The organism is Anaerococcus marasmi, assembly GCF_900290195.1.
Taxonomy (GTDB): Bacteria; Bacillota; Clostridia; order Tissierellales; family Peptoniphilaceae; genus Anaerococcus; species Anaerococcus marasmi.
The window spans coordinates 1-115,343 of the sequence record NZ_OLMF01000005.1 but is presented as its reverse complement, the minus strand read 5'-3'; the positions used below and the strand labels follow the sequence as shown (position 1 = coordinate 115,343).

Below are 115,343 nucleotides of genomic sequence, written 5' to 3'. Positions count from 1 at the left end.
AAATCAGTCATTTAATTCTCCTTATATTAAGTCTAATCCTTATCCTATTTATACCCATAATTTCTTTTACAAATAAAAACTAGCAGAAATAAATCCGCTAGTTATGTCTTTATGCTTTAGTTTTTCTCATTTTCTTATACAAGGCAAAAATTAACATTCCAATAACTGCATTTACTACAATAGCTCCTCCTGGTTTGATATCGAAATGAAAGGAAAGAATGATTCCTGCCATCATATATATTATTCCAAGAATTATAGTTACAAAGAAAGTTTGCTTATAAGATCTAGATATAATCAAACTAGTTGCTACTGGAAGAACTATTAGGCTTGTAACCATCAAGGCTCCTATAATTTTAACCGCAAGGGCAATTGTTACAGCAGATAGGAAAGTAAATATCATATCTATTATCTTTACCTTAACTCCTGCAAGCCTAGCTGTATTATTATCTATCGAAATTGCCAAAAGTGCTGAGTATCTACTTATGCATAGGGCAAGAACCAAGATAAAAATAAGGCTAGTGTTTAATACATCCGCACTTGTAACTGATGAAATCGAACCGAATAGATAAGATTCAAAAGAATTACCTCCCGGAGCGAAATCTGAAAGAATCGCTGCAATTCCTAGTCCTGTACTCATGATAACAGCTGTTGCCATATCCCCGTATTGAGGGAGCTTTTTCCTAATAAATTCTATAAGGAAGGCAGCTATTACACATACAATAGCCGATCCTAAGAGCGGATCAAAACCTAAGATTAGTCCCATGGCTACTCCTGTAAGGGCCGTATGGGATAGGGCATCACCTATCATTGAAGTTTTTCTATTGACCATTACAATCCCTATAAGAGGAATCATTATAGATAAGAGAAATCCCGAAAGTAGGGCCTTTCTCATAAAGGCAAATTCTAACATAAACTCAATCTCCCTTCATTCATCCTATACTGGGTCTTAGTCATTTGTATATCCTCCATTTCCTTAAGCTCATGGGTAATCATAACTATAGTTATACCCAGATCTTCCTGTAGTTTCTTTAGTGTCTTAAAGAACATCTCTTTATTTTCCTTATCGACACCAGCAGTTGGCTCGTCTAAGATTAAAAGTTCTGGCATATTTATCATAGCCTTGGCAATCATTGCTCTTTGGGCAAGTCCTCCAGATAGTTCGTTTACTGGAGTATTGATAAATTCCTCCATGCCCATTTTGATGAGTATATCCCTTGCCTTATCATAGTGAACTTTCTTAGGTATTTTGATAAAGCCAAAGTCTTCATATAGGTTGAGGGCCACAAGCTCCATACAAGTTATAGGAAATGCGATTTTGTTTACGACATTGACTTGGGGAACGTAGCCAATTTTCTTATAGGACTTGTATTTTGCAATATCCTTACCCAAAATCTTTATACTTCCCTTATCAGGCTCTAGCTCACCTAGCATTAGCTTGACAAGGGTTGATTTTCCTGATCCATTTCCCCCTATGATTAATACAAGTTCTCCAGATTCAACTTCTAGATTGCAAGATTTAATTACATTTTCTTTTCTATAAGCAAAGCTTAAATCTTCAATTGCTATTGCCTTCATAAGCTCCTCCTTTCATAGAATCATATAAGTTTTCGAGATTCATCCTCATTAGGTCAATATAATCCATTCCCTCTTCTTCTTGCTCCTTAGTCACAAACTCCATGGAAGCAAGTGGGCTGATCTTACCACCTAGTTCTTCGGCCAAGGCCTTGGCTTCCTTAGGGTTTTTACCGTATTCATAAAATATGGTGTCTATTCCCTTACTATTAGCAAACTCTACCGCCTTTTTTATAGTCTTTAGACTTGGACTTTCAAGGCTTGTTAGTCCTTGGAGAGGATATTGGATTAAATCGAAATCTCTAGCCAGATATTGGTAGGCATAATGGATTACGAGAAATTCTCTCTGATCAAGGCCTTTAAATTTCTCCTTATATTCTGCGTCTATATCTGTAAGTTGATCGACATATTTTAGTTTGTTCTTCTTGTAAATCTTTTCATTTTCCGGATACTTTTCTATCAATTTATCCTGGATATCGTTTAAATATTTTTTGGCATTTACAATCGAAAGCCAGGAATGAGGATCATAGCTTATCTTGTCGAATCCAGATGATGAGCCTTCCATAAGAGACTCTTCTCTGCCATCATCTTTTAGTAAATTTCCATTTTCATCCATCAGATAATATGGAAGAAGGTCCTCGCTTATCCTATCTGATATGAAAATCCATGATCCTGCTTCAGGCATCTTGTAGAAGATTTCTCCTGACTCATGGCCCATCTCGAGACCATAGACCTTGCCCTCTTCTACCTCTATGGTAGATTTCTGAGCTACTAGATTTCCTTTCTGATTCATTACTTCCTTGGCCTTTTTAACAAGGTCTTCTCCTCTTAGTCCGGTATCTTTTATGAAGGCTACCCTCATCATGTCCTCGTGGGTATGGGCAAAGTCGAACTTTTGAGTTTTGTCGGTCAAGTCTAGTCTTGCCATATATTGGAAATCTCCGACTGCAGCCTGGCCCTTGTAGGTGATTAGATCAACCGAATCTGATAATTTCAATATTTCTAGATTCGGTAGGTTTTCCCTTACACTTTCAAGCCATGGCTCCATATTCGCTCCATTTACTACTAGTAGGTCTGCTTTTGCGAGCTTTTTCATATCCTTTGGTGAAGGCTCCCATAAGTGGGCTTCCTTGCCCTCCGGCATAAAGGATTTAACATTTGCCGTATCTCCAGCTATTTTATTAGTCAAGTCATTAATCGGATAAAAGGATGTATAGATTAATGGCTTATCCTTATCTTCTTCTGCTTTATTACAAGAGGTCAGAGTGAAAACAAGAATCAGTAGATATATTAATTTATTTATTTTCTTCATTATTCTCCTCACAAAAAAAGGGACGAGCTAAGCCCACCCCCTTACAAAATCTATTCTGTAATTTCATCCATAATTTGTTGGTCTGTTGTGTTTGGCTTAACAAATGTTGGGAACCATTTTTCTTCTCCTAATAGTTCATCCTTATCATTACCATATCTCATATGGAAATGTGTCAAACTTTCCTCTCCGTGGATTGGCATCATAAGTAGGTACTTATACTCAGAATCTGGGCTTACTGCTTCAAATATATCCCATTCTAGCATGTGATTTCCGTGTTTTACTTCCTGTTTATCAACATATTTATATTCAACTTCTGCTGTGGCCTCTTTGCCTTCATCAGGAAATTCATCGTAGAACTTAACCTTATTTCCTTCAATCTCTAGACCATTGAAGTCGCTGTGTCTTTTTTCTACATAGGCTTTCTTGGCGCTTTCTTCATCAGTGTTTTCCTTCTTAGCTAGGTCTGTAAAGGCTTCTTGGACCTCGTTTTTATCTAGATAAGCAGACATTGAATTCCATTTTCCTTCCCAATCAGCTAAAGAAACTTCATCCATCTTTTGATCAGAAGTATTTTCTTCCTTATTTTCTGCATCATTTTCTTTGCTTGACTTATCTTCTGTTTTAGTCTCAGCTTTCTCTTCTACTTGTGCCTTGTTATTAGCTTCCTTATCTTTAGCATTGTCATTTCCACAAGCTGCTAGTATTAAACCAAGCGAAAGAATCGCTGTTAGTGCTATAGTATTTTTCTTTTTCATATTTATCTCCTTATTTAATTTATATTTTATGTAGGTAAATCATTCTGTTAATCTGTAGACTTATCCTGACATGCTTATAATATCATTAATTTTATCTGTTGTCAAGAATGATTTGCATTATCTTTAATTATTATTTTTTTAACGAACATGGGCAAATAAAAAATCCCGCTCTTAAAAGCGAGATTTAAAGGGTCTATAATAAATCGTGTTGGTAGAAGTAAATGATACTTCTGTCAGTACGATTTTTTTGTAAAAAAAAAGAAGACATATTTAATCATTTACCTTATAATTAAATCACCACAATCAAAAAAAGGAGATTAAATATGTCTAACAATTATTTTATTACAAATTTACTAAATATCAAAGATGAAAATCTTAATTTTTCTGATGGAATATACCACAAAGTCATTAAAGGTGTAACATATACAATTCTAACAGCTAAATTAGAATATTCTGATCAAGTTTGCCCTCATTGTGGCTCTAACCATAACTTAATTAAATACGGCTTTAAATCATCTACTGTAAGATGTTCCAGATCAGGTGATCATCCTGTTTTAATTGACTTAAAGAAGAAGAAGATGTTCTGTAAATCTTGTAATAAATATTTCTTACTTGAATCTAATATAGTCGATAAGTATTGTAATATTTCTAATCAGGTTAAAAGACATGTTCTTTCTAGTTTAACAAAAAAGCTATCTATGAAAGATATATCTGCTGATAATTACATATCTACAACTACAGTTTCTAGATTCATGGCTAAACTTGATAATGTATTTAAAGTGGACTTTTCTTATTTGCCTGAACATTTATCATTCGATGAATTTAAATCAACTAAGGATGCCAAAGGAGCTATGAGTTTTATATATCTAAATTCAGATAATCACAAGGTAATTGATATTATTGAGAATCTACAGCTATACTTTTTAAAAAGATACTTCTTATGCTTTCCTAGGTATGTTAGAGATAAGGTTAAGACTGTATGTATTGATATGTACAGTCCCTATATATCACTAATTAAAGAACTGTTTGTTAATGCAGAAATCATTATTGATAGGTTCCATATCGTAAAACTATTTACAAACTCTTTTAACCATACTAGAATTGACACGATGAAGGAGTATTCTACAAGCAATATTAAATACAAAAGACTTAAGAAATATTGGAAACATTTCTTAAAACCATACAAACTCCTTGATCCTATTCATTTTTTTAAGCGTGTTCATTTTCCTGGTAAGTTTGTTTCTGATGAGGATATTGTCGATATTAGTCTTGATGTTGATAAGGCTTTAAAGAATACTTACTACTGTTATCAATGCTTAAGAGAAGATATTGAGAAGAAGGATTTTGAATCATTTAAATTTCATTTAAATTACTTCAAGGATAAAGTTAGTGATAGGATGAGAACATCAATAGATACTTGTTATTATTACCTAGATTTCATCAAGAACTCATTTATTTATGATTATTCTAATGGACCAATTGAGGGCATTAACAATTTTATTAAGGTTTTAAAGAGGATAGCTTTTGGATACAGAAATTTTGCTAATTTTAGAACAAGAATATTCATAACAAGGAATTTATTAACTAACTAAAATACCAGGGATAGAAATTTCTATCCCTGATTAAGAATTTGGTTGATTTTTATTTACCAACACGATTTGACAAAGAGCCGATTTAAATATTTTATAAATTGTCTATAACTTCTTCTATATCAGGAAGTTCGCTTCCTCCATATACCTTAACCCATTTTACTTTTCCTTCTTCATCGATTATAACATTGGCACGCTTGCTTGCGCCGTTTTCTTCGTTGAAGAGTCCATAGGCCTTGGTTACTTCGGCGTATGGGAAAAAGTCTGATACTATCTTAAGATCTTTTAGGTCTAGGATATCTGCCCATTTTGCCTTAGCTGGGAATGGATCTACAGAAAGACCTATAACTACTGTATCTCCCTTTTCTTGGATTCTATCGTAGTTTCTTTCAAGAGATCTCATTTGATCAGTACAAACTGATGTGTATGCTAGTGGGTGCCAAGAAAGAATTACCTTCTTTCCTTTAAGCTCGCTAAGTTTAACATCTTCTTTGAATTGATCTTTTAGTGTAAAGTCTATTGCTTCTTGATTAACTTGAATTGTCATTTTATCCTCCTATTTCTCTCTAATATTATTTATACCCAAGATAGGAAGAAATAAAAATTAATTAAGCTAGAAAGCTTGTCGCAAACTTGACCATAGCAAAGATACCATAATCAAGGCTGTCTTCATCTAGGTCAAATTCTGGTGTGTGATGCTCTGCCCCACTTCCCTTTTCATCATTAGCTATTCCTACTAGGGCAAAGAGACTTGGAGCAAGCTTTCTATAGACCTCAAAGGATTCTGATGCGAACCATCTTACATCTCTTTTAATATTATCTCCAAAATATTCTTTAATATTTTCTTCCATTAATGCTGAAAGGTCTGGGTCATTTATAACAGGATCGTATTGTTCGATTCCTGTTTCATTGATAAATTCACATCCGTGGGCTCTAGCAATGTTTTTTCCTACTATATCTATTTGATCCATTGCCTTTTCGACTTCTTTTCTATCAAAATATCTCAAGGTCCCATCGATTGTTACCTTATCAGCAATAACATTGTGGGCACTTCCCCCATGTATTGTTGATAGACCTAGGGTTACGGTCTTGGTTGGATCTAGTCTATTGACCCAGCTTGATGCTAAGGATTGGATGATTGCAGCTTGGGCAAAGATTGGACTTACTGCAAGGTCAGGTCTTGATGAGTGGCCGCCAAGGCCTTTGATTGTAAACCTAGTTCTGATAAAACCTGCCATAATGGGACCTTCGCCAATTGCTATCTCTCCTGTTTTTAGGAAACTTGCCAGATGGTTTCCGTAAAAGGCATCTATATTTTCTTTTTCTAGGGCCTTAATCATAGGTATAATTCCACAGCCTGTCTCTTCACCTTCCTCGAAGATAAAGATAATTCTTCCCTTGATTTTGTCCTTATTTTCTACTAGAATCTTCATACTCTCTAGAAGGATTGTCATATGGCCGTCGTGACCACAAGCATGGGATGCTTCTTTGTCAGCTGATACTGAATACTTTTCCCTAGTTAAATTAAAGGAGTTTTCACAGATTGGTAGGGCATCTATATCAGTTCTAAGACCTAGGATCTTGCCAGGTCTTCCACTATCTAATACAGCATAAAAACCAGTTGTTGGCACTTCTACTATGGCAAGTCCTAGCTTTTCTACTTCTTCTTTTAGGAACTTACTAGTCTTAAATTCTTTGCCAGAAACTTCAGCCATCCTATGAAGTTTCCTTCTTGTATCTATTATTTTCTTCTTATCTTTTTCTATCTGATTTTGTATTAAAAAATCCTCCATGAGGTCTCCTTTTTTATATAAAAAAACGACAGATTAAACTGCCGCCTTTATGTTTTATAAGCTTGCGATAGCTTCGATTTCTAGTAGACCGTCTTTCGGAAGATTTGCTACTTCGAATGCTGATCTAGCTGGTTTGTGGTCTTTGAAGAATTCTGCATATACTTCATCAAATGCCTTGAAGTTGTTGATATCGTTTAAGTAAACAACACATTTGATAACCTTATCCCTGCTTGATCCTGCTTCTTTTAGGATGTTTTCTACATTTTCTAGAGCTTGCTTAGTTGCAGCTTTGATCTCTGTAACTAGTTCACCTGTTTTTGGGTCTAGTGGAAGTTGTCCTGAAGTAAATACTAAACTATCAGTTGCTATACCTTGTACGTAAGCTCCTACTGCTTTTGGAGCATCATTTGTGTTAATTGCTTTCATATAAACTCCTTAATTTAATTATAATTTACACTTATATTATATCGAAATTCCAAAAAAATACAATCAGTTAATCTTCAAATACTCTTCAAGACTTAAATCATTTTCATAGATTTCCTTGGCGTTTTCTACACCGACAAATCTAAAGTGCCATGGCATAGGTCTGTGATTTGTGAAGTCTTCTTTACCCTCTGGGTATCTTTCTATAAATCCATATTTGTAAGCATTTTCACAAAGCCACTTGTATTCATTGGTAGTAGCAAACTTATCACTATATTTGCTTCCTTCTGTAAAAAAGTCGAAGGCTTGGCCTAATTGGTGCTCGCTTGTAGCAGGATTTTCACTATCTACTTCGCCTGCTTCTTTCATCTTTTCTTCTAGGGCATAGTCCCTATAGTCAGATGCTATCTTTATACTAAGACCTTCTCTTTCCATATCTTGGCGCATAGTCTCAAAGGCACGTTTGGCGGTCTTATCCACTCCTGGATTGAAATCACTTGGCAAAGGATAAGCTTCGCTTACATAGCTTATTCCATTTACAACTTTGATGTTTTCTTCAGGATTTAACTTTTCTAGGCCAAATTTATTGACATAGTAAAAGCTGTCGTCCATTTTGATTTTTGAAAAACCATTTTCACTCCCGTAATAGGCGACATAATCTCCTTCTTTTATGAACTTTTCTGTCTTGGAATAATCATTTGGATATTGGTAGGCGTATTGGGTCTTGGCGCATCTTACAAACTCTACTAGACTATCCTCATACTTATCGTCATTAATTTTTTTATCTTCTTCTATTTCTATATCCTTAAATCCAGCTTGGGTAGCTATGTGGATTTTATCTCCATTTATCTTTTTTTCTTTGTCTTCTTCTCCATCATCAGCTGCCTGGGCTTGCCTGTATTCGGCAGGTCTTTGGATTATAAATTCTTCCTCATTGGTTTTTAGAAATTTTGTTCCAAGCACTAGGGCTATAGCCGCAAGGCTAGTTAGTAGGAACTTTTTTCTTCTTTTTCTCGCTTGTCTTCTCTTTTTTCTCTTTAATTCTCTGATACCTCTGTTAGACATAACCTTCCTCTATTTATTTCAATATTTTGTCTTTTGTAAAGTCTAAGGGATAAGCAATCATTCGCCAGGACTTATAAATATATTTCAATTTACAAAACCTACTTTAGATTGCTAAATTCTTATATTTATTATAACATGTAAAGGTAAAAAAATACAGCCCTATTTCAAGTATTTTTAGACTTTTAAAGAGTTTTTTCAGATATTTCCTAAATTAAAAATTATTCCCTTGTAATTTTATAAATTTAATTTATTTTTGAAAGTTTTACTCATAAAAAGACTGCTACAAAAACAAATCATTTGTCTAGGTATATAAGGATTTTCCTATAAGATGACTAATTTTTATAGCAGTTTGACTTTCGAACTTTTTTTAAATTTTGATTTAAGAAAATAATTTCCCCAAGAAGTAACCCAGTTTCCACCCAAAAGATTTCTCATTTTTTCTATTGCTCTTAGAAGCTCTTTTGTCTCCTTTTGTATTTTCTTTGCTTCTAGGAATTTCTCTAATACTTTTCTCTTGGCTTCTTTTTATTGCAATTTCAATTAACTTATCTTGGGCGATAATATTTTCTTTGTTTTCTACTTTGTAGTAATTCCCATCGGAAGATAATTCTCTAATTTTGACATCGTCCGCAAACATTATATCAAGAAATTCTAGGATTCTTTCTCTGATAGTGACGTCATTTATAGGAACTGCTACTTCCATTCTATTTCTGATGTTTCTTGTCATGAAATCAGCTGATGAGATATATAGCTTTATCTTTTCTCCCTTACCAAATTGATAGATCCTATGATGTTCTAAGAATCTTCCCACAACTTGATAGATTCTTATATTTTCGGTCTTTCCTTTGATTCCTGGAAGGATGCAGGTAATTCCCCTAACCATCATATCAATTTTTACACCCTTGTTGCTCGCTTCAGATAACTTATCTATAAGTTTCCTATCAGAGATTGAATTCATCTTTAGCCTAATGTAGCCTTCCCCTGTTTCTTCTTGGATCCTTATCTCTTCATCTATCAGCTTATCCAATCCTTCTTGCATAGATTTAGGGCTTACCATCAAATGTTTATAATCTCCCTCAAGGTTTCCTATAAGGATGTTGTCAAAGATTTCTTTGGCATCTTTTCCTATTTCATTATCTTTAGTCATAAAGGAAAAATCCGTATAGAGCTTGGCAGTCTTTTCGTTGTAGTTTCCTGTTGCAACTTGAGTGATGTAGCTAATCTTGTTATTCGAATCGACTTTTGTGATAAGACATACTTTTGAGTGGGTCTTGTAGTTTTCGAATCCATAGACTACATTACATCCTGCCTTCTCAAGTCTTGATGACCAAAGAATGTTGTTATCTTCATCAAATCTTGCCCTAAGCTCCATTAAGACTATGACATCTTTCCCATTTTCACTAGCCTTAATCAAGGCTTTGGCAATCTCACTTTCCTTTGCTATCCTGTACAAGGTGATTTTGATAGATATTACCTCAGGATCTGTACTTGCTTCATTGAGAAGTCTTATTACAGGGTCCATCGACTCGTAAGGATAGGAAAGTAGCTTATCACCCTCTTCTATTTGACTTATAACAGATTTCTTCTCATCTATAAAGTAGGAGTTTTGAGGAATAAATTCACTATAGCTATGATTTTCCCTAAACTCTTTTGGCATGTCACTTATTAGGTCAAAGATAAAATCTGACTGGATGAGAGACTTCGTCACAAAGATTGATTCTTTGCTTAAATTAAACTGCTTGGTCAAAAACTTGATGGAAGCGTCATCTAAGTCTTTATCGACTTCCACCCTTACAGGATGAAGTCTCTTTCTTTTCTTAAGCTTACCCATCATATAGTCCCTAAAGTCTTGTTCGACCTCATAGTCGTCATCGTTGAAGTTGATATCTGCATTCCTAGTTAGGGAAAGGGCGTAGGACTTTTCTATCTTATACTTGTAGAAAAGTTCTCCTGCAAAGGTCTCTATAATATCTTCAAGCAAGACGAAATGATTGTCGGCTAACTTTAAATATCTAGGAAGTCTATCTGGAAGGTAAATAATACCTATCTTATCCTTTTTTTTCTTATCAGAAGCAATTAAATCAAAGATTATAACTATAGATAGATTGGCAAGTCTAGGAAAAGGATGGGTCCTATCTATCAATTGAAAATTTAGTATAGGCTCAATCTTGCTGTCGAAATAATTCTTACATGATATGAGGTCTTTGTCATCAAGATCTGATAATTTAGATATCCTAACTCCCTCCTCTTTAAGATCTTCTAGAATATCGAAATATACCTCGTCTTTCTTGGCATAGGATTTGGGTAAAATCTCTAGGACCTTGTCGATTTGCTCCTTAGGGCTTAAGCCTGATTTAGAATCTATGGCCTGTTTGGATAGGCCTGATAGGTCGGTAAGAGAACCAATTCTCACCATAAAAAACTCTTCTAGATTGGTATCAAAGATCGATAAAAACTTGAGTCTCTCAAGCAGGGGAACAGACTTATCTGCTGCCTCCTCTAAGACTCTGTCGTTAAATTTGAGCCATGATAGCTCCCTGTTTTGTGTAAAAGATACGTCTTTCATATTATTTCCTTTCTAATAACTTGCTATATACGTACCCTTCCCTAACGCCTGTTTGGCTGATATTTATTTCATTTACATAAAAATATTTTGCTAATCTATTTAAGATAACCATACCAGGAATCAAAGTATGAACCCTATCTGGTTTTATCTCTAGAATCCTATCCAGGATATCTCTATCATCCATCTCCAAAATCTCTTTGACCATTTTGTTAAACTTCTTGGCATCCATAGTAGAATTATAATTTGAAAGATTGTAATACTCATTATAAAACTTAAGGGATGCCCTAGCAGAACCACCCACAGCAGAGAGATTACTTTGTTTTTCCCTATACATCTTGTTTTCTGCCAAAAGGAGCTTTACAGCGTTATCAATTGCCTTTTTCTCCTTCTTGTTAGTAAATAAGCCCGTTACATAATCGTTGAAGGCTGATAAAGATCCTATAGAAAGGGAGGTCGATTTAATTACCTTCCCTTGATCTATTATTACAACCTCAGATGAACCTCCGCCGATATCTGTCAAAACACCCTCACTGACATCTACCGACTTACTAGCTCCTATAAAGGAAAGTCTCGCCTCATCTTCTCCTGAAAGAATCTCTATCTCAAGATCTAATTCATCCTTAACCCTCTTAAGGATCTCGGACCTGTTGGCTACATCTCTAATGGTTGCTGTAGCGAAAGGATGGACGCTATCTATATCATCAAAGTTTGAAATGATAGAATTAAATCTCCTCAAGGTAGCAATAAGTCTATCGATACCCTTATCTGTAAGATTTCCCTTCTTGACATAATTTCTAAGAGAGGCTTGCTCTTTCTCGCTAAAAAGATGGACTGCCTTATCCTCGACTTGTTTGTAGACTGACAACCTAACTGTGTTACTTCCAATATCCATTATTGCATAAATCATAAGTTCTCCTTCAAATAATTTAGCTTATAGGGAAAATCTATAAGTTTCGGTATCAAATTCTCTGTGGCAGGAGTTTTCTTGGACATAAATATATTAATATCCAAATTATCGCTCGCACTTTCTAGACTCTCGCTTAAAAAGATTGCTGGATCTATAATATTTGCCTTATAATCTAGCCTTCTCTCGATTTTATCCCTTATAATTGGATAATGAGTGCAGGCTAGGAGGATATTTTCTATTTTCTTCTCCTTGGCAATCTTTATATAGGAGTCTATATATTCATTTAACTTTTCATCATCTTTTTTGTCATCTTCTATCAAATCTACAAGCTTACTAGCAGCGACTTCATAAACAGTAGTATTAGGATTTTTTTCTAAATTCTTCTTATAAAAATGACTGTTTACAGTTGTCTCAGTTCCTAAAACCAGGAATTTGCCTTGGTATTTCTCACAAGCCCTAAGGGCAAGATCTGTGATGGGAATGAATTTTTTCTTGTATTTTTCCCTAAGAAAATCTGTCACAGTAACAGAAAGAGTATTGCAGGCTATTACATAATAGTCTATAGAAAATTTTTCTAGAAAATCTACAATATCGACAGAAAATCTCCTAAGTTCTTCTTCGCTCCTTCCCCCATAGGGAACTCTAAGGCTATCTCCGAAATAAAAATACTGGCTCTTGTTAGTTTTGGCAAGCTCCCTTAGGACAGTAAGTCCCCCTAGACCTGAATCAAAAACTCCAATCCTAGTCATCTACTAACTCCACTTTCTCTACGAACTTATACTTTCCATTAAGCTTATCATAGGCAAATTCCAGGCTCTTATCATCAGTAAAAACTCCAAAGACACTCGCTCCAGATCCACTGACCAAGGCCTTTTCTGCCCCGCTATCCTCAAGTCTTGAGCAAATATCCTTGATATGGGGGAAGCTTTCAAATATTACATCCTCCATCACATTTCTAAAGCCAGAGATTGCAGATTTTTCTCCCTTGCGGAGCTTATCTATAATTTCTGAAGTATTGATTACTCCATAATCATTAAGCCTCTTGTAGACAAAGGCAGAGGAGATCTCTGTCCCATCGTTTATAAGGAGAAGCTTCATCTTAAGCTTATTGGTAAAAGGGCTTAGAATTTCTCCGATTCCACGTGCTCTAGCATTAGACTCTAGGAAGAAAAATGGAATATCTGCTCCAAGCTTTTTGCCAAGAGCCATCTTCTCATCTAGAGAAAGACCTAAATTCCAAAGCTTATCAAGACCCTTAATCATTTCTGCGCAATCAGTAGAGCCTCCAGCAAGACCTGCTGCAAGGGGAATATTTTTAATCAAAGTCACATCGACTCCATTCTCATCTACCCTATCCTTTAGCAGACTCCAAGCCTTATAGATAAGATTATCCTCAAGGGCGCAGATATTAGGGATATTAGTCTCGTAATTAAATTTATTCTCTTTATTTTTCTTTATAATCAATTTATCAAACAGATTAATCCTAACCATAATACTATCGATTTCGTGATAACCGTCATCTCTTTTCGACAGGCTATCGAGGGTAAGATTAACCTTAGCATAACATTTTCTTTCCATAATTACCTCTAATTTATTATATCATAAGTAGGGTGTTTTCGTATTGGGAAATTGTAAAGAGTAGAAAAAACAAACAAAATGTAAATATAAAATATCAAAAAAATCGCACCAAAAAAGTACGATTGTTTGTTAATATTTTTGTCTTTCTTATTTTTTTGTTAGAATCACTTTCTACTCTAGAAAGAAAAAAATGCATTTTTCCTACTTGTATATCTCTTTTCTGTGTCCAATATCAATCGCTAAAACAATAAGTTCATCATCCCTTATGTCGCAAATAACCCTATAAGAACCTATTCTATATCTCCAAAGTCCCTTATATTGACCAACAAGAGCCTTGCCTATACTTCTATAATTTTCAAGCCCATCTAATTTAGACTTCATATCTTTAGCTAACATAAGAGATAAATACTTAGGTTCTATAATCTGATATATATTAAGCTAAACTTAGATAAGCTTTTTAAAGCTTCCATTATTTAAGTCCAAAATCTTATTAGCCATGCTTAGAGGATATTTTCTGTGGCTTATTATTATATATATCTTATCTTTATTGTTCATATTCATGAATGTGTCCACAATCTCTTTTTCATTCTCTTGATCTAGGGCAGCTGTAAACTCATCCAAAACTATAAGGTCAGAATTTTTATAAAGAACCCTAGCTATGGCAAGTCTTTGCTTTTCTCCTCCCGATAATTCATCATTAGAGATAAGACTTTCTAATGATTTTCTCGAATTTATTAATTTTTCGAGTCTCGCTTCTTTAAAAATATGAGATTTTTTATCTAGCCTTCCGCCATAGGAAATATTGTCCTTTAGTGTATCAGTGAAGATGAAAACATCCTGGCTTATAAGAGATAGGTTATCATAATAAGATTTTTTATCTATTTCATGTAAGTCTATTCCATTTACAAAAATACTTCCCGCTTTGAAAGCTATATTTTTTAGCAAGAGATTAGCTAGGGTGGATTTACCCGAACCACTTTCTCCGACAATGGCAAGTATGTCACCTTTGTTTAAGTCAAAAGAAATATTTTTTAATACTTCTTTGTCCCCATATGAAAAATCTAGGTCTTTTACTTGTATTTTTTCTATAGAATTTACCTTGATTCCTTCTTCGCTTCTCATTTCATAATCTAAGAAGTCAAGGATCCTATCAGCCATTCCTAGGCTCACATTGATATTTGTGTACCAATCAATTAGGTTGTTCATTGGCTCGTATAAAAAATCTAGATAGGCATAGAAAGAAAATAAAAATCCTAGCTCAAGATTACCTTTATATACCATTATTCCGCCCACTACTAAGGTAACTACTGGCAATGCTCCTGTGATTATTGTAGAAAAACCATAGGATATGGCTCTTAATAGCCTCATTCTCTTCAAAATATTGGTATATTCTTTTATCTTATTTTTAAATTTTTCAAGAAAAAACTCTTCTTTATTGTTTATTTTAATCTCAAATATTCCAGATAAATATTCATTTACAGTTTTTGATATGAGGGAATAGCCTTCTCTTTCTTTTTTAGATTTTTCCCTAATGTCTTTGTTTATAAAATGAAATACTATAATGTATATAGGAATCACAGTCAGAGGAATTAGACTAAGCTTTGCATTCATCCTGACCATAAAGAATATTACAATAGCTAGTCTTAAAACATTTAATATTAGCATAGGAAGTCCAATACTTATATCCTCGGCAATATTAAGAGAGTCTTGAAGGATTCTTGTTGCATAGTCTTCATTCTTATTTTTATAAAAGCTAGTGTCTTTGTTAAGTCCCGCTTTTAGTAAGAGAGTCCTGAAGTAATTTAGGTATTCAACAGAAAATAAATGCCATTTATAATTTTGATATGTATTTAAAATACCAGAAAATAGAGCGACAAGAATTGTAATTAGGCCTTGCTTTATAATCAAAGCTACCGCTTCTCCGTTATTTATAATGTTTATCAATTCTCCTATCAAAAAAGGTGTTAGGGATGCTAATAAAATATCGAGCGAACATATAAATAAAATAAATAATCTGGTTTTCTTAAAAGGACCTATATAGGACATTAATTTTTTATACTTATCTAGCATTAACTTCCTACCTCTATTACCCCTTCATCTTCTAAATAATCTAAAAACTTTATAATATCATCGACCTTTAACTTAGACTCAAAATCCAAGCAAATATCATCAAGATTTTTATATTTTCCAATTTCAAGAAGATTGAATATTTTATATGAGTCCTCATCTAATTCAAAAGTTTTATCCAAAGACACATGGTAAATAATATAAGAATTTTCATTATAGGCAGTTCTAATTGGTCCATATTTGAAATTAATATTCCTATAATCAAGTTTGTAAGTAAGTCTCATAGTTTTTGCACATTCTTGAACTTTATCTGTGTCTTGCATATCAATTGGGCAAGGAAAGCAAATATCTTTAAAAAATTCACACTCCAAACATGGCCATATATTAGCATAATTTCTGGATTCAAGCATTTCGAAAATATTAGAAAATTCTTTATCATTCCATGCTTTATTGAAATTTATAGAAGTCAAATTTATTGTATTATTATTAATATGTTCATTTCTAACTCTATCACAAGAATAAATGTCACCCATATTATTAATATAAACAAAGGATAAACCAGCATTACATCCATGACTTGTATAATCTAAATTCGTAGAGAATTTTCTATTTATGTATTTTATCATCAATGGACGAGCAAATTTAGTTACAACTTTTAAATCACTTTTCATATTAGAAGCAATCAACTTTAGTGCCTCGAGCTTTTCTTCGAAATTTAGAGATAAACCAGATCCCATAGCATTTCCAGACTCTATCAAATCTAATAAATCTAATTCAGTAACATTTTTATCTATGCAGTATCTCATTAATTCGTTCACTAATTTATAATTTTTCTTGCTCAAAACTGTATTAATAATTATTTTTTTATTTTTATTGATCTTCTTAATATAATCTAATGTTTTGTCTATTTTGTCAAATACTGATTTGCCTCTTATCTCATCGTTAGTCTCTTTTGTAGGGCCTTCTAAACTAATAACGATATTATCTAAAAATTTGAGTTTGAATAATTTATTAATGTAATCTTCATTTAGTTTTAATGTATTTGTATTAAAACCAAAGGATATCTTTTTTTCATTTAAAAACGTACATATATCTAAAAAATCATCACGTACAGTAGGTTCACCACCTAGAAAATGTATATAATCGATTTTTATGTTTTCACTAATGTCATTAATTATATTTTTAAATTCATTTATATTAATACTATTATCGTTTTTATTCAAGTATTGTCCATTTATACAATGTTTACAATATAAATTACATGCATAAGTTATATCCCATTTTATTGTTAATCCCATATATAATCCCTTCTCTAATAAGAAATCATGAATAAAATATTAGCCCCACCATTTTAAATTATGTATTAAATCTTTAAAATATAATATATAAACATTATTTTAATGGTGAGGCAATATTTTAACTTCGTTTTTATTTGTTTTTACTTAGGTTCAGAACAGTTATTATTACAATTATTATTAATACGTGAAGGCTTGTATTTTCTATCTACTCTTTTATACTTCATAATGACTCCTTTCATGAAAATGTTTTCTATTATCTTACCTTATTTTTATTTTATAGTCAAGTCCATAATATTGTGTGAATTTACTATTACAATATTAACTATTTCATTTTAATATACAATTTAGGAGATGTAATCCAATCCTCATTAATATCAATGAGGATATGGGGCTGTTGCAGAATGAATAAATCATCCCAATATCATTAGAAGAACCTCCGCGAAAAGTATCACAAAGCCTACGGGCTACATGCCTCCATCAGCCGGCAGGCACTGATATGCCCACCGGCAAGGAGAAGTAAAATTTCCTAATGGAACCTTCTAATGATGGGACGATAATTATTCATAATCTAGCAACAGCCCCATTTTTTTGGTTAGTTAAAAAATAGACTAAATAGTGTATATTTTAAATTTTATTTTGCTATATTATTAAATTATATGCTTGTGATATTTGAAGTAGTAAATAAACTTATATTTCCTTTTTATTGGCTCTGTTAATGATTGCCTTTTGAATAAATCTTTTAAAGTCAATTATAATTTTGACCACAATTTACCCAATCGAGTAGGGGCTAAGTTATAGCCCCTCTCACACCACCCGTACGTGCCGTTCGGCATACGGCGGTTCAATATTTTCTTGTATCATATTATTTATTACTGATGTTTCTATTTAACTTTATTCTTTTTGTATCCGAACCTTGAGAAATGAATACGTCATTCCTTGTATTCCATCAAGTCATAGTCTATCCTTTTCAAATATTACAATAAATATCGTTCCTCCCTTCGCTCCATTTCCATTACAGAAACTTCTTCACTACTATGGAGTCTGCTGACTTCTCATAGTTCGTTGTTACTACTGTGTCGTCTATGAGACCTCACGGGATAAGTCCTAATACTTTCATCGTTTACTCGCAGAATTTACGCTTTGGGTTTACGGTTACCTTTTGGGTCTTTGCTATCTTTAGCTAGCTTGCCCGCCTGCTACGCCTTATATTCTGTTCCTGTTCGTCAAACCACGATTTCGCTACCCGTTCTTCTCTCCTAGATGTCGCCACCTAAAACTTCGGGATCGCTATTAGATTCGTTGGTAACTACGCTCTGTAGGGAATTTCACCCCAGCATTAGAACATGCCCGTCATACATAAAAACAAAAAGCAGGACTGAGCCCCTGCTTTTTGTATGCCCATTTGGGAACTATTGATATTCACTAATATCACAAAGTTTGAGAGCTTTGTGGCTTTGTTAAGAGGTCGCTTCTCTTAAGATTATTATATTTTAATAATCCTTAAAATCAAGGATTAAAGGGTAAACAAAAAGCACCTCACTTATAAGGTGCTGATTTGGTGCGGGATAGAAGACTTGAACTTCCACGACCTTAAAACCGGTCACAAGATCCTTAGTCTTGCGCGTCTGCCAATTCCGCCAATCCCGCTCGTGTATTACTTTTATATAATACACTTATTTTTTCCTTTTGTCAAGTTTTTTTATAAAACCATGGACAAAAATTGTTTGCTACGTTCTTCTTTCGGATTTTGGAAGAAGTCTTCTGGATTTTCTGATGTCTCTACGACCTCTCCCTTGTCCATAAAGATTACTTTGTTTGATACTTCTCTAGCAAAGCCCATCTCGTGAGTTACTACAACCATGGTCATCCCGTCGTGAGCAAGCTCTTTCATAAGTTCTAGGACCTCTCCTACCATTTCTGGATCGAGAGCGCTTGTTGGTTCATCAAAGAGCATGAGCTTTGGCTTCATCATAAGAGCCCTTGCTATAGCTACCCTTTGCTTCTGTCCACCAGATAGGCTTACTGGATAAACGTCTTTTTTGCTTGAAAGACCTATTCTTTCTAAAAGCTTCATGGCCTCATCTTCTGCCTCTTTCTTGTTCATCTTCCCTCTCATTACTGGAGCGAGGGTAAGGTTATCGATGATAGACATATTGGAAAATAGGTTGAAGTTTTGAAATACCATTCCTATCTCTTCCCTGAGTTTGTTTATATCTACATTATTATCGTTGATTTTCTTCTCTTCGAAGTAAATATCTCCCGAATCTGGTTTTTCTAGAAGGTTAAGGCAACGAAGGAAGGTTGACTTTCCAGAACCAGATGGGCCTATGATTGATATTACGTCCTTTTTGTCGACATCTAAGTCGATACCGTTTAGGACTTTCAATTCATCGAATGATTTTTCTACATTTTTTACTTTAAGCATATAGGAATCCTTTCTCTAGTTCTTTGAATATTTTCTCCATAACTAGGACTATGACAAGATAGATTATAGCTGCGGAGAAGTAGGCTGTTGCTGCATCAAAGGTTTGACTTATTACGATTGATGCACCCCTTGTAAGATCAGCAAGTCCTATAAAGCCTGCTATTGATGTTTCCTTAAATAGGGTTATAACTTCGTTACCTAAGGCTGGCAAAGAGTTTTTGACAGCTTGTGGCATTACTACCTTTTTCATCATTTGTAGGTTGGATAGGCCAAGACTTCTTGCTGCTTCTTTTTCTCCCTTGTTAACTGAGTTAATTCCTCCCCTAAATAGCTCCGCCATGTAGGCTGATGAGTTTAAGGCAAAGGAAATTATAGCTACTAGAACTAAGTTATCTAGGTTTACTAGGATTACATTAAACATTATCAAAAGTTGGATTGTGGAAGGTGTTCCACGGATTATTGATACAAATATTGCGAATATTTTATCTAATAGAGCAAGTAGGAATTTTGGAATCCCTCTTAGTTCATCTCCAATGTCAATCTTTGCAGACCTAACTAGGGCAATAATAAGTCCTAAGACAAAGGAAAGGATTAGGGCGCATACTGTTACTTTCGCTGTTATTTTTAGGCCGTCTAATAGATATTTATAAGATCCATTATCGATAATTGTTGATTTGAATCTGCCAATAAGTCCCTTACTTTCTTCAACTTCAAAAGGACCTTGGTATTTGGCCATTATTTTGTCAATTTCTCCCTCTTCTTTAAGCTTTGCGATAGCTTCGTTCATTTTTTCTAGAAGGACAGGATTATCTTTATTAACTGCTATGGCATATTCTTCTTCAAGATATGGTGTATCTACTATTTCTAGATCTTTGTTAGCATTTACGAAGTTTTCTGCACTTTGCTTATCTAAGATTACAGCGTCTATTTTCTTACTTTGAAGGGAGAGGATAGCATCTGGGACCTTATTAAAGGAAGATACATTTTCTTCTCTGAAATCGTCTTTTGCTATGGTGTCTCCGATAGATCCCAGTTGGGTTCCTAGTTTTTTCCCTTCCAAATCTTCGATTTCTTCTATATCAGAGTCTTTTCTCTTTACTATAATTTGGCTAGTCTTGGCAAAGGGTTCGGTAAAGTTTACAGATTTCTTTCTTTCTTCAGTTACTGTAAATCCTGCTGCTCCTCCGTCGACCTTACCTGATTGGATACTTGCTATGATATTATTAAAGTCCATGTCGTGAAGTTTAACCTCAAGGCCTAACTCATCGGCTATTGCCTTAACTATATCAGGGTCAATTCCTACGATCTCGTCTCCTTCATAGTATTCATAAGGAGGGAAGTCTGCGCTTGTACCTAAGTCTATCACTCCATCATCTACTATTTTTTCTTCTGCAAATGCTTTTGTTGGTATAAGTACAAGTAGAGCCAAAAGCATAGCCAGTAGTCCATATTTTTTGTTTTTCATAACTTACCTTTCTAATTTTTCCTTTACATAGGCGATCTGCCTTAGAACTTCTTTCTCACTAGGTCCACCTAGGGAATCTCTCTTGTTTACCGATGTGTATAAATCTATAGCTTGGTAGATATCTTCTTCAAATAAGTCCGATTCATTTTTATAAATTTCTAGGGGAAGATCTTCCAAGCACAGATTTTTTTCCATGGCGTATTTTACAAGCCTTGCTGATATATGGTGGGCATCCCTAAAGGAGAGATTCTTCCCAACGAGATAATCCGCTACGTCAGTTGCGTTAAGATAGCCCTCCTTAGAGGCAGCTAGCATCTTCTCCTTGTTGACCTTAAGGCTTTCTATCTGTCCTGCCATTATTTTAAGCATAGCCCTAATGGTATCTATACTTTCAAATATTCCTTCCTTATCTTCCTGCATATCCTTAGAATAAGCAAGAGGAAGGCCCTTCATCATAACCATTGACTGATTTGTATTTGCAATAAGTCTTGCTGCTTTAGCCCTTATAAGCTCAGCCATATCAGGATTTTTCTTCTGGGGCATAATGGAAGAGCCTGTAGAATATTTATCGTCGATTCTTACAAATGAGTAAGGTTGGGAGGAAAATATTATTAGCTCTTCTGAAAGTCTAGATAGGTGGATAGATATAAGGGATATAATCGAAGATAATTCAATCACATAATCCCTATCGCTTACTGCATCCATGGAGTTTTGCATAAGAGATGTAAATCCTAGCTTATCTTTGACAAAGTCCCTATCTATATCATAGGTAGTACCCGCTAGGGCACAAGCTCCCAGTGGAAGCTCGTTCATCCTTTGCCTAAAGAACTTTATTCTTTCTATATCTCTTAATCCCATCATAGCGTAAGCCATGAGGTGGTGGGCGAAAGTTACGGCTTGGGCTGCCTGAAGGTGGGTATAGCCTGGCATTATGGTCTTGGTGTTTTTCTCAGCAAGTTTTATAAGAGATGCCAGATAATCCTTGATATCTTCTAGGATATTTTCACACTCATCTCTTAGATAAAGTTTAAAATCTGTTGTAACCTGATCGTTCCTTGACCTTGCTGTGTGCATTTTCTTACCGACAGGACCGATCTCTTCGATAAGCCTTGCTTCAACAAAGGTATGGATATCCTCGTAGGATTCGTTGACTTCTTCCTTGCCTTCTTTAAGATTCTTATAGATTAAAGAAAGACCTGTGATGATTTTTTCTTTTTCTTCATTTGAGATTATATTGTTTTTGCCGAGCATTTCTACATGGGCGATAGATCCTTCTATATCACAATATACTAGTCTTTTATCGATTTTTATCGAATCGTTAAATTCTTCTGCAAGCTTATCCAACTCACCTGAAAGCATTCCGCTCCATAACTTCATTTATTTCTCCTAATCTTCTTTCATTACTGCTGCATAAGTCTTTGTGGATAGACCAAAGAGGTTGATAAAGCCGGTTGCATCTTCTTGGCTATAAACATCATCTTCTTCGAAGGTTGCAAGTTCTTCATCAAATAAAGCCTTATCTGCAAAAATTCCTGCAGGATACATATTTCCCTTGTATAGTTTTACCTTAACACTTCCGCTTGTATTTTCATTTACCTTTTCCATAAATAGGTCCATAGCTTCCTTAAGTGGGGTCATCCATTTTCCTTCATAGACAAGACTTGCATAATCAAGGCTCATCTTTTGCTTGTAGGCTAGGGCTTCTGGATGTATTGTTACTGATTGGAGTTTCTCCAAGGCGAAGTATAGGAGACTAGCTGCTGGGTTTTCGTATACTCCCCTGCTCTTCATTCCAACAACCCTGCTTTCTACCATATCATCGATTCCTATTCCGTGACTTCCAGCGATTTTATTTAAGGCCTTAACCATATCGCTTCCCTTAAGTTTCTTACCATTTAATGCAGTAGGTTTTCCTTTTTCAAAGGATATTTCTACAATTTCAGCCTTATCAGGAGCTTTTTCTGGCGGAGTGATCCAATGGAGGATTTTGTCAAGGTCTGCTTCATTTTCTGGATTTTCTAGGTCGAGACCTTCGTGGGATAGGTGCCAGATATTCTCATCCATGGAGTAGTCTTCTTCCTTAGTGAAATCTAGCTTGATGCCGTGGCTTGCTGCATAGGCTTCTTCTTCGCTACGACCCTTGATATCCCAAAATCTCCAAGGAGCAAGGACCTTAATCTTAGGATCTAGAGCTGCTATAGAAAGCTCAAATCTTATTTGGTCATTTCCCTTTCCTGTACAACCGTGTACTATTAGATCTGCTCCTTCTTTTTCGTAGATATCTACTAAGACCTTGGCTATAAGTGGCCTAGCTATGGCAGTTCCTAGTAGGTACAAGTTTTCGTATTTGGCTCCAGCGAGAAGGGACTTGTAGGCATACTCTTCTATAAATTCATCTTCTACATTGACATTGTAAAACTTGCTAGCTCCTTGACCTAGGGCCTTTTCTTTTAGCTTATCTGAATCTCCCACCTGACCTAAGTCGACTGATACACAAACCACTTCGCCTACACCCTTTTCCAGCAACCAAGTCGTAAGGACTGATGTGTCTAGCCCACCTGAGTAGGCAAGTATAACTTTTTTCGCTTCTTTTAACATTTGATATTCGTTTTGTTTCATTTTTAATCTCCTTAATTTTTATTAATCAATATTAGCTATACGTGCCTAAGACTCTTCTGGTAACAAAAAAGAGCCCTCATCCCAAAAGGGACGAAAGCTCGTGATACCACCCATATTTATCTATCCTTCACAAGATAGACCTCATCAAGTACTAACATACTCTAACTCTGTAACGGGAGTCCCCGTATAGGTCTCCTTGTATCGACCTATATGCTCTGAGGTTCTTTTCATTAACCGTCTGCTTATCCCCTCGCACCAATCGGGATTCGCTTGAAGCTTCAAATTAATTACTCTTCTCTTCAACACATTTTCTAACTAAATCTATTGATTGATTACATTTTACAAGGTCATGGATGATTTGTCAAATATTTTCTTAAATAAATAAGTTTGCGCATACAACTGATACTACAGTCATAAGTTTGATAAGGATGTTTAGAGATGGACCTGATGTATCCTTGAATGGGTCACCTACAGTATCTCCAACAACTGATGCCTTGTGAGCATCTGATCCTTTTCCATCTTCTCCTGGGAGTGTTTCGATATATTTTTTAGCATTATCCCAAGCTCCACCAGAGTTTGACATAAAGATTGCCATTAGTACTCCAGTAACTAGGGCTCCTGCTAATAGTCCTCCTAGGGCATATGGTCCTAATACTTTTCCTACAAAGATTGGAACGATTATTGCAAGAACTCCTGGAAGGATCATTTCCTTAAGAGAAGCTGTAGTTGAAATATCAATACATCTTGCATAGTTTGGTTCAACTTCACCCTTTAGGATTCTATCATCTGATCTAAATTGGCTTCTAACTTCTTCGATCATTTCTGTAGCAGCCTTACCAACTGAATTCATAGTAAGTGCTGTAAATAGGAATGGAAGCATAGCTCCTATAAACATTCCTGCAACAACCTTGGCATCAAGAATTGAAATTGCACCAAGATCTAGTGTTTCTGAGTATGTTACAAATAATGAAAGTGCTGTTAGGGCAGCTGATCCAATTGCAAATCCTTTACCAATTGCGGCAGTTGTATTACCAATTGAGTCTAGCTCATCTGTGATGTCTCTAACTCCTTCTGGAAGATAGCTCATTTCAGCAATTCCACCAGCGTTGTCTGTGATTGGTCCATAAGCGTCAACTGTAACAGTTGTTGCTGTTGTTGAAAGCATACCTACAGCAGAAAGCGCTATACCAAATACTCCATTAGCCCAGTAAGCAACCATAATTCCCAAAGCAATTAGGACAATTGGGAATACTGTTGAAAGCATACCTGTTGAAAGTCCTGCGATAATGTTTGTGGCAACACCAGTTTTAGATTCATCCGCGATGTTTCTAACATATTTATACTTATCAGATGTGTAATATTCTGTAAGAAGACCTACGAGTATTCCTACCACAATACCAACTATGATAGCCAAAGCTGCATTTAGACTCTTAAAATAAAAGAATGAAAGAATCAAGCTTGCAACAAGAACAATTCCTCCTGAAACATAGATTGTATTCATTAGAGATTTTTGTGGGTTGGTGTGCTTTTTAGTCAAGAACATAATGCTTGAGAAGATACTAGCTAAAATTCCTATAGCAACTAGGAAGAAGGTAAACTTCATTCCGCTATCGCCGCTTGCTATAATACCTAGTGTTACCGCAGAGATGATTGCTCCTGAGTAAGACTCGAAAAGGTCAGCACCCATACCTGCCACGTCTCCTACGTTATCTCCTACATTATCAGCGATAACTGCTGGGTTTCTTGGGTCATCTTCTGGAATTCCTGCTTCAACCTTACCTACAAGGTCAGCTCCAAGGTCAGCTGCCTTTGTATAGATACCACCACCAACTCTTGCAAAAAGAGCTACTGATGAAGCACCTAGGGAATATCCCATTAGGATAGCTGGGTCTCTATACACAAGGTAAGTTATCATAATACCTAAAAATCCAAGACCTGTAACGGCAAAACCCATTACTGATCCACCAGAAAATGCTACCTTTAAAGCACCATTTGTTCCATCTTCAAGAGCCATATTAGCACATCTAGCATTAGCTTCTGTTGAAACCCTCATACCGATGTAGCCTGCTAGCATTGAAAATACTGATCCTAAAATATAGCAAATCATAATCTTAATATTTAAGAAGATTGCTATTAGGACTGATACAACTACGACAAATATTGCGATGTACTTATATTCACGGCTTATGAAAGTCATAGCGCCGTCTTTAATATGAGAAGCAATTTCTGTCATTCTCTTATTACCTGCAGATACAGGCATAATTTTTGATTTGATTGTAAATCCCATAAATAATACTGCGAGGATCGCCACAATCAAGGCCAAAATTTCTACGAACATAATTTCCTCCTATTCATAATAATTTTAATATATATTGGTAAATTTTCAAGTTTTATTATAAAAATCACCAACAAAATAAAAAGAGGACAGAGCGAAGAAAGAAGATATAGCCTTCGCTAACTCCATCCCTTAAAAAACCATCAAGCTAATTGGGCGAGATCGCCCCGCTTGATCGATTTTCTCATGGATGGGGCTAACAGTGAAACTATAAATTCACTCCGCAACAGTCCCCTTAATATTGCTTATTGAAATTTATCTATATATTATCTATTTACTTAGTTTTCTTCGTATGGTAATAATGCAACTTGACGAGCTCTTTTAATAGCACGTGTTACTTCTCTTTGATGTTTTGCATTAAGACCTGTTACTCTTCTAGGTAGAATCTTACCTCTATCTGTAATGAATCTTTTTAAAGTTTCAATATCTTTATAATCGATAACTTTTGATGGATCTTTTACAAATGGATCTACCTTTTTTCTTGGTCTGAATCTTCTTCCTGCCATCATAAATCCTTTCTTATATTAGAATGGAATCCTTCCATCATCCTCAATCTCAGTAAAATCATCATCAAAGAAATCATCTCCACCATCAAAAGCTTGGTTATTGTTATTATTTCCCCTGTTTTGTTGATAGTTGTTTGTTTGTGAATAGTCATTTCTATAGGTATCTTGATTGTCGTAGCTGTTGTTATTGAAACTTGAAGATTGATTATCAGATCTTGATCCAATAAATTCAACATTATCCGCTACAACATCAGTTGTATAGACAGTTTTACCTGTTTCTCTATCCTGGTAGGAACCTGTTTCGATTCTACCATCTACTGCGCATTGACTTCCTTTTCTGAGGTATTTGCTGGCATTTTCTCCTGGAATTCCCCAAACGGTAATTCTTAGAAAATCTGCTGTAGGACGATTTTGAGCTTCCATTTCGTTCTTCTTCTCTCTGCTAAGTCTCTTATCTACTGCCAATGTAAAAGTACATACGGCTCTTTGAGATTGAGTATATCTCAACTCAGGATCTCTTACGAGTCTTCCGATAAGGATAACTTTATTCATTGATTAGTCCTCTTTTCTGATAACCATGTATCTGATTACAAAGTCTGAAAGTCTTAGTCTTCTTTCAAATTCTTTGATATGTTCTGGCTTAGAATCGAAGTCTACGATGTAATAATAACCTTCTTTAAGATCATTAATTTCGTAAGCTAGTTTTCTTTTTCCCCAGTCATCAACGCTAGTTACTTCACCGTCTTGAGCAATGATATCTTTAAATCTGTCAAGTAGGCTTTCTCTTTCACTATCCGCCATATCAGCTTTGAAAATCAATACTGCTTCGTATTTATTCATGTATCTTTCACCTCCCTATGGTCTTGACCCCGTTAATTTCTTACGGAGTAGAGAATTATTACCTATGTATAATACTATAGGCAATCTCTTTTGTCAAGATTTTTCTTATAGATTATAGCTATTAAGATTAGAGGTCATTTGACCTATAAATCGCATTGGCTATAGCTTGCGACATAACTTTAGCCGAAAGGGCCCCAACTATATTTACATCAGCTGCTATTTTGTTAGTAGCTAGGGCAAATATTGTATCACCATCAAACATGGTATGGACTGGGTTAATTGATCTAGCATAAGCGTCGTGGCTCATCTGACAAATCTTTGTAAGCTTTGTCTTATCGAATGTCGCATTTGTCGCAACAAGTCCTATTGTTGTATTTTTCCCTTCGACTTCAGAAAAGCTTTTGGCAATTCTTTCAATATTATCCATTGTATTTAAGATCTTACCTTCTACCTTAGGACCTGCAATTTGAGTTCCTTTCTCATAATCAAATATATCTCCAAAGGCATTTACACAAACTATGGCAGATACAACTAGCTTTCCTAATTTCATAGAAGCTTGACCGAGTCCTGACTTCATGGCCTTATCCATGCCAAGCCCCTTTCCTACAGTTGCACCTGTTCCTGCTCCTATTATTCCTTCTTCCCTATTATCGTAAGTGGCATTCTTATAGGCAAGCTTTGCCATTTTAGCATCTGGTCTTGCAGAAGGATCCTTGTAGGCCATATCAAATAGGACTGCCTGGCTTACAATTGGGACAATACCGCATCCTACGTCAAACCCTCTTCCGTCTTCTTCTAAAGCTTCCATTAAGCCACTTGCCGCATCAAGTCCATAGGCAGATCCACCTGAAAGAATTATGCCATTTACTTCGCTTACTTGATTGATTGGACTAAGTAGGTCCGTTTCCCTTGTTCCTGGAGCAGATCCTCTAACTTCTACGGCAGCTGTATTTCCTGAATCTGGGATTATCACACTAAGGCCTGTCCCTCCTTTAAAGTCACTCGCATGACCTAGCTTGATCCCACCAACATCTGTTAAAAATCCTTGATAAGTCAATGTAGGTCCTCGTTTCTATAAGTATCCATCATAGAGCCAAAGACTTCTGAACTTGAAGGTGGAGTGTAGGAGATTGCATTGGCTCCTGCCTTAATAGTTTCTAGAATTTGCTCGCCAGTCTTTCCTCCTGTAGCTATAATCGGGAACTTATCTCCAACATTTTTTCTAATCTCACGTACTAGGTCTGCTGTGTATTTTCCTCCTGATACGTTTAGGATTTCAGCACCTGCTGCAATTTTTCCCATATAGTCATTTTCAAAGCTTACAACCGATGCGATCACAGGTATATCAACAAAATCCGATATGGATTTGATATCCTCATTTGGCATAGGCGAGTTTACTACAACACCATAGGCTCCAGCAAGTTCTGCCTCAATCGCAATGTATTTAGACCTTAGTCCTTGGGTCGTACCTCCTCCAACTCCGATAAAGCATGGGACGTTTGATACGTCAAGGATTGCTTGGGAGATAGAGTTTTGTGGAGTGTAAGGGTAAACTGCCATGATAGAATCCGCATTTGAGTTTCTTATTATGGCAAGGTCTGTGGTAAACAAGAGTGACTTGATTCTTTTTTCAAAAATCATAATACCACTGGCCTTATAGATTTCTTTTGGAACTGTGATAAATGATTTTCTAAGTTTTGAATGTACTTGGGGTATGTATTTTTCCTTTTTGTCTGTCATTTTATCCTCTATTTCTATTTTTATAAGCTTTCATCTCTCAAATTATATTCTACAAGCATTAAAAGTTTTTACAATAAAAGACCCAGCAGCTGCCGGGCCTTAAAAGATGTACTTATCTTCTAAACTATTTCCAGTAATATTTTTAGCTATTAAATACTTCTCTATTTAGCTTTCCTTCACTTGCTGCAACTATTAGGGCAGAAGAGTTGGCTGCAACAACATTTGTAGATGTCCTTCCCATATCTGCTAGAGAAGAAATTGGTGCTAGAAGAACTACCATTTCTAAAGGAAGTCCCATAGCTGCAAAAACTGCAGTAGTTGCTATTGTAGCTGTACCTGGTACACCGACAGTTCCTAGAGAAACTAGAAGGGCTATTAGTACTAGCTTAACATAGTCGAATCCTCCAAAATCAAGTCCCATAACATTGATAGTAAGGACAGCATTCATCACTGGCCAAAATCCAGCACAACCAGGCATACCCATGGTTGCTCCAAGTGGAGCTACGAAGGAAGCTATATCATCTGATACTCCTTGAGTCTTTTCTAGATTTTCCATATTTACTGGAAGAGAGCCCATTGATGATTGAGTAGTAAAACCAACTACTTGAGCAGGCCAAGCGTTTTTGAAGTACTTAACAGGATTAACCTTAGCAAATATTGAAACAAGAGCTCCTGTAGTAATAAATGAGTGGAAGGCACTTGCTACATAGCTTAAGACTAGTATTAGTAGAAGTGGCTTAACAGCTTCATAGTCAATCCTTGATACAGCTTCTGCCATTAAAGATAGGACAGCAAAAGGTGTAAGGCTTGTAATCATGCTTGTAAGCTGATAAATTATTTCTGCAAATGAATTTATAAAGTCCTTGAAGGCTGTAACTTTCTCTCCTTCTCCCTTGTCAACTAGCTTAAGAGCAGCTATTGCAACTAGGATAGAAAATACTATTACAGGTATTACCATTCCATCTCCTGCATTTGATATTATATTGGATGGGAAAAAGTTCGTAATTGTCTCTGCTACAGTAGGTACTTCTTTAACTTCGCTTGCTTCTGGCAAAGGAATATTCGCACCCTTACCTATAGAAAAGGCTACGGCAAGGATTAGACCAATTGTTGAACCCAAGACATTGTGTAGACTTAATATGCCCACAGACTTAAGTCCTACACTTCTAAGCTTACCCAAAGATCCTGTGTTTAGAGTTGTTCTTATAATGGTAGCAAATAAGAGCGGTATAACCATTGCTGATAACAATCTTATAAAAACTTTTCCAAAAATTGCCACATATTCAGTTGATCCAGCAAAGAAATATCCCAAGGCTAGACCCAAGATAGCTGCCAAAATTACTCTCTTAGCAAAAGAAACATTTTTTTCTTTCATTTTACCTAAGAGGAAAAATAGGGCTATCGTAATTATCAATGAAATAAATTTCATAATTCCTCCTATATTTTATTTACTATATATAATATCATTTTTCTAGGAATTGTAAAATATTATTTTTTTATAAAAATCAATGTTTCAAAGGGTCTTACTAAAAGATTTGCGACCAAACTTCTTTGACCATAGTTTCCCAAGGCTAGCTTATAGGAAGAGTAATCTGCCAGATACATAGAAATAGGAAGGAGAAATTCCTTTTGACTTAGATTATTGATTACAAGGGACTTCTCATTTTCATATCTTCTAATATAAGCAAAGATGTCCTTATCTTTCTTAAAAATCTCAAGGAAATCTCCCCTTGTCAAAGACTTGTTTTCTTCTCTTATCCTAGAAAGATTTTCTATATAGGAAGTAAGCTTATAAAGTGGTCCCTCCATTTCAAAATCTATATCATCGCTTTCCAAATAAACCGCTCCTTTGAGGGCCAAAATATTAGAAATTTTCTGACTTATGCTAAAGTAAGCAAAGTTTTTTGAGAATTTGTTTGAAAAATTATCCCAAGTCTTAGCAAAAATTGGGCCACTTTTATAAAAAGAATTTAAATCTTCTATCTTAAGATAATCTATCCTAGCTTGGATGAAAGAAAAGTCAGTCTTAGCCTTAGAAGATAAGTACTTGATAATCTCAGGCTTATCTATTAGGCCTGTAGTAAGCACATTTTTATTTAAGTGGCGGACGTTTTTATTAATTTCTCTTATATCTTCTAAGAAATTTCTATCATCGACCATAGCTGATAAATTCAAAAAGTCAAAGGCAGATATGCCTCTTTTGACAAGGAAGTTCAAGAATGATAGTCCAGCCCTTTTGACCTTGGTGTTTTTCCAAGTTAGATCGTCTACTTTAGAATCTAGGAGATTTTTGGATAAGATTAATAAATCTATCCTAAGCATAAGGGAAAATCCTCGCTTGTTCAAGAATTCATTTAGGAAAAAAATCTCCCTTAAATAATCATCATTTATAAATTCATCCATATCTATGGACAAGATGTTAATGCCTAACTTCTTATAAATAGGGAGACTTCCCCTTATTTTTTCTATTGAATTTTCTTTATATATAAATAATTCACTAGTATCTATCATAATCTTTCAATACTTAGTGTACATTAATTTGATAGCCTTTACAATTAGGGTATAAATATTGCTATAGAAAAGAGGAAATATGTTAGAACTTAAAAATATCACAAAAATATACAAAACAGGCGACTTCGAACAGAAGGCCTTAGACGAAGTTTCGATTTCCTTTAGGAAAAACGAATTCGTCTCAATCTTAGGAAGAAGCGGTGGTGGAAAGACTACCCTGCTTAATATAATAGGAGGTCTAGATAAATATACTTCAGGTGATCTCCTGATAGATGGTAAGTCTACCAAAAACTTCAAGGATTCTGATTGGGATTATTATAGAAATGTTTCGGTTGGATTTATCTTCCAATCTTACAATCTAATAAGCCACCAAACGATCCTTTCAAATGTTGAGCTTGCCCTAACCCTTTCTGGAGTGAAGAAGGAAGATAGGAAGAGGCGAGCCATAGAAGCCCTTGATAAGGTAGGACTTAAAGATCATATCTACAAGAAACCAGCCGAACTATCTGGCGGACAGATGCAAAGAGTTGCCATAGCTCGTGCCTTGGTAAACAATCCAGAAATCGTCCTTGCTGATGAGCCAACAGGAGCTCTAGATACCAATACATCCAAGCAAATTATGGATCTGTTAAAGGAAATAGCTAAGGACAGGCTGGTTATAATGGTAACCCACAACCCAGAACTTGCCGAAAAATATTCTACAAGGATTGTCAAAATCCGTGACGGGGTAATCTTAGATGATTCAGACCCCTATGAGGAAAAAGTAGATGAGGAAAGCTTTAAAACGAAAAGATTAAATCTTGGATTAAAACAAGCCCTTAACCTCTCCTTCAACAATCTCTTGACCAAAAAGGCAAGGACAATACTTACTGCCTTTGCGGGATCGATAGGTATTATAGGAATTGCCCTAATAATTTCAATATCAAAGGGAGCAGATGACTTTATAGCAGAAAGTCAGAGAAATGCTCTAAAGTCCTACCCTATACAGATCCAGAAGGAGTCATTAAATCTAGAAAATATCTTAACTCCTCCAGAAAAGGAAGATAAGGCGAATTCAACTAAAGATGTAATCTCAAACAATATGATTCTTAAAAGAAGAAGCGAACTTTCCGCATCCTACAGCGAAAACAACCTCACTCCCTTCAAAAAATATATGGAAGATAATAAGAAGAAACTATCTGACGAAATCGGCGGCAATTTTGTGACCTATTCTTACGATACAAACTTTGATATCTTCACCAAAGACCCAAATGGAGATTTGATTAATACAGACGGATCAGAATTTGAGGAAAGGGAGGATAATTTTATGGCAAATCTCCTAAAACCCCAATCCTCAAACAAGAACTTCTCCGAGCTAATAAGTGGAGACGACGGTAAAGTTTCAAAGATGATCACAGATGACTATGAAATAATAGAAGGAAGCTGGCCAAAGGAAGCCACAGACCTAGTTCTTTTTACAGATTACAACAACGAAATCATGACCCAAAGACTCTACGAAATTGGACTTTTACCTAGCAAGGACTACAAGGATATCTTATCTAAGCTTGATAATAAGGAAAAAATCGATCTAAAAGAAGCAAGACTTAGCCCAAAAGATATCATAGGTCATGAGTACAAGATCCTTACAGGATCAGATTATTATGAAAAGTCTGGCGATAGCTTCATAGATATAAGTGAGGATGAAGCTAAGAAAAAGGATCTAATCGATAAGGCAATAAGTGCCAAAATCGTAGGAATAGCAAGGAAAAAGACCAATGATGACAATCAAATCATAGACTCTCCCCTAGCCTATTCCAGGGATTTAACAGACCTTCTTATAAAGCATGTAGAAGATTCAGAAATAGCCAAGGCCCAACTTGCGAACAAAGACAAAAACATCCTAAACAACCTTCCTTTCAAGGCATCAAGCCCTGAGGAGAAACAAAATATAGGTAAATCTTTCCTAGAAAATCTCGACACTAAGGAAGAAATGAAGGTAAACACCTATCTAATGAGAAATAAACCTGAGCTTATGGATGAGCTAAGTGAAAAAACCAAAGAAATCCAAAGTAAGAATCCTATGGCTCTTACAGAAAATCAAAACAATAAAAATAACAATAGGGCTCTAATAGACTACGCCCTTGACAAAAACGACAAAAATCTCTATCTCGACATTTACGATGAGTTCCTAAGAGATGCGACTTATAGCAAGAACCTAGAAAAGTTCGGCCTAGTATCCAAAGATGCTCCATCAAATATCTCAATCTATGTAGAAAACTTTGAAAATAGAGACAAAATCAAGGACTTCATCAAAGAATATAACGAGGGTAAGAGTGAAAATGAGAAGATTGCCTACACAGACTATATCGGCCTAATCTCCTCATCAATTACCCAAATAATCTCCGCCATTTCCTATCTTTTGATAGCCTTTGTTGGAGTAAGTCTTGTGGTATCATCTATAATGATCGGAATAATTACCTATATTTCCGTTCTTGAAAGAGTAAAAGAGATTGGAATCTTAAGATCAATCGGAGCGAGCAAGAAGGATATAAGAAAAGTCTTCCTATCAGAAACCTTTATAATAGGTCTCTTGTCAGGGCTAATAGGAATCGGAGCTACCATGCTTATAAATATCCCCCTATCAAAGCTAATCCAAAATATGAGTGGGATAGAAGAAATCAGAGCCTTCCTCCCTGCCAAGGCAGGATTAATACTGGTAATAATTTCCGTAGGACTAACACTAATTGCAGGAATTATCCCATCAAGTATTGCAGCCAAAAAAGATCCAGTAAAGGCTTTATCTCAAGAATAATCTAAAAAATAATATACAGAGCAAGTGGCTGTTGCAAAACTATGAATAATCATCGTACCATCGTTAGAAGGTTCTCTTAGGAAATTTTCAGTGGTGCCTGCCGGCTGATGGAAGCAAAATTTCCGTGGAGGTTCTTCTAATGATATTGGTACGATTTATTCATTCTGCAACAGTCCCTTCTTATACTCTCTTGATAAGAGCGAGGCTCTCGTAAGGAGCTAGTTCTATTTCTTTGTCTACTTTTCTATCTCCATAGTTTCCTAAGAGATATTCAAACTTATCGTAATACTCTAAGATTTCTTCTAAATCTACCTTAACAAATTCATCTGAGAAGTTATTCATATTTATTAAAACTTCTCCCTCATATTCTCTGATGTAGGCTAAAATATGAGGATCATCTTCAAGGATTGGGAAGTAGAGTCCATCGGAGATTATAGGCTCTTCTTTTCTAAGTTCTATTAGTTTCTTGTAATAATAGAATATTGAATCCTTATCCTCTAGGGCATTTTCTGCATTTATATCTTCATAATTATCATTTACTCCTATCCAAGGAGTCCCTGTCGTAAAACCTGCATTTTCCGATCCGTCCCATTGCATAGGAGTTCTGGAATTGTCTCTAGATTTTTTCTTGATAATATTTAGAGCTTCGTCACTACTTTTACCCTTTTCTAATAAGGCCTTGTAGGCATTGATGCTTTCGATATCCTTGTAGTCATCAATTGAAGAAAATTCAGGATCTGTCATACCGATTTCTTCTCCCTGGTAGATATAAGGGGTTCCTCTCATCATGTGGATGGTTTGGGCAAGCATAGTAGCTGTTTCTTTTGGATAATTTTTAACATCTCCAAATCTATTGTTGGCCCTTGGCTGGTCGTGATTGTTCCAGAAAAGAGCATTCCAACCTCCCCCTTCTTGGAGTCCCTTCTGCCATTTGTTTAGGATTTCCTTTAATTTCATAAAATCAAAGTCCATGTCAGTCCACTTGTCCCCATCCTTGTAGTCCACCTTAAGATGGTGGAAACTAAAGATCATGGAAAGCTCATCGCCTTGGGCTGCTGAGTACATAGAAGAATTCTCTATATCAGTCGAGCTCATCTCTCCTACTGTAATTATCTCGGGATTCTTCCCGAAAGTATGTTTGTTAAGCTCTCTTATCCACCTATGAACTATAGGAGTATCTGTGTAGAGCTTTTTCTCCTCGCTGATATCTCCTGAAGAATCTTCTAAGATTTGGCTTTTCCCTATTACATTTAAGACGTCAAATCTAAATCCTCCGATTCCCTTATCAATCCAATAGTTTACGATCTTGTAAAGCTCTTCTCTAAGGTCAGGATTGTGCCAATTAAGGTCGGCCTGGGTCTTATCGTAGAGGCAGAGATAGTATTTTCCACTATCTCCAAACTCATTCCAGGCAGGACCTCCAAATTTGGACTGCCAATTTGTAGGGTAGTTGCCATCTTTTCCTTCTCTTATATAATAGAAATTCTGATATTTTTCATCTCCAGCTAGGGCCTTCTTGAACCACTCATGCTCTGTCGATGTGTGGTTTAGGACCATATCAAACATTAATTTGATATTTGCCTTGTCAAACTCTGCGATGAGATTATCAAGGTCCTCATCAGTCCCAAAGGCAGGGTCCACATGGTAATAATCTGCTATGTCATAGCCATTATCGTTTTGTGGAGAGATAAAGAAAGGATTAAGCCAAACCATATCTACTCCAAGCTTTCTTAGATAATCTACCTTTTCGCTAATTCCCTTAAGATCTCCTATGCCATTTCCTGACGTATCCTTAAAGCTTCTGGGATAGGCCTGGTAGATTACTTGTTTTCCTAGATTCATTTAACCTCCTAACTAAAACTTGGTGTCTTAAATTCTATCTTGTTATGAAACATATTCTTCTTTTCAAATACCACAGTGAGTATTACAGGCACAACTATAGCAATAGCCATGGCTATGGCGAAGTTTAACCTAGATCCTCCCATGATTGAAAGTATTCCAGGAAGTCCTCCTATACCGATATTGTAGGCCATGGTTGAAGTTGATACAGAAAATACCGCTGCAAGGGCAGACCCAATCATTCCCGCTATAAAAGGGAAGCCGTATTTGATATTGATACCAAAAAGGGCAGGTTCTGTAACTCCAAGATAGGCAGAAATTGCTGCTGGAACTGAAATTTGTTTTTCCTTCTCATCCTTTCTGTGTAGGTAGATTATAGCTACTACTGCTGAGGCTTGGGCAATGTTTGATAGGGCAATCATTGGCCAAAGGATTGTTCCACCGAAGTCATTTGCAAGCTGTAGGTCGATTGCATTTGTCATATGGTGAAGTCCTGTAATAACAAGTGGTGCATAGAAGAAGCCAAATACTGCAGCAAATAGCCAGTTAAAGGCTGATGTCAATCCATTATATACTCCAGCAGATATTAGTGAGCCTATCTTCCAACCAATAGGACCTAAGACTAGGTGAGCTAAAAGTACTGTTGGTATTAGTGAAAATAGGGGAACAAAAATCATTGATATTGCTTGAGGGATAATCCTTTTAAAGAATCTTTCAAGATAAACTAAGAGAAATCCTGCAAGCATGGCTGGGATTACTTGGGCCTGGTAGCCTATTCTTTCTATAGTGAAAAATCCAAAGTCCCAAACAGGAATCTCTCCTCCGCCAGCTATTGAATAAGCGTTGGCAAGTAGGTTAGGTGAAATCAAACAAATACCTAGGACAATTCCTAGAATTTGGGTTGTACCCATCTTCCTTGTGATTGACCAAGTAATTCCTACTGGCAAGTAATGGAAGATCGCTTCACATATAAGCCACAAGAAGTCATTTACTCCATTCCAAAAGACAGAAGTCTCTACAATAGTCTTTCCTCCAAGACTATCAAAAGGCATCTCTCCTAGAATATTTCTAAAACCTAAGAGCAAACCACCTACGATAATTGCAGGAATCAAAGGCGCGAAGATTTCTGCAAGGACTGAAGATACCCTTTGGAGGACGTTCTGATTTTTCACAGCATCCTTTTTCACCTCATCCTTACTCTTTTCTGTGGCATGTGATATAGCCATAAAGTCATTATAAAACTCATCTACATCATTTCCAATAATAACCTGGAATTGGCCAGCCTGGGTGAAAGATCCCTTAACAGAAGGTAAATCTTCGATTTTTTCTACATCGGCCTTCTTAGGATCATTTAGTACAAAACGCATCCTGGTAACACAATGCGTAACTGACGAGATATTGCTATCTCCTCCAATATATTGATGCAAAAGCTTCGCATCATCTGTATATTTTCCCATAAGTCCTCCTTATAATATTTTATATAATACTTATACCCAATTTTGTCGAAATAATTTAGCCCTACATGCAAATTAGAAACTTATTTTAAATCGTTTATTAATCGTAGATAAAGCAAATAAATATAATCGATTAAAAAATTACTAATCAAAAAAAGAGGAGGCTACCTTCTATTATAGCTTCCTCTATATTCAAATTAATATCTCTTATTCTTCATTTTCTTCGTCCAAGATTTCTTGAACGGCTTCTTCAGATTTTTCTATCATATCCTTATTTTCTATATGGCTTCTTTCTATCAGTCTTTTAAGTTTTTCCTTATCTTCTTTGGTATATTCCATATCTTCATCGAGTTTTTTTCTCATATAATGATTGATGGCAAATCTTCTTATGTTTTCGTACTTGATAGCAGTTCTTTCCTTATGATAAGCGAAAAGTAAAATAACAAGCATGATAATTCCAGCATAACCTATGATTGGATAAAATACTGATACAAGCTTTTTGAAGCCGCCAAAGCTTAGGATAAATCCAGCAAGTGTTATAGTTACAAGAAGGATTTTAAACTTCTTCTCCTCACCCCCAGAAAACCTACGAGCCAAGGCATAGAAAAGAGAAATTCCTGTATTAAATATCATGCCAAATATGACAAGTGCCATGACAGTTCCAAGGATTGGACTTATATCTTCTATTACATAGAGCATTGGTATATCTAGATCTTTTACTTCGTTTAACCTAATAAACAAAGTAAGAACAATAAGTATACCCAATATTCCAACTAGAAGACCTCCAATAAGGCCTCCTATACCAGCTTCTCCTGTATTAAGTTCATCTCCACCCAAAACTAGGGCCATAGAGACAGCTGTCATTATCGACATACCAAAATAGTTGAATAGGGAAAGAGTAACGCTTGAGAAGTTGCTTGGTAGACTCCTTGCAACAAGGTCAAGGCTTTTCCAGTCAGGTGTGTGATGGGTAAAGGTATAGATCGAAGCGATTAGGGTAAAGACTAAGATTAAAGGAGTAAAAGATCCTATAATCTGACTAACCCTCTCAAAATCTAGCATACCTACAACTATAATTAATAGGGCACAGATCACAGCTCCCAACCAGTTAGGTGTACCAAAGGCCTGGTTTAAGTTTGAACCAGCTCCTGCAATCATCACAAAACCTATTACAAAGCAAGTAAATATCAAGGATAAGTCCATAAATTTACTTATGACCTTATTGGTAATCTCATCAAAAACTTCCGAATGGTCATTTGCTAGATAATGGCTACCAAGTTGAAGTAGGAGTCCTCCTATTAACATATGTAAAAACGCGAGTACTACTGCTCCGACTATGCCAGGAATACCCATTGATACAAAATACTGCATAAGCTCTTGGCCTGATGCGAGTCCTGCTCCTGTGATTACTCCTACATAGGCTAACATTATTCTTATAATTTTTTTATTCATAATTCCTCCACTTTACCATGATACTTTTTTTAGTTTATTATTCAAACATAAATACTTTTTAAAAGTTAATTATTTTTTATATCTACTTCTATCTTTTATGCAAAATTATGGTAAGTTTTGAAGATTTTTCAATTTATCTTGAGATTTTTTATGCAAAATTCAAATATTCGGGTATATATATAGGGTCAATGATAATCCGAACTAAAATACGAAGGAGACAAAATGGAAAAACAAAAGAAAAGCAAGAAGGTTGACCTACTGGCCAAGTTAGGCCTTTTAATTACGGCCATACTTTGGGGTTCTTCCCTAACAGTAGTAAAGCAATCGTCCGATACCTTTAACCCAAACTTTATATTGATGGTGAGGTTCGGTTTGTCAGCAATAATTCTTGCTATAATATTTAACAAGAAAATTAGAGAAGCTAGTAAGCACGACATTAAGATTGGCCTTATTATAGGAATCTTCCTCTTTATGGCTTATTCCTCACAGACTTTAGGAGTAACTTACGCAGATCCTGGTAGGAGCGCCTTCCTTTCAGCATCATATTGTGTAATAGTTCCTTTCCTAGCCTGGGCTGTAACTAAGGTTAGACCAGATAAGTTTAACATTATTGCAGCGATTATCGCAGTAATCGGTATTTATTTTATATCCAAATCTGGAGTAGAACCAGGAACATCAATATTCGATGCCGATAAGGAAATGCTTCTTGGAGACGGCCTTGCCCTACTAAGTGGTTTCCTATTTGCGGCCCACATCGTAGCTGTAAGTGTCTTATCTGAAGGGAAAGATCCAATACTCATGACAATCTTCCAGTTCACCTCTGCTGCCATTATTGCGGCAATTGTGACATTTACTATGGAAGATAACTCAAATATCGTAGTTAATGGCAATGGACCATACCTAGAGCTTGCTTATCTTGCGATTTTCTGTACAACAGTTGCCCTACTTCTACAAAATGTAGGTCAAAAGTATACAGACGAATCATCTGCAGCAATTATCCTAGGTTTTGAATCAGTCTTTGGTATTCTAATTCCGGTAATGCTAGGAATAGAAAAACTAACTGTTAATTCAATCATTGGTTTCGTGATGATCTTTATAGCGATTATAATTTCAGAAACTAAGCTTTCTTTCATATTCGGAAATAAGAAAGAAGAAAAAGAAAAAACTAATGAATAAAATTCGCAAAGTAAAACTGCCCTGTGGGATTAACCTGCAGGGCAGTTTTTGGAGGGAAAACTGTTTATCTTAGAATCCTTCTGCACCTTTGTAGAAGAAGTATCCTAGTGGTGTGTAGTATAGGCCTTGGATGTTTGGTTTTACCATATAAGAGTTGTTGTAGAAGTATAGTGGTGCAACTACGTTATCTTCTCCTATAAGAATATCTTCGGCTTTGTGCATATTTTCCATTCTTTCGTCTGGATCTGATGTTGCTTTGGCTGCTTTTACGTACTTGTCGAACTCTTCGTTCTTGTATTGGGCGTCGTTATTTCCACCGCCTGTTAGCCACATATCTATAAAGCTCATTGGATCGTTATAATCTGCTATCCAACCGTGTCTTGCTATGTTGTAGTTTCCTTCTTTTCTTTCTTTGAGGAATACATTCCAGTCTTGGTTTTGTAGGTTAACTTGTACACCTAGTTTTTCTTGCCACATATTTTGTAGGGCTTCTGCTATAGCCTTGTGGTTTTCATCAGTGTTGTACAAGTAATCGATTTGTGGGAAGCCTTCGCCGTCTTTGTAGCCTGCTTCTTCCATTAGTTTTTTAGCTTCTTCGATATTTTTTTCGTAATCTTCGTCATTTATAGAGTAATAATCTCCACCAACAGTCCTAAAGTCATCTCCTTCAGCTCCCTTAGCATCATATACTCCTGATGGAACGTAGGCTGTAGCAGGCTCTTGGCCTTGACCTGTAACTTGGTTTACGATGAAGTTTCTATCTATGGCTAGAGAGAAGGCCTTTCTAACTCTTGGATCGTTGAATGGTTCTTTTTCAGTATTGAAGCATACGAAGTATGTTCCTACATATGGTTTGATCTTAAGTTCTTTTGTATCTAGAAGTTTTTGGATTTCTTCTTGTGGAACTGAGTTAATAAAGTCTAAGTCTCCTGACCTATAAGAAGCATAGATTGCGTTTTGGTCATCTTGGAGATGGAAGGCTAACTTTTCTGCCTTAACTGAGTCTCGATCATAGTATTCTGGGTTTTTGACCATAGATAAAGTAGAGTTGTGGTCCCATTTTTCTAGCTTGTAAGCTCCATTTGATACTAATGTTTCTGGGCTATTTGTCCAAGTCTTGTTAGCTTCGATAATGTCTTTTCTTACTGGCATTACTGCAGGAAAGGCACATATTTCTTCGAAGTATGGACATTTTACGCTTAGATTAACTACAAATGTTTTTGGATCTGGCGCAGAGATATCGAGTTTTTTCTCATCATAGCCCTTTACCATATCTAGCATATACTCATAGTCTGCTCCTGTTGCAGGGTCTACTAGTCTGTTCCAAGAATATACGAAGTCATCTGCTGTAATATCTTTTCCATCAGACCACTTGGCATCCCTTAATTTGAAGGTCCAAGTCAATCCGTCATCTGATACTTCCCAACTTTCTGCTATACCAGGTTTAAGGACTGCATTACCTTCCCCATCGTCGTCCCATCTGATTAGGGATTCGAATAGGTGGGATATCATTATAGCTCCATCAACTGAAGTGTTGAGGGCTGGATCTATTGATTCAGGCTCACTTGCTATATTGATATCTAGGACTCCGTCCTTCTTGCCTTCTTCCTCATTTACTACTGCTTGATTGTTTCCATCTCCTTCGTTTGCCTTATCATTATTTCCACCGCAGGCAGAAAATATCATTGACAAACTCAGTAAGCCTATTAATAATTTACTCTTTGCTTTCATTTTAAAATTCTCCTATATTATGGCAACTTGCGAAGTGTCCACTTTCATATTCTTTAAATTCAGGTTCTTTACTCTTACAAATATCTGTAGCATACAAGCATCTTTCGTGGAATCTACATCCTTTTGGTGGATTGATTGCTGATGGGACCTCTCCTTTTAGCTTAATCCTTTCCATAGATCTTGTCTTTTGTGGATCTGGTATTGGAATTGCTGTAAGAAGAGACTGGGTGTAGGGATGAAGAGGGTTTTCGTATAGTCTTTCGCTATCTACAAGCTCTACCATCTTGCCCAAATACATTACTCCTATCCTATCTGAAATATGTTTTACTACTGATAGGTCATGGGCTATGAACATATATGTAAGCCCGCTGTCTTTTTGCATGTCTTGGAGCATGTTTACAATTTGTGCTTGGATCGATACGTCAAGGGCACTTATAGGCTCATCACATACTATAAATTCTGGTTCTACCGCAAGGGCTCTTGCAATTCCAATCCTTTGCTGCTGGCCTCCCGAAAACTCGTGAGGATATCTATTGGAATGCTCCTCATTTAGTCCTACCTTCCTTAACAGTTCATTGATTCTCTCCCTCCTGTTTTTTTTGTAAAGTCCATGGATATCTAGTGCCTCACCAACAATCTCAGCCACTGTCATCCTTGGATCTAGGGAAGCTGATGGGTCTTGGAAGATTATTTGCATTTTCCTCCTAAACTTATACATATCAGCCTTAATGCCTTTATCACTATCAAAAATCGTCTCACCGTCATAGATAATCTGTCCGCTACTTGGTTCGTGTAGTCTAAGAATTGTCCTTCCCAGACTCGTCTTACCACAACCAGACTCTCCTACAATTCCCAGGGTCTCTCCCTTGTTTATAAAAAACGACACATCATCTACTGCGTGGACTTTCGCCGTATTGTTAAAACTTGTAGAAACTGTAAAGTGTTTTACTAGATTATTTACTATCAATAATTTCTCATCTTGCATTTAAAAGCTCCTTTACATGAAGGAAGCACTTGGACCTGTGTCCATCTCCTAATTCAATCGTCGGAGGTTCTTTTCTTAGACAAATATTCATACATGACTCACATCTAGTAGAAAATCCACATCCTTCAGGTGGATTTAGCATATCTACCGGAACTCCCTTGATACTTTCAAGCCTAGTCTTATCACCTAGGTCTATCCTTGGCATAGATTTAAGAAGGCCCTTGGTGTAAGGATGGCTTGGTCTATAGAATATATCGTCTACACTTCCCTGCTCTACAATTCTTCCAGCATACATTACACTAACTGTGTCACATATTTGAGCAACTACAGCCAGGTTGTGAGTGATAAAAATTACGCTCATCTTATTTTTTTCTTGTATATCTTTTATAAGTTCAAGAATCTGAGCCTGGATTGTAACATCTAGGGCTGTAGTTGGCTCATCAGCTATTAAGATATCGGGCTTACAAATCAGCCCCATACCTATCATAACTCTCTGTCTCATACCTCCAGAAAGCTCGTGAGGATATTGCTTCATTCGCCTTTCTGGATTGGATATTCCTACAAGATCTAGCATTTCGACTGCCAAATCATAGGCTTCTTTCTTGCTTTTGTCCTTGTGAACTAAGACAGCTTCCATTAGCTGGTTGCCTATAGTATAGACTGGGTTAAGACAAGTCATCGGATTTTGGAAGATCATGGAGCACTTAGCTCCCCTAAAAGATGACATTTGTTTCTTATCATAATCTAGGACATTTTCTCCCTTGTAAAGAATCTTCCCATTTTTGACCTTGCCTGGACTTTGCAAAAGTCCCATAATCCCATAACTTTCTACTGATTTACCAGATCCCGACTCTCCAACGATCCCCATGATTTCATTCTCATGGAGGGTGTAGTTTATAGAATCTACCGCCTTGACTTCTCCTACTGGAGTGTAGAAAGATATACTTAAGTCTTCAATTTTTAACATTTCTTTATCTAAATTTTCCATAATAACCTACTTTTTAAGCCTTGGATCTAGGGCATCTCTCAGTCCATCTGCGAACAAGTTCAATGATAAAATCATAAGGGATAATATCAATGATGGAATGATTAGCCTATAAGCATAGGAGTAGATTCCTCCCAAGGCATCCGCTGCAAGGGCTCCAAGAGAAGTCATCGGAGCTGAAACTCCTATTCCTAAGAATGATAAGAATGACTCAAGGAAAATCGCAGAAGGTATTTGCATGGCTGTCATTACTATGACCTGTCCTATACAGTTTGGAAAAAGGTGCCTTCTTATTATCCTTCTCTTAGATCCGCCCAGGGCTTCAACTGCTGTTACGAACTCTTGTTTCTTAAGCATTAGCACTTGTCCTCTTATAATTCTTGCCATTCCTACCCAGTAGAGTAGGGCAAAGGCAATAAATATCGATATGAGGGCTGGTCCTAAGACTCCGACCTTATTGGCAAACTCCGACGTAGATGAGTTAACATATGATTTAAGGGGTTGAGATATTCCTATAGATAATAATATTACTACCAACACATCTGGTATAGAATAAATTAAATCTAGGATTCTCATCATTACCGCATCTACTTTTCCTCCAAAATATCCTGAAATCGAACCGTAAATCGTACCTATGATTAAAACTATCAGAGATGCAAAGACTCCAACTATGAGAGAAACTCTTGTTCCATACATAGTACGAACCATTATATTTCTACCTAGCTTGTCTGTACCGAAAGGATATTTTAAACAAGGAAAGAGGTTTTCATCTCCCCTAAACTGAGTCGTATAATCTCCTTCGACAAAGAGTGGTCCTAGGAAGGCGAAGATAAATATGATTATTAGAAATCCTAGGGAAACCATAGCTACCTTGTTTGCCTTTAGTCTCCTCTTCGCATCTTGAAAGTAGGAAGTTGATGGAGCTTTACTTATAAAATTTTCCTTTTGGCTATCACTTGCCAGCTCGAAATCATCTGAGCTTAAGTCAAAGTCTTCTAATTTTAATTTTTTATTTAAAGATAAAATATTATCCATATTATTCTCCCTTACTCAAATCTATCCTTGGATCAATGAAGGTATAGAGTATATCTACTACGAGATTCATAACTATTACCATAAAGGCAAAAAACAAAGTTGTCGCCATGATTATTGGATAGTCTCTATTAAGAACTGAGTTTATAAAATATCTACCAAGTCCTTGGACAGAAAACACTGACTCGACTACCATAGAACCTGTAATAATTCCAGCTGTGAGAGGTCCTAGATAGGTAAGAACTGGTATAAAAGCATTCTTTAAAGCATGCTTAAACAAAACTTTTCTTTCTGAAACTCCCTTAGCTCTAGCAGTCCTTATATAATATTGACCAATAGCATCTAGCATAGAAGATCTTGAAAGTCTTGCTATATAACACATAGGATAAAATCCTAGAGAAAAGCAAGGCATTATATAGGATTTCGGGCTTTCAAGACCCATGGTAGGTAGGACTTTTAGCTTTACTCCAAAGAGCAAAAGTAAAAGAGTCGCTACAACAAAACCTGGTGCAGATATTCCTATAGTAGTTAGAACTCTTAGGAAGGAATCCAGACCCTCGTCCCTATGATAGGCTGCTAGAGATCCCAAAGGAACTCCTACAAGAGTCGCCCACAAGAGAGCGATAAGTCCAAGCTTTACACTAATTGGGAGCATCTCCTTTATAATATCAATAACAGGTCTGTCTTTTTGCATCTTCAAAGATACTCCAAACTCTCCCTTAGCTGCATTTACTATGAATTTCTTAAGTTGAACCAAATAAGGTTCATCCAAGCCGTACTTTTTGTTCAAAGCTTCTAGTACTTCTGGTGATTGCATTTTTTCACTTGCAAATGGTGATCCTGGAACTAATTTCATCAGGAAAAAAGTTATACAAGTTACAAGAAGCAAAACTGCCACAGCTTGTAAGATTCTTTTAATTATGTACTTAAACATTTTCTCCTCCTTGTTGTGTATAATTATATACTACATCACAATAAATTGCAAGCATATTAAAGTAATCAAGTGAAATTGTTACCAAGTGCTTATTACTGTTATTTAAAAGGTTTTCATATATATTTTTATTCTATAATTATTTTTCATAAGTTTATTTTTAAATTATCTTTCTAATTTTATTAAATAATTTGAATATTTTTGCTTTATTACTCTACATTTTGAAGATTTTATGTAAAAAATCATCACAGAATTATTGCGTTTTTTCTCGGAAGATAACCTTTGATAATTTACAAGACTTATTGAAAACTTTGCTTCTATATTTAATATAGGAGAAAATAGACCTATTTATAGAAAAGATTTATGGAGAAAATTTATCCTATAAAAAAATAAAAAATGTTGGTTATGAAAAGTGAAATTTAAGATAGATTTGAAGATTTAACTAGGATTTAAAATAAGTTTGAATGTTATAACTTTTGTAGCTAAAGTCATAAGGAAAGTATCCACAGAAAAAGACAAGCCCGAAAGCTTGCCTTTGTTTTTTATTTTATTAGAGAGAGTATCCTCTCGAAGGGCACTTCGTGACCTTTTATCTTAGTTTTTCGGACTCAGCATCAGCCCGTCCGGCTCATTGAGGACTTCGTCTCGAAAATGAAAAATGCTTTCGCATTTTTCACCCTAATATGTTATCCTCTCAAAGGTCATTTCATGACCTTTTCGCTTAGTTTTTCGGACTCAGCTACGCTTCGTCTCGAAAATGAAAAATGCTTTCGCATTTTCCACCCTTACATGTTGGGACTATTTAATTATTTTTGTAACAACTCCAGATGCAACTGTTCTTCCGCCTTCACGTACAGCGAATCTTAGTCCTTCTTCTAGAGCGATTGGTTTTTGGAGTGTGATCTTGAATGTTGCGTTGTCTCCTGGCATTACCATTTCTACGCCTTCTTCTAGTTCGATATCTCCTGTTACGTCTGTTGTTCTAAAGAAGAATTGTGGTCTGTATCCACTGAAGAATGGTGTGTGACGTCCACCTTCTTCTTTTGTTAGTACGTATACTTGGCCTTCGAATTCTGTGTGTGGGTTTACACTACCTGGTTTTGCTAGTACTTGTCCTCTTGAGATTTGATCTCTTGTGATTCCTCTTAGTAGGAGTCCTACGTTATCTCCAGATTCTGCTTGGTCTAGGGATTTGTGGAACATTTCTACTCCAGTTACTACTGTTTCTTTTGTAGCTTCTGTTAGTCCTACGATTTCTACTGTATCACCAACTTTTAGTGTTCCTCTTTCAACTCTTCCTGTTGCTACTGTTCCACGTCCTGAGATTGTCATTACGTCTTCTACTGGCATTAGGAATGGTTGGTCGTTGTCTCTTTCTGGGATGTCGAAGTATTCGTCTACTTGTTCCATTAGTTCAAGGATTTTATCTGACCATGGGCCTTCTCCACCTTCTTCTAGTGATTTAAGAGCAGATCCTACTACTACTGGAGCGTTGTCTCCGTCGAAGTCGTATTCTGAAAGTAGGTCTCTGATTTCCATTTCTACTAGTTCGATTAGTTCTGGATCGTCTACTTGGTCTTCTTTGTTTAGGAATACTGCGATTTTTGGAACGCCTACTTGTCTAGCTAGTAGGATGTGTTCTCTTGTTTGTGGCATTGGACCGTCAGCTGCAGATACTACGATGATAGCACCATCCATTTGTGCTGCACCTGTGATCATGTTTTTAACGTAGTCAGCGTGGCCTGGAGCGTCGATGTGGGCATAGTGTCTGTTTGCTGTTTCGTATTCTACTACAGAAGTGTTGATTGTGATTCCACGTTCTCTTTCTTCTGGAGCCTTATCGATGTGTTCGTAGTCTACGTATTCACCTGTACCGTATTTTTTGTTTAGGGCTTGGGTGATTGCTGCTGTTGTTGTTGTTTTACCGTGGTCTACGTGGCCGATTGTACCAATATTAATATGTGGTTTGCTTCTTTCAAATGTTTGTTTGCTCATTATATTCTCCTATATTAATTATTTATCTAATACTTGTTCTTTAACTGATTCTGGAACTTGTGCATAGTGGTCAAATTGCATTGAATATGTCGCTCTACCTTGAGTTTTACTTCTTAGGTCTGTCGCATATCCAAACATTTCTGATAGTGGAATAAATGCATCAAGTACGTGAATTCCATCTTTAGGGTTCATTCCATCAATCTTACCTCTTCTTGATGAAACATCTCCCATTACATCTCCAAGATATTCATCTGGTGTTGTAATTTCTACCTTTTCAAGTGGTTCTAGTAGAACTGGACCTGCTTTTTCAACAGCGTTCTTGAAGCCCATGCTTCCTGCAACGTGGAAGGCAACTTCTGATGAGTCGACTTCGTGGTAAGAACCATCTACTAGGATTACATGGATATCTACCATTGGGTAGCCACCAAGGATTCCGCTTGCTGCAGCTTCTCTTACACCTGCCTCAACTGGCTTGATGTATTCTTTAGGTACTGCACCACCGACAATCTTAGATTCGAATGTAATTCCTGCACCTTCTTCACCTGGCATAACTTGAAGAATAACATCACCGTATTGTCCTGAACCACCGGATTGTCTAACGAACTTACCTTGTGCTTCTGCTTCTTTAGTGATTGATTCTCTGTATGCTACTTGTGGGTTACCGATATTAGCTTCTACCTTGAATTCTCTTAAGAGTCTGTCTACGATTACTTCAAGGTGTAACTCACCCATTCCTGAGATAATTGTTTGACCTGTTTCTTCATCTGATCTTGTTTGGAAGGTTGGGTCTTCTTCTGCAAGTTTTTGAAGTCCTACGATCATCTTATCTTGACTTGCTCTTGTTTTTGGCTCGATAGCAACTGAGATTACTGGATCTGGGAATTCCATGTTTTCAAGGATAATTGGGTTATCTTGGTCACATAGGGAATCTCCTGTTGTTGTATCTTTTAGTCCTAGTAGGGCTACGATATCTCCAGAAAATGCTGTCTCTATTTCTTGTTGCTTGTTGGAGTGCATTTGCATGATACGTCCAACTCTTTCTCTCTTGCCTTTTGTAGCATTGTATACATAAGAACCTGATTCAATTGTACCTGAGTAGATTCTTACATAGATTAGCTTACCTACGTATGGGTCTGTTACAACCTTAAATGCAAGTGCAGATAGTGGTTCGTTATCTCCAGGTTTTCTTTCTAGTACGATAGAATCATCTTTAGGATCTGTACCATCGATTGCTGGAACGTCTTCTGGACTTGGCATGTAAGCTACGATTGCATCAAGGAGCGCTTGTACACCCTTGTTCTTGTAAGCTGATCCGCATAGACATGGGAATATTTTCTTATCGATTGTTCCCTTTCTTATTGCAGCATTGATCTCATCTTCACTAACTTCTTCTCCTTCAAGGTATTTCATCATGATGTTATCATCAATTTCTGAAAGCTCTTCAAGTAGGTTAGCTCTGTATTCTTCTGCTTGTTCAACAAGTTCAGCTGGGATTTCACCCTTTATTGGGTGAGCACCTAAGTCTTCTGTATTGTATGTTACAGATTCCATTGTTACAAGATCAACTACTCCTTCGAATTGTTGTTCTGCACCTATTGGAATTTCTATTGGAACTGCGTTTGCTTTTAGTTTATCTTTGATTGTATCAACAGCCATGAAGAAGTCAGCACCTGTAGCATCCATTTTGTTAATGAAGCAAAATCTTGGGATGTCGTACTTATCAGCTTGTCTCCAAACTGTTTCTGATTGTGGTTCTACACCGCTTTTAGCGTCGAATAGTGCAACAGCACCATCTAGTACCCTTAGTGATCTTTCTACTTCTACAGTAAAGTCCACGTGGCCTGGGGTATCTATGATGTTGATTCTGTGATCATTCCAATAACATGTTGTAGCTGCAGATCCGATTGTGATTCCACGTTCCTTTTCTTGGTCCATAGAGTCCATTACCGCAGTACCATCATGTGTATCACCTATTTTATAGATCTTACCGGTATAATATAACATTCTTTCTGTTACAGTTGTTTTACCAGCATCTATATGGGCCATGATACCTATGTTTCTGGTGTCCTTTAATGAGACTTCTCTTTTCATTTGTCCCCCTATTTCTAGTATCTATAGTGTGCGAAAGCTTTGTTTGCTTCAGCTGCTCTGTGCATTTCTTCTTTTCTTCTTACAGCTGCACCAGCGTTGTTTGAAGCATCTAGGATTTCCTTAGATAATCTTTCCACCATAGTTTTTTCACCACGAGCTCTTGAGAAGTTTACGAGCCATCTAAGAGCTAGTGTTTGTCTTCTTTCTGGTCTAACTTCCATTGGTACTTGGTAGTTGGCACCACCAATTCTTCTGGCTTTTACTTCTAGTGTTGGCATTATATTTTCCATAGCTTGATAGAATACTTCTAGTGCATCGTTGCCAGTTTCTTCTGCAATGATGTCAAAAGCATCATAAACTATTTTTGTAGCAAGGCCTTTCTTACCATCTAACATTACGTTATTGATTAGCTTAGTAACAACTCTATCGTTGTACTTAGCATCAGGCATTACCTCTCTTTTTGGTATATGTCCTTTTCTTGACACTTTTCTTCCCTCCTTTACCAATTATGTGTAATATCTTGAGTACTCGACAAATTCTTGCCGTCAGTGTGCACATATACCTTGTATATAAATAGGTACATTATGCACTTATTTTGCTAAATATTAAGCTTTTTTAGCTCCGTATTTAGATCTTCCTTGTTTTCTTCCGTCTACTCCTGCTGTATCTAGAGTACCTCTAATGATGTGGTATCTAACACCTGGAAGGTCCTTTACTCTTCCACCTCTGATCAATACAACACTGTGTTCTTGAAGATTGTGTCCAATTCCTGGAATGTAAGATAGTACTTCAGCTCCGTTTGTAAGTCTAACTCTGGCGATCTTTCTTAGCGCTGAGTTTGGCTTTTTAGGTGTTACAGTTCTTACAGATGTACAAACTCCACGTTTTTGTGGTGATTGGTTTGGTGTAATTCTACTTTTAAGTGTGTTGTAGTTGTAACCTAGAGCTGGTGTATCTGATTTAGATTTTTCGCTCTTTCTACCTTTTCTAACAAGTTGATTAATTGTAGGCATAATGCACCTCCTTTTCTTTTATAATTTAAATAATTGGCAATCTATGCCAATCCTTCAATATTCTACACGTCTAATCCTTTTTTGTCAAGTAAAATACTTACATTTCTAATCTTTTGGGTATCTATATTAAAAGTTTGAAAGGAGTTTATATGAAAATTGCTATAGTAGGGTTTGCCTTATCAGGCTTTAGCTTCCTCAAGTCAGTAATTGACAATAAGAAAAGTGATAATATAGAAATTGATGTATATGAAAAAGCAAGCGAGTATCCAGCAGGTCTTCCTTACGAAGATGATAGCCTAGATAAACTTCTCAACGTAGATAGTGACGAGATGATTTATCCAAGAGAAAACAAGGATGATTTTAAGAATTGGATGAAAGATAATAATAAGAAGGTCGATCCTATAGAGAAGATGGCTCCTAGGGTTTATTTTGCTTCCTTCCTTAAAGATAAGGCGAAAGATTATATTGATCTTCCCTTTGTCAATATTATAAATGAAGAAGTTACAGATATAGGTGTATCTATTCTAGATAACAAGGAAATTTATGAGCTTAAAACTCGTTATAGGAAGTCTACTTATGATTTTATCTTCCTTGCAAGTGGAGCAAGCTTTTACCAAGACCCCTATAAGCTTAGTGGAGAAGAATCTTATATAGAAAGTCCATACCCTCTTAGGGATAAGTTAAAAGATATAGATAATGATTCATCAATTGCTGTAATTGGTACTTCCGCCGCATCAACAGATGTCTTTAGATATCTTATGAATAATAAGAATCTAACTAAGCCTATCAATTTCTTTACCGGTGATAATGAATACAAGATAGTAGACATTCCTTATGAAGGAAATATTTATGATAAATATTCTCTAGATGAGGCTCGGATTAAAAAGGCCCTTAGCGATAATGAATTTATAGACCTTGATGTCTTAATAAAAAGGATTGAGAAAGATTTTTCTGAAAATGGGTTTGACTTAAGATATGCCTACGAAACCTACAAGGACCATAGCCTAGATCTAAGTAGAAAAGCAATCGATGAAAATGACCAGGCCCTCGCCTTTTGTGAGGATTATTTTATGCAATTTACGGTCTTTGCAGCTGACATAGTAAACAATCTAAGACCTCAGGATAGGGAGATTTTTATGGATAAGTATTACAAGTACCTAATCTTTCTTGGAGGAAAGACCCCTTACGAATCTATGAAGCTGATCCTTAAGTCCTACGATGAAGGTAAGATTGACATCATCACTAATACCCACTCTATAGAAAAGACATCAGATGGTAAATTTTTCCTTAAGGGAGATAGGACGGCTAATGCCGATATTGTAATTAACTGCTCGGGCATTGAGACTAATCTAAGTAAAGTTTCTGAGAAAATTCCTCTCTACGAAAGCCTTTTGTCTAAAGAAATGATTATGGCAGATAAAGATGGGGACTTTATAGCTGTTAGCTGGCCAAGACTTAATCCATTGAGCAAAAAATACGGCTGTCTTAGAAATATTTCTATAACAGGAATGATGGTATCTGGAACCGATATTGACAATAACGATGCTAGATGTATACAGAAATCTGCCAAAAGAATTGGGAAAATCCTAGTCGATGATTACAATTTGTAAATCTCAGACTGGGGATTTCCCCTTTTTATTTTAAGATAGAAAAGATAAGTATTTTAGAATTATAAAGTCTATCACAACATAAAACTGTGAAATAGGTGATATTTTCATCCTTTGATTGAAGTCATATACTTCGTGAGTTACAAATGATACATTGTAGTCAGATAAGTGAGATATGGTATTGTTAGATAGTTTGGTAATAGAAGCTATAGTTACATCTTCCTTGATAGATTTTAGAAAATCAATTAATTTTTCATTTTCTCCACTAAATGATATGACAAAAAGAACATCTCCTTCTTTAATAAGGCTCTTGTATCTATCATAATCGGAGTCCTGGTCTAGGATATTTACAATCTTACCAACATTTAAGAAGTTTCTCTTAAGCTCTTCTGCTACATTTAGCTGAGTGTATCCATTGCCTATAACAAAGATGTCTTTCGCCTCACCTAACTTCTCAAATAAGCCATCTAGATTTAAGGAAGTCAACATGGTCATGGTTAGATTAATGTCGTTTTTGGTATATTCTATTTCATTATCATCGAAGGCGGAATTCTTATCTTCTTCGCTCCATTTGATAAGATATTTAAGCTCGCTATAGCCATCAAGTCCTAGTTTTTTGGTAAAAGTCATTATGGAACTTGTGCTAAGACCTAACTTATCTGCCATTTGATTAATATTTAATTCGTTAGCTTCACTTTTATTTTGAATGATATAAGAATATATTCTAAGGTCATTGTTATTGAGCTTAGAATAATTTTCCCTAATCAAGTTCATCAATATCATTACTTTGCCTTTCTAGAAATCCTGTAAAGAACTTCTCTAGTTCTATAATATAAGGGCTTATAAGCCTGACTTTTCTTTCTTCCTCAGCTAGGAAGATATTGTAATCACTCTTTGTCATAGACTTGTATTCACTTCCTATAATTAGTTTGATGCAAGGGATGGACGCTATTTGAAACATCAATTCCTCGCTTCTTATATCCTTTGAGAAATCCACAATCACCACCAAGCTATCTTTAAGCATATCCCTGTCGAAAGCTACTATCTCCTTGGCACCGGCATATGTTTCTGATAAAATCCCTACATCAAACAGTAGTCTTTTGACAGAATATTTGATTATATCTTCATAGGCTCCGTTACCATAAATAAAGGCTCTTTTGACTTTTCCTAGTTTCTTATATATCAAATCCTTTTTCGCATCAAAACTCGCAGCAGAGCTAGTCACAATATCGACCTTGTCATTTAATATGTAGTATTTAAGGTCATTATAACCATTAAATCCTAGTTTTTTGGCAAATCTTAGGACAGAAGTCCTGGATGTATAGCAGATGCTCGCAAATTCGTTGATTGTAAGATTGTAATTAAGACCGTTTTTTAATATTTCATTGGCAATTACATAGTCTGTCTGGGTAAATTTATTTTCATTTTCCCTGATAAGTTTTTCTAAACTGATAATATCACCTCACTAAAAAATCCCTACTAGGCTTATTATACGCTAAGTAGAGATTTTTCTTATAAAACTAGGTTTTTATTAGTTAAGTTCTGGCCAGAAGTCCTTGTTTGCTTCGATTAGATCGTCAAGAAGTTCTTTGGCAACTTTCGCACTTGGTACTGTTGCTGAAAGTGTTAGGGCTTGCCACATCTTTAGGTAGCTTCCTTCAATCCAAGCTTCAACTACAAGTTTTTCTACAGATACTTGTTGCTCCATTAGTCCTTTTTGGAATTGTGGAATCGCTCCTTGGTTGATTCTTTCGATTCCGTTTTTACCAACTAGACATGGAATTTCTACCATTGCTGTTGGGTCAAAGTTTGGAATTGCTCCATTATTTTCAACTATAAGAAGGAATCTTTCCTTTGTATTTTCTGCAAGTGCAATAGCAAGGTCTACGATGTAGGTTGCGTGTGCATCAAGTTCGATTTCAACTCCTTCTGCTGTTCCCTTGTCTATAATATTTTGGCAGAATCCAAATACATCTTTTTCTCTTCCTTCACGAACTTCGTCAACTCTTGTGTGATTTGGATCAGTATGCTCCATTACAAAATCTGGGTAGAAGTAGTATTTTAGGTAAGTGTTTGGAATTGTGTCTGGGTCTAGGGCATAGACATCTTTTGCCTTTGTGAAAGTCTCAACCCATGATGGATCAAGGTGTTGAGCTGTTCCTATACCATCAGCAAAGCCGTTAACTGAAACGTGCTCTTTGATTTGTGGCATTAAGTCATTTCCTTCTTTATCAGAGATTGCTGTAAACCAACCGAAGTGGTTTAGACCGTAATAAGAAAAGTCAAGCTCTTGCCATTCTTTTAGGCCAACCATGTCTGCCATCTTGTACATTAAGTCAATTGGCATGTCACAGATGTTTATAATCTTAGAATCTGGTCTTAGTCTTCTAGTAGCTTCTGCTACGATTGCTGCTGGGTTTGAGTAGTTTAGCATCCAAGCTTCTGGTGAGTATTTTTCCATGTAGTCAAGGATTTCAAGAACTCCACCGATTGAACGCATACCATAAGCAAGTCCACCCGGTCCACATGTTTCTTGTCCAATACATCCGTGCTTTAATGGAACTTTCTCGTCCCTATCACGCATCTCGTATTTACCAACCCTAAGTTGAGCTAGGACGAAGTCCACATCTGTAAATCCTTCTTCAGGATCTGTAGTGTAGACAAAGTTGATCTCTGGGTGTCTTTCTTTTAGTAAGATTTCTAGAGCCTTACCAATTACACCTTGTCTGTCTGCGTCGTTATCATAAAGTTTGATAGATCTAATTGGGAATCTATCAAGGTTATCTAGAAGCATTCCTATAATTCCTGGTGTAAATGTTGAACCACCACCAGCTACAACTATTGAATATTTTTTTGTCATAATTAACTCCTTTTATATTAATTCTTTTCTTAACTACTTAAATTTTCTAATCTAATAATTCGCCAAAGGCATCTGCTACATATTGGATATCCATTCCTACTATAACGTGAACAGAATTTCCATTCTTGGCAGTACCATAAGTTCCAATTTCTCTAAAGTATGAATCATCTGCGACCTTTGAAGGATCATTGACATTTACCCTAAGCCTTGTTACACAGTTAGTAAAGTCTTTGATGTTTTCGGCACCACCTAAACCGTCTAGGATTTCATCAGCCATAACTTCAAACTTATCTGCAGATTTTACTATTTTACCTTCAGTTCCTTCTTCCTTCTTCTTAGCCTTGTAGTCTTTCTTTGTATAAAGCTTGTTAGCATCTTCTGTGACAGCCCTACCTGGTGTCTTAAAGTCAAACTTTGTTATTAGGAAGGTAAATACCAAATACCATACTGCAATTGCAACAAGTCCTATCACAAGCATTATGAGATAAGTTTTCCAGTGGTTAGCCGCAAGAGGTATCCAGTTTAGGGAAGCCATTTCGATAACTCCACCAGAGAAAACTCCGACAACTCCAGCAAGATTCATCACCATAGCAAGGATTGATGCAAGGATTGCGTGAACTACGAATAGTTGTGGTGCTATAAAGAGGAAGGTAAACTCGATTGGTTCTGTAACTCCACTTAGGATAGCAGTAAGTACAACTGGAATCATAAGACCAGCAATCTTCTTTTTATTCTCTGGACGAGCTGTCTTATAGAAGGCAAGTCCTACACCGACACATCCAAAGATCTTAGACCAACCTGTAGCTGTAAGCTGAGCGTAAGGGGCGAGTTCTTTTAGTGGTGCTGCACTAGCCGCAATCTCTGGCAGACTCTGAGCCCAGGTAGAATAAATACCACCAGATACTATCAAGCTATCATAATACATTGGAGCATATAATAAATGGTGAAGTCCAAAAGGTATTAATAGTTTCTCCAACAGTACAAAGACTGAAACACCAATTGTACCTGAATTAACTATGAAATCTCTAAACACATTCATTCCCGCTTGGATCTTAGGCCAAACCAAAACTGCTAGGAAAGCTACTGGAATCATAACAATAAATCCAATACCTAAGACAAAGGCTGAACCTTTGAAAACTCCTAAAGCTTCTGGAAGTCTAGTATCAAAAAATCTGTTGTGTAGATAGATTGCAATACCAGATATTAACAAAGCTCCCATCATTCCCATATCAAGGGTTTTAACATTCGCAATCATTGCAAGACCGCTCGCTCCACCAACCTCTTGTGAGAAGTCTACACCAAATGTAGGCCCCCAATGTTTAAGTATTGTTGAAACATAATTTAAGAAGACTATGTAGATTACAAACGCTTCCATGCTCGCTCTGGCATTTTGCTTTTTGGCAAGTCCTATCGGTAGGGCGATTGCAAATAATAATGGCAATTGGTTGAATACTACCCAAGCTCCTGATAAGACCATGTCCCAAAATCCAAACCAGATTGTTCCTTCACTGGCCATTGGTCCCATGATTACTTCAGTAGTAAACAAAGTACCAAAACCAATTAGTAGAGCTGAAACTGCAAAAAGCATTACAGGTGTGAACATCGCTCCACCAAATCTTTGAATTTTTTCTTTCATGGTTCTCCTCCTATTGAAAACGTATTATCTTATGTCTATATAATAATCCTTCACAGAAAAATTGTCAACAAAGCCCTATCTTTAGGGATTTGTGTCAGCATTTGATATTTTTACATACTTTGTGAAATTTCACACTCCCCAAAAATACCTATTTACCTTGTTAAAGATTATTATTATCTTTTAAATAAAGAGAAATCACATATTTTTTTAATAAAATTTGGGTATAATATAAATGTTAAATTTATAATTTATAAAATTCGTAATAACTTTAGGAGGAAAACATGACAATTACATTTGCAGGAGATAAGGTTACACTTTTAGGAAACCAAGTAAAAAAAGGCGATAAAGCGCCAGCATTTAAGGCAACAAAAAACGATCTTTCAGAATTTAACTCAGAAGATCTAAAAGGAAAAGTTGTAATTTATTCTGTAGCACCATCCCTAGATACAGACGTATGTGCTCTTCAAGCGAAGAAATTCAACAAAGATGCCCTAGAACTTTCTGATGACGTAAGTATTGTTACAATCACAGAAGATTTACCTTTTGCCCAAGCAAGATTTTGCGCAAACGAAGATATCAAAAACCTAGAAATGGTATCTGACTACAAAGAAAGAGAATTCGGAGAAAAATACGGATTTTTAATCGATGAACTAAAGCTATTAACAAGAGGAATCGTAATAGTAGACAAAGAAGGAGTAATCCAATATGTTGAATACGTTCCTGAAGTAACTAACGAAGTAAACTTCGAAGCTGCTCTAGAAGAAGTTAAAAAATTAATCTAATATAGAAGGTATTAAAAGTGCTAGCAGAAATTCTGTTAGCACTTTTAGCTTAGGTTCTTATTTGTGATTTTTAAAGCTACAATTAGAATATAAAATTGGGAAAAGGCTAATCACAAGCTTACTTCCTATTTTTTTCAGGCAGATACTTCCAATATTTCTTTGGCATATTAGATATCATAAGTTTTTTATTTTCTCTTTCCTTTATAGATATAGTGTCGTAGAACTTCACCCAAAGTTTTCTAAAAAATACTTCTTCATCACTTTCTTCTATGTTTAAGTCTATAACATCTACTTCCTTGACATCACCCTCAATCGAAAGGGCGGCCTTATTTCTATTTTTATCAAATATTACGAACTTCTCCCCAGGCATCCTCCTTAAAAAATGAGCTGTTAAATCTTCTAGGACATTATTCTCAGCTTCAATTTCTGCAAAGAGAAAGCCTTCCTGGATCTCTCTAAAGCGAGTGAGTCCCTTATAGGCGTGAAGTTCCGAGCCATAATTTTTGATATTTTCCCTAAAGCGTGTTGGATATTTGTTAGATGAGGCTAGAAAATCTTTACCATAGTGGAAGCTTAGCCTAATCATCCTAGCTATAAGGTCATCTTTTTGTATATCTTTTGATTTGAAATTTGCCCTAATTCCTCTAAGAAAATCCTTGGAAATATTTTTTTCAATTGCCTCTTCTACCCTCTTAGCCTTGGCCATATCTGTCTTAATAAATATTTTTTCAAGAAAGTCTAGCTGATCTTCTTCTATTTCAATTTTTATATCAAAGATTTCCCCATAAAAATCAAATACTACAGTAAATAGTCCAGCAAGACTTCCATCATACAAAATATATTTCATTAGAATAGGGATAATTGCTCATAAGCCTTAGGATCACCCAAAGCCATAATATTCTTAAGCTCGCTTTTGGATTGGAAATTTCTTCCATAATATTTTCCATCTACTAAGATGAAGTTTTTGGCCCTTTTTGTCGAAATTTTTAAGTTTTTTAAGGCCAGGTAGTCGAGCTTTCTAAATTTTCTTGCAGCAATTATTCTCTTGGCATAAACCTTACCTATACCAGGCACAAGGATAAGGTCTTTGTAAGTCGCCTTATTAATCTCAAGGGGGAATCTTTCGATATTTTCAATTGCCCAATTAGTTTTTGGATCTATCCTAAGATCAAAAGATGGTCTAGATGAATTTAGAAGATCCTTTGACTTAAAGCCGTAAAACCTCAAAAGCCAATCTGCCTGATAGAGCCTGTGCTCACGCAAAAGAGGTGCCCTGTCGATTCCTTCCGTAAGCTTTGACTTAACAACCGGAACAAAGGCAGAGTAATACACTCTCTTTAAGGAAAAATCGTTATAAAGAGCCTCCGACCTAGTAATAATATCAAGGTCACTTTCTCCACTTGCCCCAACTATCATCTGGGTAGTTTGCCCAGCCGGAAGAAACTTAGGAGCATGCTTGTAGATAGCTATTTCATTTTTGGCTTGAATCTTTCTCTCATTTACATCTCTCATTGAAGCTATTATAGAATCGTAATTTTTCTCTGGGGCAAGTAAGGCTAGGTCGGTTTTCTTGGCAAGCTCTATATTTATACTCACCCTATCTACCAAAAGCCCCATAGCTCTAATCAAGTCCTCACTTGCACCTGGTATGGCCTTCATGTGTATATAACCATTGTACTTATATTCATATCTTAAAATCTTGGCTACTTCTATCAGTAGTTCCATAGTATAATCGGGGTTTTTGATAACGGCAGACGAAAGGAATAAACCCTCGATATAATTTCTCTTATAAAAATTTATAGTAAGATCTGCTAATTCTCTTGGGCTAAATTCGGCTCTTTTTACATCTTCAGTCCTTCTATTGATACAGTATTCACAATCATAGATGCATTTATTAGTAAACAGAACCTTAAGCAGAGATATACATCTTCCATCTTCCGACCATGAATGACAAATTCCTGCTACAGCACCGTTTCCGAGTCCATCTCTAGTGTTTTTTCTAGAAGAGCCAGAAGATGAGCAAGACACATCGTATTTTGCTGCGTCTGTTAGAATCTTTAGCTTATCCATTGTAGAAATCTTTTCCATAAATCCTCCTTCCTGTCCTTTTTACTATACCTTAAGTACATTAATTGTCTTATAAAATATTTTAAATTTATCATAAAAATCTTATACTTAAAGAAAAAAGAAGAACTTATGCTAGTAATAGGAGCAAGATAAAACTTCGTTACTTTATGCTTTTTCCTATCTTAAAATTTTAAGCTAAAGTTATCTTTTTTAATTATTTGGTAATAGATGGATGAAATTATGAGATTAACTAACCAACCTAAAGGAACTGCATACCAAACCATCTCGACACCTATCTTGTGGGCAAGAGTCATAGAAAGGCTAACCCTTATAAATAAATTGATAATATTAGCAAGGGTAAAAACTCTCACATCTCCTAGCCCTCTCAAAACCCCATCCACACAGTGTTTTGATCCTACAAGGACGAAGAAAAACCCAATAAAATCGAGATAAGTCTGACCAGTTTTAATAGCAGACTCTGATGAATTTTCATTCATGAAAAAGGCTATAATATCAACTGACTTGATTTTTAAAACAAGTAAAATCAAGAAGGAATATATGCCGACCATCATTAGTGATGCCCTAAGGCCTTTAGCTAATCTATTAAGTTTCTCTGCCCCTACATTTTGTGAAGTATAGGAAGATACAGCATTGCCAAGACTAGTTATCGGTACAATTATAAGGCTTTCCACTCTAATGGCCGCAGAAAAACCAGCCAAGATTTCTACTCCAAATGAATTTACAACAGACTGAACCAGAAGCTGACCGATGGTAATGGTAGATTGTTGGACAATAGATGGAATAGCAAGCCTTGAAATAAGCCCTAATTCTTTCTTATCAAAAATCTTAGTTTTTCCTGTTTCGATTTTTCTAATTCTTTTAATAAAAACAAAAAATGAAAAGATAGCAGAAAGTCCCTGGGCAAGAAGGGTAGCGTAGGCAGCTCCAGCAAGACCCATTCCCAAATCTCTTACAAAATATACATCTAGTATCACATTCAAAACCGAAGAGAAAATCAAAAAATATAGGGGAATCTTTGATTCTCCAAGGGCCTGGTAAAGAGCCGATATGATATTATACATAAACAAAAATGGCAGGCCATAAAAATAAATATTAAGATATAAGACTGCCATATCCAAAATCTCACTAGGTGTTTGAAGAAAAGCCATAAGTTTCTTAGAAAAAATCAAACCAAAAGCGGAAAGAGCAAGAGAAAGAGCTAAAAATCCTATCATAGAAGTGAAAATCGCAGTCTTCATCCTCTTGTAATTACGTGAGCCAAAGTACCTTGCAATTAAAACCGAAGCTCCAGCTCCACCTCCGACTCCAATGCAAATAAAAATCGTAGTAAGGGCGAAACTTGCCCCAACAGAAGCAAGACCAGCCTCCCCCACGTATTTACCAACCACAGCCGAATCAACCAAGCTATAAATTTGTTGAAATAAAGAACCTACCACCATAGGCAGGGCAAACCTACTAATGGCCTTTGATGGAGTATCCTTTGTTAAATAATGATCCATATACCACCTCAAAAATTTCTAACTTCTATCAATATATGATAAGCTTTAAAAAAATCTACTAAAATAAATACTAATTTAAAAATTTAATAAAAAGTGATATCATAAAATAAACAAAGTACAAGGAGGACATATGTCAACAATCGGAAGTGGAATCATAGGTGACTCTAACACCTTTAATCTCAAAGAAATAAATATAGAAAAAGTAAGAAAAGAAGTGATGAACTTTCTCCTAAAAGACGAAGAAATCATCCAGGCCTTTGAAACAATAAGAGACCAAGTAGTCTTTACAACGAAAAGAATATTCGTTTTAAATGTCCAAGGAATCACCGGCAAAAAGATAGCCTACATCTCCTATCCCTACTCCAAAATCCAATACTTCGGAATAGAAACTGCAGGCATACTCGATATAGACAGCGAGCTAATAATAGCCTTTAACGACGGAAACAAACTATCATTCGACTTTAAAAAAGGAGTAGATATCATAGAAATATCTAAAACTATTTCTGAGTTTATTTTATAGAAAGGGACTGGTACAAAAGTCCCAAAATTGGAAAAGACGTAGAAACTAAACATCTCAGTCTTTTTCTAATATGATGTATTTATTAAAACCGTTACAAATACATATCGCAAAAAGTAAAAGAATTCATAAGATGCTTGGACAAATAACTAAAGGAATCTAAATATCAAAAAATTCTAAAAATATAGGAAAGAATCATTAGAAAATATAAGATCAGAGCAAAGGATAGAAGAAAGAATAAATAGATCAATCCAAGCTGAAGGATCATTTTCTAAAATAAAATCAGGGTTATACACAATAGATTTCACCATACAGGAAAAGCAAATGAAATAAGCGAAATACGCCTTCTATCAATGGACTTAAACTAAAATAAGCTGCATCTAAAATAGAAAATAAGAACTTACAAATCATAATATCCAAAGCTGCTTAGAAAAATATCAATATAGCTAGTTTTATTTCTTGAGCACAAATTTAAGAAAACACGGAAAATTTATTCTCATCTTAAAAACCCCTATATAATTAATAACTTGACATAGATATACAAGAAAAAATGATGGGCAGAATAGAGTTACCCATTCTGCACCATCATCTTATTAACCAAATATTAGGTTTAGTATTACTATGGATATAAATCCTACTGCCCAAGCTATGGTTGATACTACAGAGTAACCACCTATTTGTTCCTTAGCTTCTGTTAGACCTAAAGACCTATTTACAACCCAAAAGAATGAGTCGTTGAAATATGAGAAGAATACTGAGCCAACGCAAGCAGAAAGCGTTGCAAACACAGGATTTATCCCTAATGGTATTACTATTGGAGCTGATATTGATGCTGCTGTTAGCATAGCAACTGTTCCAGATCCTTGGATAAACCTTATCATTGTCGCAATGATAAATGGAAGCAAGAGTGGATTGATGTTCATTGTTGATATATAATTTGCAATATCATTACCTACACCCGAATCTGTTAGAACCCTTCCTAGGGCTCCGCCACCTCCTGTTACAAGTATGATAATGCCAGCAGATTGGATACCAACTTCCATTTCAGTTATTACACTATTCCTATCCATACCCTTTGTTAGGGTAAATATTGCTACTAATAAACCAAAACCGACTGCAACAATTGGTGTTCCTGCAAACATTAAAGCTTCAAGTACTGGACTTGTTTCTGCTGCCCCAACCTTAATTAAGGTTGAAATTATTGTGTTTATCAAAATCAAAACAATTGGCGCTAGAATTGGCAAGAACGCTGTAAAGGTCGATGGCATTTCTTCTTCATTTTCAAATGAATAATCAACTATCTTTTGCTCAGAAATATTTGTTGGTCTTATCCATTCACCGTCATCATCCGGAATCTGGTAGACTTTCTTTCCGTACCAATTTGCATAGAGCAAGGTTGCTATTACCATTGGTATAGCTATAACAATACCCCAAAGTATTACAGCACCAACATTCGCCCCAAATATTCCAGCTGCACCAACTGGACCTGGTGTTGGTGGCACCATTGTGTGGGTGATTACAAGACCTGAGGCTAGGGCAAGGCCTAGGGTTATTATAGATTTTCTAGTAGATTTAGACAAGGCTTTGGCTACTGGAAATAGGATTACAAATCCTGAATCACAATAAATTGGTATGGATACCAAAAAACCTGTGATAGCCATAGCCAATTCTTCCCTGCCTTTACCAAATATTTTTATAAAGGTAAGAGCCATTCTTTTAGCAGCATTTGATATTTCAAACAATTGGCCCATCATTACTCCAAATCCAATTATTATACCTATGGAACCTAAGGTTCCTCCAAAACCTCCCGTAACGCTTGCTATTACATCATCATAAGACATACCGCCTGATACGCCTATAAATACTGCGGTTATGATTAAGGCAAGAAAAGTATGAATTTTTGTCTTGACTATCATTCCAATAAGCAGAATTAGGCCTATCAGTAAGGCAAATAAAATCCTAGTATCGTTCATAAGTCATCCTTTATTTTTCTTTTTTGAAGTATGGACCGTATTTAGCTGCAAGTCTTACTGCTTCAACCATACTTACTTCAGAAGCTATATTTTTACCTGCCACATCAAAAGCAGTTCCATGGTCTACTGATGTTCTTAAGAATGGCATTGAGTTTGTAAGCGAGATTGTCTTCATGAAATTATAAGTCTTTGTTGCTATATGTCCTTGATCGTGATATAAGGATAGGACTGCTGCGTATTTTCCTTGGAGACCTTGTGCAAATACTGAGTCTGCGCCTATAGGGCCAACCACATCTATGCCTTTGTTTTGAGCTTCCTTGATTGCTGGTTCTATTTCTTCTACTTCTTCATAACCAAATAGGCCATGTTCACCAGAGTGTGGGTTTAATCCTGCTACAGCTAAGGTTCCGTCTACTCCAAGCCTATGCATAGCTTCTGTACTTCTTTCAATGTAATCTAAAACCCTATCGTATTTAACTTGATCGATGGCATCTTTTAAAGATAAGTGTCTTGATAAGAAGAATACTCTTAAACCTTCAACTTCAAACATTGTTAGTGGATCATGGACTCCTGAAATATCCTCAAACATTTCCGTATGCCCTATATAAGGGACTTCTGCTGCTCTTAGAGATTCCTTGTTAATTGGGCTTGTAGCAACTGATTCTACTTCACCATTCATAGCAAGTTCCCCTGCCTTAAAGATATATTCATAGGCAGCCTTACCACATTCAGCACTTACTTCGCCAAATTTATAGTCTTTAGACATATTTTTTAAATCAATTAGGTCAATTGTTCCATACTCATATTTGCCGTCATTAACATTTTCAATTACGTTTATTTTTAAATCTAAGCCTGTTACTTCCAAAGCTCTTTCTAGGACATTTTTATCTCCTACTAGGACAATGTCTGCTTCGTCATAGAGTTCTTTTACAGCAAATGTTTTTGCTACGATTTCTGGACCTATACCTGCTGGGTCACCTAATGTTACTGCGATTCTACTTCTTTCCATATTATTCTCCTTTATTTAATAATCTGTCTACACACTTTATCATTACTTTTTCACTGCCTACCATGCCGCCCTTACTTACTATCTTTAAACCGTCGACTTCACCTCCAATTACTCTTCCATAAGCTACTAGGGGCTCGATTTCTTCCCTTATTTCTATTCCTTGGCCACCTAGTTCTTCAGTAACAGCTATCGTTACATCTCCTCCAGAAGAGAAGATTCCTGATATTGACCTATCTTTCTTTACTATTTCGCTGGCAATTTTTGCTAACCCTCTGGAAATCATCAAGGATAAATCATCGATGCTTATCCCCTTACTTTCTGATATCTCCTTTAAGTTTAACCTACCTTCTATACTTGTTGGTGTAGTTGTTACTATCACCAATTTGTAGTCATTAAGTTTTTCTTTAGCTAGGTTGATAGCCCTATTTATTTCATCTATTGCTAAGTCTATATTAATTAACTTACTAGGATCAACTTGGAGTCTATAATTTTCAAAATTATCTTCAAGTTCTTTCATCTGGTTCATAGTAACCTTTGTAACAGAGCCAATTACGACTATAGCCTTTGTGCTAATTTCGCTCTTGTTATATAAAAGCTTGGTCACTTCCTTAGTAAATGGACCAGGGTCTACGCTTATAAATTTAAGACCAGTATCTATAGATGCCTCTGCAATCATTTCTATTTGATCATTGGTTATGGCATCTAAAATTATTAAATCAACATCCTTATTGGCTATGATTTTGTCTCTAATATGATCCTTTCCTTTTTCTATTTCCTCTATGGAAATATGGCAGATTTCGCCTTGATAATCTTTTTTGAAATTTTCTGTAACTAAATTTGATACAGCTGAGATTTTAGAATCTTTTCCTGCATCTGTATTCATCAAAGGCTTGCCAAGTACATACATAAAATCGTTTACAACAATCCTATTAGAATCAGGAAAAGAAGGAACACATATAGCTAGCCTTCCACCCAATCCATCTTGAAAACCTTTTAGTTCAGAACCTAAGTTTCCTCTTAAGGTAGAGTCAATTCTTTTTGAAAATAAGATAACATCATCATCCTTGTATTGATTTGCCTTTTTCTTTACCCTTTTATAGGACTGATCTGAGCTCATAGCTCTCGAGTCTGTGGTAAAGGCTAGGACATCAATATCTGTTACATCTTTCTCGTGGATATTTCCAGTAATACTTGCACTTCTCAGGCCAATCCCCTTCATAAGAGCACAATTTGCATTTGCCCCCGTTAGGTCATCAGCAATAATAACTACCTTGCCCATATTTCCTCCTATGTATTTTTTCGAAAAGGCACTAAAGTTTCTTTGTTTCTTCAGTAAAAAAATAATCAAAATCCTCTATTTTGCCAAAAGAATATAATCCTTTTGCAGGATACTTACTTGTATCGGTCATCAAAACGGAAACAGTCGAATTTTCTATCATTTTTGACTTTATCCTGCCCTTGTTTTCAGATGTAGAATAGACAAAATTATCATCATAGGCATCAGTACCCATGAAACAAATATCAGCATGAAACCTCGATAAATTCTCATAACCATCTAGTGATAAGGCTGTTCTAGTCATATTCTCGATATAGCCTCCCAATATGTAGGTTTCTATTTTGGGATATTTTGACAAAGCTAGGGCAATCTCAAGGTCATAACTTATAATTGTTAAATCCTTGAATTTCTTTAAATATTTAACCAATTTAGATGTGGTTGTACCAGCATCTAAAAATATAGTCATCGAATCATCTATAAGTCCACTAGCAATCCTAGCAATATTTTCTTTTTCTATTGTTTTCATAAGTTTCTTGCTATCTGTTGAGATTTCTTCGACATTCTTTTTTGTTCCTATGGCTCCACCATGGGTTCTTTTGATTGCTTTCTTTTCTTCTAGCTCCCTTAGATCCTTTCTTATGGTTACTTCTGAAACGTCTAATTTCTGTGATAATTCTCCTACACTTACCCTTTCTTTCTCGTCAAGAGTTTCTAGGATAAATCTTAGTCTTTCTTCTTGAAACATTTCGTTATCTTTCGTTTCCTTTCGTTTGCTTTTATATAATATCACATATTCAATATAAATTCAAGTTTTTTTCTAAATTAAGTTATGATTAATTGATATTTCATTTCAAATACTGTCATTTGAGAGAATTGAATCTTTTTTAGAATTTCCACTTACATTTGAAGGTGGTGATTTTCTTCTCCCAGTTTTTCTAGTTCACCTAATTTTCTTTGATTTTAGATTCTTTAACAGTTTTCTTCTTACCGTCTTTTCCATATTTGAAGGCCTCCTTCTCATCTTATGCTTAGTCTCTCTATTACTCCTTCTCTGTATTTTTTCACCCATCCAAATATTATACTTAGATTATTGATGTTCATTTTATTAGTAAGGATTTCATAGGACATTTCTATGGTTAAGTAAAATTTTACTACTTTTAAATTAAAGTCTAAAGAGTAACTGTTATTTCTTTTTGGCACTTTTAGTCCATTATAACCTTGAGATCCGTAAGCATTAACTCACACTATAATAGTTTTCTTATCTCGGATACTGTATTTTTCTCTAATTCATTGTAGCTTCTCTTACTTTCGATATATTCTTTTACTATTTTAAACTTAAATTCTGTATTGTATTTTGATATTGAAAAACTGACCTCCATTAGTTGATTTTTAAGTCCAACTTTTGGGGTCAGCAAATGATAAGGGAGTGTCTATTCTTGCTTATAATTCTATTTTTCTACCATCAACTCATACAAGTGTTCATAAAATGGTTTGGATCTGCAGATTTCTGCTATGCTGTAAGCTATTAGGCTTACTATTGATATTCCTAATAGATATTCGAAGGCTCCTCCGGTCATTTCTAGGACTAGTATTATGGCTGTGATTGGAGCTCTTACTATTGCTGAGAAGTGGCCACACATTCCTAGGATACTAAAGACAAATATGAATGACGGGTCAAGGAGTCCTGCCATAACTAGGCTTGTAGCTACAATGTTACCTACAAGCGAACCTATTACTAGAAGTGGAACTAGGCTTCCCCCTGAAACTCCTGCTCCAAAGGCTAGGCATAGGAGAAATATCTTAGCGAAATAAAATAATATTAGTCTAAGTAAGCTAGTCTCACCCTCAGTAGCGAGAAAGATAAATTCTTCGCTTGATGCAAATAGGTCTATATCTATCATCAAGATAATTGCTGTTACTACAAAAGGAATTAGATATTTTATGTAGGGATTAATATTTATCTTCTTATAGACAGCCTTAGAGCCAATTACGCAGTAATTGAAGAAGACTCCTGATAGGCCTACAAAGATACCAAGAACTATCAAGATTCCAATCATAGATAAGCGCATTACTTCAAAATTAGGCACGTCTAGTAGGGCTGGACGGTTTCCGAAGCCAATATCTGCTGTTATTATTGCTGTAAATATAGTAATGGCTGTTGATAAAAATACTTTCCTGTCAGTTTTTTTAAATATCTCTTCTACTGTAAATAACATTCCTGCAATTGGAGCGTTAAAGGCTACGGCGATTCCAGCCCCCGCAGCTGATCCAATAAAGTATCTCTTATTTTCCTTTGACTTGCTAAGCTTGTGGACTATATCTCCTATAAGACCTCCGATTTGGACGGATGGGCCTTCCCTACCTAGGGTTAGTCCTGATCCTATAGCAAGGGTACTGGCTATAAATTTTCTAATCAGAGTCCTTGGACTATCTACGACAAACTTATCATCGAGCATTCCATATATAATTGGTATTCCCGATCCATTGATATTTGGATCTCTTTTAGACAAGAAATAAATAAATGTTCCGATAATTATAAATAAAATAATAATACCAAAGGCATATATGGGCTTTTCATGCACTAAAGATATTAAACCTATCATTTTAAGAGAAACAAAATGAATAGCTTGTTTAAAAAATCCTATAGCAAGGCCAACTATAATTCCAGTTATTATAAATGAAACAATGTTGGAAACTCCCTTAGTATTGTAAGAATATCTAGATTTTGATTTTCTCATTTACTTCCTCCTCTCTTTTTATTATATCAAACTTGACTTCTTTAGGAAATATTTTTCCTTATCTTTCAATTCACTTAACTTTTATGATACAATAAAGAAGAGCACTAAGAAAAGGAGTTTTTATGAAATATTTCGACTTAAAGGGTGAAAAAATCTCACGACTCGGTTTTGGTTGTATGAGATTTAAGACAATTGATGACGATAACGGAAAGATTGATAAGGAAGCTTCATCCAAGGACATACTAGAAGCAATTGATAAGGGACTTACATATATAGATACCGCTTATCCTTATCATGACGGAAAAAGCGAGAAATTTCTAGGAGAATTTCTGGAAGAAAACAAACTACGTGACAAGATTAAGCTTACAACTAAGCTTCCATGCTGGCTTGTCAAGGAAAGGGACGACTTCTACAAATTATTAAACGAGCAATTAGATAATTTAAGGACAGACCACCTAGACTTCTACCTCCTCCATTCTCTTGATATCAAAAGATTTAGACAAGTTGTAGAGCTTGGAGTCCTTAATTTCCTCACAGAAATCAAAGAAAAAGGAATCGTAAAACATGTTGGCTTCTCCTTCCATGACGAATATCCTGCCTTTGAAGAAATCATCAAAGCCTATGACTGGGACTTCTGTCAAATCCAACTCAACTACCTCGATGTAGACTACCAAGCAGGCCTAAAGGGCTATGAGCTTGCCAAGGAAATGGGAATCCCTGTAGTTATAATGGAGCCAGTTAAGGGAGGAAGGCTCGCCAATCCTCCAGAAGAGCTAAGGGATATGCTTAAAGACTTTACCGACCTATCCCCTGCCCAAGAAGCCTTGAAGTTCCCTCTAAGTCTTGATAACGTAATGACTGTCCTATCTGGAATGAATGATATAGATCAAGTTAGAGAAAACCTAGAGATGGCAAACACTACCGACTACAATTCTCTAACAAAAGAAGATGAGAACTTCTACGAAAAGGCAAGGGCCATATACAAAAGTCGTGAGCGTATAGGCTGCACTGCTTGCGAATACTGTCTTCCATGCACAGTAGATATAAATATACCAAAGGTCTTCGGCCTATGGAACAAAGCCTATCTCTATGATGAAGCTGATAAATCCAGAAAGGAATACAAAGATTATCTAGAAGAAGGCGTAAGTCCAACAGCATGTATTGAATGCGGCAAATGCGAAGGAATTTGTCCACAAAACCTAGAAATAATCAAAGGACTCAAAGAGGCTGATGAATATTTGGCATAAGATATAACTAAGCTAGACTTAAGAGTTTGGCTTAGTTTTTTTATTTTTATATGTTTTTTATAAATAATTTTTTGTTTCATAAAGATTTGTCTAAATCTATCTAAGATATTTCTAAATCATTAACTGTCATTATTAATTAGTATTTTCTATTTTTAATTTGACAATTGAAAAAATTTAATTTTCGTATGACATATTTACTAAAATTATTAAAAACTTATTCAGCCATTTATTCAAGGAATTTTTCATATTTTTCCTGCCAATAATTTTTATCTTCTTCGTTTATTTTTCTTATCACCGTGGAGGGGTTTCCTACAGCTATTGACATTTCTGGTATGTCCTTACTTACGACAGAATCTGCTCCTATTATAGCTACAGATCCTATGGCGACTACAGGTAGGATTGTGACATTTCCTCTATCTAGACGTCATCTTCTATTATGATATCATTCCTTTTTCAATCGCTGTGGCTCTAATTTCTGGGTCTATGGGGCGGATGGCTGTGGAAAGTCCTGTGTCTGAGCCTATGAGGACCCTATTTCCTATTTTTATTTTTCCTAAATCTATCATGGAGACGTTGAAGTTTATGAAAGAATTATCTCCTATAAAAATAGTTTCTCCATATTCGCATCTAAATGGTGAGGGGACGGTGGACTTGCCAAAGGATCCAAAAAGGTCTTTACAGATTTCATTTCTTTTCTCTCTGTCTATTTCATTATTTAATTTTCAGATTGACAGCTCAAGCATCATTTATAGTAAAAACCTAATTATTGAAACTATTATCTTAGCGCTAGCTTTAAAGACTATGATAATTTATATAAGTCAGTACAAGATTCTAAAAGTAAATTCTATAAATATGAATACTGTAAAAGATAAAATGCTACTTATAATTAAGGTAAGTATATGAAAAAAGACCTCTATCCTAATTTGGGTCTTAGAGATATTATTAAAATTTTACAAACAAAAGAGATACGAATTTTTTTCAATTTCACAAAATTGTATTTAAATTTAGTATCTCTTGTTGTTTTTCTTAAATTAAGTTAGAGTTTAAAGAAGACTATAACTATTATCGTCTAACCTAGTATATTAATAAATCGACTATTATTCTAAATTTGAATGTCTTTTTCTCATTGACTCAGAAGTTTCTGAGTTAAGATTCATTAGAAATAAAATGAACGCATCGGATATAAGCAAGGCAACCTGTTCAAATAAACTTCCCATAGGTTGAACAGATTTTTCAGCCCCTTTTAATATTAAAGAAAAATCACTAATCTCAAAAATTTTAGAATTTTTGTTAGAAGTTATGCTTAGAATTTTAGCTCCATCTTTCTTGACTCTTTCTGCTATTGCATAAAGTGAGTTTGTATTTCCTGAATTAGATATAAGCAACACTGTGTCATCTTTTCTAGCTAGAGGGGTGCTAATATCCCCTATTAAGTATGCATGGTACCCTAAATGAACTAGTCTATTTACAAAACCTCTAGCTGCCATGCTTGATCTTCCAACCCCACCTATAAAAATCCTTCTATCTTTTTTAAAATATTTAGATAATTCTTCAAAGTTAAGACATTTATTTAATTTGAAAAACTCGATGATTTCGCCTTCTATTAATTCTAAATAAGATTGACTATTCATATTCACTTCCTATCTTTCTCAAAATTTCAATATTATCTAAAAATTTTTCATTTTTAAAAATATATCCACCAGAAACGACTGCATCAGCTCCACTTTCTAATATTGGTCTAAGAGTTTTATCATCGACTTTCCCATCAACCATTATCCTATATGAATATTCTTTACTATTCTTAATTACATATAGTTCTTTGATTTTATCATACATTTCCGTAATTATTTTAGAATTTGATGTGCCTGGTTTTATGGTTAAAACTAAGACTTGATCTACAAAAGGTAAAATCGCTTCTATGCTAGATATTGATGTGTGAGGGCTAATCGCTACACCAACTTTTTTATTATGCTCTTTTACTTCTTGAATGATATTCATAACATTGAAAGTGCTTTCAACATTAAAAGTTATGCTATCAGCTCCTGCTTCAATAAATTTTTCAATTTTTCTTTCAGGATTGATAATCATAAGGTGTAAATCCAACTTTAAATCTGTATGTTCTCTTATAGTTTTTACAAATTTGGGACCAAACGCCATATCTTCAACAAAATTTCCGTCCATTATATCTATATGGATTTCTTTTGTCTCGCTTTTATTTAGAGTATTTAATGTTTCTTTGATATTCCAAAAATCACTATTTAAAATTGAAGGTAGTATATCAACCATTTTGTTCACCTAATAATAAGATGCTTATATTTCTAGTTCTTTCTCTTAATTGATCCCAATCAACAAAAAATACTTTACCTAATTTACCTAACAAGATTTTTTTATCCTTGATTATAAGGGTCATAGAATTGCTTCCAAATAGTGAAGATTTTAGATGAGCATCTGTATTAAGCATCGTCCATTTTTCTGGTGGAAATTCCGAATCACCTAGATTTAATCCAAACTCTATATGTTTTTCTCCAGGGCTGTGGTAATCGCCCTCTGACCTCATCGGTGGGGCGATTTTCTCCATCATTTCAGCTATATCAACATGTAGAAAGTCATCACCAAAATAATTTCTATCATGCATATCCTCATCAAAAAACAAGGAGCAAGTAGTATGAGAGCTTGATATAACAATTATTCCATCTGTTATAGAATTTTGATCTACTATAGCTTTAATATTATCTGTTATATCATGGAAGGATGGCCTTCCTGCAATTGTTTCTAATTTAATAGAATCATGTATAATCATTATTTTTCCAATTCTTTACGTATTTGTTCAAACACCTTATCTCTACCTACACCAGTTAATAAAGCAACACCATTAATTACTTTTTCCTTTACTGAATCTGGTACAACTGTTGTACTTACTACAACATCATAATCATCAAATTTATTTAGTTCATCAGCTATTTTTGATTGATAAATTTTTGCATCAGAAGCCAAATTATTGTCTTCTAACCACTTTTTTATTTTAGAAACAGCTATGGTTGATGTTGCATGACCGGCTCCACAAATTACTAATATTTTTTTCATTTTTATCTCCTTTATATTTTATATTTATATTCTATATTCTATTGAAAATAAGAAATTTTCTTAACTTTGTTAATGTAATACATTATTAGTATTACTAATATTCCTATTGCTACGACTCCAAATATGCCTAAATATTTTAATGCTAACACATATAAAACAACTGGCCATAAAGCTGCGAGTAGCATCGTAACCAAACCTGTTGTTCCAACATCAAAGCTAGCTAAATTAAATACATCTGTCATTATTGGTGCTAACCATGCTGATAAATAAAGACAAGCTACAACATATATAGCACTTCCTAGCACAGTTCTAATAACATTTCCTTTAAAGAAAGGAACCATCATTGCTATAGCAAATGCAAAAAAAGCTAAATCTCCAAAAGGTAAAACTTGATTACCTGGTAATACTAATGCTAGAGCTAAAGAAATTGGAACTAATAATATTGAAGTAGACATAACCGCAGAGTGTCCTACTACAAGTGCAGCATCCATTCCTATATTAACTTGTCTGCCTCCTAATTTATTATTAGCAAAATCTGAAGCAGCTTCTGCTATTGGTCCAAGACCTTCCATAAACATAGCAACCATTTTAGGCATTATTTTCATTACTGCCGCTGTAGATATAGCAAGATTTCCTACTTTAGCTGCGTCATATTTAGCAAAAATACCAACTATTGCTCCTATAACTAATCCTATAAAAACAGTATCCCCAAATATTCCAAATCTTTTAGTTAAAGATTCGGCATCAAGATCAATTTTATTTAAACCAGGGATCCTATCAAAAACCCAATTTAAAGGACGTGCAATTATTGCTCCTGAATTGACCATCATGTGACTTATTGCTATACCTGGATACCCAAAAAACTCACTAGTTTTTTTCTGATTTATATCTGCAAGTAACCATTGAATCATCACTGCAATAGTTCCGCCTACTAGACCAAACGCAAAATTACCTGTAATTGATTGAGTAATCATTCCCATAAATATTGGAAACCAAAAATTCCAAATATCTACATTCAAAGTTCTAGTTAACCCTAAAAATACGAACAATATATTAACTACAAGTGAAATAGGTATCATCATCAAGCCTAAAGATGTAGAGAAAGCTAAAGGTCCTCCAACTCCCACACCTATATCTAATATATTAAGAGAACTTCCATAATGATTTCCCATTTCTTGAATTGCATTTCCAAGACTACCTGACAATAAATTCAATACTAGTCCAAGACCAATCGAACCAATTCCTACTGTTATACCTGCCATTAGAGCTTTTCCTGGTTTTAATCCAAAAATAATTCCTAAAATAAATATTATTATTGGTAAAAAAACGTTTGATCCAAGACCTATGAACCATTGAAACGAATTAATTAAAACTGACATTTTATCCTCCTTGTTAAACTATATTTTTAGTCAATTCCATTTTCTTTTAAAATATTTAGAATTTGATCCTTATTATCTGATTTTAGAAGGAAATTTATAACTTCCTCATTAGCAAATACTTCCATTAATTTTTGTAAGGTTTTTATTTGATCGCCAGGTTCCTTCATGGCAAGCATAAATACTAAACTTACTGGGAATTTATTACTAACATCTGTCATATCCGCAAAATCAATTGGCTTTTTTAATGATGCGAAACAAATTTGTGACTCCAAAACGTGTTTTGAGTCAGTATGTGGTATAGCAAATCCAACATTTCCTATTTGTATACCTGTTGGATACTCAGCTTCTCTACTTATTATTCCATCATAAAAAGAATCTTTTACACATCCACTCTTATTTAAACAATCTGACATGAATTTAAATAGCTCATCTTGACTATCAACGCTTACAAACGTATTTATTAATTTCTTGTTAAAATACATATTAACCTCATATACTTCTAATTTCTTCTATTAATTCCTTAGGGCTCTGACATCCTACCAATGTTTCAACTTTTTCTTTTGAGTTTATCTTTTTATATATTTTGTCTACTATATAGCGAATATTTTCTTCTTCATCATCTTCAAAATTCATGAAAATAACTAAAGAAGTTGGGACACCATCCCAGTCGATAGGACTTCTGAGTGTGCATATTGCTATATGTGTTTTATTAACTGTCTTTGAGCTTGCATGAGGTAAAGCCACCCCATATTCTAATGCTGTAATTCCAATAGCTTCTCTAGCAAAGATAGACTTCAAGTAAGAATCATCAACAAGTTTATTTTTCTTTAGTGAATTTCCTACACATTCGATTAATTTCTCTTTATTTTCAAATTCTTTCCTCAAAAATATAGTTTCTAAAGATATTAAATGATCAATTTCTATATCATTTGTATTTTCACTATTTATCTTGTCTTTCCTAATCTGATGTCCCTTACTAAATATTTTTGTATATTCAGATATTATTTTTATATAGTCATCATTATTAATTACAGGATTAACAAAAACATATGGTATATCTAAACTTAAATAGTCTAAATTTATTGATGATATAATAAAATCTACATCGCTTAAATTACTTTTAATCAAATCATCTAACGTTCTTACTGATAAGTTATCTTTTTCTGGAAGAAAGGCTTTTACTTTGTTATATATAAGCTGAGCACATGAAACTCCATACTGGCATACAACTAAAATATTATTAGCTTTGTTTAAGGCTTCTATCTGGATTTGAAAATGTATTAAAATCAGAGATACTTCATCGTCATTCATCTTTATTTTAAAGAAGTCCTCCAGTATATTAGCCGAATACCAAATTATACTAAATAATGTTTTGTACTCTTGACGCAAACTTTTCAACAGAGGATTTTGTATATGAATACCTAGTTTTAATCTTTCAACCATAGCTGATATATGATATGAAAGTGCCTTAACCAACTCTTTATTATTACTAAAATCAACTCCTTCAATCTTGCTAATCCTTCCAACAAATTTATTTACTATGAAAGAATTATCAGTTCTGTCGCCTATTTGTTTATCCACCAGCCTATGGGCATAAAGTTGTTTTTTAAGATATGTGATATCCTTAGGCTCTAAATTAAGCTTTAGCTCATCTTTTAAAAAATCAACAAAACTTTTAACTGTCTCTGATTCACTATCCTCAAATTCAGGATTATTATAGTTAAAATCATCTTCAATATGACATCCTATCTTAACTCTAGAACATAATGTAAATACAGATGTCAGGAATGATTGAATATAGTAATCAGGGAGATTTTCTATCAAATCTTTACTATTAAGAAACAATTCTTCGTATATGCTATTAACTATAATTTCATCAAAAAATGTCAACTGAGCTTTATTTATGGAACTTAAGTATGAAACCTTATCTGAATAATGAAATATTATCTCTATTAAAGAGCGTTGAATATTTAGCTCGTCTCCGATTAACTCAATTCCTGATGTATTTGAAACTATTTTTGATCCATATCCTTCTATTACTTTATTAATAACCTTTATATCATTATAAATTGAAGTTTTACTTACAAGATATTCTTCAGATAAACTCTCTAAGGTTAGATTGTTATGTGTCAAGAAAAGCTGCTTGACAATGTAAACTCTCCTATTATCGACAGAGTAATTATCACTATCTATTCTTCCTTTAATCTTTTTCTCTAATTTTAAAACATTTTCAGTATCATTTGTTTTAAGCAAGATTCCCTTCGAAGGAATATTAACAATATCTATATTGTATCTATTTGCTATTGTTCTCAAACTATCGATATCTTTAAAAACCGTTCTCCTAGACACTTGCAAGTAATCACTTAATTTCCTAGATGAAATAGGTTCATTATGATCAGATAGAATTTTTAATATCTTGTATTGTCTTTCGATTGTATCACCACCCTAAGATTAAATAATAGATCATCTATTTGACCCAATTATATAATAGGTTAAAACTGTGGTCAATTACACTTATTTCTACATTCATTGTTAACATTTGTTAAAATCACTGTAGATAGTTATAAAATATTATTTAATAGTTAATATCAGATTTACATCCTTTGTAAAACTAATATAATGATTCATATTATAATAAAGGAAGATTATATGACTTGTGATATGTATCCTGATTTGGGTTTAAAAGATATTATTAAAATTTTAGAGAAAAAGGATTGCAAGCGTCTGGTACACACTTCTTATTCTACTGATGGTATTGAAATCCCTCCGACATTTCCTATAATAGCGATAGGGATTTGTACCATGACTTTGATATTTATTATGGAAAATTTTCTGAAAAATCCCTTCCTAGCGTTCTTTATTTTCATGGAGATGGCCTTGTTTATGAGACTAAGGAGATTTCTTAGGAGTTTTGTATTTCTGTTACTAAGAGAGGGAGTTAATGTGGTTAATATAAACTACAGGCTTTTACCGAGGGTTACTTTAAAAATCCAGGTGGATGACGTCCTCGATGGAATTATCTATATTAACGAAAAATCTATCAGGCTTAATGTAAATCCCAGAAATTTTTTTCTTGCTTCCGATTCTGCTGGATCTCTCCTAAGTCTAGCAGCCCTTGCCTTTGGCTATGTGTTTCCCACTACCGTGTACACTTAGGACTTTCACCTATTAGAATATGCTCATGCCGATCACACATTAAGTAATCAAGAACATGATTATATTCTTGATAAATAAGTAAAGGATGGACTCCTGATGTAATAATAGGTAGAGGTGAAATAAAACTATCATTGGGTCCATGAACACTTTACAGAGGTTCAAAGATGAAACTTTAGAAGTAAAACTTCTACCAATGAAGGGTAAAAGAAAAAAGAATGGTAGTGTTGAAAAAATAGGAAAACATGCCTTTAAAAGAATCATCCATGATAGAAATAAATACTATCCAAACTTTACTACTGAATTTGGTCACTTTGAGGGAGATACAATTGTGGGGAAAGATCATAAAAGTTGTGTAATAAGCCTAGTTGAAAAGTATCTAAGGCATAGTAACCCTAAAGCCAAAAAATAGGACAGCTAAAAGCATAGAAGAAAGATTAGATAAATGGTTAAAACAAATTCCTATAAAATTAGTAAAATCCATAACATTTGACTGCGGTAAAGAATTCTCAAATTGGAAAAATATATGTAATAAACATGATATATCAATATTCTTTGCAGATCCAGGCTGCCCAAGTCAAAGAGAATTAAGCGAAAATTCAAATGGGTTATTAAGGGCTCTTTGTCAAATCGTGTTGGTAAATAATAATCAACCAAATTCTTAATCAGGGATAGAAATTTCTATCCCTGAATTTTTAACTAGCTAATAAATTTCTTGTGATAAATATTCTTGTTCTAAAATTAGCAAAATTCCTGTATCCAAAAGCTATCCTCTTTAAAACCTTAATAAAATTATTAACCCCTTCAATTGGTCCATTAGAATAATCATAAATAAATGAGTTCTTGATGAAATCTAGGTAATAATAACAAGTATCTATTGATGTTCTCATCCTATCACTAACTTTATCCTTGAAGTAATTTAAATGAAATTTAAATAATTCAAAATCCTTTTTCTCAATATCCTCTCTTAAGCATTGGTAACAGTCATAAGTATTCTTTAAAGTCTTATCAACATTAAGACTAATATCGACAATATCCTCATCAGAAACAAACTTACCAGGAAAATGAACACGCTTAAAAAAATGAATAGGATCAAGGAGTTTGTATGGTTTTAAGAAATGTTTCCAATATTTCTTAAGTCTTTTGTATTTAATATTGCTTGTAGAATACTCCTTCATCGTGTCAATTCTAGTATGGTTAAAAGAGTTTGTAAATAGTTTTACGATATGGAACCTATCAATAATGATTTCTGCATTAACAAACAGTTCTTTAATTAGTGATATATAGGGACTGTACATATCAATACATACAGTCTTAACCTTATCTCTAACATACCTAGGAAAGCATAAGAAGTATCTTTTTAAAAAGTATAGCTGTAGATTCTCAATAATATCAATTACCTTGTGATTATCTGAATTTAGATATATAAAACTCATAGCTCCTTTGGCATCCTTAGTTGATTTAAATTCATCGAATGATAAATGTTCAGGCAAATAAGAAAAGTCCACTTTAAATACATTATCAAGTTTAGCCATGAATCTAGAAACTGTAGTTGTAGATATGTAATTATCAGCAGATATATCTTTCATAGATAGCTTTTTTGTTAAACTAGAAAGAACATGTCTTTTAACCTGATTAGAAATATTACAATACTTATCGACTATATTAGATTCAAGTAAGAAATATTTATTGCACGATTTACAGAACATCTTCTGCTTCTTCAAGTCAATTAAAACAGGATGATCACCTGCTCTGGAACATCTTACAGTAGATGATTTAAAGCCGTATTTAATTAAGTTATGGTTAGAGCCACAATGAGGGCAAACTTGATCAGAATATTCTAATTTAGCTTTTAGAATTGTATATGTTACACCTTTAATGACTTTGTGGTGTATTCCATCAGAAAAATTAACATTTTCATCTTTGATATTTAGTAAATTTGTAATAAAATAATTGTTAGACATATTTAATCTCCTTTTAAGTTGTGGTTAATTTAATTATAGGGTAAATGATTAAATATGTCTTCTTTTTTTTACAAAAAAATCGTACTGACAGAAGTATCATTTACTTCTACCAACACGATTTATTATAGACCCTTATTAAGTAAAGATGGATTACCAAAACAAACTGACTTTAGGCTAATGTGTGAAAAGGATATTGTTTCTGTAGCTAGCTATAGAAACAATATCCCAAGAAAATTCTTGAATTAAAAAACACCGTTAGAAGAATTTATGAATTTAGTATATTCTGTCTAGGTTAATTTGACAATTAAAATATTTTAAAAAGACGAGGTTGTTTAGTTTCCTCGTCTTTTCTCTATATTTGGACTTCTGCAACAGCCGCTTTTCTTTCCTAAGACTTCCATAAGTCCCTTATTATTCATTAATTTTAAAAACTCTTTCAAAATTTTTATAATAAATTTTTTCCAAATCTTCTTTATCTATTACTCCTTCTTGACCTAGCTTTTCAAGGTAGGAATCTAGTGGGAATTCTTGGTCCTTATTAAAGGTGTCTGTTCCAAAAAATAACCTATCTGAAAATTCTTTGATAAAAGATATACCATAGTCTTTATCTCTCATGATAGCATTAGCTCCACTGTTAGCAGATAAGTCTGCATAGAGGTTCGGATATTTTCTCATAAGTTTACCTATCCTACCTTCATCGACTGGCCCTTTGGGATAAGAATCTCTGAAGTCAGGGTCCTTGTCATCATACTTTGAAATCTCACACCAAAAGGCTTGAGAATGGCCTATAAAGATTAGATTTTCAAATCTTTTAAGGGCTTCTTCCAGGTAAGGCAGGCCTTTTAAATCATAAACTCCATAGTATTTACCAATTTGTGGACTTAAGTGAAATAAAACTGGCATTTCTAATTTTTCAGCTGCTTGTAAAATCTTAAAAATTTCAGGACTATTGAAGGCTTTGTTGTAAACAAGTTCTCCAAGGCCAATCGAGCCTAGGTCCTTTTCTCTTTTTAACTGCTTGTTAATATCTTGTTCAAAATTAACCATAGACATATAGTAGAACCTATCAGACTCTTGGCAAATTTGCCTAAGTTCATCATTTGATAGTAGATCTGAATCTTTAGCTGAGGAGGACATGAGGACAGATTTATCTATCCCCCTTTTTCCCATTGATTTTATCATTTGGTCCTTGTTTATCAGTTTTTGGCCATTTATCTGATGTCCAGCGTCCTTGGAACAGTGGACATGGATATCTATTTTTTTCATTCTGCCTCTCTTAAAGCCTTTGTTATTTGTTCTGAATCTTCCCTAGTCAAATTCCAAATAAATTTCATGCCAATTATTTGTATTATGCAGGCTATAAGTGGTATAGATGTACCTAAATACCTGATTGCAGATATGGTTTCTGGGCTTTGGGTTTCAGCCGTTGCTATAAATCCTATTGCAGCAAGAGCAGCTGTTGCTCCAAAACTTGCAAGAGTTGAGCCAATTTTTCTAGCAAAGGTATAAATAGAATAAAGGGTTCCATCGTTTCTTGAATTAAATTTATATTCGTGATAGTCGATAGCATCTGCTACAAAAGCCCAAACCACCATTATAAAAGTAACCTGACCGAGGTTTGCAAGGGCGTTTAGGATGATGTAGGCCATTACATTTTCAAGTGGTTTTAGGAATAAAAATAGGGATAGGGCAAGGTTCCATGTAAGCATAGCTAGGAGGAGATTTCTCTTTCCAATTTTCGCCTGCATCCTTGGTACTACGAAGAACATTGCAATTGTTACTGGTAATTGTACATACATGGCAACTGATTGCATCTTTGGTGCTTGGTAGAATTCCTTAAAGATAAAACCACCAAATTGAGAATTTCCTGTTATATAAATTAGTGATCCGATTGAAGCAAACATGATGCCGATCATCGCTCTATTTTTAAAGGCTTGTCCTATAACTTCTTTAAATGAATAATCAGCCTTGCCATCATTTGCCTTGTGAGCTAGGTGGGCATATCTTTCTTGGGTTAGGGAGCAAAGGATGTAGTAGCAGATTATACAACCTAAGGCTGCTATTATTGATACTATTGTGTAGCCGCTTGGATTTGGGTTCTTATTAGCATCCCAAATAAACATTGGAATTATAGATAAAAATCCATATCCGATTGCTGTTCCACCGATGGCTCTAGCTGCAGATAGCTTTGATCTTTCTGTTGGATCAAGAGTTACTACTGTAGCCATAGCTCCAAATGGCATGGATGTACCTGTATAACTCATTCCATAAAGAATATAGGTGAAGGCTACCCAAATATGGGTCGCTGTTGTCGAAAATCCTAATCTTGTAACATCAAAAAATCCTAAAAGAATGGATATAGCTAATGGCCACATGGCGATTTTAATAAAAGGTTTAAATTTATCTCCGCTCTTTCCGATAGAAAACCTATCTGGCAATGATCCTATAAGCGGGTCGTTTACTGCATCAAAAAGTCTAGCAAATAGGAATAGACCAGACATGAATTTTGGGTCTACCTTTAATACATAAGTACAAAATACTAGGAAGAAGGCATCCATGGTTAGGTTTACAAAGGAACCTGCCATATCTCCTGCTATATATCCTATCTGATCCTTTTTACTAAAAGGTCTAAATTCTCTTGTTTTCATAAGTTCTCCTCTTCTTACTCATTTACATTTTCTGCCCAGTCAATAGCTCTTTTTGCATCATTTTCTGTCAAAAGACCTTCCTTGACTTGAGCTTTGGCTACTTCTTTAAATTTTTCTAAATAATTTTCGAAGCTTCCATAAATTTCTTGCATTTTTTCCTTAGAAAAAAATTCCATCTTTCCATTTGTTGATCCAGGGAAGTCACAAGCCTGGTAAGAGGCTTTTGGTACCATCAGATAAATAGACCTTAAGCCTCCTAGATGGTGGCCATATTCATCCTTCTTTTCAAAGTCGATTGGATCTATTATTTGTGGTGGATTTTTACCTTGCGCCCATTCATGGAACCTATCAAGCATGGCATTGATATAATAGTCAAACTTCAAATCATTTAACCTAAAATCATACTCATTATCTAAAATCCTTGGTGGACACTTGGTTTTTTCAATCTCATCATTGGTTGGCACTAGAGGACTTGCTGCATCTGTGTGGGCTGATCCTGTCATGTCATAATACCTTCTCTTATTGCTAGGCGAATTTTCATTCTTTGTCTTTACTAAGCCATCTCCAATTGACCCAAACAAGTAGTAATCGCATTCAGTATTAAAGGTAATGACTGGTACATCTATTTCTTCTTCACGGCTAGGTCTTATGGCAAAGTTTAGTTTTTCCTCAGGATCTTGTCTTAAGGCTCTAGTCAATCCTCCAGAAGCTAAGGATAGGTAGCCATCATATACTTTCTCGTATCCTTGATCCTTATAATAATTGTGCATGAAATTGACATAGGTGTTTAGATACATACCTGACTGGCTTTGTCCACTTAAGTAAAGGTATTTTACATCTAGATTACCACAAAAACTTTTAGGATTTATTTTAGCTTCTCTTCCTACTTGATAGAGAATATCCCAAATAAGGCCGTCTTCACAACCATCTATGGACCCTGTCCTAGGATCTAAAACTGCTGGCTGAGGACCTGGATTCTTAGATGGCATTGATAGGGACCTATACCTATCAAGGTCAAAATTCTTTAGGGATAGTATATTTGTAGGCTTGGATGTAACTCCTATATACATATGGTTATTTTCCATAATATGAAGATATGATCTTCTCCATAAATCCTCTATGTCATAATTATTAGAGGCATTCATTATATCTATGTAACATCTGCCGGTGAAGTCTTCTTTTGCAATAGGTTTTCTAACTAGAATTCTAGTAGTGTAGGGAATGTTTTCCTGATATTTGAAAACTTTTTCTTTTTCTTCATCAAAATCATATACATTAGCAAAATCCGAAATAAAATACTCTTCTTCTACAAAACCATAATCTTCTACATTTATCACTTTTCGTGCAAATTTCATAGACGAAAATGGGTGAGAATTTTCTGTTACTTCTATCGGTCCTAAAACCTTCATCTCTTCCTCCTTTAAAATCTCATTAGTTAAAAAATAAACTTATACTTATATGATATAGGTTTTCCCAGCTTAATTCTTCTAATAAAATGACTGTTTTTTATAAATTAATGATTTTTTTTTGATTTTCTGTAGTTTTTTGGCGAAAAACCTGTATTTTTCTTGAAAGAATTAGAAAAATATTGAGAATTTTTAAAGCCAACTCTGAAAGCTATCTCTGTCATTGATAGGTCAGATAATAGGAGAAGTTCTTTGGCCTCATTTATTCTTTTTGTAACTAAATAATTATTTATAGTATCACCCGTCTCCTTTTTATAAGTCCTCATCATGTGTTCCTTGGATATATTAAAATGGGTTGATATGCTATCATTATTTATATCTTCCATAAAATTATTGTCTATGTAGGCATTTATCTTTCTAGATAATGTGTCAAGACCCTTATTATGAAGCCTATTTTCCCTAGAAGCATAGTTATATAGCATTTCTTCGTGTATACTCCGTAAGTCGTCTTCATTATCAACGTATTCAATTAAAATAGCATATTTTTCTGCCATATAGTGACCAATGAGCGGATCCATCCCGCCATTTAAGGCAGTTATAAAATAAAGGGTATTGTAAGATAAGCTGATATTTTTTAGACTTCTAAGTGGGTCTTTGATTACCCTGCCTCTTATTCCAAGCTCTTCTCCTGTAAAAATAAGCTTAACCTTAGGAAAAAATTCTTTTATGTAATCAATGTCAGATTCTTTGATAGCCCTAAGAAAATCATCTCTTTGTCTATTTATTTTTTCTATTTCATCTCTTCTCATTGGACCTCCTTATTATTATAATTATTCCCTTATCTGTCCATAAAATATAGAATTTTTGAAAATCCATATAAAATAAGAAGCTTTCTTTACCTAAGCACTCATCTTCCTGTACTAATATAATAAATATCCTTTAGACCTAATGTATATAACTGCAAATTATCTACAGCTATATTCAATCATTTATAAATTCTTATCATTGTGATTATAGGATATTGTTTCTATAGCTAGCTACAGAAACAATATCCCAAGAAAATTCTTGAATTAAAAAACACCGTTAGAAGAATTTATGAATTTAGTGTATTCTGTCTAAGTTAACTTGACAATTGAAATTTTTAATTCTCTCAAATTATAGTCAGGAAACTCAATTCATAAAGCTATCATATTCAATATAATTAGATAAACTCATCTGTATATCGCTACTAAACAAAGAAAAATAAATTTGCCCACAAGAAAAGCCCGATTGCTCGGGCCTTAGTTTTATTTTTGTGTAGCTTCTTCGCTTTCAGCTTCTTTTTCTATAGCTTCTATATTCATTGCTATTTGTGCATCTTCTGCTTCTTTTGTTTCGTAGTCGATTTCTACGTCATTGTAAGTCTTAAGTCCAGTACCTGCTGGGATTAGCTTACCTATGATGATATTTTCCTTTAGTCCCTTGAGGTCATCGACCTTGCCCTTAATTGAGGCGTCTGTTAGGACTCTGGTTGTTTCTTGGAAGGATGCTGCTGATAGCCAGCTTTCTGTAGCAAGGGAAGCCTTGGTGATTCCAAGGAGTTCTTGACTATATGTCGCTGCTTCTTTTCCTTCTTCTATCATCTTTTCGTTTTCTATATCGACTTCACGTCTATCTTGAAGGGAGCCTGGGAGGAACTCTGTATCTCCAGCCTCTTCAATCTTTACTTTCTTAAGCATTTGACGGGCTATAACTTCTATGTGTCTGTCGTCGATCTCTACACCTTGAAGTCTGTATACTTTTTGGACTTCTTTTGTGATGTAATCTTGGACTCCAACTTTGCCTAGAACCTTCAATACATCGTGTGGATCAAGGGATCCTTCTGTTAGTTGGTCACCCTTTCTTACCACATCGCCATCTCTTACAAGGATTCTAGATCCGAATGGGATGTTGTATTTCTTGGCAAATCCATCGTCTGATAGGATTTCTACGTCTGTCTTCTTTTCGTTTTGAATAAGACTTACTGTACCGGAGTTTTCTGCGATGTAGGCAAGTCCTTTTGGCTTTCTCGCTTCGAATAACTCCTCAACTCTTGGAAGACCTTGGGTGATTCCAACGCCTGCGATACCACCGGAGTGGAAGGTTCTCATGGTTAGCTGAGTACCAGGCTCACCGATTGATTGGGCAGCGATAATTCCTACAGCCTCACCTGCATTTACGTGTTTGCCTGTAGCAAGGTTTCTACCGTAGCATGCTGCACATACTCCGTGCTTTGCCTTACATTCGAGAACTGAACGAAGTTTAACTTCCTTGATACCTGCATCGATTATCTTATCAGCCATGTCTTCATCTATTAGCTCGTCCTTGTGAACTATAACTTCGCCACTTTCATCTTTGATTTCTTCGAAAGATGTTCTACCGATAATTCTTGTCTGTAGATTTTCTATAAGTTCATTTCCGTCCTTAAACTCGTGGGCTACGACGTATCCATCTGTATGGCAGTCATCTTCTGTAACTATAACGTCTTGGGAAATATCTACCATTCTTCTAGTTAGATATCCTGAGTCGGCTGTCCTAAGGGCGGTATCCGTTAGACCCTTACGTGAACCGTGGGTTGAGATAAAGTACTCTTGTACTGAAAGTCCTTCCCTAAAGTTCGCCTTGATAGGAATTTCTATAATCTTACCATCGGCCTGACTCATAAGTCCACGCATTCCGCCTAGCTGTCTGATTTGGTTAGTAGAACCACGGGCACCTGAATCGGCAAATATCTTGATGTTGTTATCTGACTTAAGCTCTGTAAGTAGGGCTTCTGTTACATCGTTTGTGGTCTTACCCCAGATGTCTATAACTTTTTCGTATCTTTCTTGATCTGTTATCAGACCTCTTCTGTAGAGCTTGTCGTATCTATCAACTTCAGAATCAGCATGAGCTATAAGATCCCATTTCTCTTTTGGGATGTTTACGTCTGACATGGATACTGTAAGTCCTGATAGGGTTGAGTATTTATATCCTGTTTGTTTGATGTAGTCAAGTACTTCTGCAGTCTTGATATTACCGTGTTTTCTAAAGCACTTATCTACAATATCTTTTAGAGTTCCAGAATCTACTACTGTGTTGATTTCTAGTGAGTATGGATCTTTTTTTCTATTTACATAACCTAAATCTTGTGGGATTCCTGAGTTATAGATAAATCTACCGACAGAAGATTCTACGATCTTACCTGGATCGTCCTTACTCTTTTTAACTCTTACCTTAACTTTCGCTTGGTATTCTACATATCCTGCTTCTAGGGCTTTCATCATCTCATCGTATGATTCAAAAACCATATCCTCACCCTTAGCGCCTTTTTTGATAGTAGTTAGGTAATAAGCTCCTAGTACCATATCTTGGGAAGGAGTTGTAATTGGCTTACCATCTTTAAGACCTAGGATGTTGTTAGTTGACATCATAAGTAGTCTTGCTTCGATTTGAGCCTCGTTAGATAGTGGCAAGTGGATAGCCATTTGGTCACCGTCGAAGTCGGCGTTAAAGGCGTTACATGCCAGTGGATGAAGCTTCATCGCCTTACCTGCTACAAGTTTTGGTTCAAAGGCTTGGATACCAAGTCTGTGAAGTGTAGGGGCACGGTTTAGTAAAACTGGGTGGTCTTTGATTACTTCTTCAAGGATTTCGTAGACTCTTGGGTCTTTTTTCTCTACCATTTTCTTGGCAGATTTTAGGTTGTGGGCCATTCCACAGTCTACTACCTTGTTCATGATAAATGGTTTAAAAAGTTCAAGTGCCATCTCTTGTGGAAGTCCACATTGGTTAAACTTAAGGTCAGGTCCTACTACGATTACAGAACGACCTGAATAGTCAACTCTCTTACCTAGAAGGTTTTGTCTAAATCTACCACTCTTACCCTTAAGTAGGTCAGATAGGGACTTCATGTTTCTATTGGATGCTCCAGTTACAGCTCGTCCACGTCTTCCGTTATCGATTAGGGCATCGACTGCTTCTTGAAGCATTCTTTTCTCGTTACGAACGATGATTTCAGGAGCACCTATATCTAGGAGTCTTTTTAGTCTGTTGTTTCTATTGATAACACGTCTATAAAGGTCGTTTAAGTCACTTGTAGCAAATCTTCCACCTTCAAGTTGGACCATTGGTCTTAATTCTGGTGGCATTACTGGAAGGACGTCTAGTATCATCCATTCTGGCTTGTTGCCGCTTGTAAGGAAGGCATCTACTACTTCTAGTCTTCTTGAAACTCTTACCTTTTTTTGTCCAGTTGATTCGTCAAGTTCTTTTAGGAGAAGCTCGTATTCCCTCTTAAGATCTACGTTAGCTAGAAGCTCCTTTACAGCCTCAGCTCCCATAGCAGCCTTAAATTCTGTATCATCTGGGTAGGCTTCTAGGACGTCTTGGTATTCATTTTCAGAGATTTCTTGCTTTTCCATAAGATCTGTTGAACCAGGATTGATTACAACATATGAAGCAAAGTATAGGATTTTCTCAAGTACTCTTGGGCTCATGTCAAGGAGAAGTCCCATCTTGGATGGAATTCCCTTGAAATACCAAATATGGCTTACTGGAGCTGCAAGCTCGATATGGCCCATTCTTTCACGACGTACCTTGGACTTTGTTACTTCTACCCCACACTTTTCACAAACTACGCCCTTGTATCTGATTCTCTTGTATTTACCACAAGAACATTCGTAGTCTTTAGTTGGTCCAAATATTTTCTCACAGAAAAGTCCGTCCTTTTCTGGTTTTAGGGTTCTATAGTTGATTGTCTCTGGCTTTTTAACTTCGCCGTGAGACCATGATCTGATTTTTTCAGCGGATGCGATTTTCATCCTCATCCCATCAAATTGGTTTAGTTCGCTCATTTACTCCCCTATTCTTCTATATTCTCTTCTGCTGTATCTTCGCTTTTAGCCTTGCTTGTAACCTTAGTCTTAGTCTCTGGGTCCTTGTTTAGGGCTCTAGTTAGACTTTTAACCTTAGAAGCATCGATCTTGTCAACTTGGCTAAACCTATCTTGTTCGTCGATGTTTTCCTTAAGTTCGATTACTTCGCCTTCTTCATCGAGTAGTTCTACATCTAGGGCAAGGGATTGAAGTTCCTTTACTAGAACCTTGAAGGATTCTGGTGTACCTGGTTCAGGAATATTTTCACCCTTAACTATTGATTCATAGGTCTTAACCCTTCCTGTAACGTCATCTGACTTAACTGTTAGGATTTCTTGTAGGGTGTGGCTTGCACCGTAGGCTTCTAGGGCCCAAACTTCCATCTCTCCGAATCTTTGTCCACCAAATTGTGCCTTACCACCTAGAGGTTGTTGGGTTACTAGTGAGTAAGGTCCAATAGATCTTGCGTGGATCTTCTCTTCTACCATGTGGTGGAGCTTAAGCATATACATTACTCCAACAGTTACTGGGTTTTCGAATGGAAGGCCTGTTCTACCATCACGAAGAGTTATTTTTCCTGTCTTGTTTACATATGGAGCTGTCTTTTTAGCTTCTTCTAGGACTTCTTCAATTTCTGTATCGAGTGCACCATCAAATACTGGTGTAGCAATCTTCCAGCCCATTGTTCTTGCTGCAAGACCCATGTGTACTTCTAATACCTGTCCAAGGTTCATACGGCTTGGAATACCAAGTGGGTTCAGACAGATTTGTAGAGGTGTTCCGTCCGGAAGGAATGGCATGTCTTCTCTTGGAAGAATTCTTGAAACGACACCCTTGTTACCGTGACGACCGCACATCTTATCTCCCACCATGATTTTTCTCTTGGCAGCTACATAGACTCTTATTACCTTGTTTACACCTGGAGCTAGTTCGTCCCCGTCTTTCTTGTTGTATTCTTTGACGTCTACTACTATTCCGCTTTCTCCGTGTGGAACCTTAAGGGAAGTATCACGTACCTCTCTTGCTTTTTCACCGAAGATTGCACGTAGAAGTCTTTCTTCTGGAGATAGCTCTGTTTCTCCCTTTGGTGATACCTTACCTACAAGGATATCTCCGCTTTTAACTTCTGCACCGATTCTAATAATACCATTTTCGTCGAGATCTTTTTTCATATCTTCTCCGACATTTGGTATATCCTTGGTAATCTCTTCTGCTCCAAGCTTAGTTTCTCTTGCTTCACACTCATGCTCTTCTATATGCACTGATGTTAGTACATCGTCCATTACAAGCTCTTCGTTAAGAAGCATAGCATCCTCGAAGTTGTATCCTTCCCATGTTGTAAAGGCTATAAGGATGTTTTTACCTAGGGCTAGTTCTCCATTGTCTGTAGATGGTCCATCTGCAAGGATTTCATTTGCCTCAACCTTATCTCCTCTTTTGACAATTGGTCTTTGGTTGATTGTAGTTCCTTGGTTGGCTCTTTCAAATTTAAGTAGTTCGTAGTCTTCTATTTCGCCGTCGCTCGCTCTTTTGACCTTGATGTGATCATCTCCGACATAAACAACCTCTCCCTTTGACCTAGATACAACACAAACACCTGAGTCCTTGGCTGCTCTATGCTCTATACCTGTAGCAACTATTGGCGCTTCACTCTTTATGAGTGGAACTGCCTGACGTTGCATGTTGGCACCCATTAGGGCACGGGTTGAGTCGTCGTTTTCAAGGAATGGTATTAAACTTGCTCCGACAGAAACTATCTGTTGAGGAGATACGTCCATGTATTGGATTTTCTCCCTTGGGTATATATCATTCTCACCCTTTAGACCACGTCCTGATACTCTCTCATTTACGAATCTATCATCTTCATCAAGTGGCTCATTGGCTTGGGCTATAATGAAGTTATCTTCTACATCTGCTGTTAGGTAGTCGATCTCATCAGATACATAACCGCCTTCTTTAACAACCCTGTAAGGTGTTTCTATAAATCCGTATTTATTAACTCTAGCATAAGTTGTAAGGGAAGTGATTAGTCCGATGTTTGGTCCTTCTGGAGTTTCTATTGGACAGATTCTTCCGTAGTGGGAATCGTGTACGTCACGAACTTCAACTCCCGCCCTATCTCTTGACAAACCACCTGGTCCAAGAGCAGATAGTCTTCTCTTGTGAGTTAGCTCACTCATTGGGTTGGTTTGGTCCATAAATTGGGAAAGTTGGGATGAACCAAAGAATTCTTTGATTACAGCTGTTACTGGCTTGATGTTGATTAGGCCTTGAGGAGTTGCAAGGTCAGGATCTTGGGTTGTCATTCTCTCACGAACAACTCTTTCCATCCTAGCAAGTCCTACTCTGAATTGGTTTTGTAGAAGCTCTCCTACTCCTCTAACACGTCTGTTACCTAAGTGGTCGATATCATCAACATATCCAATTCCTTCAAAGAGGTTGAATTGGTAGTTAACTATAGCAAGTATATCAGCCTTGGTGATGTGTTTTGGAGAAAGTTCTTTCTTTCTTCTTTCCATTAGAGATTTGATCTCTTCAGGGCTTTCTGCCTCTTCGATTATCTCTTTCATCACAGGGAAGTATACTTTTTCACTGAAGTCATCAACTCTTATATCGACATCTTTTAGTTCTTCAAATGAGTTAAGGTCAACGAAGTTATTTCCAACTATCCTAAGAGTCTTATCTTCTTCGTATTCGTCCTTTTTGATTACATCAACTGTAACAATACCAGCGTTTTCTATAGCTTTGGCTGTCTCTTCGTCAATTTTATCTCCAGCTGATACGAAAACTTCACCAGTTTCTGGATCTATAACATCATCCTTAGCTACCAGTCCTTCGATTCTATCTGCTAGGGCAAGCTTAAGATTGTATTTATATCTTCCAACCTTAGCAAGATCATATCTTCTATCATCGAATAGGAGATTGTTGATTAAGTTTGTTGCTGACTCAACGCTTGCAGGGTCACCTGGTTTTAATTTTCTGTAGATCTCTATCAAAGCTTCATCAGCGGTCTCTGAGTTTTCCTTCTCGAGGGTATTTCTCAAATGTTTGGTATCTCCGATAGCATTGATGATTTCTTCGTCTGTTTCAAATAAAAGTGCACGAACAAGAGTTGTCGCAGGTAGCTTTCTCGTTCTGTCAAGTCTAACATTTACTGTGTGGCTTGCATCTGTATCAAACTCTATCCAAGCACCACGGTTAGGGATGACAGTTGAAGAATACATCTTATCACCGCTCTTGTCAGTTTCTTCTGCATAATAAACACCAGGAGATCTAACTAACTGGCTTACTATAACTCTTTCTGCACCATTTATAACAAAGGTAGCAGAATCTGTCATCATTGGGAAGTCTCCCATAAAGACTTCTTGCTCTTTAACTTCTTCTGTCTCCTTGTTTATAAGCCTTGCTTTAACCTTTAGGTCTCTTGCGTAGGTCGCATCCTTGTATTTGGATTCTTTTACTGAATATTTTGTTTCTTCGTCAAATTCATAACCGATAAATTCTAGAATTAGGTTGCCGTTGTAATCTTCGATTGGAGAAATATCTTCTAGGATTTCTCCCAAACCTTCTTTAAGGAACCATTCGTAAGAATCTTTTTGAACTTTCAATAAATTTGGTAAATCTAATACTTGAGGAAATTTGGAAAAACTCTTTCTCTTTGTTCTTCCATACATTTGTTCATGGAATTGGGCCATTAATCATTACTCCTTGTCTGTTTCATGGGCTTTTCTCTATCTAAAAAGCATCTTCAAAAACTCGTTAAAAAAATAAAAAAATCTCGATTTATAGATTTCTAGCAATTGTTAATTATACCATAAAATAATCAACCATACAAGTCCTTTGTCGAGATTTCCTTTCTTTTTCTCAAAAATATTTTCTTTCTTTATAAAGCTTCTCAATTAATATAATTGGTCCCTATATCATGCTCGCGCACACTACTTTCACCATCAGGATAACCAACTATAACCCCGCTTACAGGGTAGAATCCTTCATCTAAGTTAAGGCTTTTGATGTAAGCTGCATCCTTGCCCAGGGCATTTACGCTTCCTCTTATATAGCAAGAGCCTAGTCCCATCTCTGTCGCTTTAAGGGAAATATTTTCTATAACGCAACCTGCATCTTCAAAACGGGCCGATGTATCCTTACTTGATGAAAAGATAATAAATACTGGTGCTTGATAGAGCGGATCCTTGCTCTTTCCTGTCTTTTCCTGATATTCCTTTACGAAATCTTGCATGAGATTTTTATCCTTAACGACTGTTAGCCTACACATATCGTACTGGCCATTTGCAATCGGAGCCTTCCTAGCAGCTTCTAGGAGCTTTTCAATTGACTCGTCATCAGGTATTTTGGAAGAATATTTTCTTTCAGAATATCTTTTATCTATTACTTCATCAAATAACATATAGACCTCCTTAACTTAAACAAATCTTTGGGCTTATTATACTCTAATAAAAGCTAGAAACAAATCTATTATTTATGCTATAATAATATAAACGGAGGCATTATGAAAAAAACTACAAGATTTTTAACCACCATAAGCGGCATATTCAGATCAATAATTACAATACTATTTGCTTTTGCGGCAATTTTTGCAGGCTTTGTCGACAAGAAGCTTTTGGCAAGCTTCCTTGATATAATTGGCCTATCAGGTATTTCGCTTGGCTTTGCAAAGCCCTTTGCCCTAATAGTGCTCATATCCTTATTTTTACTAAACTTACAGATTACGAGAAATATTTTTAACTCTGGTAAGTTCGGAGTAAAGATAATATCAAATATATTTTTCGCTACTCTCTTTGTTGTAATAGACTTACTAATCCTATTCTTTGTTAGAGAAAGACTTATACTAATACCACTTGTCCTAAACGTGCTTATAATCCTTTCACAAATTATGGCAATGGCTACGAAGGGTAAGGGTTACTATAATATACAAGGCCAATCAAAAAAACCTACAAAGATTAGAAAAAAGGATAAAGGAGTAATCAAGGAAAAGGACCTAGAAGAAATATCAAATCAAGATATTAAAAAGGAAAATACTGGGGCAAATAACAAAGTTTACTCTCTTGACTTCGCAAGCAAAAAGGAAGATGAAGCTATAAAAGAAGATCAAATAGAAGAGACAAAGTTGGTTGATCCAGAGGAAAATAAGGATAATCTAGACGAATTAAAAGATAAAGAAGCCTTAGAAAAACTCGATCAAACAGATCCTCCTAGTGAGGATGATAAAGATATAGATACCGAAGAGTAAAATAAATGGCAAGCTTAAAGCTAGGAGAGACTATTATCTTATCCAAAGAAGGAAAGATAGAAGAGTCCCTAGACTAAGCTTAGCCATTTTTATTTTGGGTATATAAGATATAAGAAGAAATGAGGAGTATTATGGACAAAAATTACTTGAAATTATTAAAAGACATCTATCCCAAAAAATCCGATATAAAAGACGAGTTAATTTCACTTAACTCCAAGCTCTACCTACCTAAGGGCACGGAATATTTTTTCTCCGACATCCATGGAGAAAGCGAGGCCTTCCTTCATCTATTAAGGTCTGCATCAGGAAACATTAGAGATAAGATTGCGAAGTTATTTGGCGATACCTTGATTAAAGAAGACCAAGACGAATTAGCCGAGCTGATTTACGATCCGGTCCACGTTCTTAAGGACCTTTCTGAAAACGATTTATTGACAGAAGACTATCTAACTATCACTATCCACAGGTTAATCAACCTATTTAGATTCGTATCTACCAAATACCCAAAGGCCTATGTCAAAAGCAAGTTTACAGGCTCATATACAAATATCATTGACGAGCTTCTATATACCAACGATTCTGAATTTAACAAGAAAGAATATTACGAGTCCCTTATAGCAAACATAGTAAAATACGACTCTGCTAGGGAATTTATCATAGCTCTTGCAAGACTTATCCAAAGGGTCTCTGTAGACAAACTCCATATAGTCGGGGATATCTACGACAGGGGCCCTTCCCCACACATAATAATGGACGAGCTTTTAACCTTCCCTAACGTCGACATCCAATGGGGCAACCACGACATCGCCTGGATGGGAGCAGCCAGCGGAAATGAAGCTCTAATAGCTGCCTGTGTTGCCAATGCCATCTCATACAACAACTTCGATATGTTAGAAGACGGCTACGGAATAAACCTAAGGCCTCTCTATGAATTTGCAATTCACACCTACAAGGACGACCCATGCGAGCTCTTTATTCCTAGGATTTTCGATAAAAATATCTACGATAATGTAAGTGGTGAAGTAGCAGCCAAGATGTATAAGGCTATTTCTATCATAAGATTCAAACTAGACGGAGCCCTCATAGCTAGAAATCCTGAGTTTAATGTAGATGATAGAAACTTCCTCAAATTCATTGATTTTGAGAAAATGACCTACAAAAATGTCCCACTCAAGGATACCAACTTCCCTACCATAGACCCAAAAGACCCGCTCAAACTAACAGATGCCGAAAAATTTATCATAGACATCCTAAAAAGTGACTTCATCAAGGCCAACAGACTCAACCGCCATATGAGGTTTCTCTACAAAAATGGATCAATGTATAAGACAGAAAACGGCTCTCTACTCTTTCATGGCTGCATCCCCCTAACAGAAGACGGAAAATTCCAAGAAATAGAAATAAAGGGGAAGAAATATTCGGGAAGAATGCTTATGGATGCCTTTGATAAGGTTGCCCGTGATGCTTACTTTACCAATTCAATCTTCGCCAAAGATGTCATGTGGTATCTGATAAACGGTAGATACTCCCCAATTTTCGGCAAGAGCCAATACTCCTACTTCGAAAATCTCTTCGTAGATGATAAAGACCTAAGAAGAGAAGTCTACAACCCTTACTACAAGCTTTCTGAGAAGGAAGAAATAGTAGATATGATCCTAGATGAATTCGAGATTACAAGTGAAAGAAGAAGGATAATAAATGGCCATGTTCCAGTAAAAGTCAAAAAAGGAGATAGCCCAATCAAGGGAGGGGGCAAGCTCTATGTAATAGATGGTGGAATATCCAAACCTTACCAAGCTAAAACTGGAATAGCAGGCTACACCTTGATGTTTAACTCCCACCACGTAGCCCTAGCCGAGCACAAAAGCTACGAATCAATCACAGACAAGGTATCAAGCTACACCCCTAATATAAAAGAAGTAGAAATCCTCCTTCCAAGAATGCTAAAAAAAGACACCGACGAAGGACTTGATATAAGAGAAAAAATTAAAGTCCTAGAGAAGCTTTTGGAAATGTATGATTAGCCATCGAGTAGGAGGTAAATGATTATTTCATTTACCGACCTCTCACACCACCGTACGTACGGTTCCGTATACGGCGGTTCTACAGTTTAATTTGAACTTTATTGTAATAGCTGACTAGGGATACATATCCCCTCTCAGCTATTCTTTTGTTGTTAAGAGCTCTGTTTAGTATTGGACTTTTTGCTATTCTCCAATATGATTTGCGTGTATTTGCCCATTGCCAAGCTTGGAATTTTGCTATTCCTAATTTTACTAGATTTGTAAATTTGGTTTTTACTTTCTTCCAGCCTTTCCACGCACACATTCTGATTCTTCTTCTTAACCATTCGTCTAAAATTTGAAGGTGTTTTCTCATATTTGCAAGTTTGAAATATTGAATCCATCCTCTTGCGATTTGGTTGATTTTTATTCTTCTTTGCCTATAGCCTAGTGCATTACTTCTGCTTGTTACCGCTTTTAGTTTTGCCTTTAGTTTCTTTAGGCTTTCTTTGTGTACTTTTAATTGGGTTCCATTATTATGATAAAATCCATATCCTAGATATTTTGTTTGACTTAATTTTCTTATTGAGGTCTTTTCCTCGTTTACTTTAAGTTTTAATTTTCCTTCTAACAGATTTTTGACTCTTTTGTAGTATCTTTCGGCTGCTTTCCTATTTCTTGCGAATATTAGCATGTCGTCTGCATATCTTACAAATTTGTATCCCCATTTTTCAAGTTCTTGATCAGCTTCATTTAGGTAGATGTTTGCGAGTAGTGGACTTAGGGGCCCACCTTGTGGTACGCCTTTGTCTGATTTTACTTTTATTCCATCTATCATTATTCCTGATTTTAGATATTTGTGTATTAAGGATATTACATCTCCATCTTTTATTTCTTCTGATAGGATTTGTATTAGTTTGGATTGGTTTACTGTGTCGAAGTATTTTTCTAGGTCTAAATCTACTACCCATGTGTATCCTTCATCTGCTATTTCTTTTATCCTTTTTAAGGCATCGTGTGCACTTCTATTTGGTCTAAATCCATAGCTGTTTTCTGAGAATTTATTTTCATAGATGGGGCTTAGTATTTGTGCTATTGCTTGTTGTATTACCCTATCTGTTGTTGTGGGTATTCCTAGATTTCGTTTCTTACCATTTGATTTTGGTATTTGTACCCTTTTTACTGGTTTTGGCTTGTATTTCCTTGCTCTTATTTGTCCTAGTATTTTATCTTTGTTTTCTTTTAGATGTTCTAGGAGTTCTTCTGTTGATATTCCATCTATTCCTGCTGAACCTTTATTGGATTTTACTCTTTTAAAGGCTTCGTTTAGGTTGTTTCGATGGAGTATTTTTTCAATTAGTTCATTTTTGGTATTTTCTTTTGAGTTAATCTTATCATGACTGTGTCCAGCTAATTTATTTTCACTTTCTGAGTTATCTTTGATTAGTCTGGTTGATTTTCTACAGTCTTTGTCATGATTAGTTTCTTTCATAAATTTATACCTCCTGTAGTTCGGTCCTTCCTAGTTTTAGCTAGTACTATGACTTCTGCTGACTTCTCATAGTTCGTTGTTACTACTAAGTCGCCTATGAGACCTCCTCGGGTAAGAACATATTCTTTCCCCTCATATATCTGCCACATTTACATTTACGTATTCCGTGTAGTTATTGGACTTTACTTTGTTAAGCAAGCTTATCCTACGTAACTGCCTTATGTGATTTCTGTTCGTCAGACCAAGAGTTTGCCTAGGGCTTCCTTCAGATTCCACCTCACGATGGACACCCTTGCCTTTGGCTATGTGTTTCCCACTACCGGGCACACTTAGGACTTGCACCTGTTAGAATATGCTCATGCCGAGCGCACTTAAAAAGGATGCGAAAAATTCAATTCGCATCCTTTTTATCATCCTAAATTCCACCCTCAAAACTTGTATCTTCGTCATCGTAATTCATAACAAAATATGAAATTCCATCTTTGGCAACTTTTATAGCTTCGTCGGCGTATGATTTTACATCACTTTCTAAATTGGAAAGTTCATAGGCTAGTTGGAAGTTAAGACCTGAAAATACCATAACTCTTTGATCTTCATTAGTTAAAGTAACCGCAGTATTATAAGGAGTTCCTCCTGCAATATCTGTGGCAATAGCTAATGAATCATATTTTTCTAGCATTTCTGAAATAATTTCTTTTAATTTAACTTTATATGCCTCAACCCTGTCTCCCTCGAAATCTATGGCTCTTACATTGGCAAGATCTCCAACCACTAAATTTAAACCACTTTTAAGTCCAGACGCATACTGTCCATGACCTGTTACAATTAACCCAATCATTCAATCTCCTATCTATATATATCTAAATCTTGCTGTCCATTTAAAACAATTGCTCTAGCATGAAATTTGATTCCCTCTACATTGAACACTCTTGGAGAATCAGTAATCTCTTCAAAAACATTTACAATAATTTCATTTTTATTCCTAATAGCTAAAGCTTGTTTATCACTTAAATATTCTTTATTTCTTTTTACCTTAACAAATTCGTAATCTTCAACATTTCCAAATACCATACATTGAGTATAAGTATCAGTAAAATTCTCGGAAATCTTTACCTTTAGGCAACTATCTAATTTATTATATTCTGGAGAAAAATATCCACCATCTTCCAACATGTATTGTTTATTAGTTAAGAAATTTTTTCTATTAATACCTTCAGCCAACAATTCCATTTTAACTTGATGATTTCCACTACACTTTACCTGATCAAAAACAATTAAGTCACCCTCTTTTAAATAGAATATTCTTCTCTTTACAAAAATATTCCTATTATCATCAAAGTAGCTCATTTCTACAAATGTATTCTTGTCTTTTTTCACGTATATTGGGTTGATAATAGGGTAATAATTTGTTTGCCAAGAGGAAACATACCCCATTGATGAAATACCATCAATAACTAAGTTGTTGTGAGAAAATAGTTTAAAATATTTTCTATCCTTACCTTCCTTGTAGGTGTATCTTCCACCATCCAATATTTTTAATTTTTTATTCTGATAATTAAAATGAGTAAAGTCCGCATGAGTATGATTTGAGCTCATCGACTGATTATAGCATGATAAATATGAATTGCTGTTTTTTTCTACATACAGTCCGTAGTTTTCAAAAAGTTTATATTTTTCGCAAACTATTTTTTCTTCAAATATATCCTCATATCTTCTAATTAAAAATCTTATATCAGTAAGATCTGAATCTCCATTATTTATTTGCTTGTACGATAAATCACTAGTTAGCTTTGTTGTTTTTGCAATACTTTTAATGTTCTCTTTAAAACTTATTTCATATCCATGGCTCTTTTCAAAATCACTTAATCTCAATAACCATAACAACATGAAATTATGATATCCTATGCATTTTTCCCAATGGATAGAAGAATCATCTATATATTGGATAGTAAGCATATCTTTTAATTTATCTATTGACTTATCATACATTTCTTTATTGTTAAAATAGATTCCAGCTACTGCTATGGCGATAACTTGTACTAATCCCCAATTACTCAGATCATATTTTTCAATGTAATGATTTTTCAAAAAATAAATTTGTTCCATCAGACTTTTTCGGAATTTCTCCATAAATATTTCATCATCTATTTTTCTATGGGAAATAAAATTTATAAAATGATATATCCTCATTCCAGTGTCTAGTGTTCTTGTCATTTTAGATGGTTCGAGTTTGACATTGTCTATCCAATTATTTATAAAGTATAATCCCTTATTAATATATACTTCATCGCTAGTTTCCTTATATGCTCTATCTAAAAGATCTAGATAAGAAAATCTATTTAGCATATAAGTCCACTCATCATCTCCATTTGGAGAAAAATCCCAAGCTAGAGGATGATTTTTTACCTCTAGCTTACATTTTTCCATATCTCCATCTTCATCGAATACAAATATATCATTTAGTATTAATTTAGCCTTGTATAAATCATCCATTATATTACCTTGCTTAATATAGAATTTTTGCTTATTTTCATAGCATTTCCATCTTCTAATTTTATTATGACAGTTTCTCCTTGAATTTGAGAAACATCCCCATAAATCCCAGCTACTGTAATTATCTTATCTCCACAAGATATCTCTATAGTTTTTTCATCAATTTTTATGGATTCTTCTAATCTTTTTCTAGCCTCGTATTTATCAATTGCTAAATAAATCCAAAAGCTAAAATACATCACTAGAATTATCAACCAATCTTTTTTAGTCATATTATTCGATTACCGGAGCCTTAGGAGAAATCAATCCTAATGTTGATCCAATAATTGCTACTATTACAGTTAGGATGATTACTTTATAAGTTGTCCAACCTTTTTTCTTAACTAACCAGTATACAAATCCAGTCCATAATACTGGCAAAAGTTTTGGTGCCATTCCATCAATCATTGACTGAATAGCAACATTTTGTGTTTGCTCACCTATTTCTTTTACATAGGTAATAGGTATGCTTATTTTAACAAATTGGGTAACAAGCGCTGAAATTACTGCAACACCTACAATACTTGCTGCGCTAGTTATTTTTTCCATTTTTTCAGAGAAATCACTTACTACAGATATTCCTACCTTGTAACCTGCTTTTCCCATACTAAGTTTAAGAACAAGAAGTATTACATTGATAGTTATAAAGAAGAATACTGGTGCTAAATTATTTCCTGCTGCAGCCATTGAAGCAAATATTGTGGATAATAAAGGAGCTAATAGAAATTGAGATATTGAATCTCCTATACCCGCCAAAGGTCCCATCAAGGCCATTTTCATATCTTGTATTTGATCTTGCTCTACTCCTCCCTCTTCCATGGCTAATTGTACACTTGATACAAATGGAACTAGCTGAGGATTTGTGTTATAAAACTCAAGGTTTGACAACATTGAGTTTTTGTATGCTTCCTTATCATTGGTATGAATTTTTTTTAGCGCTGGTCTTAATACATTTGCATATCCAGTCCCTTGATAATTTGAGTAGTTAAATCCATTTTGCAAAATATACGCTCTAAGGGAAGCTTTTGTATAGTCTGAACTTGTTAATTTTTTCTTATTTTGATTAGATTCCATCTGTAAACTCCATCCTTTCATCATTTTCTTCTGATACTTCTAAAGCTTTTTTATCAGATTTTCTTTGATACTCATAAATCGCGAAAAATGTTGCAAATGCCGCAACTCCCATCAATGGCATTTCAAGATATGCAGCTAATATGTAGCCTAGTAGTACAAACGCTACATTCTCTTTTCTTATCATATTAGATAAAATCATAGCAAAACCAACTGCTGGTATCATTGCTCCAGCCATTGAAAGACCATTTGTTATAAACTCTGGAATCATATTTACCATTTGATTGATTGATGAGGTTGATATAGCTGCTACAAAACCAATTATTGCTCCAATTAATAATTGTAGTAAGAACGATAGATTAGCATATAATGTAAATTTCTTATCATTATCTTCTACTATCGCTTTTTTAGCTAAAGCTGGTGAAAAACTCATTAATGTATTTATTGCTGTTATTGCAAATTGTATCGCAATTGCAAATGGTATAGATAGAGAAAATGCTGTTTGTCCATCTATATTTGGATTAGTAATAGCAAGAAGCGCCCCAAAGATTCCTGGTCCTAGAGGAGATGGTGGTATTGTTCCACCTGGTGATACACCAAATCCCATAAATGCTAATTCACCTATTGCTCCAACTGTTAATGCTTTAGGTACATCACCTAAAATTAATCCTATCCCAAAAGAAAGGACAAGCGATCTGTTACTATAAATTCCGAGTAAGGAACCTGCTAATGCTAAACCGGTCCATAATGCAATTAATAATGCTTGTACTAATGTAATTTCCATGTTTTACTCCTACTATAAATAATCATTGATATCTACTTCTTTAGATCCGTCAGAGCCTGATGGTGTAGATCTTGTATTAAACGAAATATTGTAATCATCTCTCATTTTTCTTAAGTTGTCTTTATCACTTTCGCTTAAATATATAGCTCTAGTGATTCTTTCCTTACCTTCACCGTCATGAATATTTCCAATATTAACTTCTTTTATTGGAATACCTGATTTAATAATTTTTATTGCATCTTGTGTACTGCCAACAACAATAAAGAACCTTTGTCTAGGACTTGCCTTATCAAATATACTAATGAATTTATCAACACCATAAAAACTAACTGCAATAGACTTATCTATCATAGCTTTCATTAAATTTTGTTGAACTGGATCATTTGCTGCCTTATCATTTACGCATATCACTGAATTAGCTCCGCAATGTCTTATCCAAATTTGTCCTTGCCCATGAAGTAACCTTTCGTCTATCCTAAATAATAAAATTTCCGCTCCCATATTAACCTCCTATTATTTCTTTTAATACTTTGGCATCTTCTCTAAACTGTTCAATACTATCACCTTCAACGAATTCCAATAAATAAGCTCTATCGTCTCCAAGTTTATCCACATAACTCTTCCACTCATCTCTTGCATCTTTGAGAGGATATCTGTTAAATTCATCATCCCAATTAAAAACATGGACATTTGAGATTTTATCCTTTAATATATCTATAGCTTCGAGTCTTTCACTTGTATTATTTCCTGCCTGAGGCTGCCAATACATATATAGATTATCTTTATCTATATCGGCTAATAACTTTTTAGCTGATTTAGTAGTATCCGTAAGAGTTTTTCTATGATTTTCAAAATTTATATTAATATTTTTGTTCTTAGCTTTGTCGCAGATTTCTTTGCTTACCCTAATAAATTTCTCATACTCCAAAGTCGATATATCTTTTGAACTAATTCTTTTAGCCCAAATCCTGACATCCTTAGCACCTAAAACTTCTGCGGTTGCTAAGACTAAATTTATGTCATCATCTTCTTTATATTTAAAATATGACCCATAAGAATAGAAGATATTGTTTTTTTGACATATATTTTTTATTCTTTCTGCTTTCTCAAAATCTCCAGGAGGTAAGTGAATATCAGCCCCCCATTCGATATAGTTTAGACCATTTTCAATAGCTAGGTCTACAATTTCATCTACACTTTTATCTCTGAATGTGACTGAGCATAAACCAATTAATTTCATTATGCCATCCTCATAAAGTCTTCGTGAGTAATTTTATATTTTAAATCTATACCATTTATATATCTTATTAGCTCATCATACATCATTTCTCCCATAAGATACGTCTCATTTCCTATAGAGCCAGCCATGTGTGGCGATAAGATAATATTATCCATGTCATATAATAAGGAATCTTTGCTTAGAGGTTCTGGATCAGTAACATCTAATATTGCCGTAAGATCACTTCTTTTACTAAAAACTTTTATTAGATCTTCAGTATTAATGATCTTTCCCCTAGCAGTATTTATAAATGAAGCATTTTCTTTCATTCTTGAAAACTGCTCTATAGTAATCATATTTTTTGTTTCTTCAAGTAATGGCGTGTGAAGACTAACAACATCGCACTTCTCAAATATTTCGGTGAGTTCTGCCTTGATAACACCTTCCTTTCTGAAGTAATCTTCATCATATAACGGATCGTATACATAAATATTGTTGTCGGATAGACATTTTAAATTATTTATAACAGCTTGACCAATCTTACTATAAGATATTATTCCTATGTTTCTTTTATAAAAACCTTTCGACAAATTATAAACGTCTAATTTGTTTTTTCTTTCGCTCTTACTAATAGATGTTAACTTGAAAAAGTCTTTAAGCAGCAATTGAATCAAGCTTGTAGTGTACTGAGCAACTGGAATAGCATTTGCTGAACTTGCAGATGTAATATCTACATCTCTCTCCCACATATAGTCAGTTTGGACTTTTTTAATTGATCCTGCCCCATATAAAACTAACTTAAGCTTCGGCATAGCATCTAAAGCTATTTTATCCATGGGCACTGCTCCCCAACCAGAAAATACGAAATCAACATCACTTAAATCCACAGCTTCTGCAATCGAATCAAATCTACCTATTACTTCAACTTCTTTTTTTATTTTTTCTAAACAATCATCAGAATATATACGCTTATAATTATCTTCGCTTAGCAAAAACACTGCCTTCATCTTATAAAACTCTCCTCTTGTCTAAATAATCATTCCATTGAATCTCAAAAGGATAATTATTAGATGGGATTTCTCTAATTTTTTCCCAATCAAATGTACATTTCTCCCCATCAAACTCTACTGTTTGAATTTCATTTATAAATCTACCTTCTGAATTAAAATCTATATCTTCTTCAAAATATATACTACCTCCTATTTTCGCATCTATTTTTTTATAATAATCTAACATAGCTTCTAAGTAAACTAATTGAGAAATAATTATATCGTAGTACTCGAATGCTTTAATAAGCTCATATTTATTTATCTTAACTAAATCATAGAAATTTTTATAAGTAGTTCTACGCTTTAATATAAGTTCTTTAATCTCTTTTATGTTCCTAAAGGCAGATGCGCTTGCTGTCATTTCAACTTGTGCTTCTTTTATGAGCTCATGTATATTGCTCTCATCAGAGATTAACTTATAAAATTTTCCTATAAATTCATTTGCTTCTTCATAATGATCTTTTGCAGGTGATGTTCTTTGGGTAAGACTTATCTTCTCACTTGCCCTTTTTGATCCAACTTGACCTGCATTTAATGCAGATCCACCCGGTCTATAAATCCCATGACTCCCTGCAACTTCACCTACCGCATAGAAGTTTTTTATATTAGTTTCATAGTCCTTGTCAATATAAAGACCTCCATTGTTATGCTGTGCACAAATTGAAATCTCTAAGGATTGTTTCTTTAAATCAACTCCATAGTCTAAATAAAAATCATAGGCTCTTTTGTTCATTTTTATTAATCTATCAATAGGTCTAGGAAGGTCCGCATTATTTTTTAATATATATTCTCTAGCCTCATCGTCTAATTTATTAAATTCGATCTCCTTAAATGAAGGATTTTCCCTAAAGTCTATGAAGACTCTTCTTTTCTTATATATTTCTTCCTTGTATACCAAATAGTCAATTAAAGATGATCCCTTTATTTTTCTAACATCAAATGGCCATTGGTATCCTTTTAAAAAAACATTTTTCAAAAGTTCATTGAAATCTTCATACTCCTCTGCTAAGAAATCATGTTCTTTGCCTTCTTGATCTATAGAATAGAATCTAGGCATTGCTTGCATATAAGTACCTGATACATTCCACTTAGGATTTAATGATGACATTCCATATTGAAAATGAGTTAAATTCATTCCCTTGACCTTAGCTTCAAAAGCAAGTCCACTAGCTCCCTTTTGACCATTAGGATAGACCTTGTTTGCGTAGATGTTAGCGGGCCCTCCTGTAGCATATATGATATTATTTGCTTCAATTAAGTAGAAGTTATCTTTATGTAAGCACAAGATAGAATCAAAAGCATTATCTGAAGTGAAAATTTTAATAACTTTAAAATGATTTAAAATTTTTATTCCATAGTCAGATGCTCTTTTTTCCAATTTTTCAGTCATTTGCTTTGACGTATATGGTCCTGCTGAAGTGGCTCTTTTGTTCGGGTCATGGTCAGTTTTATAAGCTATATACTCTCCATAATCATTAAAAGGAAACTCAACTCCTAATTCAACAAGATTCATAAATGCCCTAACTGATTCGCTTGCTTCAACTTTTGCTATGTCTCCGTGCATTTGTAAACCATCAACATATACCTTAGCCATTTTATCTACCGAGTCTAAATCAGATGATTCTAAGGATAATTTATAATATGTCTGCTTATCAGAACCAGCATTCCTGCTTGTTCCAATATTAATGTCTTCTGTTACTATAGCTATGTTTTTTATCCCTCTTTCGAAGAGTCTATTTGCTGCATTAAAACCAGATGCTCCAGAACCAACGATTATTGTATCAAATTTTTCTCTATAGAGTTTGTAAAGTGTATCCGCCGTCAACTTTTATCACCTGCCCTGTCGTATATTTGAATTTAAATTCAGCTAGAGCGCTAACCGCTAATGCTATATCTTCTGGATAACCCCATCGTCTAATCGGAGTTATTCCTTCGTTAAATAACTTATCATATTTTGACTCAGCTATTTTAGTCATATCAGTCTTTATAATTCCAGGTTGAATTTCATAAACATTAATACCGTACTCCGCAAGTCTACTTGCATACAATTTAGTAATCATTGATATGGCAGCCTTAGATATGCAATAATCTGCCCTATCGACACTTACTACAGATGATGATATTGATGAAATATTGATGATACATTTATCTGTGTTTTTATCACTAATCATTCTTTTAGCTACATCTTGAGTCAAGAAAAACATAGCCTTAGTATTAATTTCAAATAATCTATCAATACTTCCCTCAGATACTTCAAGTATGTCCTCTCTTACCTTCGGTGCAACTCCAGCATTGTTTACTAATACATTTATGGACTCAAATTTTTCGTAGGCCTTGGATACAAATTGTTTCCTATCATCAATATTTGAAATATCTCCCTTGAAATAAAAGATATTTTCAGGATCATAAATATCGCTAAATTCTTCGTAATCTTTTATATCTCTTGTTCCAAATGCACATATTTTGTAACCATCAGCTAAGAGTTGTTTTGTAATACCCAATCCAATACCCCTAGTTGCACCAGTAACAATAGCTACTTTATTACTCATTTGTCTAGCTCCTTTAAATACTTACCATATGTTTCTTTGTTTCTAACAACACATCCTGCAGGTAAGAAATTAGCCTTAAGTTTTGAACATAATCCACAAGTAATGCAAACTTTATCCTTATCAAGACAAGACTCCTTCAAAAGATCATTAGCAAGATCAGGGTAGGCTAAGACCTCTCTTCCAAAACCAGCAAGTTTAATGTAGTTGTGTTTTATTTCATTTTCAGCAATATTTGCCGCAAATTGTCTAAAGAAAGTATAACCAACTCCTACAAAGAATATTTCTGGAAACTTTCTCTGTAATTTTCTACTCATTTCAAATATTCTGTAAGAAGAGGTAAAAGGATCTTCAATATCTTCATCTTTTTTCAAATCAGAAGGCTTATTTAGATAAGGAATATAGTAAGGATTTCCTAAAGTCAAAGATATAAGTTTAACTCCACGATCTCTTAATAGATTAATAAGTTTTTCAGTTTCTTCTAAGTTATATTCAAGATTTTCTGTTGTTGAAAATCCATTTTCAGTCATATCCGCCATGTTAAGCCTTACAGCGATTTCTAGCCCCTGACATTCTGAATTAGATTTTATCATATCAATAGTTTCCAGCAGGAACCTAGTCCTATTAGTAAAACTACCGCCATAATTCCCCGGCCTATCAGAAGCGGAAAGAAGTTCAGATAATAAATAACCATGACAGGATTTAATATCAACCGCATTAAATCCACATTTTTTCGCAAGCTTTGCCGCATTTAGGTAATCGTTTTTCAACTTATCAAGATAAGTATCTGTTACTAATTTCCTATCATGCTCAATTCCTCTTTTTTCATCCAGAAATCTTCTGTGAGTAGCTATTTGTGCATTTTCTTTTTTATTATGATTTGAATATCGTCCAGAATGATTTAGTTGAAGAACAGTATAGGCTTCTTTTTTATACGAAGATTCTTTAGATGCCTTTTTTATATCTTCATTTAATCTCTTAAATTCGTTAAAATTATCTTCATTGATGAATAATTGATTATTATTACTCATCCCTTCTCGATTCACAGATGTAGCTTCAAGCCATATAAGTCCGTAGCCACCACGAGCAACATTTATGTATTTATCTCTAGTAAGTTTTGTAGGCGCTCCATTAACTGCATCTACACCTTCCATTGGTAAAGCAACTATCCTATTAGCTAATGTAAAGTCACCAAGATTCATTGGAGAAGTTAACTCTACAACGTTTTCTGAAGCGTTTAAATCAAACTTATTAATCTCCTTATTTAAATCATTTAATGTTTCGAAGCTAAACCTTCTTTTATTAAACTCCATACATCCTCCTCTTTAATTACGATTATAACATAGTAAAGTAAATATAAAGATAGTAATTTTTGTAATTCTATTTACATTTCTTGTATTTAGGAGGATAGATTGGAAGAGAATATTAAAATTTATTATACTGAAAATAAGAATAACATTGAAAATACCCATTATCATAATAATGTTGAGATCATTTTTATAACTAGCGGTAGTAGTACTTTTTTGATAGAGAATAAGAAAATAAGAGCGAATAAAAACTCTTTAGTTGTTATATCTAATCTTGAAAAACACTCTATGATTATCAATACTTATCCCTACAAAAGATATGTTGTAAGTATTGATAATATATTAAAAATAAATCTATTACCTTCGGAAATATACATCAAAATTTTCCAAAGCAGACCTATAGACTTTCCATATGTATTTAATTTGACAAATACTGTAGCAAGAGAAGTAATGAATCTATTCGATATTTTAATCAATGAGGATCCTAAACTTATATTATCTTCGCATTATTCCAAACTTATTTTCAACCAAGTCATGATTATAATATTTAGGTCTAACGAATACTTTTTCAAGAGAGAAAGAGATGAATTTGAAGAAATAATATACAAGATCCAAGACTACATAAATGAGTATTATATGGAAGACATAAGTTTAGAAATGATAGAGAGAAAATTTTATATAAATAAATATGAAGTCAGTAGACATTTTAAAAAAATAACTGGTTATAATTTTAAGACCTATCTCATTTTAGTAAGGCTATCTAGAGCCAAGGACCTACTTGTGAATTCAAACTTAACTGTTGCAGAAATATCTGCTGAAACAGGCTATAATTCAGAAAGTCTTTTTGTAAGGATGTTCAAAAAATATGAAGATACAACCCCAACCAGGTACAGAAGAGCCTACAAAAGCCACTGAAAAATCCTTTTTTCTAAAAAATATTTATAGTACAGAATGAAATTCACACAAAAAATGTAAATTATTTATCAAGTTATGATATCGTTTTTATTTTATCACTGTGTTATATTATAGGTAAATTAGATTATGGAGGTATATATGATTTTTAAAAACAACACCTATAAAAAGCTAGTTATAGGCTCAATCTTAATTAACACAATCCTAATTTCTCAAACAGCTTACGCAAATGATGAAAACGATATTTTAGGAAATGACACAAAAATTGTAGATTCAGAATTAAAAAACGATGCAGAAAAAGAAGATACAAACAGTGACGAAAATCTAGAAAAAGATTCTAAGACAGATCTTGAAGAAAAAGAAGATACTCTGAAAAAAATGGAAAAAGTCTCCTCAGAACCGCAAGAAGAAGGCACAGATGAAGAAAATTTAGAACAAAAATATAAAGAAAACATAAAAGCTTGGGCAAATTCCTTTGCTGGAAACTCCTACTACGACAAGGACGACGAAAAGATGGCCAATCTAAATGAAAAGATGGATACCAATGTCGAAAATACTTTGAAATTAGTAGCGGAAAATAATGAAAATAATTTTTGGACAGATATAGAAAGCTACAATCAATCCAAGTTTATTACCCAATCTTACAGAAAGATTGAATCTCTTGCCAAACAATACGCCAATCCCGGCTCAAAATATTATAAAAATGAAAATGTCAAAAAAGTAATCATGGATGCCCTTGAATGGGAATATAATAAAAACTACAATGAAAATTCATACATTGGTAAAGGAAACTGGTGGGATTATGAAATCGGCACTCCTAGGGCAATCAACAATACCCTATCCCTTATATATGACGATCTTGACCAGAAAACAATAAATAAATATACCAAGCCAATCAACCACTTTGTCCCAGACCCATATAGATTTAGGGTTACAACCGGCAATCCATTTAACGCCAAGGGCGGAAACCTTATAGACATGGGTCGTGTAAGAATTATTGCTGGATTTTTGCAAAACGATTCTGAAATGGTAGACGGGACTATTAAGGCCCTTAAGCAAATTTATGAAATAAGGGATGAAAATATGGGAAGCATCGAAGAAGGTGACAATGATGGTTATTATGTAGATGGATCTTATGTTGACCATACAAATGTGGCCTACAATGGTGCCTATGGTAATGTTATGCTCGATGGTTTCTCCCAACTTCTTCCTGCCCTAACAAATAATACAAGTTTTGACACAAATGAAGTTGATAAAATCCACGATATAATCGATAAGTCCTTCCTACCATTCCTACACAGGACCCAAATGATGGATATGGTTAGGGGTAGGTCTATAAGTAGAGAAAAACTACAACCACACAATGCTGGTGCAGAAGTAATCCGATCTATAATGAGGATAGCAGATGCTTCTGATGAAGCAAGGAAAACTAAGTATAATTCATTTATCAAAGATGTTACAACAGATAATGACTACTTTGATTTTTCTAGCAACTTAAACAATTTCAGAGATATCTTCCTCTACAACAAAATAAAAGACCAGGAATTAGAACCAATCAAAAAAGAAAATAAGATCCATATATTTAACAATATGGACAAGTTAGTTTATAATAACGCTGACAAGGACTATGCTCTAGGATTTTCTATGCACTCATCTAGGATCAAAAACTTTGAGTACATGAACGGTGAAAACTCAAAGGGTTGGTATACTTCTGATGGTGTAGTTTATCTCTACAACCAAGATCTTTCTCACTACAGTGACAACTACTGGGCAACAGTAGATCATAGTGCTCTTCCTTCTATAACTGAAATTAAGGAAACAAGAGATTCGTCTACTTCAAAGAAAAATGACAATACAGAAAGACTTCTTAAGAGTAGTTTTGTTGGTGCTACCAAGCTAGATGAGAAAAACGCCAGCCTCGCTATGGACTTTAACAACTGGAATGATGATATCAGACTTAAAAAATCTTGGTTCATCCTCGGTAATAGAATCGTATTTTTAGGTAGCGATATAGCAAATCCAAATAGCAAGAAAGTTTATACAAGTATTGAAAATAGGAAATTAAAAGAGGCAGACCAATATAAGGTTTATGTAAATGACAAGGTCCTAGAAAAACAAAAAACAACAGAAGACGTCATTTCCAAAGTCTTTCTAGAAAGCAAAAATGGAACAAATGAAAATATTGGCTATTATTTCCTAAATAACAAAAACCTAATAGTAGAAAAAGAACACAGACAAGCTAGCTGGTCTGAAGTCAACAAGGACGGTAGCAAGGACAAAAAAGAAAACGACTTTATCAAAATAAACCAAGACCACAAGGACAACACAGGCTATGCCTACGTGATGGTTCCAGCAACTAGCAAGAATGAATTTGACAGGGCTCCTATGGATGATATCAAAATCCTAGCAAACACAGACAAGGTCCAAGCAGTCTACGACCAAAAAAATAATATTTGGGGAATCTCACTCTTTAAAGATGAAAAATTTAAGATAAATGATGACCTAAGCCTAGATAAAAAGGGACTTTATACAATCAAAAAAGATAGTAATAAATATGTAATTTCCTACTTCGACCCATCAAAGACCCACACAGGAGATGACCTAATAGTAGTTAAAGATGGCAAAACAATAAAAAAACCAAGCCACGCTAAGGACTACTACATCTACGAACTAGAACATAAAAAAGTAGATTCTAAAGATAATAACGACAACAAGCCTGGTCTTGATATAATAGATGATAACAAGAGATTACCTGATACTGGCAAAACCGAAGAAGGATCTAAAGAAGATAAGCCTGAAACTGAAAAAACTGAAGAAAATATAACTGATGTAAAACCAGAAGGCAAAAAAATCGAACATAATAAAATATATGAAAAGCCAGACGGCAAAAGAACTGAAGATAAAAAAGCTGATGAAAATACAGAAGCTAATAAAGATCAAAAAAGTAAATCTGATGAAAATTATGGTTCTATAAAAATCGACGATATAATACTAGATCATAAACCTGCCAGAAACACAAAAGCAAATGAAAGTCCAAAAACAGGCGTTTCTTCAAGCATTGGCTATATAGGTCTACTTGGCGCAAGTGTCCTTGCTCTCTTTAAGAAAAAAGAAAAATAAAATTATGATTATCCCTATTAAGTAAAAAAAGGAATGATATAAAAGCGGAAGGCTAATAATGCTCGCCTCCCGCTTTTTATTTTTATAAATAAGCCACTCAATCTTATTTTTTTAATTGAAGGGTCTAAATTTATCCAAATCTCATTTCTTATCTTTATCTATATAATCATCCATTTTGGTCCATCTTTCCTTAAATAAGCTTACCGCTGTTTTGGTTGACTATCTATGGAGAATAGACCTTTTTTTATTGCCATTTACAACTGAGACTTGTTAAGTTATCTGTTGGAGTGTCAGCACTTATCCCATAATATTTCTTAATGATAATTCAAGATTAATACTCATTACTTACTTGATTCATAGCTAACTACCTTTTACTATTAAAACAATATTGATTCTAATCTAAGCAGTGTATGCTACTTTTAAAATAAATATTCTTTATTTCCGCGGTAAGGGATGCTGCCTCAGAGAACTATATGATATAATTAGATCTGTATTTCTATACGATAACCAAACTATTGAGATCTTGTGTATAATATATGGAGGAGCCATCGATAAAACTCCTAATTAAATATTTACACTAATCAGGCGTTTCCTATGCTTATAATTCAGATAGTTTCATTTTATCAAGGATAATTATATACTATATCGATAGTTTCTTTAATATTAGTAGCAAAAGGTAATTTTTATCAAGATAAATTATACACCCTAACTTACTTTCAAAATATAGGATATCTACAAAGTCTTAAGCATATCCACATAGTTTGGCATAGAATAATTTTCTCTAGATATTAACTTCTCCAATGAATCTGATATTTGGCGGACCTCGCTTGCTACTTTCCTTGTTTCCTTTTGAAGATATTTTGCCTTTTCTTCTAATGTTGGTATAGTTTCTGATTTTTCTAGAATATCTGAAATTCTTTCACAGTAGTCTAAAAGTTTGTCTACTTTTTCATTTATTTTTCTCGCCCTTTGTCTTAGTCTTTCATTTTCTACAAAAGATAGGTAGTCCTTAATGCTTGCGATCTCTCTCATAGCTGATGGGAGGATCTCTTGGTGGATCATGTTGTTTAATATTTCTAATTGAGAAGAGAAAAACTTTGTCACATCTTCATAATCAACCTTGATTATGGAGTCTATTTCCTTTTTAGTAAAGATACCAGATTTTTCATATATATCATAGGCATTAGTGGCCTTGGCTGCTATTACAGCTTCCAAGAAAGTCGGGAAGTTTTCTAAGCCTCTTTTCTCAGCTTCCTTTTCCCATTCTTCTGAGTAGCCATCACCTTGAAAGAGGATATTTTTGTTTTCTTGATAGATTTCCTTAACTATGGAGTAAGCTTCTTCCTTTAGCCTATCTTCATCTACCTTCTCTAGCCTATCAGCTATTTTCTTCACTGACTCGGCAAATCCTATGTTTATAAGTGTATTGAGATCTGCTGCTGATTTAGATGATCCTAACATTCTAAATTCAAATTTGTTACCAGTATAAGCTATAGGAGATGTTCTATTCCTGTCTGATGAGTCAGTTTTTATTTCTCCTAAATGAGGAATCTTGACCATATTTTCTATAACTTTTTCCTCAAAATCATCATTAGCTACAGACTCTAAGACCTCTTCCAAGTCACGACCTATGAATAAAGATATAATGGCTGGTGGGGCTTCATCTCCACCCAATCTGTAGTCGTTAGTCACAGATGAAGATGCAATCCTTATTAGCTTCTGGTATTTGTTGCAAACTTCAATCATAGAAGCTAAGAATAGGAGAAAAACAGGGTTGTTTTTGGGATTTTTTCCTGGAGTAAATAGATTCCTTCCATAATTTGTCGCCAAAGAATAATTATTGTGCTTACCAGACCCTGCCATATTTTTGAAAGGTTTCTCCTTAAGTAGGCAAACTAAATCGTGGTCTAGGGCTGTCTTTTCCAATATATGCATAAGGAGCTGGTTATTATCAACAGATATATTGACATTTTCATACATTATGGCGATCTCAAACTGATTTGGTCCTACCTCGTTATGTTCTGCTTCCATGTAGATACCAAGCTTGTAAAGCTCGCTGTTTACATCTTCAAAAAACTCATCAACTCTTTTTGGAATGTCTCCTAGATAGTGAGAAATAAGTTCTTTCTCTACCATAGGATCAGAACCAACAAGGGTCATCCCGGAATATTCAAGGTCAATTCTTTGATCAAAATACTTTTTATCTATAAGATAAAACTCTTGCTCAAGGCCTAGTTTAGCCTTAACCCTGTAAGTTTTCTCTTCCTTGAGAAATAAATTACAAACCCTTGAAGCTTCTTTGCTTACCATATTCATAGACTCGATCAAAGGAAGCTTCTTGTCGAGTTTTTCTCCGTAGAAGGATACGAATACCGATGGTATGTATAAGACCTTATCTAGGATAAAGGAATTGGCAGTTAGGTCCCAATATGTATATCCTCTAGCCTCAAAGGTTGAACGCATTCCTCCAGATGGGAAAGAAGATGCGTCAGGCTCACCCTTTATAAGCTCCTTACCTGAGAACCTATTTATAGGATTGTGCTTGTCATCTCTGTTCAAAAAAGCTGTTTTTTTGGTCGCAGTTTTCCCATTTAAGGGTTGAAACCAATGTGTGTAGGAAGTTGCCCCCTTAGAAATTGCCCAGACTTTCATAGCATGAGCTATGGCATCAGCACTTTCCCTATCCAAGGTGGCATTGTTCCTTGCCGCTTGTTTCCATTTCAAATACACTGGATAGGGTACATTTTCCTTCATAGTTTTCTTGTCAAAAGCCATATTCCCAAATTCTTTCAAAACCATACTACCTCTTTCTTAGATTTTACTTTTATATTATACCAGGTGAATTTTAAAAATAAATTTACATCTTTATTCATTTGCTATTAATAAAAAACGCCCCCTTTACAGAACATCCTGCAAAGAGGGCATTTTTAAACTAATCTAGATATTTAATTTTCACCAAATTATCTACTATTTTCTTTTCTTGCTTTTAAATAAAGCGAGTACTGAACCAGCTAAAGTAGCAAGTACACCTAATGAAGAACCTACGCCTGTTCTTACTTTGCCTCTGCCTTTCTTATTAGCTTGGTTAGTAGATTTTGATCCTGTAACTACAGTAGTCTTTCCTGATGAATCTGTGCCAGTACTTGTTGTTGTATCATCTATAGAAACGCCTGCTTTCTTAGTACTTTCTTTCTTCTTGTAGATATGTTTTGTATTACCTTTTTCATCTGTTTTTGTTTCTACAAATTCATATCCTTCGATGTCTTTTTTAGGTTGTTTACCATTTTCCTTAGGAGAAATAGTATTTCCTTTTTCATCGACGTATTCTGTTACTACATCTTTAGTAGGTGTAGTAGTTTTCTTCTTGTAGATGTGTTTTGTATTACCTTTTTCATCAGTTTCGGTTCTTACAAATTCATATCCTTTAATATCTTTCTTAGGTTGTTTACCATCTTCCTTAGGAGAAATAGTATTTCCTT

At 35.0% G+C, this 115,343-nt stretch carries 92 protein-coding genes, 1 tRNA gene, 4 pseudogenes and 1 other annotated feature (1 of these 98 running past the window's edge); of the genes and pseudogenes, 14 read left to right on the top strand and 83 right to left on the bottom strand.

The features are described 5' to 3' along the window. The 5 genes from C7D97_RS10195 to C7D97_RS10175 all read right to left on the bottom strand — a co-directional run. On the bottom strand, nucleotides 1-11 hold the 5' end (the start) of the coding sequence (locus C7D97_RS10195) for an aldehyde dehydrogenase family protein (RefSeq protein ID WP_105301972.1). It extends 1,360 nt beyond the left edge of the window; the window shows 11 of its 1,371 coding nt (coding positions 1-11); its start codon is at nucleotides 9-11; its stop codon lies off the left edge, out of view. A gap of 98 nt (nucleotides 12-109) precedes the next feature. After that, complete coding sequence (locus tag C7D97_RS10190; protein WP_015777460.1) at nucleotides 110-910, bottom strand: metal ABC transporter permease; 801 nt, start codon at nucleotides 908-910, stop codon at nucleotides 110-112. Further along, on the bottom strand, nucleotides 904-1,575 hold the full coding sequence (locus C7D97_RS10185; RefSeq protein WP_105301971.1) for a metal ABC transporter ATP-binding protein: 672 nt from the start codon (nucleotides 1,573-1,575) through the stop codon (nucleotides 904-906). The genes C7D97_RS10190 and C7D97_RS10185 overlap by 7 nt, the downstream gene beginning before the upstream one ends. Then, a complete protein-coding gene (locus tag C7D97_RS10180) occupies nucleotides 1,556-2,884 on the bottom strand; it encodes a metal ABC transporter substrate-binding protein (protein ID WP_105301970.1) in 1,329 nt (442 codons plus the stop codon). The genes C7D97_RS10185 and C7D97_RS10180 overlap by 20 nt, the downstream gene beginning before the upstream one ends. A gap of 50 nt (nucleotides 2,885-2,934) precedes the next feature. Next, a complete protein-coding gene (locus tag C7D97_RS10175) occupies nucleotides 2,935-3,639 on the bottom strand; it encodes a ZinT family metal-binding protein (RefSeq protein WP_105301969.1) in 705 nt (234 codons plus the stop codon). 323 nt (nucleotides 3,640-3,962) lie between these two features. On the opposite strand from C7D97_RS10175, the gene C7D97_RS10170 reads away from it, so the two are divergent. Then, complete coding sequence (locus C7D97_RS10170; protein ID WP_105301968.1) at nucleotides 3,963-5,231, top strand: ISL3 family transposase; 1,269 nt, start codon at nucleotides 3,963-3,965, stop codon at nucleotides 5,229-5,231. A gap of 91 nt (nucleotides 5,232-5,322) precedes the next feature. Here C7D97_RS10170 and C7D97_RS10165 read toward each other — a convergent pair whose 3' ends face one another. From C7D97_RS10165 to C7D97_RS10050, 24 genes are all read right to left on the bottom strand, one after another. Further along, nucleotides 5,323-5,775, bottom strand: coding sequence for a redoxin domain-containing protein (locus C7D97_RS10165; protein WP_105301967.1), 453 nt, complete (start codon nucleotides 5,773-5,775; stop codon nucleotides 5,323-5,325). 61 nt (nucleotides 5,776-5,836) lie between these two features. Beyond that, nucleotides 5,837-7,021 carry a M20 metallopeptidase family protein gene (locus C7D97_RS10160; protein WP_105301966.1) on the bottom strand — a complete coding sequence of 395 codons (1,185 nt, stop codon included), beginning with the start codon at nucleotides 7,019-7,021 and terminating at the stop codon, nucleotides 5,837-5,839. 54 nt (nucleotides 7,022-7,075) lie between these two features. Beyond that, a complete protein-coding gene (locus tag C7D97_RS10155) occupies nucleotides 7,076-7,447 on the bottom strand; it encodes a RidA family protein (protein ID WP_015777454.1) in 372 nt (123 codons plus the stop codon). A gap of 63 nt (nucleotides 7,448-7,510) precedes the next feature. Then, entirely contained in the window at nucleotides 7,511-8,509 is a 999-nt protein-coding gene (locus C7D97_RS10150; RefSeq protein ID WP_105301965.1) for a M15 family metallopeptidase, read from the bottom strand. A gap of 379 nt (nucleotides 8,510-8,888) precedes the next feature. Continuing rightward, on the bottom strand, nucleotides 8,889-11,075 hold the full coding sequence (locus tag C7D97_RS10145) for an RNA degradosome polyphosphate kinase (RefSeq protein WP_105301964.1): 2,187 nt from the start codon (nucleotides 11,073-11,075) through the stop codon (nucleotides 8,889-8,891). A gap of 1 nt (nucleotide 11,076) precedes the next feature. Continuing rightward, on the bottom strand, nucleotides 11,077-11,982 hold the full coding sequence (locus C7D97_RS10140) for a Ppx/GppA phosphatase family protein (RefSeq protein ID WP_105301963.1): 906 nt from the start codon (nucleotides 11,980-11,982) through the stop codon (nucleotides 11,077-11,079). Further along, nucleotides 11,979-12,731: a glutamate racemase gene (murI, locus tag C7D97_RS10135; protein WP_105301962.1), complete on the bottom strand. Its 753-nt coding sequence runs from the start codon at nucleotides 12,729-12,731 to the stop codon at nucleotides 11,979-11,981. Before murI ends, C7D97_RS10140 begins: the two co-directional genes overlap by 4 nt. Then, nucleotides 12,724-13,560 carry a 4-(cytidine 5'-diphospho)-2-C-methyl-D-erythritol kinase gene (ispE, locus tag C7D97_RS10130; RefSeq protein ID WP_105301961.1) on the bottom strand — a complete coding sequence of 279 codons (837 nt, stop codon included), beginning with the start codon at nucleotides 13,558-13,560 and terminating at the stop codon, nucleotides 12,724-12,726. The genes murI and ispE overlap by 8 nt, the downstream gene beginning before the upstream one ends. Nucleotides 13,561-13,761: 201 nt before the next feature. Continuing rightward, nucleotides 13,762-13,956, bottom strand: coding sequence for a type II toxin-antitoxin system RelE family toxin (locus C7D97_RS10125; protein WP_338024818.1), 195 nt, complete (start codon nucleotides 13,954-13,956; stop codon nucleotides 13,762-13,764). Nucleotides 13,957-14,004: 48 nt separating this feature from the next. Further along, nucleotides 14,005-15,606 carry an ABC transporter ATP-binding protein gene (locus C7D97_RS10120; RefSeq protein ID WP_275886699.1) on the bottom strand — a complete coding sequence of 534 codons (1,602 nt, stop codon included), beginning with the start codon at nucleotides 15,604-15,606 and terminating at the stop codon, nucleotides 14,005-14,007. 23 nt (nucleotides 15,607-15,629) lie between these two features. Beyond that, the gene (locus tag C7D97_RS10115; protein ID WP_105301958.1) at nucleotides 15,630-16,925 is read right to left on the bottom strand and encodes a radical SAM protein; all 1,296 of its coding nucleotides are present in this window, start codon (nucleotides 16,923-16,925) and stop codon (nucleotides 15,630-15,632) included. 1,556 nt (nucleotides 16,926-18,481) lie between these two features. After that, nucleotides 18,482-18,572, bottom strand: a tRNA-Leu gene (locus C7D97_RS10110). A 52-nt stretch (nucleotides 18,573-18,624) separates the two neighbouring features. After that, nucleotides 18,625-19,350: an amino acid ABC transporter ATP-binding protein gene (locus C7D97_RS10105; RefSeq protein ID WP_105301957.1), complete on the bottom strand. Its 726-nt coding sequence runs from the start codon at nucleotides 19,348-19,350 to the stop codon at nucleotides 18,625-18,627. Beyond that, nucleotides 19,343-20,815 carry an ABC transporter substrate-binding protein/permease gene (locus C7D97_RS10100; protein WP_105301956.1) on the bottom strand — a complete coding sequence of 491 codons (1,473 nt, stop codon included), beginning with the start codon at nucleotides 20,813-20,815 and terminating at the stop codon, nucleotides 19,343-19,345. Before C7D97_RS10100 ends, C7D97_RS10105 begins: the two co-directional genes overlap by 8 nt. A gap of 3 nt (nucleotides 20,816-20,818) precedes the next feature. Beyond that, the gene (gene argH, locus C7D97_RS10095; protein ID WP_105301955.1) at nucleotides 20,819-22,192 is read right to left on the bottom strand and encodes an argininosuccinate lyase; all 1,374 of its coding nucleotides are present in this window, start codon (nucleotides 22,190-22,192) and stop codon (nucleotides 20,819-20,821) included. Between the two features lie 9 nt (nucleotides 22,193-22,201). Next, the gene (locus C7D97_RS10090; RefSeq protein WP_205408078.1) at nucleotides 22,202-23,434 is read right to left on the bottom strand and encodes an argininosuccinate synthase; all 1,233 of its coding nucleotides are present in this window, start codon (nucleotides 23,432-23,434) and stop codon (nucleotides 22,202-22,204) included. Nucleotides 23,435-23,517: 83 nt separating this feature from the next. Next, nucleotides 23,518-23,746 (bottom strand) — a binding site (T-box leader). A gap of 61 nt (nucleotides 23,747-23,807) precedes the next feature. Next, complete coding sequence (locus tag C7D97_RS10085; RefSeq protein ID WP_105301954.1) at nucleotides 23,808-25,772, bottom strand: sodium-translocating pyrophosphatase; 1,965 nt, start codon at nucleotides 25,770-25,772, stop codon at nucleotides 23,808-23,810. A gap of 275 nt (nucleotides 25,773-26,047) precedes the next feature. Continuing rightward, the gene (gene rpsR / locus C7D97_RS10080) at nucleotides 26,048-26,275 is read right to left on the bottom strand and encodes a 30S ribosomal protein S18 (protein ID WP_105301953.1); all 228 of its coding nucleotides are present in this window, start codon (nucleotides 26,273-26,275) and stop codon (nucleotides 26,048-26,050) included. An 18-nt stretch (nucleotides 26,276-26,293) separates the two neighbouring features. Next, entirely contained in the window at nucleotides 26,294-26,827 is a 534-nt protein-coding gene (locus tag C7D97_RS10075) for a single-stranded DNA-binding protein (RefSeq protein WP_105301952.1), read from the bottom strand. Between the two features lie 3 nt (nucleotides 26,828-26,830). Continuing rightward, nucleotides 26,831-27,115, bottom strand: a complete 285-nt coding sequence (gene rpsF, locus C7D97_RS10070; RefSeq protein WP_105301951.1) for a 30S ribosomal protein S6 — start codon at nucleotides 27,113-27,115, stop codon at nucleotides 26,831-26,833. Between the two features lie 127 nt (nucleotides 27,116-27,242). Beyond that, nucleotides 27,243-28,172 carry a P1 family peptidase gene (locus tag C7D97_RS10065; RefSeq protein ID WP_105301950.1) on the bottom strand — a complete coding sequence of 310 codons (930 nt, stop codon included), beginning with the start codon at nucleotides 28,170-28,172 and terminating at the stop codon, nucleotides 27,243-27,245. Continuing rightward, nucleotides 28,169-28,855 carry a hydrolase gene (locus C7D97_RS10060; protein WP_105301949.1) on the bottom strand — a complete coding sequence of 229 codons (687 nt, stop codon included), beginning with the start codon at nucleotides 28,853-28,855 and terminating at the stop codon, nucleotides 28,169-28,171. The genes C7D97_RS10065 and C7D97_RS10060 overlap by 4 nt, the downstream gene beginning before the upstream one ends. Before the next feature lie 142 nt (nucleotides 28,856-28,997). After that, the gene (locus tag C7D97_RS10055; RefSeq protein ID WP_105301948.1) at nucleotides 28,998-30,284 is read right to left on the bottom strand and encodes a dicarboxylate/amino acid:cation symporter; all 1,287 of its coding nucleotides are present in this window, start codon (nucleotides 30,282-30,284) and stop codon (nucleotides 28,998-29,000) included. A gap of 59 nt (nucleotides 30,285-30,343) precedes the next feature. Then, nucleotides 30,344-31,366: a hypothetical protein gene (locus C7D97_RS10050; protein ID WP_105301947.1), complete on the bottom strand. Its 1,023-nt coding sequence runs from the start codon at nucleotides 31,364-31,366 to the stop codon at nucleotides 30,344-30,346. A gap of 79 nt (nucleotides 31,367-31,445) precedes the next feature. Between C7D97_RS10050 and C7D97_RS10045 the strand changes: the two genes are divergently transcribed. After that, nucleotides 31,446-34,157: an ABC transporter ATP-binding protein/permease gene (locus C7D97_RS10045; RefSeq protein WP_105301946.1), complete on the top strand. Its 2,712-nt coding sequence runs from the start codon at nucleotides 31,446-31,448 to the stop codon at nucleotides 34,155-34,157. Between the two features lie 180 nt (nucleotides 34,158-34,337). Here C7D97_RS10045 and treC read toward each other — a convergent pair whose 3' ends face one another. The 3 genes from treC to C7D97_RS10030 form a co-directional block, all read right to left on the bottom strand. After that, nucleotides 34,338-35,999, bottom strand: coding sequence for an alpha,alpha-phosphotrehalase (treC, locus tag C7D97_RS10040; RefSeq protein ID WP_105301945.1), 1,662 nt, complete (start codon nucleotides 35,997-35,999; stop codon nucleotides 34,338-34,340). An 8-nt stretch (nucleotides 36,000-36,007) separates the two neighbouring features. After that, nucleotides 36,008-37,453 (bottom strand): PTS system trehalose-specific EIIBC component, encoded by a 1,446-nt coding sequence (gene treP, locus C7D97_RS10035; RefSeq protein WP_105301944.1) that lies wholly within the window; start codon nucleotides 37,451-37,453, stop codon nucleotides 36,008-36,010. Between the two features lie 204 nt (nucleotides 37,454-37,657). Next, nucleotides 37,658-38,902: a YkvI family membrane protein gene (locus C7D97_RS10030; RefSeq protein WP_105301943.1), complete on the bottom strand. Its 1,245-nt coding sequence runs from the start codon at nucleotides 38,900-38,902 to the stop codon at nucleotides 37,658-37,660. Between the two features lie 222 nt (nucleotides 38,903-39,124). On the opposite strand from C7D97_RS10030, the gene C7D97_RS10025 reads away from it, so the two are divergent. Beyond that, the gene (locus C7D97_RS10025; protein ID WP_105301942.1) at nucleotides 39,125-40,078 is read left to right on the top strand and encodes a DMT family transporter; all 954 of its coding nucleotides are present in this window, start codon (nucleotides 39,125-39,127) and stop codon (nucleotides 40,076-40,078) included. Between the two features lie 69 nt (nucleotides 40,079-40,147). Here the strand turns inward: C7D97_RS10025 and C7D97_RS10020 are convergent, their stop codons facing one another. The 9 genes from C7D97_RS10020 to rpsL all read right to left on the bottom strand — a co-directional run bounded on the left by C7D97_RS10020 (nucleotide 40,148) and on the right by rpsL (nucleotide 50,841). After that, on the bottom strand, nucleotides 40,148-41,809 hold the full coding sequence (locus C7D97_RS10020) for a peptide ABC transporter substrate-binding protein (protein WP_105301941.1): 1,662 nt from the start codon (nucleotides 41,807-41,809) through the stop codon (nucleotides 40,148-40,150). Between the two features lies 1 nt (nucleotide 41,810). Then, nucleotides 41,811-42,794: an ABC transporter ATP-binding protein gene (locus C7D97_RS10015; RefSeq protein WP_105301940.1), complete on the bottom strand. Its 984-nt coding sequence runs from the start codon at nucleotides 42,792-42,794 to the stop codon at nucleotides 41,811-41,813. After that, complete coding sequence (locus C7D97_RS10010) at nucleotides 42,784-43,782, bottom strand: ABC transporter ATP-binding protein (RefSeq protein WP_105301939.1); 999 nt, start codon at nucleotides 43,780-43,782, stop codon at nucleotides 42,784-42,786. Before C7D97_RS10010 ends, C7D97_RS10015 begins: the two co-directional genes overlap by 11 nt. 6 nt (nucleotides 43,783-43,788) lie before the next feature. Then, nucleotides 43,789-44,814, bottom strand: a complete 1,026-nt coding sequence (locus C7D97_RS10005; RefSeq protein ID WP_105301938.1) for an ABC transporter permease — start codon at nucleotides 44,812-44,814, stop codon at nucleotides 43,789-43,791. 1 nt (nucleotide 44,815) lies between these two features. Further along, nucleotides 44,816-45,745: an ABC transporter permease gene (locus C7D97_RS10000; protein WP_105301937.1), complete on the bottom strand. Its 930-nt coding sequence runs from the start codon at nucleotides 45,743-45,745 to the stop codon at nucleotides 44,816-44,818. A gap of 795 nt (nucleotides 45,746-46,540) precedes the next feature. Further along, entirely contained in the window at nucleotides 46,541-47,737 is a 1,197-nt protein-coding gene (gene tuf, locus C7D97_RS09995; protein WP_105301936.1) for an elongation factor Tu, read from the bottom strand. A gap of 18 nt (nucleotides 47,738-47,755) precedes the next feature. Next, complete coding sequence (fusA, locus tag C7D97_RS09990; RefSeq protein ID WP_105301935.1) at nucleotides 47,756-49,828, bottom strand: elongation factor G; 2,073 nt, start codon at nucleotides 49,826-49,828, stop codon at nucleotides 47,756-47,758. Nucleotides 49,829-49,842: 14 nt separating this feature from the next. Continuing rightward, entirely contained in the window at nucleotides 49,843-50,313 is a 471-nt protein-coding gene (gene rpsG / locus C7D97_RS09985; protein ID WP_015777416.1) for a 30S ribosomal protein S7, read from the bottom strand. A gap of 120 nt (nucleotides 50,314-50,433) precedes the next feature. Continuing rightward, on the bottom strand, nucleotides 50,434-50,841 hold the full coding sequence (gene rpsL, locus C7D97_RS09980) for a 30S ribosomal protein S12 (RefSeq protein WP_004834930.1): 408 nt from the start codon (nucleotides 50,839-50,841) through the stop codon (nucleotides 50,434-50,436). 149 nt (nucleotides 50,842-50,990) lie between these two features. Here rpsL and C7D97_RS09975 point away from each other — a divergent pair, with 149 nt between their 5' ends. Then, nucleotides 50,991-52,451: an FAD/NAD(P)-binding protein gene (locus C7D97_RS09975; protein WP_105301934.1), complete on the top strand. Its 1,461-nt coding sequence runs from the start codon at nucleotides 50,991-50,993 to the stop codon at nucleotides 52,449-52,451. Nucleotides 52,452-52,481: 30 nt separating this feature from the next. Here the strand turns inward: C7D97_RS09975 and C7D97_RS09970 are convergent, their stop codons facing one another. From C7D97_RS09970 to C7D97_RS09955, 5 genes and pseudogenes are all read right to left on the bottom strand, one after another. After that, a complete protein-coding gene (locus tag C7D97_RS09970) occupies nucleotides 52,482-53,231 on the bottom strand; it encodes a MurR/RpiR family transcriptional regulator (protein ID WP_105301933.1) in 750 nt (249 codons plus the stop codon). Then, a complete protein-coding gene (locus C7D97_RS09965; RefSeq protein ID WP_240308918.1) occupies nucleotides 53,209-53,673 on the bottom strand; it encodes a MurR/RpiR family transcriptional regulator in 465 nt (154 codons plus the stop codon). Before C7D97_RS09965 ends, C7D97_RS09970 begins: the two co-directional genes overlap by 23 nt. Before the next feature lie 36 nt (nucleotides 53,674-53,709). Continuing rightward, nucleotides 53,710-53,883, bottom strand: a pseudogene (locus tag C7D97_RS10765) (MurR/RpiR family transcriptional regulator); the annotation flags it as partial. Nucleotides 53,884-53,979: 96 nt separating this feature from the next. After that, nucleotides 53,980-55,308, bottom strand: coding sequence for a 6-phospho-alpha-glucosidase (locus C7D97_RS09960; protein WP_105301931.1), 1,329 nt, complete (start codon nucleotides 55,306-55,308; stop codon nucleotides 53,980-53,982). 46 nt (nucleotides 55,309-55,354) lie between these two features. Next, a complete protein-coding gene (locus tag C7D97_RS09955) occupies nucleotides 55,355-56,944 on the bottom strand; it encodes an alpha-glucoside-specific PTS transporter subunit IIBC (RefSeq protein ID WP_105301930.1) in 1,590 nt (529 codons plus the stop codon). Nucleotides 56,945-57,225: 281 nt separating this feature from the next. On the opposite strand from C7D97_RS09955, the gene tpx reads away from it, so the two are divergent. Further along, entirely contained in the window at nucleotides 57,226-57,726 is a 501-nt protein-coding gene (tpx, locus tag C7D97_RS09950) for a thiol peroxidase (protein WP_105301929.1), read from the top strand. 118 nt (nucleotides 57,727-57,844) lie between these two features. On the opposite strand, the gene C7D97_RS09945 is transcribed toward tpx, so the two are convergent. The 3 genes from C7D97_RS09945 to C7D97_RS09935 all read right to left on the bottom strand — a co-directional run bounded on the left by C7D97_RS09945 (nucleotide 57,845) and on the right by C7D97_RS09935 (nucleotide 61,313). After that, nucleotides 57,845-58,573 (bottom strand): TIGR03915 family putative DNA repair protein, encoded by a 729-nt coding sequence (locus C7D97_RS09945; protein ID WP_105301928.1) that lies wholly within the window; start codon nucleotides 58,571-58,573, stop codon nucleotides 57,845-57,847. Next, nucleotides 58,573-59,805, bottom strand: a complete 1,233-nt coding sequence (locus tag C7D97_RS09940) for a putative DNA modification/repair radical SAM protein (RefSeq protein WP_105302016.1) — start codon at nucleotides 59,803-59,805, stop codon at nucleotides 58,573-58,575. The genes C7D97_RS09945 and C7D97_RS09940 overlap by 1 nt, the downstream gene beginning before the upstream one ends. Nucleotides 59,806-59,975: 170 nt before the next feature. Next, nucleotides 59,976-61,313: an MATE family efflux transporter gene (locus C7D97_RS09935; RefSeq protein ID WP_105301927.1), complete on the bottom strand. Its 1,338-nt coding sequence runs from the start codon at nucleotides 61,311-61,313 to the stop codon at nucleotides 59,976-59,978. Between the two features lie 130 nt (nucleotides 61,314-61,443). On the opposite strand from C7D97_RS09935, the gene C7D97_RS09930 reads away from it, so the two are divergent. Continuing rightward, entirely contained in the window at nucleotides 61,444-61,833 is a 390-nt protein-coding gene (locus C7D97_RS09930; protein WP_105301926.1) for a PH domain-containing protein, read from the top strand. A gap of 590 nt (nucleotides 61,834-62,423) precedes the next feature. Here C7D97_RS09930 and C7D97_RS09925 read toward each other — a convergent pair. The 5 genes from C7D97_RS09925 to C7D97_RS09900 all read right to left on the bottom strand — a co-directional run bounded on the left by C7D97_RS09925 (nucleotide 62,424) and on the right by C7D97_RS09900 (nucleotide 68,826). Beyond that, nucleotides 62,424-63,803 (bottom strand): GntP family permease, encoded by a 1,380-nt coding sequence (locus tag C7D97_RS09925; protein WP_105301925.1) that lies wholly within the window; start codon nucleotides 63,801-63,803, stop codon nucleotides 62,424-62,426. A gap of 10 nt (nucleotides 63,804-63,813) precedes the next feature. Then, a complete protein-coding gene (gene pdxA, locus C7D97_RS09920) occupies nucleotides 63,814-64,812 on the bottom strand; it encodes a 4-hydroxythreonine-4-phosphate dehydrogenase PdxA (protein WP_105301924.1) in 999 nt (332 codons plus the stop codon). A 1-nt stretch (nucleotide 64,813) separates the two neighbouring features. Beyond that, nucleotides 64,814-66,091 carry a four-carbon acid sugar kinase family protein gene (locus tag C7D97_RS09915; RefSeq protein ID WP_105301923.1) on the bottom strand — a complete coding sequence of 426 codons (1,278 nt, stop codon included), beginning with the start codon at nucleotides 66,089-66,091 and terminating at the stop codon, nucleotides 64,814-64,816. A 31-nt stretch (nucleotides 66,092-66,122) separates the two neighbouring features. After that, nucleotides 66,123-66,833, bottom strand: coding sequence for a DeoR/GlpR family DNA-binding transcription regulator (locus C7D97_RS09910; protein WP_105301922.1), 711 nt, complete (start codon nucleotides 66,831-66,833; stop codon nucleotides 66,123-66,125). Nucleotides 66,834-67,536: 703 nt separating this feature from the next. Next, nucleotides 67,537-68,826: a ClC family H(+)/Cl(-) exchange transporter gene (locus C7D97_RS09900; protein WP_105301920.1), complete on the bottom strand. Its 1,290-nt coding sequence runs from the start codon at nucleotides 68,824-68,826 to the stop codon at nucleotides 67,537-67,539. 122 nt (nucleotides 68,827-68,948) lie between these two features. Between C7D97_RS09900 and C7D97_RS09895 the strand changes: the two genes are divergently transcribed. Then, complete coding sequence (locus tag C7D97_RS09895) at nucleotides 68,949-70,073, top strand: aldo/keto reductase (RefSeq protein WP_105301919.1); 1,125 nt, start codon at nucleotides 68,949-68,951, stop codon at nucleotides 70,071-70,073. Nucleotides 70,074-71,170: 1,097 nt separating this feature from the next. On the opposite strand, the gene C7D97_RS09885 is transcribed toward C7D97_RS09895, so the two are convergent. From C7D97_RS09885 to C7D97_RS09855, 7 genes are read right to left on the bottom strand one after another with little or no spacing between them, the layout of a single operon-like run. After that, a complete protein-coding gene (locus tag C7D97_RS09885; RefSeq protein ID WP_105301917.1) occupies nucleotides 71,171-71,704 on the bottom strand; it encodes an SIS domain-containing protein in 534 nt (177 codons plus the stop codon). Continuing rightward, complete coding sequence (locus C7D97_RS09880) at nucleotides 71,697-72,359, bottom strand: ribulose-phosphate 3-epimerase (RefSeq protein ID WP_205408076.1); 663 nt, start codon at nucleotides 72,357-72,359, stop codon at nucleotides 71,697-71,699. Before C7D97_RS09880 ends, C7D97_RS09885 begins: the two co-directional genes overlap by 8 nt. Continuing rightward, nucleotides 72,352-72,873, bottom strand: a complete 522-nt coding sequence (locus tag C7D97_RS09875) for a YjbQ family protein (RefSeq protein ID WP_105301915.1) — start codon at nucleotides 72,871-72,873, stop codon at nucleotides 72,352-72,354. The genes C7D97_RS09880 and C7D97_RS09875 overlap by 8 nt, the downstream gene beginning before the upstream one ends. Continuing rightward, nucleotides 72,873-73,157, bottom strand: a complete 285-nt coding sequence (locus C7D97_RS09870; protein WP_105301914.1) for a PTS sugar transporter subunit IIB — start codon at nucleotides 73,155-73,157, stop codon at nucleotides 72,873-72,875. Before C7D97_RS09870 ends, C7D97_RS09875 begins: the two co-directional genes overlap by 1 nt. 38 nt (nucleotides 73,158-73,195) lie before the next feature. After that, nucleotides 73,196-74,536, bottom strand: coding sequence for a PTS galactitol transporter subunit IIC (locus tag C7D97_RS09865; RefSeq protein WP_105301913.1), 1,341 nt, complete (start codon nucleotides 74,534-74,536; stop codon nucleotides 73,196-73,198). Nucleotides 74,537-74,562: 26 nt separating this feature from the next. Continuing rightward, on the bottom strand, nucleotides 74,563-75,018 hold the full coding sequence (locus tag C7D97_RS09860) for a PTS sugar transporter subunit IIA (protein ID WP_105301912.1): 456 nt from the start codon (nucleotides 75,016-75,018) through the stop codon (nucleotides 74,563-74,565). Nucleotides 75,019-75,025: 7 nt separating this feature from the next. Further along, nucleotides 75,026-76,951, bottom strand: coding sequence for a BglG family transcription antiterminator (locus C7D97_RS09855; RefSeq protein WP_105301911.1), 1,926 nt, complete (start codon nucleotides 76,949-76,951; stop codon nucleotides 75,026-75,028). A 234-nt stretch (nucleotides 76,952-77,185) separates the two neighbouring features. Between C7D97_RS09855 and C7D97_RS09850 the strand changes: the two genes are divergently transcribed. Both C7D97_RS09850 and C7D97_RS10740 read left to right on the top strand, forming a co-directional pair. Beyond that, nucleotides 77,186-77,692, top strand: a complete 507-nt coding sequence (locus C7D97_RS09850) for an alpha/beta hydrolase (RefSeq protein ID WP_158679142.1) — start codon at nucleotides 77,186-77,188, stop codon at nucleotides 77,690-77,692. A 74-nt stretch (nucleotides 77,693-77,766) separates the two neighbouring features. Continuing rightward, a pseudogene (locus tag C7D97_RS10740) lies at nucleotides 77,767-78,306 on the top strand (IS30 family transposase); the annotation flags it as partial. Nucleotides 78,307-78,384: 78 nt separating this feature from the next. Here C7D97_RS10740 and C7D97_RS09840 read toward each other — a convergent pair. Next, complete coding sequence (locus C7D97_RS09840; protein WP_105301909.1) at nucleotides 78,385-79,653, bottom strand: ISL3 family transposase; 1,269 nt, start codon at nucleotides 79,651-79,653, stop codon at nucleotides 78,385-78,387. Between the two features lie 132 nt (nucleotides 79,654-79,785). Between C7D97_RS09840 and C7D97_RS10735 the strand changes: the two are divergent. Beyond that, nucleotides 79,786-79,899 (top strand): annotated as a pseudogene (locus C7D97_RS10735) (IS30 family transposase); the annotation flags it as partial. A gap of 165 nt (nucleotides 79,900-80,064) precedes the next feature. Here C7D97_RS10735 and C7D97_RS09830 read toward each other — a convergent pair. The 7 genes from C7D97_RS09830 to C7D97_RS09800 all read right to left on the bottom strand — a co-directional run bounded on the left by C7D97_RS09830 (nucleotide 80,065) and on the right by C7D97_RS09800 (nucleotide 92,986). Then, nucleotides 80,065-80,919, bottom strand: coding sequence for an amidohydrolase family protein (locus C7D97_RS09830; RefSeq protein WP_105301908.1), 855 nt, complete (start codon nucleotides 80,917-80,919; stop codon nucleotides 80,065-80,067). Then, entirely contained in the window at nucleotides 80,916-82,301 is a 1,386-nt protein-coding gene (locus C7D97_RS09825) for an MFS transporter (RefSeq protein WP_105301907.1), read from the bottom strand. The genes C7D97_RS09830 and C7D97_RS09825 overlap by 4 nt, the downstream gene beginning before the upstream one ends. 14 nt (nucleotides 82,302-82,315) lie before the next feature. Beyond that, nucleotides 82,316-83,710, bottom strand: coding sequence for an alpha/beta hydrolase domain-containing protein (locus C7D97_RS09820; protein ID WP_105301906.1), 1,395 nt, complete (start codon nucleotides 83,708-83,710; stop codon nucleotides 82,316-82,318). Nucleotides 83,711-83,814: 104 nt separating this feature from the next. Further along, the gene (locus tag C7D97_RS09815; RefSeq protein ID WP_105301905.1) at nucleotides 83,815-84,516 is read right to left on the bottom strand and encodes an AraC family transcriptional regulator; all 702 of its coding nucleotides are present in this window, start codon (nucleotides 84,514-84,516) and stop codon (nucleotides 83,815-83,817) included. 477 nt (nucleotides 84,517-84,993) lie between these two features. After that, nucleotides 84,994-88,560 (bottom strand): DNA-directed RNA polymerase subunit beta', encoded by a 3,567-nt coding sequence (gene rpoC / locus C7D97_RS09810; protein ID WP_105301904.1) that lies wholly within the window; start codon nucleotides 88,558-88,560, stop codon nucleotides 84,994-84,996. A gap of 8 nt (nucleotides 88,561-88,568) precedes the next feature. Beyond that, entirely contained in the window at nucleotides 88,569-92,276 is a 3,708-nt protein-coding gene (rpoB, locus tag C7D97_RS09805; RefSeq protein ID WP_105301903.1) for a DNA-directed RNA polymerase subunit beta, read from the bottom strand. 200 nt (nucleotides 92,277-92,476) lie between these two features. Further along, the gene (locus C7D97_RS09800) at nucleotides 92,477-92,986 is read right to left on the bottom strand and encodes a nitroreductase family protein (protein ID WP_105301902.1); all 510 of its coding nucleotides are present in this window, start codon (nucleotides 92,984-92,986) and stop codon (nucleotides 92,477-92,479) included. 102 nt (nucleotides 92,987-93,088) lie between these two features. Between C7D97_RS09800 and C7D97_RS09795 the strand changes: the two genes are divergently transcribed. After that, nucleotides 93,089-93,829 carry a hypothetical protein gene (locus C7D97_RS09795; RefSeq protein WP_105301901.1) on the top strand — a complete coding sequence of 247 codons (741 nt, stop codon included), beginning with the start codon at nucleotides 93,089-93,091 and terminating at the stop codon, nucleotides 93,827-93,829. A gap of 131 nt (nucleotides 93,830-93,960) precedes the next feature. Beyond that, nucleotides 93,961-95,853, top strand: a complete 1,893-nt coding sequence (locus tag C7D97_RS09790; protein ID WP_105301900.1) for a fructose-1,6-bisphosphatase — start codon at nucleotides 93,961-93,963, stop codon at nucleotides 95,851-95,853. 79 nt (nucleotides 95,854-95,932) lie between these two features. On the opposite strand, the gene ltrA is transcribed toward C7D97_RS09790, so the two are convergent. The 12 genes from ltrA to C7D97_RS09730 form a co-directional block, all read right to left on the bottom strand. Continuing rightward, nucleotides 95,933-97,324 (bottom strand): group II intron reverse transcriptase/maturase, encoded by a 1,392-nt coding sequence (gene ltrA, locus C7D97_RS09785; protein ID WP_105301899.1) that lies wholly within the window; start codon nucleotides 97,322-97,324, stop codon nucleotides 95,933-95,935. 415 nt (nucleotides 97,325-97,739) lie between these two features. Further along, nucleotides 97,740-98,162 (bottom strand): PTS sugar transporter subunit IIA, encoded by a 423-nt coding sequence (locus tag C7D97_RS09780; RefSeq protein WP_105301898.1) that lies wholly within the window; start codon nucleotides 98,160-98,162, stop codon nucleotides 97,740-97,742. A gap of 8 nt (nucleotides 98,163-98,170) precedes the next feature. Beyond that, entirely contained in the window at nucleotides 98,171-99,817 is a 1,647-nt protein-coding gene (locus C7D97_RS09775) for a heparinase II/III family protein (RefSeq protein WP_105301897.1), read from the bottom strand. Next, nucleotides 99,817-100,089, bottom strand: coding sequence for a preprotein translocase subunit YajC (locus tag C7D97_RS09770; protein ID WP_105301896.1), 273 nt, complete (start codon nucleotides 100,087-100,089; stop codon nucleotides 99,817-99,819). Before C7D97_RS09770 ends, C7D97_RS09775 begins: the two co-directional genes overlap by 1 nt. A 1-nt stretch (nucleotide 100,090) precedes the next feature. Continuing rightward, on the bottom strand, nucleotides 100,091-100,930 hold the full coding sequence (locus C7D97_RS09765; RefSeq protein WP_105301895.1) for a PTS system mannose/fructose/sorbose family transporter subunit IID: 840 nt from the start codon (nucleotides 100,928-100,930) through the stop codon (nucleotides 100,091-100,093). Beyond that, nucleotides 100,920-101,711, bottom strand: coding sequence for a PTS mannose/fructose/sorbose/N-acetylgalactosamine transporter subunit IIC (locus C7D97_RS09760; RefSeq protein WP_105301894.1), 792 nt, complete (start codon nucleotides 101,709-101,711; stop codon nucleotides 100,920-100,922). The genes C7D97_RS09765 and C7D97_RS09760 overlap by 11 nt, the downstream gene beginning before the upstream one ends. A gap of 12 nt (nucleotides 101,712-101,723) precedes the next feature. Then, nucleotides 101,724-102,212, bottom strand: a complete 489-nt coding sequence (locus C7D97_RS09755; protein ID WP_105301893.1) for a PTS sugar transporter subunit IIB — start codon at nucleotides 102,210-102,212, stop codon at nucleotides 101,724-101,726. A 1-nt stretch (nucleotide 102,213) separates the two neighbouring features. After that, a complete protein-coding gene (locus tag C7D97_RS09750; protein ID WP_105301892.1) occupies nucleotides 102,214-102,951 on the bottom strand; it encodes a sugar phosphate isomerase/epimerase family protein in 738 nt (245 codons plus the stop codon). Next, nucleotides 102,951-103,937: a hydroxyacid dehydrogenase gene (locus C7D97_RS09745; protein ID WP_105301891.1), complete on the bottom strand. Its 987-nt coding sequence runs from the start codon at nucleotides 103,935-103,937 to the stop codon at nucleotides 102,951-102,953. Before C7D97_RS09745 ends, C7D97_RS09750 begins: the two co-directional genes overlap by 1 nt. 1 nt (nucleotide 103,938) lies before the next feature. Further along, nucleotides 103,939-105,804, bottom strand: coding sequence for an FAD-dependent oxidoreductase (locus tag C7D97_RS09740; protein ID WP_105301890.1), 1,866 nt, complete (start codon nucleotides 105,802-105,804; stop codon nucleotides 103,939-103,941). After that, nucleotides 105,773-106,528: a 3-ketoacyl-ACP reductase gene (locus tag C7D97_RS09735; protein WP_105301889.1), complete on the bottom strand. Its 756-nt coding sequence runs from the start codon at nucleotides 106,526-106,528 to the stop codon at nucleotides 105,773-105,775. The genes C7D97_RS09740 and C7D97_RS09735 overlap by 32 nt, the downstream gene beginning before the upstream one ends. Then, nucleotides 106,525-107,838: an oxidoreductase gene (locus tag C7D97_RS09730; protein WP_105301888.1), complete on the bottom strand. Its 1,314-nt coding sequence runs from the start codon at nucleotides 107,836-107,838 to the stop codon at nucleotides 106,525-106,527. Before C7D97_RS09730 ends, C7D97_RS09735 begins: the two co-directional genes overlap by 4 nt. 99 nt (nucleotides 107,839-107,937) lie before the next feature. Between C7D97_RS09730 and C7D97_RS09725 the strand changes: the two genes are divergently transcribed. Beyond that, the gene (locus C7D97_RS09725) at nucleotides 107,938-108,747 is read left to right on the top strand and encodes an AraC family transcriptional regulator (RefSeq protein ID WP_105301887.1); all 810 of its coding nucleotides are present in this window, start codon (nucleotides 107,938-107,940) and stop codon (nucleotides 108,745-108,747) included. Between the two features lie 138 nt (nucleotides 108,748-108,885). After that, nucleotides 108,886-111,864, top strand: a complete 2,979-nt coding sequence (locus C7D97_RS09720) for a polysaccharide lyase 8 family protein (RefSeq protein WP_158679141.1) — start codon at nucleotides 108,886-108,888, stop codon at nucleotides 111,862-111,864. Between the two features lie 732 nt (nucleotides 111,865-112,596). Here C7D97_RS09720 and C7D97_RS09715 read toward each other — a convergent pair. Further along, on the bottom strand, nucleotides 112,597-114,663 hold the full coding sequence (locus C7D97_RS09715) for a glutamine synthetase III domain-containing protein (RefSeq protein ID WP_105301885.1): 2,067 nt from the start codon (nucleotides 114,661-114,663) through the stop codon (nucleotides 112,597-112,599). A gap of 168 nt (nucleotides 114,664-114,831) precedes the next feature. Next, nucleotides 114,832-115,343 (bottom strand): annotated as a pseudogene (locus tag C7D97_RS09710) (hypothetical protein); the annotation flags it as partial.

Coding starts and splice junctions, on each gene's coding strand:
- C7D97_RS10190 (WP_015777460.1), bottom strand. CDS start 910: ATGTTAGAATTTGCCTTTATGAGAAAGGCCCTACTTTCGGGATTTCTC.
- C7D97_RS10185 (WP_105301971.1), bottom strand. CDS start 1,575: ATGAAGGCAATAGCAATTGAAGATTTAAGCTTTGCTTATAGAAAAGAA.
- C7D97_RS10180 (WP_105301970.1), bottom strand. CDS start 2,884: ATGAAGAAAATAAATAAATTAATATATCTACTGATTCTTGTTTTCACT.
- C7D97_RS10175 (WP_105301969.1), bottom strand. CDS start 3,639: ATGAAAAAGAAAAATACTATAGCACTAACAGCGATTCTTTCGCTTGGT.
- C7D97_RS10170 (WP_105301968.1), top strand. CDS start 3,963: ATGTCTAACAATTATTTTATTACAAATTTACTAAATATCAAAGATGAA.
- C7D97_RS10165 (WP_105301967.1), bottom strand. CDS start 5,775: ATGACAATTCAAGTTAATCAAGAAGCAATAGACTTTACACTAAAAGAT.
- C7D97_RS10160 (WP_105301966.1), bottom strand. CDS start 7,021: ATGGAGGATTTTTTAATACAAAATCAGATAGAAAAAGATAAGAAGAAA.
- C7D97_RS10155 (WP_015777454.1), bottom strand. CDS start 7,447: ATGAAAGCAATTAACACAAATGATGCTCCAAAAGCAGTAGGAGCTTAC.
- C7D97_RS10150 (WP_105301965.1), bottom strand. CDS start 8,509: ATGTCTAACAGAGGTATCAGAGAATTAAAGAGAAAAAAGAGAAGACAA.
- C7D97_RS10145 (WP_105301964.1), bottom strand. CDS start 11,075: ATGAAAGACGTATCTTTTACACAAAACAGGGAGCTATCATGGCTCAAA.
- C7D97_RS10140 (WP_105301963.1), bottom strand. CDS start 11,982: ATGATTTATGCAATAATGGATATTGGAAGTAACACAGTTAGGTTGTCA.
- murI (WP_105301962.1), bottom strand. CDS start 12,731: ATGACTAGGATTGGAGTTTTTGATTCAGGTCTAGGGGGACTTACTGTC.
- ispE (WP_105301961.1), bottom strand. CDS start 13,560: ATGGAAAGAAAATGTTATGCTAAGGTTAATCTTACCCTCGATAGCCTG.
- C7D97_RS10125 (WP_338024818.1), bottom strand. CDS start 13,956: ATGTTAGCTAAAGATATGAAGTCTAAATTAGATGGGCTTGAAAATTAT.
- C7D97_RS10120 (WP_275886699.1), bottom strand. CDS start 15,606: ATGTCCTATATAGGTCCTTTTAAGAAAACCAGATTATTTATTTTATTT.
- C7D97_RS10115 (WP_105301958.1), bottom strand. CDS start 16,925: ATGGGATTAACAATAAAATGGGATATAACTTATGCATGTAATTTATAT.
- C7D97_RS10105 (WP_105301957.1), bottom strand. CDS start 19,350: ATGCTTAAAGTAAAAAATGTAGAAAAATCATTCGATGAATTGAAAGTC.
- C7D97_RS10100 (WP_105301956.1), bottom strand. CDS start 20,815: ATGAAAAACAAAAAATATGGACTACTGGCTATGCTTTTGGCTCTACTT.
- argH (WP_105301955.1), bottom strand. CDS start 22,192: ATGAAGTTATGGAGCGGAATGCTTTCAGGTGAGTTGGATAAGCTTGCA.
- C7D97_RS10090 (WP_205408078.1), bottom strand. CDS start 23,434: ATGAAACAAAACGAATATCAAATGTTAAAAGAAGCGAAAAAAGTTATA.
- C7D97_RS10085 (WP_105301954.1), bottom strand. CDS start 25,772: ATGTTCGTAGAAATTTTGGCCTTGATTGTGGCGATCCTCGCAGTATTA.
- rpsR (WP_105301953.1), bottom strand. CDS start 26,275: ATGGCAGGAAGAAGATTCAGACCAAGAAAAAAGGTAGATCCATTTGTA.
- C7D97_RS10075 (WP_105301952.1), bottom strand. CDS start 26,827: ATGAATAAAGTTATCCTTATCGGAAGACTCGTAAGAGATCCTGAGTTG.
- rpsF (WP_105301951.1), bottom strand. CDS start 27,115: ATGAATAAATACGAAGCAGTATTGATTTTCAAAGCTGATATGGCGGAT.
- C7D97_RS10060 (WP_105301949.1), bottom strand. CDS start 28,855: ATGACAGACAAAAAGGAAAAATACATACCCCAAGTACATTCAAAACTT.
- C7D97_RS10055 (WP_105301948.1), bottom strand. CDS start 30,284: ATGAAATTTATTTCATTGATAATTACGATAGCCCTATTTTTCCTCTTA.
- C7D97_RS10050 (WP_105301947.1), bottom strand. CDS start 31,366: ATGATAGATACTAGTGAATTATTTATATATAAAGAAAATTCAATAGAA.
- C7D97_RS10045 (WP_105301946.1), top strand. CDS start 31,446: ATGTTAGAACTTAAAAATATCACAAAAATATACAAAACAGGCGACTTC.
- treC (WP_105301945.1), bottom strand. CDS start 35,999: ATGAATCTAGGAAAACAAGTAATCTACCAGGCCTATCCCAGAAGCTTT.
- treP (WP_105301944.1), bottom strand. CDS start 37,453: ATGGGAAAATATACAGATGATGCGAAGCTTTTGCATCAATATATTGGA.
- C7D97_RS10030 (WP_105301943.1), bottom strand. CDS start 38,902: ATGAATAAAAAAATTATAAGAATAATGTTAGCCTATGTAGGAGTAATC.
- C7D97_RS10025 (WP_105301942.1), top strand. CDS start 39,125: ATGGAAAAACAAAAGAAAAGCAAGAAGGTTGACCTACTGGCCAAGTTA.
- C7D97_RS10020 (WP_105301941.1), bottom strand. CDS start 41,809: ATGAAAGCAAAGAGTAAATTATTAATAGGCTTACTGAGTTTGTCAATG.
- C7D97_RS10015 (WP_105301940.1), bottom strand. CDS start 42,794: ATGCAAGATGAGAAATTATTGATAGTAAATAATCTAGTAAAACACTTT.
- C7D97_RS10010 (WP_105301939.1), bottom strand. CDS start 43,782: ATGGAAAATTTAGATAAAGAAATGTTAAAAATTGAAGACTTAAGTATA.
- C7D97_RS10005 (WP_105301938.1), bottom strand. CDS start 44,814: ATGGATAATATTTTATCTTTAAATAAAAAATTAAAATTAGAAGACTTT.
- C7D97_RS10000 (WP_105301937.1), bottom strand. CDS start 45,745: ATGTTTAAGTACATAATTAAAAGAATCTTACAAGCTGTGGCAGTTTTG.
- tuf (WP_105301936.1), bottom strand. CDS start 47,737: ATGAGCAAACAAACATTTGAAAGAAGCAAACCACATATTAATATTGGT.
- fusA (WP_105301935.1), bottom strand. CDS start 49,828: ATGAAAAGAGAAGTCTCATTAAAGGACACCAGAAACATAGGTATCATG.
- rpsL (WP_004834930.1), bottom strand. CDS start 50,841: ATGCCTACAATTAATCAACTTGTTAGAAAAGGTAGAAAGAGCGAAAAA.
- C7D97_RS09975 (WP_105301934.1), top strand. CDS start 50,991: ATGAAAATTGCTATAGTAGGGTTTGCCTTATCAGGCTTTAGCTTCCTC.
- C7D97_RS09970 (WP_105301933.1), bottom strand. CDS start 53,231: ATGATATTGATGAACTTGATTAGGGAAAATTATTCTAAGCTCAATAAC.
- C7D97_RS09960 (WP_105301931.1), bottom strand. CDS start 55,308: ATGACAAAAAAATATTCAATAGTTGTAGCTGGTGGTGGTTCAACATTT.
- C7D97_RS09955 (WP_105301930.1), bottom strand. CDS start 56,944: ATGAAAGAAAAAATTCAAAGATTTGGTGGAGCGATGTTCACACCTGTA.
- tpx (WP_105301929.1), top strand. CDS start 57,226: ATGACAATTACATTTGCAGGAGATAAGGTTACACTTTTAGGAAACCAA.
- C7D97_RS09945 (WP_105301928.1), bottom strand. CDS start 58,573: ATGAAATATATTTTGTATGATGGAAGTCTTGCTGGACTATTTACTGTA.
- C7D97_RS09935 (WP_105301927.1), bottom strand. CDS start 61,313: ATGGATCATTATTTAACAAAGGATACTCCATCAAAGGCCATTAGTAGG.
- C7D97_RS09930 (WP_105301926.1), top strand. CDS start 61,444: ATGTCAACAATCGGAAGTGGAATCATAGGTGACTCTAACACCTTTAAT.
- C7D97_RS09925 (WP_105301925.1), bottom strand. CDS start 63,803: ATGAACGATACTAGGATTTTATTTGCCTTACTGATAGGCCTAATTCTG.
- pdxA (WP_105301924.1), bottom strand. CDS start 64,812: ATGGAAAGAAGTAGAATCGCAGTAACATTAGGTGACCCAGCAGGTATA.
- C7D97_RS09915 (WP_105301923.1), bottom strand. CDS start 66,091: ATGGGCAAGGTAGTTATTATTGCTGATGACCTAACGGGGGCAAATGCA.
- C7D97_RS09910 (WP_105301922.1), bottom strand. CDS start 66,833: ATGTTTCAAGAAGAAAGACTAAGATTTATCCTAGAAACTCTTGACGAG.
- C7D97_RS09900 (WP_105301920.1), bottom strand. CDS start 68,826: ATGAGAAAATCAAAATCTAGATATTCTTACAATACTAAGGGAGTTTCC.
- C7D97_RS09895 (WP_105301919.1), top strand. CDS start 68,949: ATGAAATATTTCGACTTAAAGGGTGAAAAAATCTCACGACTCGGTTTT.
- C7D97_RS09885 (WP_105301917.1), bottom strand. CDS start 71,704: ATGAATAGTCAATCTTATTTAGAATTAATAGAAGGCGAAATCATCGAG.
- C7D97_RS09880 (WP_205408076.1), bottom strand. CDS start 72,359: ATGGTTGATATACTACCTTCAATTTTAAATAGTGATTTTTGGAATATC.
- C7D97_RS09875 (WP_105301915.1), bottom strand. CDS start 72,873: ATGATTATACATGATTCTATTAAATTAGAAACAATTGCAGGAAGGCCA.
- C7D97_RS09870 (WP_105301914.1), bottom strand. CDS start 73,157: ATGAAAAAAATATTAGTAATTTGTGGAGCCGGTCATGCAACATCAACC.
- C7D97_RS09865 (WP_105301913.1), bottom strand. CDS start 74,536: ATGTCAGTTTTAATTAATTCGTTTCAATGGTTCATAGGTCTTGGATCA.
- C7D97_RS09860 (WP_105301912.1), bottom strand. CDS start 75,018: ATGTATTTTAACAAGAAATTAATAAATACGTTTGTAAGCGTTGATAGT.
- C7D97_RS09850 (WP_158679142.1), top strand. CDS start 77,186: ATGACTTGTGATATGTATCCTGATTTGGGTTTAAAAGATATTATTAAA.
- C7D97_RS09840 (WP_105301909.1), bottom strand. CDS start 79,653: ATGTCTAACAATTATTTTATTACAAATTTACTAAATATCAAAGATGAA.
- C7D97_RS09830 (WP_105301908.1), bottom strand. CDS start 80,919: ATGAAAAAAATAGATATCCATGTCCACTGTTCCAAGGACGCTGGACAT.
- C7D97_RS09825 (WP_105301907.1), bottom strand. CDS start 82,301: ATGAAAACAAGAGAATTTAGACCTTTTAGTAAAAAGGATCAGATAGGA.
- C7D97_RS09820 (WP_105301906.1), bottom strand. CDS start 83,710: ATGAAGGTTTTAGGACCGATAGAAGTAACAGAAAATTCTCACCCATTT.
- C7D97_RS09815 (WP_105301905.1), bottom strand. CDS start 84,516: ATGAGAAGAGATGAAATAGAAAAAATAAATAGACAAAGAGATGATTTT.
- rpoC (WP_105301904.1), bottom strand. CDS start 88,560: ATGAGCGAACTAAACCAATTTGATGGGATGAGGATGAAAATCGCATCC.
- rpoB (WP_105301903.1), bottom strand. CDS start 92,276: ATGGCCCAATTCCATGAACAAATGTATGGAAGAACAAAGAGAAAGAGT.
- C7D97_RS09800 (WP_105301902.1), bottom strand. CDS start 92,986: ATGTTATTTGATGAAGTAATAGATAAAAGATATTCTGAAAGAAAATAT.
- C7D97_RS09795 (WP_105301901.1), top strand. CDS start 93,089: ATGAAAAAAACTACAAGATTTTTAACCACCATAAGCGGCATATTCAGA.
- C7D97_RS09790 (WP_105301900.1), top strand. CDS start 93,961: ATGGACAAAAATTACTTGAAATTATTAAAAGACATCTATCCCAAAAAA.
- ltrA (WP_105301899.1), bottom strand. CDS start 97,324: ATGAAAGAAACTAATCATGACAAAGACTGTAGAAAATCAACCAGACTA.
- C7D97_RS09780 (WP_105301898.1), bottom strand. CDS start 98,162: ATGATTGGGTTAATTGTAACAGGTCATGGACAGTATGCGTCTGGACTT.
- C7D97_RS09775 (WP_105301897.1), bottom strand. CDS start 99,817: ATGGATGATTTATACAAGGCTAAATTAATACTAAATGATATATTTGTA.
- C7D97_RS09770 (WP_105301896.1), bottom strand. CDS start 100,089: ATGACTAAAAAAGATTGGTTGATAATTCTAGTGATGTATTTTAGCTTT.
- C7D97_RS09765 (WP_105301895.1), bottom strand. CDS start 100,930: ATGGAATCTAATCAAAATAAGAAAAAATTAACAAGTTCAGACTATACA.
- C7D97_RS09760 (WP_105301894.1), bottom strand. CDS start 101,711: ATGGAAATTACATTAGTACAAGCATTATTAATTGCATTATGGACCGGT.
- C7D97_RS09755 (WP_105301893.1), bottom strand. CDS start 102,212: ATGGGAGCGGAAATTTTATTATTTAGGATAGACGAAAGGTTACTTCAT.
- C7D97_RS09750 (WP_105301892.1), bottom strand. CDS start 102,951: ATGAAATTAATTGGTTTATGCTCAGTCACATTCAGAGATAAAAGTGTA.
- C7D97_RS09745 (WP_105301891.1), bottom strand. CDS start 103,937: ATGAAGGCAGTGTTTTTGCTAAGCGAAGATAATTATAAGCGTATATAT.
- C7D97_RS09735 (WP_105301889.1), bottom strand. CDS start 106,528: ATGAGTAATAAAGTAGCTATTGTTACTGGTGCAACTAGGGGTATTGGA.
- C7D97_RS09730 (WP_105301888.1), bottom strand. CDS start 107,838: ATGGAGTTTAATAAAAGAAGGTTTAGCTTCGAAACATTAAATGATTTA.
- C7D97_RS09720 (WP_158679141.1), top strand. CDS start 108,886: ATGATTTTTAAAAACAACACCTATAAAAAGCTAGTTATAGGCTCAATC.
- C7D97_RS09715 (WP_105301885.1), bottom strand. CDS start 114,663: ATGGTTTTGAAAGAATTTGGGAATATGGCTTTTGACAAGAAAACTATG.